The following is a 115,343-nucleotide window of genomic DNA, read 5'->3' as shown; positions in this document are numbered from 1 at the left end:
ACGAGCCGCTCCAAGCATCCTAAGCAATCCGAACAAGCCCAAGCGGTTTTTAAAAACCTTCCGACTGGAAACGATCCGTAACACTCCATGGCACGTTCAGCCCGAAGACATTGATGTATGGTTTCAAGATGAAGCGCGTTTTGGACAGCAAAACCAAGTGACAAGATTATGGGCTAAGAAAGGGAGTCGCCCCAGAGTGGTAAGGCAGCAGCAGTTTGACTATGGCTATTTATTTGGTGCTGTTTGTCCTTCAACAGGCCAAACCGAAGCGCTAATTACGCCGCTCGTCAATAAAGCGATGATGACAGAGCACTTGTCTCAAATATCCAAAGCTACACCTCAGGGTAGACATGCGGTGGTTATCATTGATGGTGCGGGGTGGCATACAATGGATACAGCTAGTCCATTTTCTAATCTTACGCTAATCAAGTTGCCACCCTATTCACCAGAGCTAAACCCAATTGAGCAAGTGTGGCAATGGTTACGCCAGCACTGCTTATCTAATCGTGTATTCAGCGGGTTTGATGAAATAGTAGAGCAGGTTTCAGTCGCTTGGAACACATTCATTTCGGATATTGATAGAGTGAAAAAACTTTGTACTCGCGATTGGATTCAAGTGGTCAGATAATTATTTCAATTGGTATTAATCCCACGCTCTTAGCGCTTGGTCAAAGTAGATGGCTGGCTTTATGGCGCGAGAACGCCCCCACATTCAGCTAAAACTGTCGAAACGACAAAGAACTTTAATGTCCAAGAATCATTTCCCTTTTGAGAGCTAATCGAGGTGCAACCAGCCCACTTAGCATAAACTTTAGGCATAAAAAAACGGAGCATAGTGCTCCGTTTTTTGTCTTTCACTTAAAGCGTGGTTTATGCTTCAGCGTTAGCTTCTTCTGTTTCAGCTGCTTCTTCAACAACTGGACGATCTACTAACTCAACATAAGCCATAGGCGCTTTATCACCAGTACGGTAACCGCATTTAAGAATGCGAGTGTAACCACCTGGACGCTCTTGGTAACGAGGACCAAGTTCGCTGAATAAAAGACCTACTACTTCTTGGTCACGTGTACGAGCGAATGCTAAACGACGGTTTGCAACGCTGTCAGTTTTTGCCAATGTAATTAGTGGCTCAACTACGCGACGTAATTCTTTAGCTTTAGCAACAGTAGTTTTGATCACACCGTGCTTAACTAAAGAGCTTGCCATATTGCGGAACATCGCTTGGCGATGACTGCTATTACGGTTTAACTGGCGACCGCTTTTACGATGGCGCATAAGTTAATCCTTCTCTACTATTAGGTTACGATATCGATTTAGTCGTTATCAGCAATGCTTTCTGGTGGCCAGTTCTCTAGGCGCATGCCTAGTGATAAACCACGAGACGCTAACACGTCTTTGATTTCAGTAAGTGACTTCTTACCTAAGTTAGGTGTTTTAAGAAGTTCTACTTCTGCACGCTGTACTAAATCACCGATATACTGAATTGCTTCTGCTTTTAAACAGTTCGCTGAACGAACAGTTAACTCTAAGTCATCAACAGGACGAAGAAGAATTGGGTCAAATAGAGGTTTCTCTTCTTTTTGCTCCACTTCTGTCACATCACGTAACTCAACAAACGCATCTAGCTGTTCTGCTAAGATGGTTGAAGCGCGACGGATGGCTTCTTCTGGATCTAACGTACCGTTAGTTTCCATGTCGATAATTAGCTTATCTAAGTCTGTGCGTTGTTCAACACGCGCAGAATCTACGTCATAAGCAATTCTTTCTACAGGACTGAATGAAGCATCAACCAATAAACGGCCAATTGCTCGCTCTTCTTCTTCGGCTTCGCGACGAGTAGAAGCTGGAACGTAACCACGACCTAACTCTACTTTGATACGCATGCTGATTGAGCCGTCACCTGTTAAGTGACAAATAACGTGCTCTGGATTTGCAATTTCTACATCACCATCATGCTGAATATCAGCAGCCGTAACAGGGCCTTCACCAGACTTAGTGATCGTTAGAACAGCTTCGTTTTTGCCTTCTAAGCGAACGGCTAGTCCTTTAAGGTTTAGCAAGATCTCGATGATGTCCTCTTGAACACCTTCTTTACTGCTGTACTCGTGTAATACGCCGTCAATCTCTACTTCAGTGACAGCACAACCTGGCATTGAAGATAGTAAAATACGACGTAAAGCGTTACCTAAAGTGTGACCAAAACCACGCTCTAATGGCTCTAGTGTAACTTTAGAGCGAGTAGGGCTGATAGTTTCAACATCTACTAAACGTGGTCTTAAGAATTCGGTTACAGAACCCTGCATTGTGTCCTCTCTTAAAGTTCAGCTTTACTTCGAGTAAAGCTCGACAATCAACTGTTCATTAATTTCAGCAGACAAGTCTGAACGCTCAGGAACACGCTTGAAAACGCCTTCCATTTTCTTGTTGTCTACTTCAACCCAGATTGGCTTCTCGCGTTGTTCAGCTAATTCTAAAGCAGCAACGATACGCGCTTGAGTTTTAGCTTTTTCACGGATTGAAACCACATCTTCTGCTTTAACAGTGAAAGATGGAATGTTTACTACAACACCGTTTACTACGATTGCTTTGTGGCTCACTAGCTGACGTGCTTCAGCACGTGTGCTTGCGTAACCCATGCGGTAAACTACGTTGTCTAAACGCGTTTCTAAAAGTTGTAACAAGTTTTCACCTGTGTTGCCTTTTAGACGAGCCGCTTCTTTGTAGTAGTTACGGAATTGCTTCTCTAATACACCGTAGATACGACGTACTTTTTGTTTTTCACGAAGCTGAACACCATAGTCAGATAAACGACCGCGACGCGCGCCGTGCTGACCTGGGATAGTTTCGATTTTACATTTAGTATCGATCGCGCGAACACCAGACTTAAGGAATAAGTCAGTACCTTCACGACGGCTAAGTTTTAGCTTAGGACCTAAATATCTTGCCATTTTCTTTCTCCAACTATCCTAATTAAACGCGACGTTTCTTAGGAGGACGACAACCATTATGAGGAATAGGAGTAACGTCAGTAATGTTGGTGATTTTAAAACCAGCAGCATTTAAGGCACGGATTGCAGATTCACGACCTGGACCTGGACCTTTAACGAATACTTCAATATTCTTCAAACCAAACTCTTGCGCAGCTTTACCAGCGCGATCTGCAGCTACCTGAGCAGCAAATGGAGTAGATTTACGTGAACCACGGAAACCTGAACCACCGGCAGTTGCCCAAGATAATGCATTACCTTGACGGTCTGTAAGAGTTACGATTGTGTTGTTGAAAGAAGCATGGATGTGAGCCATGCCATCAGCAACTTGTTTTTTTACGCGCTTACGCGTACGAACTGGAGTTTTAGCCATGTCTAATTACCTCGCTACTTTTTAATAGGCTTACGAGGACCTTTACGGGTGCGCGCATTAGTTTTAGTGCGTTGACCACGTAGAGGAAGACTGCGACGATGGCGAATACCACGGAAACAGCCAAGGTCCATCAGACGCTTGATGTTCATAGAAACTTCACGGCGTAAGTCACCTTCAACGGTGTACTTATCCACTTCTGCACGAAGCAAATCAATTTGAGCTTCGTCTAATTCGCTGATCTTAGTAGATTCTGCGATACCAGTTGCCGCCAAAATTGCTTTTGAGCGAGTTAAACCGATACCGTAAATCGCAGTAAGGGCAATTACTGCATGCTTACGATCAGGGATGTTAATGCCAGCGATACGGGCCACTAACACATCTCCTATATTTAAAATTAATAACCACAGGTTGGAAAGCCCGTTAGGATACCCAACCTGAACCTTTTTGCAAAGCGAAGCGGCATTATACAGAAATATCTCCATAATGCCACTTCTAAAAGATTTAGCTAGCTAAGGGTAAATTAACCTTGGCGTTGCTTGTGCTTAGGGTCGGTCTTGCAAATTACACGAACAACACCTGCACGCTTAACAACTTTACAGTTGCGGCAAATCTTTTTTACGGATGCACGAACTTTCATCTTACTACTCCGTTAAACCTTATCGGCCGTAGCCTTTAAGATTAGCTTTTTTAAGCACGCTGTCATATTGATGAGACATCAAATGAGTTTGTACTTGTGCCATAAAGTCCATGATAACGACAACAATGATCAGTAGCGATGTACCACCAAAGTAGAACTGAACGTCCCACGCAATCATCATAAACTCAGGAACCAAACATATAAAAGTAATGTATAACGCACCCGCTAAGGTTAAACGCGTCATTACTTTATCGATATATTTCGAAGTCTGCTCACCAGGACGAATACCTGGAATAAACGCACCAGACTTTTTCAGGTTATCTGCTGTTTCACGCGGGTTGAACACCAACGCCGTGTAGAAGAAGCAGAAAAAGATTATCGCAGCAGCTAGTAGCATTACATACAGAGGCTGACCCGGAGAAATTGCCATTGACAAGTTCTGGAAGAAATCAGCTACCGCACCATCGCCTTGACCAAACCAGTTAGCCAATGTTCCAGGGAACAAGATAATGCTTGAAGCGAAAATTGGTGGAATAACACCCGCCATATTCACTTTCAATGGTAAATGCGTGCTTTGTGCAGCAAACACCTTACGGCCTTGTTGACGCTTCGCGTAGTTAACAACGATACGACGTTGACCACGTTCAACAAAAACAACAAAGAAGGTTACTGCAAACACAATCACTGCAATTAGCAATAATACTAATAAGTGCAATTCACCTTGACGCGCCATCTCTGCTGTTTGACCAACAGCGGATGGCATACCAGCAACAATACCAGCGAAAATCAAAATCGAGATACCATTACCAATACCACGTTCGGTAATTTGTTCACCTAACCACATTAAGAACATGGTGCCGGTAACCAAAGAAACGACCGCAGTGAAGTAGAAGCCCATGCCTTCGTTAATCACGAGGCCAGGCATCATAGCCGGTAAACCACGAGCAATCGCGATTGACTGAACTGTTGCTAATACTAAAGTACCGTAGCGAGTGTACTGGCTGATCTTACGACGTCCAGCTTCACCTTCTTTTTTCAGTTCAGCCATTGCTGGGTGAACTACAGTTAATAACTGCATGATAATCGAAGCTGAAATGTACGGCATAATACCGAGTGCCAGTACAGAGGCACGCTCAAGTGCACCACCAGAGAACATGTTAAACATTTCTACGATGGTGCCCTTTTGTTGTTCAAACAACTGAGCTAATACAGCGGCGTCAATACCAGGGATTGGCACAAATGATCCAAGTCTGAACACGATAAGTGCAAGTACCACGAACCATAATCTTTGCTTAAGCTCGGTTAATCCACCTTGAGCTTTATCCGTACCTGGTTTAGCCATAGTCTGTATTATTCCTCGATTTTACCGCCAGCAGCTTCAATGGCTGCACGTGCGCCTTTAGTAACACCAATACCACGAATTGTTACAGGCTTAGTGATCTCGCCAGAAAGCATGATCTTAACTGTTTCAATGTTACGCGTGATAAGGTTAGCGTCTTTTAACGTGTGAATGTCAACAACATCGCCTTCGATTTTGTTCAACTCGTGTAAACGAACTTCAGCGTGAACTAAAGACTTACGAGAAGTGAAACCGAACTTAGGTAAACGTTGTTTTAAAGGCATTTGACCGCCTTCGAAACCAGGACGTACGCCACCGCCAGAACGAGACTTTTGACCTTTGTGACCGCGACCACCTGTTTTACCTAAACCAGAACCGATACCGCGACCTACACGTTTCTTGGCTGATTTAGCGCCTGGTGCAGGAGATAATGTATTTAAACGCATAATTAGTCCTCCACCTTAATCATGTAATGTACTTGATTAATCATACCGCGTACAGAAGGAGTATCTTCTAACTCTACTGTGTGGTTGATACGACGTAAACCAAGGCCACGTAATGTCGCACGGTGCTTAGGTAAGCGACCGATTGAACTTTTAACTTGAGTTACTTTAACTGTTTTAGCCATGCTTGATTACCCCAAGATGTCAGCAACGTTTTTACCACGCTTAGCAGCTACAGACTCAGGCGACTTCATGTTCGCTAGAGCACCGATAGTTGCGCGGACAACGTTGATTGGGTTAGTAGAACCGTACGCTTTAGATAGTACGTTCTGAACGCCAGCAACTTCTAGTACTGCACGCATCGCACCACCGGCGATGATACCTGTACCTTCAGAAGCAGGTTGCATGTAAACTTTAGAACCTGAGTGACGACCCTTAACTGGGTGCTGAAGAGTAGTACCCTTCAAGTCAACAGTTACTAAGTTACGACGAGCCTTTTCCATTGCTTTTTGGATTGCAGCAGGAACTTCACGTGCCTTACCGTAACCAAAACCAACGCGGCCATTACCGTCACCAACTACAGTTAATGCTGTGAAACTGAAAATACGACCACCTTTAACCACTTTTGATACGCGGTTAACAGCGATTAGCTTTTCAGCCATATCTGTTTGTTGTTGTGTGTTTTCTACATTAGCCATGATCAACTCCTAGAACTGAAGGCCAGCTTCACGAGCTGCTTCTGCTAACGCTTTTACGCGACCGTGGTAACGGAAACCAGAGCGATCAAATGCTACAGACTCAATGCCTTTAGCTTTTGCGCGTTCTGCGATTGCTTTACCTACAGCAGTTGCTGCAGCGATGTTACCAGTTTTTTCAACTTGTGCTTTCACTTCTTTGTCTAGAGTAGATGCAGAAGCAACTACTTCAGAACCAGTTGGAGCGATAAGTTGTGCGTAAATGTGACGAGGAGTACGGAATACGACTAAACGATTCGCACCCAACTCGCTGATTTTTGCACGTGCACGTTTTGCACGGCGTAAACGAGATGTTTTCTTATCCATCGTATTACCCTACTTCTTCTTAGCTTCTTTACGGCGAACGTGTTCGTCATCGTAACGGATACCTTTACCTTTGTAAGGCTCTGGCTCACGGTATGAACGAATGTTTGCAGCAACTTGACCAACCAACTGCTTGTCTGCACCTGTAAGTACAACTTCAGTTTGGCTAGGAGTTTCACACTTGATTCCTTCAGGAATAGCGTGATCAACTGGGTGAGAGAAACCTAAAGAAAGGTTTAACACTTTACCAGCAGCTTTTGCACGGTAACCAACACCATTAAGAATTAATTTCTTAGTGAAGCCTTTGCTTACGCCTTCCACCATGTTGTTGATGTTAGCGCGCGCTGTACCAGCTTGCATCCACGCCGCTTTGCTTTCTTCAGCAACAGTTGTAGTAAGTGTGTCGCCTTCTTGAGCAACGTTTACTAAGCTGTTGATAGTGCGAGAAAGTTCGCCTTGTGGACCTTTAACAGTAATGTCTTGACCTGATAACGTAACAGTAACGCCAGCAGGAATTGACACAGGTGCTTTTGCAACACGAGACATATTCTTGCTCCTTACGCTACGAAACCAATGATCTCGCCACCTAGGCCCGCAGTGCGAGCAGCGCGATCAGTCATTAAACCTTTAGAAGTAGAAACAATAGCAATACCTAAGCCTGCTAATACTTGTGGTAATTCGTCACGACCTTTGTAGACACGTAGACCTGGACGAGAAACACGTTTGATTGTTTCGATTACTTCTTTACCTTCGAAGTATTTCAACTCAACAGTTAGTTCAGGTTTTGCTTCACCTGCAACTGCGAAATCTGAAATGTAACCTTCTTCTTTAAGCAAGTTAGCAATAGCTACTTTTAGCTTTGAAGAAGGCATAGTTACTGCAGTTTTAGTTGCAGCTTGACCGTTGCGGATGCGTGTAAACATGTCCGCGATAGGATCAGTCATCATAATTGCTTTCTCCTTATTACCAACTAGCTTTCTTAAGACCAGGTACTTCACCGCGCATCATGTGCTCACGCAACTTGATACGGCTTAAACCGAACTTGCGTAAGTAACCGTGTGGACGGCCAGTTACGTTACAACGGTTACGTTGACGTGAAGAACTTGAATCACGTGGTAAAGATTGAAGTTTTAATACTGCATCCCAACGCTCTTCTTCAGAAGAGTTTACGTTTGAGATAATTTCTTTAAGTGCACGGCGCTTTTCTGCGTACTTAGCGACTAATTTAGTGCGCTTAGCTTCGCGTGCTTTCATAGATGATTTAGCCATAACTCTACACCTTATTTCTTGAACGGGAAGTTAAAGGCAGTCAGCAAAGCACGACCTTCCTCGTCAGATGCCGCAGTAGTAGTGATAGTAATATCCATACCACGGATCTTATCGACTTTATCGTAGTCGATTTCAGGGAAAATGATTTGCTCACGCACGCCCATGCTGTAGTTACCACGGCCATCGAACGATTTAGGGTTCAAGCCACGGAAGTCACGGATACGAGGAACTGAAATAGAGATTAAACGCTCTAAGAATTCCCACATGCGCTCACCGCGCAGAGTTACTTTTGCGCCAATAGGGTAGCCTTCACGAATTTTGAAGCCAGCAACTGATTTGCGTGCTTTCGTGATTAAAGGCTTTTGACCTGAGATTGCAGTAAGATCATTTGTGGCGTTTTCTAATACTTTTTTATCAGTAATAGCTTCACCAACACCCATGTTTAGGGTGATCTTTTCAATCCGAGGGACTTGCATGACACTTTTGTATTCGAACTTCTTTTGAAGTTCTGCAACAACTGTATCTTTGTAAAAATCATGCAGTTTCGCCATCGTTTACTCCAATAATTAAACTAATTCGTTATTAGACTTGAAGAAACGAACTTTTTTGCCGTCTTCAATTCTAAAACCAACACGATCCGCTTTGCCCGTCGCAGGGTTAACGATCGCTACGTTTGAAACGTGGATTGGTGCTTCTTTTTCAATGATGCCGCCAGCTTGCTGTAACTGAGGTACAGGCTTCTGGTGCTTCTTGACTAAGTTAACGCCTTCCACAAATACTTTGCTGTCTTCAACAAGCACTTTGGTAACTTTACCAGTTTTGCCCTTGTCTTTACCTGCAAGTACGATTACTTCATCATCACGACGAATCTTAGATGCCATTATCGTGACTCCTTATAGTACTTCTGGTGCTAGTGACACGATTTTCATGAACTTTTCAGTTCGTAGTTCACGTGTTACTGGCCCGAAAATACGAGTACCAATTGGCTGTAAGTTAGCATTTAACATTACTGCCGAGTTGCCGTCGAAACGAATGGTAGAACCATCTGAACGACGTACGCCCTTTTTAGTGCGCACCACTACCGCGTTTAAAACATCACCTTTTTTAACTTTGCCGCGAGGAATAGCTTCCTTCACTGCAACTTTGATGATATCGCCAATGCGTGCGTAGCGACGGTGCGAGCCACCAAGGACCTTTATACACTGTACACGCTTTGCGCCACTGTTATCAGCAACATCAAGCTGTGATTGCATTTGGATCATATATATGTGCTCCGCTGTTAATAAATTCAAGGCCAGAAATTTGACCCGTCACTGCCTTTAAAACCCAACCGGAATTCGGCGGGCGCGAGATTATAACACCACCTATTTTAAAATGGTACTTTATTTGAGCAATTATATTAACGGGTGAAATTAACGACTAAAAATGGGTAACTAGCTATCGCTAGCGTGGTTATTTTACCCTGAGGAGATCGCAAACAGCTGTATCAATTAGTTATCGAGCGTTTCCATCTCATGGTCAGGTTTTAGTCATATTTAACAAGAGCTTTTGAGTTACAACGCTTTCAATTTCCACTTCGTGGTTCATCACTTATTGCTTTTTTTCGGTACTTGGCTCCTCAAAAAAGGGATTGAGCTGATTTTTAAAAGCTAGCACTTTATCTTTCTTGTTATCCCCTACTGCAAACTCCGTCACACCTTGGGGTAATGTACTGCTATTTTCCAAGGTAACGTTTTTAACTTCGTCTATTTACGCTAAATAGCGCTGCCGCAAGACGCAGGGAAAGCCAAATAAATTCGCGACAGTGCTATTTGCCGTCACTTAGATCACGTCTGTGGATATTTGCACGAGGCAAGGTTCGCAAGTAGTCGAGAGTTCAAGAGAATGACACTAAGGCAAACATTACGCTGTATCAAATTTGGATTAAACCAAAGCAAACGATAGCAAGGTTTTTAGCTATCAGAGACGACTTGTCATGGGTGAGCTTTTATTAGCGAACTTTTATGGGCAAGCTAGGCTCAACATAGCCTATTTCACCATGCTGCTTTGAAAAATTAGCTGATGCTACCGCCACAAAGTAACAATTTTTCCAAGACTATTCCGCTAAAAACACCGATAATTACGCAACTACTTACTATCGCATGAGCGCCGTTATTTAGCTGCTCTGCAAAACAGTAACTTTCCTCCTATAAGTTACTCGTGTGTTATTAGGATCCCCTCATGGAAATCAAGGTTAACTTTCTTGACAACCTTCGCTTAGAAGCGAAGTTTGATGACTTTACGGTTATCGCTGACCAACCTATTCGCTATAAAGGCGATGGTTCAGCACCTAGCCCATTTGATTACTTTTTAGCGTCTTCTGCGCTATGTGCTGCTTATTTTATTAAGGTGTACTGTAAGGCCAGAGATATTTCTACCGATAATATTCGCCTATCACAAAACAATATTGTCGACCCTGAAGATCGCTACAATCAAATCTTCCAGATTAACGTTGAATTACCAGACGATATTTCGGAGAAAGACAAGAAAGGAATTCTGCGCTCTATTGATCGCTGTACCGTTAAGAAAGTGGTGCAAACTGGCCCTGAGTTCAAAATAGAAACCGTTGATAACCTAGACGCCGATAACCAAGCCATGATCATGGTAGCGCCGGATGAAGAGGCTTCGACCTACATTCTAGGTAAAGACTTACCGCTAGAAAAAACCATCGAGAACATGACGGGTATTCTCGAAGAGTTGGGCATGAAAATCGAAGTCACCTCGTGGCGCAATATAGTGCCAAATGTTTGGTCTCTCAATATTCGTGATGCAGCTTCGCCAATGTGCTTTACCAATGGTAAAGGGGCAACCAAAGAAAGTGCATTATGTTCGGCGCTTGGTGAATTTATTGAACGCCTAAACTGCAACTTCTTTTACAACGATCAATTTTTCGGTGAAGAAATAGCGAACGCTGATTTTGTACACTATCCAAATGAAAAGTGGTTCCAGCTAACCGAAGATGACAGCTTACCGTCAGGCCTTTTGGATGACTACACTTTGGGCATTTATAATCCGGATGACGAACTGTGTGGTTCGCATTTAATTGATACTAACTCAGGTAATATTGAGCGCGGTATCGTTGCCCTGCCCTATCAGCGCCATTCAGACGGTGAAACGGTGTACTTCCCATCGAACCTGATTGAGAATTTATTCCTCAGCAACGGCATGAGCGCTGGCAACAATATTTTTGAAGCACAAGTGCAGTGTTTATCGGAAATTTTTGAACGCGCCGTTAAACGCCAGATCATTGAACAAGAAATTGTACTACCGGATGTCCCGCTATCAGTACTCAAAAAGTACCCAAGCATTCTCGCGGGAATTCAAGGTTTGGAAGAGCAAGGCTTCCCTGTCGTTGTGAAAGATGCTTCACTTGGCGGTCAATTCCCAGTGATGTGTGTCACCCTGATGAACCCAAGAACAGGTGGCGTGTTTGCCTCATTTGGTGCACATCCAAGTTTTGAAGTGGCATTAGAGCGCAGTTTAACCGAGTTACTCCAAGGCAGAAGCTTTGAGGGATTAAACGATGTACCTAAGCCAACCTTTAATAGCATGGCAGTGCAAGAGCCTGAAAACTTTGTTGAACACTTTATCGATTCAACCGGTGTGATTTCATGGCGTTTCTTTAGTAGCAAAGCAGATTACGAGTTTGCGGAATGGGATTTCTCCGGCACAAATGAAGAAGAAAACCAGCAGCTACTCGCCATTTTAGAATCACTCGGTAAAGAAGTGTATATCGCCACTTACGATGATTTAGGCGCTACGGCGTGTCGTATTTTGGTACCTGATTATTCAGAAATCTACCCAGTCGAAGATTTGATTTGGGATAACACCAACAAAGCCCTGCACTACCGAGAAGATATATTAAACCTTCATCGCTTGTCAGAAGACGAGTTAATCGATTTAGTTGAACGTTTGGAAGAAAGTCAGTTAGACAACTATATCGATATCCGCACGCTAATTGGCATTGAGTTTGATGAGAATACGGCATGGGGGCAACTCACCATTATCGAATTGAAAATTCTGATCTACTTGGCGGTCGGGGGCTTAGAGCAAGCCTTTGAACTCATTGGCGACTTTTTACAATACAACGACAATACGGTTGAGCGCACTATGTTCTTCCGTGCGGTACACAACACATTAGAAGTCGCGTTAAATGATGAGCTGGAATTTGAGCATTACCAAACAGCATTTACCCTTATGTACGGTGAAGAGCGTATGGTCAAGGTAATTGGCTTGATCAATGGTACTGATAACTTCCACGGCTTAACCGAAACTAGCATGGCATTGGAAGGCATCGAACCCCATTTGCGTTTGATTGAAAGTTATAAAAAGCTGCATCAAGCAAGAGCGAAAAAAGCCTAAAAAGTCAAAGAGCCAGCTGCTCGACAAAGTGAGTGATGTCGAGCAGTTGGCCGTTAAAAATCGATTTAAGCTTAGTGCCAAACACCATAGGGGAGCCTATCCGGCGAATCTGGTAGCTCTCTCCAGCCATTTTGTCTATCTACATACCGCCTTTTAAAATTCCCTCTTCTAGCACCAAATGGGGCTAGACTTACCAACACATCTAAAAGTTCTTGGGCATTCTTGGAGTTCCTACCGTGTTCAGAAATCATTCTCTTTAGACTGGGGAGCACCCTACGATAATTCTCATTTGCCGTTTTTTTATCAGAAAATAGCGTATAAACCTGCATCCCTGTTGATGAAATTAAGCTAAATAAAGAGCTCATTATTTACTTCCTTTTAAACTGTTTTGCTAATCTGGTAAGTGCATATGCGTAAGGTAAGAATACTATCAATGAGATGATTGAAATCATTGCTCCTTCATGAAGAGTATAATTTCCAGTCCCGAATTCGAAATATAGTGAAGCTGCCGCAGAGATAAAGATGACTAAAGTGCATCCATTCCAAATATTAGACGATCTAAGTAAGCCAAAAACTTTTACAGGTTGATACGAAAAAACGTACAAACCGTAGAGTAAGAAGAAAATTACAGCCGCATTAACTATCGTTAAGTAGAGAGGAATCTGATACTTGAGCTCTTCAGGTGTAGCCATTTGACTATATATATCAAATCCACTCCAGAATAATGTCACCCAAAAAAGTAACTTCCAAAATATCATTGAAGACATGTACATATCCTTTGCATTTTTTAATGAGAGATTTCTCTAGCTTCACTATTACTAACTTTATAAGTAGTAATTGAGTTCACTTAGCAGAAACCAATCCCTAGTCCCACTAACACACATCGTACAAAAAAAATACGCCAAGTAAAAGCCTTAAAGAAATATCTATTTGGGGTACCAGACACGCAGAATTTAAATTCTTAGCTACAACAATCAACCTTTGTATATTTTGAACTCGGTACTCAAATCATATTTTTCTAGATACCGTCCAATAGAACCAAACGACGTTGTTTTCACTTTTCCTTTGTGATCCCGAGTCGTTACACCATCGGCAAACAAACCGCCCAAGGCTAATTTAAAGCCACTGACCCTGACACGCTGCGGCTCAAAATATTCAAACGCAGTTACTTTTGAGTAAAGCCTTATCAGTTAACGGCTCTGAAGGTAAAGGTAGATAAGTGTGTGAGATAAATGTTTCTAGGCTAAAAAGCGCCGTTTCTGCATGCGCTTGAGAAAAGCGAGAGAAGTCGATTTCAGATAGGCTGTCGTCGGCAATATTTTCCAAAAAGCGCCTCATATTTCCAGCTAAACTCGACTGAAAAATATCAATAACAACATTCATCTCGCAGGGTTTTAAATCCTTTTGGTGATAATCAGCCAGCATGGCAAGTGCTTTTGCGCCCAAAACGACATGCCCTCCCAATGAAACATCGATCGTTGAATTTAGGTTTGTTTCATCCCAGTTCATTCCACCTACCGTTACAGGATAAGATAAGTTCGCTTCTTGTACTGCTTCCAATGCACCAAATGCCATAGGATCATTGGCCGACCAAATTATATCAACACGTGCGCGTTGAAGAATGCCCTTTACCGTTGTATAAGCTTGACCCTTTGACCAGTTACCGACGGGGTAATCTATTAACCTGACCTGCTTATGTACTGATAAGGCCTGCTGTAGACCATGTTCTCTTTCAGTAGCCGCAGCAGACGCAAAGTCTCCTCTCAAGGCAAGTAAATTAATTGAATCAGAGGTATTTTCATGCAATGAAATCAACTCACTCAATAAGTGTTCACCTGCTTTCCTGTTATCCGGCACAACACTACCAATGAGGGATTTTTGCTCTGATTCAGATAAGCTCTCACGCTCTTTATCGTTGAATCCATTTAGTAGCGCAAAAACGGGGATTTTATTTTTTGCAAAAACTCTAACCAGCTCTATACCAACGCCTTTCTCGTTGACTATGATTACATAGTCTGGTTTTAGTGCTAAGGCGTCAACGGCCAATGCTTTCATTTTAATATGATTGCGTTCAGCGAACAGGCTCACCAATTCAATATCTAAATCATCTGCAGCGGCCTGCATAATCTGATGAACATTTGCCCAGAAAGGACCGGTAGTATCGCTCTTAGCACTTCCAGGGTTGATAACCACTACTTTAAATTGACTGGCCACGACTAACTGGCTATAAATTGCCAACAACATAATCAATAGCCAAAAACTAAACCGCTTCATAACAAGGTCAACTACCCCCCTAATGTCACTGATGGTAAACCACGAATAAATACCAAAGTTATTTAGCCCATTAACCGATGCCATTAGGGCAGAACAATAGCCAGAAAACTCTACTCGCCAACGTTAACGTCTGCACATTAACAAAACCGGTATATAAAATATATGAGTTCATTTGCTAATAAGGAATAAGGCTTAATAAAGAACAAGAGGCATTGAACGAATTGAGTCAGTTATTGGATCAAATTTTTTTACTATTGCAGCAATATACATTAAACACAGTCAAAAACTAAGAGTTGGCGACGTTATAAGACATTGCACACCCACGAATGCCATAGAAACAAAAAGGCCCCGCTAAATAATTAGTGGAGCCTTTTGAGTGTCACTAAAGTGAACTAGAAAAACTAATTAAGCTTTTTTACTTTAGCAAAACCAAAATCAACCAAAGTCCAAGACTTAATCTTTCAGGCATTAAAAAAGCCCCACCGCGTTAACGATGGGGCTTTTTGATAACTAAAGTGATCTAGTAGTTAAGCGATTAAGCTTTTTCTACCACGTCAACCAAAGTCCAAGACTTAGTCTTAGAGCTATTAGGCTGAGCTGCACATTCACAAAATGCATAAAAACAAAAAGGCTCTGCTGAATTAACAGCAGAGCCTTTTTAGTATAACTAAAGTGATTTAGTAGTTAAGCGATTAAGCTTTTTCTACCACGTCAACCAAAGTCCAAGACTTAGTCTTAGAGATTGGCGCACATTCACGAATAGTTACTACGTCGCCCGCGTTACATACGTTAGCTTCATCGTGTACTTTCAACTTAGTTGAACGCGTAATGAATTTACCGTAGATAGGGTGTTTTACACGACGCTCAATCAACACTGTGATCGACTTGTCCATCTTGTCGCTAACTACGCGACCTTGTAATGTACGGATTTTATCAGTCATTACGCACCTGCCTTCTCAGTGATGATGGTTTTAACGCGTGCAATGTTGCGACGCACTGTACGTAGCATGTGTGTTTGAGCTAACTGGCCAGTACTTGCTTGCATACGTAAGTTAAATTGCTCACGTAGTAAGTTAAGTAATTCAGCATTAAGCTCTTCAATGCTTTTTTCTTTAAGTTCGTTAGCTTTCATTACATCACCGTTCTAGTTACGAAGGTTGTTTTGAACGGAAGTTTAGCTGCTGCAAGCTCGAAAGCTTCGCGTGCTAATTCCTCTGGAACACCTTCCATTTCATAAAGAACACGACCCGGTAGAATTTGACATACCCAGTATTCTACAGAACCTTTACCTTTACCCATACGAACCTCAAGAGGCTTCTTGGTAATTGGCTTGTCTGGGAATACACGGATCCAGATTTTACCTTGACGCTTAACGTGACGTGTCATTGCACGACGAGCTGCTTCGATTTGACGAGCTGTCATACGACCACGCTCAACAGATTTCAAACCGTAAGTACCGAAGCTAACTGTGCTACCAGTGTGTGCAAGACCACGGTTACGCAGTTTCATTTGCTTACGGAATTTAGTACGTTTTGGTTGTAACATTACTTAACTCCTACTTGCTCTTGCGGTTGTTGCGCTTCTTAGGCTTAGCTGGTGCTTCAACCTGTGCAGGCATACCACCGATAACTTCACCTTTGAAGATCCACACTTTGATACCGATAGTACCGTAAGTAGTTTCACCACGTGCAGTTGCGTAATCGATATCAGCACGTAAAGTGTGTAATGGTACACGGCCTTCACGGTACCACTCTGAACGAGCGATGTCCGCGCCGCCTAAACGACCACTAACTTCAACTTTGATACCTTTAGCACCTAAACGCATAGCGTTTTGTACGGCACGCTTCATCGCGCGACGGAACATAACACGACGCTCTAGTTGGCTAGCAATGCTGTCAGCAACTAGTTGTGCATCCATCTCTGGCTTACGTACTTCAGCAATGTTGATTTGCGCAGGTACACCAGCGATTTTAGATACGTGTAAACGTAACTTTTCTACGTCTTCACCTTTCTTACCGATAACAACACCCGGACGAGCCGTGTGAATCGTTACGCGGATAGACTTAGCTGGACGCTCGATTACGATTTTTGATAACGAAGCACGCTTTAACTTTTCAGTTAAGTATTGACGTACTAAGTGATCGCCATGAATGTTATCTGCAAACTCTTTAGTGCTTGCAAACCATGTAGACGCGAAAGGCTTGGTGATACCTAAGCGAATACCGGTAGGATGTACTTTTTGACCCATACTAATATCTCCTAGCTATCAGCAACAATCACAGTAATGTGACTAGTACGCTTAAGGATACGATCCGCGCGACCTTTCGCACGTGGCTTGATACGTTTCATCGTAGGACCATCGTCAACCATAATAGTTTTAACGAATAATTCATCGATGTCTGCACCTTCGTTGTGCTCTGCATTAGCGATCGCTGAGTTTAGAACTTTCTTAACTAAAACAGCAGCTGATTTGTTGCTGTACTCTAAGATTTCTAACGCTTTTTCAACGTGAAGACCACGAATTTGGTCTACCACTAAACGTGCTTTTTGCGCAGAACCGCGGGCAAATTTATGTTTAGCAATTGCTTCCATTTAACTTCCCCTTACTTCTTCTTCGCTTTCTTGTCCGCAGCGTGACCACGGTAAGTGCGAGTTGGTGCAAATTCACCTAATTTGTGACCGATCATTTCATCAGTTACAAATACAGGTACGTGTTGACGGCCATTATGGACAGCAATGGTCAATCCGATCATGTTAGGGATGATCATTGAGCGACGAGACCAAGTCTTGATAGGTTTCTTGTTCCCGCTTTCCAGAGCTTTCTCTACCTTCGTCAACAAGTGTAGGTCAATAAATGGACCTTTCTTGAGAGAACGTGGCATGGTATTTCCTCTTATTTAATAACTAGTACTATTACTTAGTACGACGACGTACGATGAACTTATCAGTACGCTTGTTCTTACGAGTCTTGTAACCCTTAGTAGGTACACCCCAAGGCGATACTGGGTGACGACCACCTGAAGTACGACCTTCACCACCACCGTGCGGGTGATCAACCGGGTTCATCGCCACACCACGTACGGTAGGACGAACACCACGCCAGCGGTTAGCACCGGCTTTACCAAGAGAACGTAACATGTGTTCTGCGTTACCGATTTCACCTAAAGTTGCACGACATTCCGCTTCAACTTTACGCATTTCGCCTGAACGAAGACGTAGAGTTACGTAAGCGCCGTCTTTAGCAACTAATTGTGCATAAGTACCAGCAGCACGCGCGATTTGAGCACCTTTACCAGGCTTCAATTCGATTGCGTGGATTACACTACCTAGCGGCATGTTGCGAAGTGGCAACGTGTTACCTGCTTTGATAGGTGCATCTACACCAGACTGGATTGAATCGCCAGCTTGAACACCTTTAGGTGCTAAGATGTAACGACGCTCACCGTCTGCGTATAATACTAAAGCGATGTTTGCGCTGCGGTTTGGATCATATTCCAAACGCTCAACTTTTGCAGGGATACCGTCTTTAGTACGCTTAAAGTCAATTACGCGATAGTGATGCTTGTGACCACCACCAACGTGACGAACTGTAATACGACCAGTATTGTTACGACCGCCAGACTTAGAGTTTTTCTCTAAAAGTGGTGCGTAAGGCTTACCTTTGTACAAGTCCGGGTTAACCACTTTAACGACGTGGCGACGACCCGGAGAAGTTGGTTTACATTTAACTACAGCCATTTGTACTTCTCCTATGCTTCTGCGCCAACGAAGTCGATGTCGCTACCTTCAGCAAGAGTAACGTACGCTTTTTTCCAGTCGCTACGACGACCAAAACGAGCACCTGTACGCTTTGTTTTACCCTTAACATTTAGAGTACGAACACCATCAACTTTTACTTCGAAAAGTTGCTCAACAGCGGCTTTGATTTCAGCTTTTGTAGCAGTAGTAGCTACTTTGAAAACAACCGTGTTGTTTGCTTCAGCAGCCATTGTTGCTTTTTCAGAAATGTTTGGTGCCAATAGCACTTTCAACAAACGTTCTTCGCTTATCATGCTAACATCTCCTCAATTTGCTTAACCGCACCAGCAGTCATTAATACTTTTTCGAAACCAACTAAAGAAACTGGGTCGATGCCTTGTACGTCACGAACGTCAACTTTGTATAAGTTGCGAGCAGATAAGAATAAGTTCTCGTCTACTTCTGGTGTAACGATTAATACATCTTTAAGTTCTAAACCTTTAAGCTTAGCAACTAATTCTTTAGTTTTAGGTGTATCTACTGCGAAGTCGTTAACAACCACTAAACGGTCTTGACGAACTAACTCAGAAAGGATGCTTTGGATCGCACCACGATACATCTTACGGTTTACTTTTTGGCTGTGGTCTTGAGGACGTGCAGCGAATGTTACGCCACCAGTTCTCCAGATTGGACCACGAGTTGTACCAGCACGTGCACGGCCAGTACCTTTTTGACGCCATGGCTTTTTACCACCGCCGCTAACTTCAGAACGGTTCTTTTGCTTAACAGTACCTTGACGAGCACCTGCTGCGTATGCAACAACTACTTGGTGTACTAAAGCTTCGTTGAATTCACGACCGAACGTTGCTTCTGAAACTTCAACAGCGCCTGACGCGTCTTTTAATGCTAATTCCATCAAAATTCTCCTCAGACGTTAGGCTTTAACAGCTGGCTTGATGATTACGTCAGCGTTTACGTGACCCGGAACTGCACCTTTAATAAGAAGCAAGTTACGTTCAGCATCTACGCGAACTAACTCAAGGTTTTGCGTAGTAACTTTCGCAGCACCCATGTGACCAGACATTTTTTTGCCTTTAAATACGCGACCTGGTGTTTGACATTGACCGATTGAACCGTTTGAACGGTGAGACAATGAGTTACCGTGTGACATATCTTGAGTACGGAAATTCCAACGCTTGATACCGCCTTGGAAACCTTTACCCTTTGAAGTGCCTGTCACGTCTACTAATTTAGTATCGTTGAATAGCTCAACAGTGATTTCGCTACCAGTTGCTAATTCTGCACCTTCGCCTTCCGCTAAACGGAATTCCCATAAACCACGACCTGCTTCGATACCTGCTTTCGCAAAGTGACCAGCTGCTGGCTTGTTTACACGGTTAGCTTTTTTAGCACCAGTTGTAACTTGAATCGCTGAGTAACCATCGTTGTCTACAGTTTTTACCTGAGCAACACGGTTAGCTTCAACTTCTAGGACAGTTACTGGAGTTGAAACGCCATCTTCAGAGAAGATGCGAGTCATACCAACTTTACGTCCAACTAGACCTATAGTCATGTTAAAACCCCCTATTAACCCAAGCTAATTTGAACGTCGACACCAGCTGCTAAGTCTAAACGCATTAATGCATCAACAGTCTTTTCAGTTGGTTCTACGATATCAATTAAACGCTTGTGAGTACGAATCTCGTACTGGTCACGCGCATCTTTGTTAACGTGTGGAGAAATCAAAACAGTGAAACGCTCTTTGCGCGTTGGTAATGGAATAGGACCACGAACCTGTGCACCAGTGCGTTTAGCAGTGTCAACGATCTCTGCTGTAGATTGATCAATCAAACGATGATCGAACGCTTTCAAACGAATGCGAATTCTTTGATTTGACATTTATCAAATCCCCTAATAAAAGAACGAACAAAGTACAGCCCATCGCCTTCATAGTGATTGAAGGGGGGTGTACCGATTATTTCATTCGACTCCCAATCGGAGTCGCTGTATAGCAAGAATTACTTGGCTTTGGCCGAAACCAGAAACTAAATAATCTTTACATCTCACGTAGGCATTCGCCAACGTGGACGCGCATTATACTTAAACTGCTTAAAAGTGCAACACTTAATTTGAATGCCAGTTTCCGGTGAGCGAATAAAACTATGTGCTAAGTAAATGATTCAGTTTTTGTTTAACCTCGGCATAAGGTAATTGCTGACACAAACCAAAACCGCTCAGTGATTTCACTTTATGGCGACCGAAGATCGGCACTGTCATGCCAGCGAGGAATCGACTTATCGTGGTGATTGAGATTGGTTGGTCAACTTTATTCGATAAATGCGCGACCAATTCATTAGCCGCAGCTTTTATTACGTTATCTTCTGGCCACATGCTTTGTGTAGATAGTGTAAGGTTTGCCACCTGACCTCGACAGACACTGCAATGGCCACACTGATCAGGCGCTTGGTTATCATCAAAATAACGAGCCAGTTGCGCGGTTAAACAATCAGCAGAATTGAAAAACGCCACTAATCGGCTTAAACGCGCAATCTCTTTGCTTTCGTTACTGGCAAAGTAATCAGCCAAGTAGCCAGCTAATCCTTCATTATTTAAAGCCTGCTGATTAACCCGATAAACATCGGTCACTTGTTTGGTTTCGATAACGATTAAACCTTTATCGGCTAGATACTCAAGTGCCGTTAAAATACGTTTGCGATCACTACCGCTATGGTGGCTGATGGCATCAAAATCAGGCTGATACCAAACTTTTTTACCAGCAGAATAATCGAAAACGGTTTGTAAAAACTGCTGTCGCTCGCCCGCAAACATGGCGACGATTTCTTGCGCTGTGCTAACAAACTTAAACTTTACTTCCGCAAAGTAGCTATAACTCGCCTGCAGTACACCCGCTAGCTCAAGTTGCACTAATAAAGTTTTGAGTGGTAGCTGTTTAATATTACTGGCAGTCGATAATCGATGTAATTGTAAAGACCAATTACCATGTTCCTGCTCTTCGCGAATATCATTAAGTACATGTTCGATACCGGTTTGCTCGGGCGTGTCACCATAAACGAAGTTTTCCAATACGGTTAAACCATCAAGATTTGCTAGCACAATGCAATTGCTTGGCTGACCATCTCGCCCTGCACGACCAATTTCTTGGCTATAGTTTTCAATCGACTTGGGCAGGTCATAATGAATCACGAAGCGGATATCACTTTTATCCACCCCCATACCAAAGGCAATGGTGGCAACGACCACTTGAATTTCCCCAGCCATAAACCGTTGCTGAATATCACTGCGTACTTCATTGTCTAACCCTGCATGGTAGGCTTTTGCATTGATACCTTGCTGGATAAGAAAACTCGCTACCTGCTCGGCAGATTGTTGTAAGGTGACATAAACCACTCCACAAGAGTTTTGCCCGCTTAATTGCTGTTGTTGTTCGGCAACTACCTTTAACAATTGCGCCTGCTTTTGTTCCTCAACACAAGCAACCACAGATAAATCCAAGTTTTGACGATAAAAGCCGGTTTGTACGATATGCTCAAGTGCGATGGCAAAGCGCTCTGCCATATCTTGTTTCACTTGTTTGGTTGCGGTTGCTGTTAATAGTAGCGTTAACGGAATATTTAGCTCTTTGGCGTAAGTGGGCAGCTTTAGATAGTCCGGACGAAAGTTATGCCCCCACTCGGAGACACAATGTGCTTCATCAACGACGAGCATAGAAATAGGTAAACGATGAATCAGTTGCCGAAAGCGTTCATTCTTAAAGCGTTCGACCGATACCATCAATATTTTGATTTCGCCGTTATTTAGCCCCTGCACTACACCTTGATGTTCTTCATAGCTGAGCGTTGAATCAATACTCGCAGCATTAATACCTTTACTGCGTAAAAATCCTAATTGGTCTTTCATTAACGCTAATAAAGGTGACACCACTAAAGTTAGGTGCGGTAAATGCAGTGCCGCTAATTGATAGCATAAAGACTTACCGGAGCCAGTTGGAAATATCGCCAATGAAGAATTGCCTGCCAAGAGTTGCTGAACCACTTGCTCTTGCCCTGCCCTAAATTGGTCAAAGCCAAAATACTGTTGTAGTGACGGGATTAACTCCATTTGTATTTTCCTTATTCTGCGCAATAAATGCGGTTACTACTTTACATTACCAAGTGCCACGTGTAAGGCAGCAAAGCTAATTCTTTCTTGCTCTAGTCTAAGATTCTCTTGCCAGATATTGGTTTTTAGCTGGTGGTAAAGCTGGCTTTCCTCAGCCGTTAAATGGCTTAACTGCTCAAGCTTACAACGCTTAGCTATAGGTTCCTGCACCCAGAGTTTTTGATGCTGGTGTAAAGTCTGCTCATCCATTAATAGAGATTTAGTTCTTGGAAAATAACCGCGTAGTTGTGACAAGATAGCAAAGCCGTGAGTGTCAATATCGCCCCAGTAATAAAGCTGACACTCAGCCAGCCAGCCAACATGTTTAAGCGTTTGCACGCCATAGCCCAAGCCAAAAACAACTATCGCATTGTGACAATTTGGGAAAGCTAGGCCATTGACTTTGTTTTCGGTAATAAACACTTGATCAACGAGTAAATCTAGTTGCTTGAACTGATCAACTGGTAAGCTTAAATCAGTAACGCCGTTAAACTCAGCCGCTAGCTGTGGGTCGAGCAGACGGAAGCGTATTTGCGGCTGTTCATATAGCAAGCCATAACGCTTTTCAAAACCGTGCTCGGTCAGTTTGTCATAGTCAAAGTTAATGGCACTATCAGGCAAGGTATGATCAAGTAAACTTTTTAAGATACTTTTATGGCTTTCAATAAATTTGGTATCGACACCAACAATGTCCAGTTGGCGCAGATAACACTTTGGTTGAGGGGATTGGCAAAAGTAGCTAACTACAGCTAACAGTTGAGGCCAAACATCGAGGTACTTTTCAAATAACCCAGGATTTTCTACCAGCCACGTCAACAACATTGGCATTTGCTTTTTCACTTGCTGATAGCTTTTGTCAAAGCGTTGCCAGGCTTGCCATTGCCCCAGCCATCTTGCCAAAGATTCCAGATCATCAATAAGCAATTGGTTTGGCATTCGCTGCCGGCCCATTTTTTGATAGCTGATATCTTGTTTTACCAGTGTAAAACCCTTGATTGCATCGAATGTCGCCATATCAGCAAGCCAGCCTTGCACCTGTTGGTATTCATGTAATAGCTGCCGTCCTGTTGGTACCGTTAACCGCACGGTTAACGGAAATAGCTGTTTTGGCTCATTTTCTCCTTGCTCACTAGCTAAATAAACCAAATGAAAGTAATACTTTTGCCACTGTTTAAGCAATTTGGCTTTAATGGCTTTGCTGGAAATAAGTGCTGGCATTACTGAGGTGCTTTTATCAAGACTTGACTATGCTGAGCCAGTCAGCTAGCTCGGTCGCTTTTAATAGCTTAAGAAAAGATCGGCGATTTTGATGTTGACTGATAAACTCAGTGAATTTATCAGCAAAATCTACCTGCGCCAGATGTAATTCGTAAGCTTGATATAGGGTTTGTAGGATGTCCACGCCTTGTTCGTATGCTTTTCGATGTCCTTTTTCAACATAAAACTGAGCTAAGTTCCATTGGCGAAATGCTTGGCGATAAACCTCATTAAGCTCGGCCTGACGTTGCTTTTCAAGTTGCTTTTGCTGCTGTTCAAGTTCGGCTCGGCGACGATTTTCAACCTCTGCTTCTGCCAGAGAGTAATACTCAGTCAGTACCTCATACTCAATGATCTCTACGGGTCTTTTACCATCTGGAAAAGCACTATCAGGTAGGCGTTTTTGCCGAGATTGGCAATAGTGCGTTAATGTTTCCAAGTGCTCTTCATCCACTAACAAAAGCTGGCTTAAGATCTGCTGGGTTGAGGTTAGCTGTCGGTAATCGGCAATAAATAACGGCAAGTCTACCGTCGTTTCAATCAGTGAAAAGATTGACAGCCAGACCAACATTAGGCTGCGATAGTCTCCGCCAATCAGCTCTGCTCGCAACGGGATAATATCAGCAAAAATATCTTCGGCGTCACAAAGCCAGTCATAAATACAATCGTAAACTTCTTCGTTGTCCGCCAATGCGAAATGCAACACCCAATGTTCGCCTTTACGGTGATAGCTGAAAACCCCTTCGTACTCAAATTTACTTAACACATCAGCAGAAATAGCCTGGTAAGGCACTTTAACATAAAGGTTAAGCTCTCCCCAATTACAGATATGCAGACCAACATCGAAAAAGTCGCCCACCAGCTCAATGGGATCTGCTTTTAAATCACCATAATGATATTCGTTAACAAACGAGGTTGGCGTGATCTGCGCCCGAGTAGAAATCTCACGCAGTATCCCTCTTTGCTCCCGGTTTAGCGGCTTATCTAAGGTGCAAAACTGATAAATTTGATGTTCACTCATAACTTTTTATAAAACTCTTATTAACTTACGCTCAAATCTTCAACCAAGTGTTGATAACCTTGCAGTGCTTTACTACGCGCCACTTGCTCGCGATATTCGTCAATGGTCATATTGAGTAGCATTGACTGGTTGTTTTGCTGATCAACAAAATGGACATGCTTAACATAGTGTTCAATCACATCCAGCTTTTGCAAAGGGGTCACTAATAATAATTGCAAGCCGAGCTTTTTAAACAGCTCTAAGCCAAAGCGGGTACTGTCTTTTGAACCACGGGCAAAGGCTTCATCAATCACCACCAAATTAAAGCGTCGCTTGTTTTTGTGATTGCTATTGTGCTGACTATCCACCAAACCGTATTGCAAAATAATCGCAGCAGCTAATATCGCATAGGCCAATTTTTCTTTTTGGCCGCCAGACTTACCACCTGAGTCTGAGTAACACTCTTTCTCGCTGTTATCTTCACGATAACGTTCAACCACGTTAAACAGGTGCCAGTATCTAACGTCGACCACTTTTTGTGTCCATTTAGGTTCGTTACGCATTTGTTCGATCAGGTCTTTTACTCGTTCAAATTTTTCTTCGGAGTAAAGCTCGTCGTCTGTGCTCAGCTCATAACAGTTTTTAAGGCGCTGCTTAAAATCGCGTATTTCAACATCTGGCGAAGCAATGCTGTCTATTTCGATATAAGTGCCAGTTTGATAATCAAGGGCATGTAATGACTGGTTAATCAATCGAATACGGGCGTCAATTTCTTCTTCCTGTTTATCCAGATAGCTGGCAAATAGCACCATAGCGCGAATGGTGTCGCGGTTAAGCATTTCTTTGAATCTGGCTTCATGGCGTGGTAAATCTTCTTCTGTTAAGCGCGTCAGCAGTTGTTTGTATTCAGGTAAGGATTCAACACTGGCATCAAATTCTGTTACCTCATTGGGAAAAGTATGAGCAAAGGTATTCATTGCCGAAATCATTTGTGCTTGCTTTTTGCGGCGCTTTTCTTCTAAGTGTTGAATTTTATCGTTAAGCTTTTTACGCAAGGTTGAAGTAACATTGTCCAGCATATTGATCCGTAGCTGTTGATGCTCAATATATTGCTGATAGAAATTATCCAGGGTGGGAAAACAATGTGCTCGCGCTTGCGGATCACATTCGCTCAATAGTGCTTGCTTGCTCGCCAGCGCTTGTTGCTCAGTGTTAATTTTTTCAGTTAAGCTACCTTTATTCTGGTTAGCTTGAGTCAGCGCCGATTCAGTATCGCTTAACGCTTGTTGCTGTTCGGCTAATTGCTGTTGCAAGCTATCGAGTACATCAGATGATTGGATTAACTGTGCCTGTTCTCGTTGCAGTGCTTCAATTTGCTGGGCATAGACCGACCAGTTGATCTGCTCAAAACTAAAGGCAAAGTTAGCTAATTGACGAGTCTTGTATTGTTGCTCGCCAAGCTGATCTTTGGTTTTGGCAAGCTCTATTAGTTCGCTAGAACTCTTTTTGAGTGCTAGTTCAAAACGATTGTATTGTGCTGCCAACAGCTTCAATTTTTCTTTATTGCTCCAGCCCAGTACATAGCGCTTTTCATCGTGCAATTTGTGCCTGTCATCTTTTTCATGGCGAAACTTGCCGGATTTGATCTGGCCGTTGCGGGTCAGCGCCTTTTCACTGCGCCTAAATTCCTGCATATTGGTACAGCAAGTGTAGTTAAAGCGTTTGGCTAATTCATGATCGAGCCAGTTGTAGTATTCGCTATCAGACTTAAGTTCGATTTTACTCAGTAATGAGTCATTTGCCCTTGTCACTGGATAATAATTCTCTGGCTCGCGGATACGGTAATAGACTAAACGAGCACCCAGGTGAGTTTGCTCAACATAATCACACACCTCTTGATACAGCGCCTCTGGCACAATCAAGCTCAGCGCAAAGTTATGTAATACTCGCTCAATTGCCCCCTGCCACTGGCTTTGCTCAGGCTTAACCTGAATAAGTTCAGCAACAAAAGGTAAGCATTCTTCGTCAACGCCAAGCTGCTGACAAATATGCTCGCGGATGGTGAGCAGGTTGACATGATGAATATTGGATTTGCGCTGTTTTAAGGCGGCAGTTTGCGTGGCAACTTCTTGTTGTTCCTGTTCAAGTTTTTGCTTACTTTGCTTAACCGAAAATGCCTGCTCGTTAACTTGCTCTATTTGCTGGTAAAGCGCTTCTTGCTGCGCTTTAGCACAGTCAATATTATCGACAAAAGTATCAGCATTAAGAGCGGTATTGAGTTGCAAGGCATTAACCAAATTCAGGTATTGCTGGCATACCCTTTTGCTGTCATCGCGTATTTTGCTCAGTTGCTGGATATTTTGTTCAAGCTGTTGTAGCCGACCACCGCCGTTTTCACGAATATCTTCATTGAGCTGGGTGATAGTAGCGCCTAAACTCTGCTTTTGCTGATTAAGCTCAGCAAGCTTAATATCAAGTTTGGTCAATTCCTGCTGGCGGCTTGCCAGTCGGGTTTGATATAGATCAACGGCTATATTAGCCATATAAACATCGGTTAAGTCTCGACAGGCTTCGATATGTTGCTTGTCTTGTCCTGCGGATAAGACTGCCTGGCCAAAGTTATCCACCGGTGTTAACAGTTCAACTTTTTGCCGGGCTGCAACCACGGCATCATGCAGGCGTTTTAGGTCATCATAATTGCGCTCTAATTCCTGCAATTGCGCTTCAACGTCTGGCTGCTCTAACATATTATCGCGCACAAAGTCAGTCACTGAGCCAACTGATTTCATCGAGATCGTTTGATTAAACAGCGCCAGTGCCTTGCCGTCTGTGCCTAAGCCTAACAATTGGCTAAACTTTTGGGCATAAGGGGTAAAAGCGTCAAACAATTCCAGATCTGCAATTTTTCTTAAGCGCTTACGCAATTGATTAATTTGACTGCCAAAGTGCGAGAAATGCTCGGCGATGGTTAAGCGCTGCTGAGCAACCACATAGAGGCGTTTAACCTTTTTATCACCTGGCTTTAACCAGAATACCTGCGCCAGCGTCACTGACTGCTTAAGGGCCTGACTATAAAATTCAGCCAGGATCACCGAATAATGTTTGCCCTGATGGCGCAGACCAACAGCGCGCGCCTTGCCGTACTCATCTTGTTGTGAGGTGTAAAAACCAAAAAAGTACGACTCAATCGAGCGCTCTTTTTCTTCTGCCCCTGCCGCTTTGTTAAAGGCTAATTTGCGTGGTGGTACTAATAATGTAGTTAGGCCATCAACGAGGGTTGATTTACCGCTGCCAATATTCCCCGTCAGCAAGGCATTACTTTGCGCTGGAGTTAAGCTCCACACTTGTTTATCAAACGTCCCCCAGTTAAATACTGAGAAATTAGCTAAGCGAAAGCCCGTTAGTTCTGTCTCTGCTTGCTTAGTGTCTGCTAATTCAATAGCTTGTGTGGCTTCGGGCATCTTAGTCTTCCTCCTCGTTATGCTGTTGATGGCTGGTCAAGGTGTCGATAAGCTCGCCAATGCGCTCAGCGCTGATCACAGCTTTAATAATGCGCTGTACTTCAAATTCATCTTTATGATTGGGCAATAATGTCAAAAAGCCCATTTCTTTAACTTTATTGATCACCGCATCAAATTCTTTTTGCTGCTTGACCTGATCGCTGACATCCGGGTAAAAACCCGACATCGCCTGATAGATACTTTGTCTGTCAATAATCAGTCTGGGGGTACTGTCTTCACTGTCGTGTTCAGCTAAGCGCTTACGCAATAACACCAACAATAAGGTTTGATTAAAGGGCAATTGATACTTGCGAATTAAACGGGGAATATCAATGTCGCCCTGCTCTGCTGACAACTCTTGTTGGCGTAAAAAGGCATACCCTTCACTGTCATCCAGAGTAAGTGCTAAGCCGATTTGCTGAAAATATTCACGAATACGGTACTGATCGCGCTCCAGCCATGCCCATAACTCTTTATGCTGGGCGCGGTAAATAGGCCCTTTGAGTAAGCGTACTTGCACTGACGATTTTTCTTGTTGGCTGCGAGCTGCGGTTGTTTGTTCGTCTGAAGTTAAGGTATCAGCCATGATCTAATCTCGAATAAAGGTAATAGTCGGTAATTGCACTTGTCGGGTGACAAGCTGATTATTTTGCTGAACTTGCCAGCTAATTTGCTGTGGCACTTGGTCGTTAATATTGGCGCTGATCTCCTGCTCACACGCCATTTTGACATAGGTTAATAGCTCATCCAGCCCGTATTGAATCGGGTAGCTTTCAATCACTTGCGCCAATGTTGCCTGACCACTAAGTTGCTGCAAGCAACTGGCAATTTGTTGGCGCAACTGTTGCTCGTTGATATGGCTAACTTCCAATAACCGTGATAGGTCTATATCCGGTGCTGGGTTATTTTCAACAATGGCCGAGTCAAGCGACTCTTGTTGTTTAGGTTGATACAACTGCCGGCTAAGCTGCTGGGCAATCATCGCCTGAAAGCTGTCCAGCTCAGTAAAGGCTTTGTCTTGTTTGAAATCTGGCCGTCCTTGCTCTGCCTGCTGTTGACTTAAATGATGGGTGGCTGATTCAAAGTCACGAATGAGCGATAAAATGCGTTTGTTGTCTTGCGATTGTTCTTGAATATAGCGTCGCAACTGATCCGTGATCTGCTGCTTGGTGCTATTCACACTATTACCAGCATCTAACAAATAGCTGTATAAGTGCTGGAGCAGCTCATCATCGTTGGCGAAATCCGGACAAAATGCCGAATTGAGCAAGGTATTAAGATCGCCGCGCATATTGTTACGCATTTCACTGTGCATCAGTAATTCAAAGAAAGCGCCAAAGGATTTACCCTGATCTGATTCATCAATAATGTCCTGATCGCCAAACACCGCATCTAATACCGTGCCCTTTTGCGCGCCACTCAAGGTAATTTTTTTACGCGTTTCTTTGTCAAGCTCGCGAAAGTTGGCCTCAACCTGGCGAAAATCCCCCATCAATTGCCGTGACATATCGGTAATCAAATACACTTTTTCTCGCACTTGTGTCGCGGAATAACCTGCATCTATACCTTGTTTTACTCGCTCAATTTGCTGCTCAAGCTCAGCCTTACGTTGCTCCAGTGTTGCCAATTTAGCACTTTGATCCTCCGAGGTACCATGTACCAGGTCGGCAATTAACTCCAACAAAAGTTTCAAACGGGATTCTGTGCCGACAAAGCTTTTACCTTGCATGCCTTCAAGCCAACGCAGGGCTTTTTCGACATCTGGCAGTAAATCACATTCCGGCTCGTCGCCTTGTGGGGGCAGGTATTTTCGCAAGTAACCACCTCGTTGACTGATCCAATCGTCGATATAGGCTTTTGCTGATTTTGGGTATTTTTCCACACCAGCCTCAACTTGATAGCTTTCATTAATATCAGCCAGGTGATGGGTCAATAGTGCAACCAACTCCTGATAGTTAACACTGCGACGATTCTTTTGAATAAACACTTGGTAAAAAAAGCTGCCTAATAAAGGAAAGTGCGGCGAGCGCAGTAGTTTAAGGGCAATGTTATGCTCTTTCAGTTGTTCTAAAAAATCATAATCAAAACTTGCCATGATGAGTTTCCTTGGTGTTATCAATGCGCTGAGCAGGTCTATCTATTGCGTTGTCTAATAAGCTTTCAGGCTGACTATAACCGGGCGCGAGTATGGCATTGTCATGGCTCGTTAGCACCTCTGAATTAGTTAAACACAATGGGTGCTGGCTGGGATCTAAGTGATGGTTTGGTGAGCAATCAACCTGCCATTGTTGCAACAAATAGCCAACCAAGGCCGCTCTCACTTCCAATGTTAAGCTGCCCTCGACCATGTGGTAATCCATTTCAATCGCCCGAGGTTGAGTAACCTTTGGGTGAGGCTTTAACGTTAAGGTTAATATTGTTGACCACTCCCGATCAGCCTGGCAAAGTTCATCTTGCTTAGCCTCAACCGCTAGCACTTTAGCCTCGACAAAACGGGTACAGGAGAAATCACGAAAGCTGGCCGACTTGCGATCAAATGCCCGCACATGCCAGCGATGGCCATTATTGACAATGCTGTGGGGCACTATTACTCGCCCTTGTTCACCGGAAGAAAGCGAGACATAGCGACACTTAACCGCTTGCTGATGAGTGATCGCCCGCATTAATGCGGCAATGATTTCACTGTCAGGCTGAATTAAGCGCACCGCTTCAAAGCAAACCTCGCTAGGCTGATTAATGGCTGCAATACCATCGCCAAACCCTCGACACAAGCCAGTTAAAACCGCCTCACCCTGATGGTTAAATAACGGCTTAAATTGCTCGGTTCGATAATAGAGCTTAGTTTGATGCACTAAATGCAAGTTATCAGGTACTAGTTCTTTATATAGAGCAAAGTCACGAGTGCCTGATGCCATTCCCACCTTAAAATGGTTGATAAGATCGGCACGGGCGATCTGGCCAAAATACTGTAAACAAAAATCAATAAATGCCAGCCGCTGACGCTGGGCGTATGGGTATTGGCTAACGTCCATTAAACTAACTTTTCGCTTTATATCGCAGACAAATTTAATTATCAGATTAGCATGAAATCAAAATGATGCAATCATTTTGATTTCATGCTGAGTTGGTGATCTCTTAATTAGCTGGGCATTAGTGACGAAACGATTAATTTCAACTTTTTCTATGTTGGTTTTCGTTAAGTTCTGGTATACTCGCGCGGTTTTTAATCACTAACCCCTAATTGATTTTAATTAGGTACAAGCAGAGCAAGAAAATGGCAGATTTATCAAAATACAGAAATATTGGTATTTTCGCTCACGTTGATGCTGGTAAAACCACAACAACTGAACGAATTTTGAAACTTACAGGTATGATCCACAAGATCGGTGAAGTTCACGATGGTGAATCTACTACTGACTTCATGGAGCAAGAAGCTGAGCGTGGTATTACTATCCAGTCTGCTGCTGTAACTTGTGAGTGGAAAAAGCACCGTTTTAACGTAATCGACACCCCGGGTCACGTTGACTTCACAGTTGAAGTTTACCGTTCTCTTAAAGTGCTTGATGGTGGTATTGGTGTATTCTGTGGTTCTGGTGGTGTTGAGCCGCAATCAGAAACTAACTGGCGTTACGCGAACGAGTCAAAAGTTGCTCGTTTGATCTTCGTTAACAAGTTAGACCGTTTAGGTGCAAACTTCTTCCGCGTTAAAGACCAAGTGAAAAACGTACTTGGCGCTAACCCACTAGTGATGACTTTACCAATTGGTGAAGAAGATAACTTCGTTGGTGTTGTTGACGTATTAAGCCAAAAAGCTTACGTATGGGATGATTCAGGTCAACCAGAAAACTACGAAGTTCAAGACATTCCAGCAGACATGGTAGACCAAGCTGCTGAGTACCGTGAAATGTTAATCGAAACTGCACTAGAAGCAGACGATGACTTATTAATGGAATACATGGAAGGTGTTGAGCCTTCTGAAGAGCAAATCAAAGCCTGTATCCGTAAAGGTACAAACGAGTTATTGTTCTTCCCTACATACTGTGGTTCTGCGTTCAAGAACAAAGGTATGCAATTGCTTCTTGACGCTGTTGTTGACTACTTACCGTCACCAACTGAAGTTCCACCTCAGCCACTTACTGACGAAGAAGGTGAGCCTACTGGTGAACACGCTATTGTTGACGCTGAAGAGCCGTTCCGTGCCTTAGCATTCAAAATTATGGATGACCGTTTCGGTGCACTTACGTTCGTACGTGTATATTCTGGTCGCATCAAGAAAGGTGACACAGTACTTAACTCGTTCACTGGTAAAACAGAGCGTATCGGTCGTATGGTTGAGATGCAAGCGGAAGACCGTACTGAGCTTACTGAAGCACAAGCGGGTGACATTCTTGCTATCGTAGGTATGAAGAACGTTCAAACAGGTCACACATTATGTGATGTGAAACAGCCTTGTACGCTTGAAGCGATGGTATTCCCAGAGCCAGTAATCTCAATCGCTGTTTCTCCAAAAGAGAAAGGTGGTGCTGAGAAGATGGGTATCGCGATCGGTAAGATGGTTGCAGAAGATCCAACGTTCCAAGTTGAAACTGACGAAGATTCAGGTGAAACCATCCTTAAAGGTATGGGTGAACTTCACTTAGACATCAAAGTTGACATCCTTAAGCGTACTTACGGTGTTGAACTAGAAGTTGGTAAGCCACAAGTAGCGTACCGTGAAACGATCACACAAGCGATTGAAGATTCATACACGCATAAGAAACAATCTGGTGGTTCTGGTCAGTTCGGTAAGATCGACTACCGCATCAAGCCAGGTGAGCCAAACTCAGGCTTCACATTTAAGTCTACCGTTGTAGGTGGTAACGTTCCTAAGGAATTCTTCCCTGCAATCGAGAAAGGCTTTAAAGGAATGATGGATCAAGGTGTTCTAGCTGGCTTCCCAGTATTAGACGTTGAGATCGAATTATTCGACGGTGGTTTCCACGCAGTTGACTCGTCAGCAGTAGCGTTCGAAATCGCAGCGAAAGGCGCTTTCCGTCAATCAATTCCAAAAGCTGGTGCACAACTTCTTGAGCCAATCATGAAAGTTGACGTGTTCACGCCAGAAGACAACGTTGGTGACGTAATTGGTGACCTTAACCGTCGTCGCGGTATGATCAAAGACCAAGAAGCTGGTACTACTGGCGTTCGCATTAAAGCAGACGTTCCATTATCAGAAATGTTTGGTTACATCGGTCACTTACGTACAATCACTTCAGGTCGTGGTCAATTCTCTATGGAATTCAGCCACTACGCAGCAGCACCACAGAACGTTGCTGAAGAAGTTATCGCTGAAGTTAAAGCACGTAACGAAGCTAAGTAATTAAAAGAGTTATTTAGTTTTCTAAACTAGCTTTTAAAAGCCTCGCCTTTTCTTAGCGAAAGTCGGGGCTTTTTTATATCTGTTGATTTTTCAAAGACAATTGGAATTCAGCCAGCACCATAAAAGTTGTTAAAGAAGTTATCACTGAAGTTAAAGCGGTTGATACAAGAAAAGAAGCTAAGTAATTTAGTTTTCTAAACTAGCTTTAAAAGCTTCGCCTTTTCTTATTGAAAGTCGAGGCTTTTTTGTATCTGCTGATTGTTCAAAGGAAGTTGGAATTCAGCCAGTCTATAACTCAAGCAGCGCCATAAAAAGTAGCTGAAGAAGTTATTGCTGAAGCTAAAGCACGTAAAGACGCTAAGTAATTTAGTTTTCTAAACTAGCTTTAAAAGCTTCGCCTTTTCTTAGTGAAAGTCGAGGCTTTTTATGTCTAGTAGCGGTACAGAAAGAGTAGGAATTTAGTCTTTTATCTTAAAAAAACCAGCTGATTAATCAGCAACCATTAAGTCGCTATTTAGTTGTATCCTCTAGCTTCAACTCTTTGGCGTGCTGCCAAATTGCACTTGATACCAGTAGCAATATAAACAAGTTAAGAATGACTACTAATATCATTTCGCTCTTGTCATACCCGCCCAAACTAAACTCATAATAGTGCGTTGCAACCAAGAATAAGACATTTACCAAGATAGCAAAGTAACAGGCGTGGGCAGATACCAATCTTAGATTGAATGCATAACTCACCAAAGAAATTAGCAATATTGCCCCTGCTAATAAATTACCTATGTTGAGCCAATTCGGCGTGTCTAATAAGTCTAAATAAAAGAGCTTACTAAAGTCATACACATCATGTGTAAAAATTAGCAAAAACAGTACTGCGATGAACTTCCATATAGTTTTACCCATAGCTCCCCCCGCTAGTGCCAAAAACCATAAGGTAATTGTTCAGGATCGTTTGGAAGTTCCCTCCAACCATTTTCATTCAAAACATATCGCCTTTTAAAATTCCGTTGACGCAAACCTATACTCGGCAAACCACCTAAAACATTAAGCAATCATTTGGCATCAGGTGAATTACGTCCACGTTGCTTAATCGTATTAATTAAGACAGGATGAATTTCACGATAAACTTTGTTGGCTTTATGCTTTTCTAGAAAAACGCCTGCCGCAGCAGAGCCCGCAGAATAGATCAGGTTAAATGGAGAAGACATTAATTATTTCCTATGGATTCAAATAAATCAACAACTGGATTACCCATCTGCATGTCCTAGCAGCAACGCATCAACGCTAACAGTGTCTAGCTTTCAGACAAATATTTGTCTTTTCTCGTTAACCAATGCAAGGGAAATAATTAATCAGTCATATTGTGAGAATAAGATAGCCATTGACTAATCTATTTTGCTCGGCAAAATTACCTGTATCAAATCGATGGTTTAGCTCACATGTTACCGTTAAATAAAATATCTAGATTAAAACTGCTTGAGATTATTGGCCGCATTAATTTCTTTAAAGGCTTTACCATTGAACAACGCGAGTTGTTACTTCAAAAAAGTAAAGTTTATAACTGCAAGCCCAATCAATTTGTGCAATCAGAGTTGGATCATAACAGCCATTTTTATATTGTGCTTTCAGGTGAAGTAGAGATATTAAAACAAGGCGGCACTCAAGCCCTTGGGGTTATCAAAGCCGGGCAATTTATTGGTGAGGGTAGCTTTATCAAAAAAAGGCCCAAAAGCGCCACTGCTAGAGCGCTAAATGAAGTGATTGTGCTGTGTATGGATCAAGATACTTTGCACGGCTTACCCGTTGTATTAAAAGACAAATTCAAAGATGCGGTTATCGAAGGAATGGCTGAGCGCATTGTTTACCTGAGCGGTCAAATTCAAGACTTTCACAGCAAATATTCACCTCAGCTCTAGCTCTAGCTCTAATAGCAAATTGATAAACTGGAGATAACTATGGAATCGCGGTGAAATACCGTTATTAGTGCTGCCAAAAATGAGCTTTTGCCATGGCGCCATAACAAGCTGCGTTCTGTTGCTACCACCTGCTCAGCTAATGTTGCTGGTTGGTAGTTCAGGTTGGCTTGCCACTTTTTCGCGTAACCAGTAACACCTTAAAAATTGCCGCAGTAAACCTCGACAACATCCGAAACATTACCTTTACTACCAAAGATATAGCTTAGATTGCAGTAAGGCTCAGCCTGAGAAATAACGCTGTCCTCTTTCTAGTGTTTATTGGCATTCACGCTAAGCCTAGCTGGTATAAAATCTGCGGCTATCGCGCTAAATAAGCTAAGTGAGCAAAGTAAAAAGCACAGCTAGCACTATAGTGCATCACTGGGGTTTCCCTATCAACAGAGGCATTAGCCTAGAGCATACTCATTTAACGCTATATTACGAGAATATAGATACTCTTTATTTATCGCTCCCTGCACATATTGAATGCACGGACTAAGCGTACCCAAGTGATCGGACTTTTAGTCGTATCTAGTCGTTATCTTTATTTCTTTGACCTTTATCAGACAAACGAAACTGTTTACTATCTAATCAAACCTGAAATTGATAATATTAATCAGTAGGATAGCAGCTTAATCAGGCCACCTCTTAGCATTGTCTCTCTGGAAAAAAAGACTCGCCTGGTATCGTAGATAAAGCGCTAGCGTACTTATTACCGCGCAGCCACTCTGTTGATGGAGAAGTAGGATGTCAGAGCATCCTTTTGTACCAAAGGAAGAAACGTATGTTGCCAGAAGATCCCAAAACCATACTGGTAGTAGATGATACACCAGGTAATATTGAAGTATTAGGCTCAATATTAACGCCTCACTTCAAAGTTAAAGTGGCAATGAACGGCAAGGTAGCCTTAAAAATTGCTGCACAACCTGAAAAGCCCGATTTGATCCTGTTGGATGTGATGATGCCCGATATGGACGGCTACGAGGTTTGCCGCCAGCTCAAAGCCGATATTAGCACCGCCAATATTCCCATTATTTTTGTTACCGCTAAAAGTGAAATTCAAGATGAACAAATTGGCTTTGACTTAGGTGCTGTCGATTACCTCACAAAACCCATTAGTCCGCCTCGAGTAATGGCCAGAGTTAAAACCCAACTCGCCCTTTATGATCGCGCCCGCCATCTTGAATCCATCGTTGAACAACGTACCCAAGAGCTGCAAATCGCCCACATAGAAGTCATCCGCCGACTTGGTAAAGCGGCTGAGTTTAAAGACAATGAAACTGGTATGCATGTTATTCGCATGAGCTACTTCGCTAAGTTTTTGGCACAACAGTTGGACTTAGCGCATGACTGGGTCGAATTGCTATACCAAGCGGCACCTATGCATGACATTGGCAAGATCGGTATTCCGGATGCCGTCTTGCTCAAACCAGGTAAACTCGATCTCGCTGAGCGGGAAATTATGGAGAAACACGCTGAGTACGGCGCAAATATCATTGGCAACAGCGACGTGCCGGTACTGAAAATGGCACGTGAAATTGCCATTGCTCACCATGAAAGATGGGATGGCTCTGGTTACCCGAACGGCTTAAAAGGCGAGCAAATTCCGCTTTCTGCCAGAATCATTGCCATCGCAGATGTATTTGACGCCCTCACCTGTGAACGTCCGTACAAGCAAGCTTGGAGTGAAGAGCGCGCCCTTGGCTTGTTACAAGAAGAGGCGGGCAAACATTTTGATCCCACACTAGTACCTTTGTTTTTCAATTGCTTAGAACAAATAAGAGCAGTACAACAACAATTTAAAGATCAAGCAGCGGAGTAGTAACCAAATGACCAAACTAAGCGCCCTAACCGCAGTGAAAAATTCTCCTGATTACTTTAAATTTTCCGTGTTAACTTTGGCGTTTTGCCTGCTCGCTTGTCTAACAAGCTTACCGCTTGCTGCGGAGCAAAAAATACAAAGTTTGTCATTGCGCGATGGTTTAACAAACCCACAAGTGTATGATGTTGTCAAAGACGCTCAAGGGTTTATCTGGTTTGGCACTGCGGACGGGGTAAAAAGGTTTGATGGCTATGGTTATACCTCATTTAAACATCAGCGCCAGCAGCCGAGCTCTCTGTCCAATAACAATATCAGTGTCATGCTCACCGATCGCCAAGACAGGCTTTGGGTCGGCACGTGGGGCGGAGGCATTAACTTATACCAACCCGCTAGCCAAGATTTTGTGCACTTTCGCCATGATCCGTTAGTGCCCTCCTCTATCGCTTCCGATAAGATTCAGGCAATTCATGAGAGTAAATCAGGCGCTATCTGGTTTGGCACCAATGGCGGTGGCCTAAACTTATTTGATAGTAAGGCAGGTCACTTTACCCGTTTTACGAATGATCCTGATAACCCCGCAAGCTTGGGCCACAACCGAGTATGGAGCATTCAAGAAGACGCCGACAGTAATATCTGGGTCGGTACCTCAGACGGGCTATACAAAAAATTAGGTGACAGCCCGGCCTTTAAAAAATTTGGCACTGGCCCGCAAGGCTTAGATCACCCTGAGGTACGAGCGCTTTATATTAATGGCAAAGGGCAGATTTGGCTGGCGACCAGAAAAAGTTTTGGTCGTTTCTACCCCTCCTCAAACCGCTACGAGGCTTTTGCCTTTCCCAGTGGGGCTATTCCTAGTATAACTAAAATCACCCCCTATCAAGATGCTTTATTACTGGCGACATTTGCCGGAATTTATCGCTTTAATATCCTCTCGAATCAATTTGAACCTGCATCTAGCAAAGGTGATTGGGCATTACTACATAATCGTGATATTCGCCAGGTTATGGTCGATGACAACGAGCTACTGTGGGCAGCCACACGCTATTCTGGGGTCAAAAAAATTCACCTACAACCGCCCAATTTTGATGGTTGGACTAACTTTCTACCGGAGCAAATGCTAGCAGGATTATTTTCTCAAGTGCATTCTATCGCGCCAAAGCCCGATGGCGCACTATGGCTTGGCACAGGCAGAAGCATTGTCCACTTTGATGGCAAGGGGGCCTTTATTCCCAACCTGCCGCAAGCAAGCTTGGACAGCCTTTTAAGACTCAGAGTCAATACCTTAAAGTATGACAATATCGGAGGACTATACCTAGGCACTAACTTTGGTATTTTTTATCTGGCAGAATCGGCCACAAGCCCAGTTGAGGTTGAATTAGCTTGGGCGGGCGAAAATAGCAACACACTAGAATTGCTCGATTATGATCAACAAGGCTGGCTATGGCTCGATCAGGTAAAAGATCGCAATGTTGTCCGTTGGAACCCAGCAACTGACCAACTGCAATACTTTTTACAAGATGTCGATGCTGAATTTACCTTTGTCGACAGCCAAGGACATGCTTGGGTTGGCACGAATGGCGAAGGTTTGTTTTGGATAGACCCTAACTCAGGCGAGACTAAAAACTACAGCCCCAATTCCCAGCCCAGTGCGCTCAGTGACTTTATCGTCAACTCAGCGCTACAAACAGATAAAAATACCTTGTGGGTTGCCACTAATCGCGGCCTAGATAAACTTTCACTCGACACTGGCCTAATTGAACATATCAGCTTAGATATTGAAGATGTTGGCTTTGCCGTATTTTCTATTGTTGCCGATCAACAAGGCATCCTATGGCTAGCCACAGCAAAAGGTATCTATCGCTTAAACCCTGACACTAAGGCCTTTCACTTCTATACCATTAATGATGGCTTACATAGCAATAACTTTTTACCGCGCTCAGCGGCATTAGCCTCCAATGGTCATGTTTATTTTGGCAGTATTGACGGATTAACGGGTTTTGACCCTAGTAAGATACAAACCGATGAATTCGTCGCCCCATTAGCCATTACCCGTGTAGAAGTGGACGGCGTAAATGTCTTTCCTATTCCAAGTACGCTCAAGTTACCCCATCATTACAAGCAGTTAACCATTACCTTTGCGTCATTAGATTACCGCGCCAGTGAAGATAATCAGTATCGTACCCGCTTAACCGGTTATCTTGATGAATGGACGGGAATTAGCCAAGAGCAAAGTGTTTCATACGCCAGAATGGAGCCAGACACTTATGTGTTTGAGGTAATAGGCAGCAATAAGCACGGCATTTGGAACCCTGTTGCACAGCAGCTAACAATAGAGGTTGTGCCAGCCTGGTACCAAACCTTATGGTTTAAAACCTTAGCGCCACTACTTATCCTCTTACTCGTGCTTGGCATCTATGTTAATCGCCTTAGAGAGCACAAAAGAACGGAAGAATACTTATCTAAACAAGTTGACCGTAAAGCCAATGACATCTTTGTTTTAGGGGATGTCGGTAAAGATATTGCCTCAACCACAGATATGGACGAATTAGGCAAACTCCTATTTAAACGCCTCGACTCTAGCCTGCATGCCCAAACCTTTGCTTTAGGCCTCTATCGGCCAGAAACCAAGCGCGTCGAACTGATCTTCTCCTTAATCAGAGGGAGGCGCCGCCACCATATCACCTTAGATGCAGCCAAGCCGAATAAACCGATTTCCTGGACGATTCACCATCAAAGAGAATTTATCGCCAGCACTGATAGCGAGTGGCGCAATTTTGATATGGCTCCTAGAGATAGCCTAAATGGTGAAAATACCCAAACGGTTGTTTGTCAGCCGCTGATGTCAGGTAATACCCTTGTTGGTGTACTGACCGTACAAAGTGATGAAACACAAGCCTTTGATCCTTCACAAATTAATATCTTGCGTATTGTCTCCAGCTTTGCAGCGGTGGCAGTCTCTAACATGCTTTCTTTTCAAGAGCTCGCCAAAGCTGAAGAACGCATGGATATGGCCATGCAGGCGGCCAACGTTGGCACCTGGGAGTGGCAACCAGACACAGGCGAGATGATCACCAATGATGTTTGGGCCACTATGATAGGTCATGAGCGCGACAACTTAGTAGCTGAATATGGCGCTCATGTTAATCAGCTGCAATATTTAGTGCACCCAGACGACTTAAAGCCCGGCCTCAATAAACTGAATAATCATTTACTGACCAATGCAGATTTTCGCCATGAATTAAGAATGAAAACCGCTGAGGGTGACTGGAAATGGATATTGAGTACTGGTAAAGCCATGCCGAATAAGCATGATTCCAGTAGCTTTAAGGTCTTTGGCGTTCACATCGATATTAGTGACGTAAAAGTCATGGAAGCGGCTTTAACGGAAGCAAAAAATAATGCCGAAAGTACTGCTCAGGCAAAATCTGACTTTTTATCAAATATGTCGCATGAGATCAGAACACCGATGAATGCCATTATTGGTATGAGTCACTTAGCGCTGCAAACAGAGTTAACTAGCAAGCAACAGAACTACATTGATAAAGTCCATCAAAGTGCCAACTCCTTGCTTGGTATCATTAACGACATTCTAGACTTTTCTAAAATTGAAGCCGGCCGCCTTGAGATAGAAAAAATAAATTTTTATTTAGACGATGTATTAAATAACCTGATCAATGTGATTGGCTTTAAAGCGGCTGAAAAAGCCGTTGATTTATACTTTGATATCGCGCCGGATGCCCCCACTGCGCTGACAGGCGACCCCTTGCGCATCGGGCAAATACTGCTCAATTTAGTCGGTAATGCGATTAAGTTTAGTGATCAAGGCGGCGAAGTCATTATTAAAGTTTCTGCCTTATCGATTGCAGATGAGCAATGCCAATTACAGTTTTGTATCTCCGATAATGGCATCGGTATGACCACGGAGCAGCAACAAAATCTATTTCAATCGTTTAGTCAGGCTGACTCTTCTATTACCCGAAAATATGGCGGTACCGGGTTGGGCTTAGCCATTTGTAAAGACTTAACTGCGTTGATGGGTGGCGAAATCTGGGTTGAGAGTGAGCAAAATTGCGGTAGTCACTTTTTCTTTACCTTACAACTCGGCGTACAAGCGCAACAAGCAAGCGAATTTATTCCCACCAATATTAGCGAACTGAATATTCTAGTAGTCGATGACAGTGACAGCGCCCGATCAACTATCAGCGGCCAGTTAGCTAGCCTTAAATTAGCCCATGCAACAGTTGCCACAGGGGTATTGGCGGTGGATTATTTAACCCTGCACAACCAGACTAGCGTAAATAACAAAAAGCCTATCGATTTAGTACTGATGGATTGGCAAATGCCTGACATGGATGGCTTGGAAACCATCGCGGCGATCCGTGCTAGCGATATTATTTCGCGTCAACCTAAGATCATTATGCTCACCTGTTTTGGCCAAGAGCCTCAACAAACGACTTTTAACCAGTTTGGTATTAGCGCCAGCCTTGCAAAACCTATCACGCCGTCAAACCTGTATGAAGCGATAGTCGCAGCCACTCAAGTAAACAGCACTAAGCAACAACTAGTATACAAGGCACCCGCCAAACAAGAATCATTAGCGGGCGCTAAGTTGTTACTGGTTGAAGACAATAAAATGAACCAAGAACTCGCTTGTGAATTGCTCGCCAATGCAGATATTGAAGTCGTCGTTGCTGACAACGGGCAAATCGCGGTCGATCTGGTCAAAAGCCAATACTTCGATGGTGTTTTGATGGATTGTCAAATGCCGATTATGGACGGATATACAGCAACAGCTGAGATCAGGGCGCTATCTGAATTTGCCGATCTGCCCATCATTGCCTTAACGGCCAACGTAATGGCCAGTGATCTTGAACGAGTCAAAGCATGTGGTATGAATGCACATATTGGTAAACCAATTAACGTTGGTCAAATGTTCAACACCTTGGCGCGTTGGATAACACCAGCAAGCCCTCAGCTCACCAGCCAAATAAGCAAGGTAGATCTAGCAGCCAAAGACGAATCACTGCCTTTTAACCAGCTTGACGGTATTAATGTCAATACTGGTTTAGCTGCCACCAATAACAGTGTATCGCTTTATAAAAAACAACTATTACGGTTTTTGAGCAGCTACCAAGACTTTGCGACAATCTTTAATGAGGCACTGTCACAGTCAGATATCGATAGTGCCGCTCGAGAGGCACATACCTTAAAAGGCATAGCCGGAACCATCGGCGCGTACCAGCTCTACCAAGAAGCGGCTGAGCTAGAGCAGCTATGTCGAGAATCCGCGCCATTAGATGATGCATTAACTCGCTTACTAGCTGAACTAGACTTGGTACTCACCAGTATAGACTCGGTGCGAGAACACTTAGTACCCGCAGAGCAACAGCAAGGCGGCGATGTCGATACTAGCCTAGTGAAAGATCAAATAGCAGGTTTGATTGCTCGATTGGAAGACTACGATATTAATGCCACTGAAATATTAACTAAACTAACACCAGCGCTAAGTAACCACGAGGTAAGTGATACGTTTACCCAAATACAAAAAGCGATGGACGAGTATGACTTTGATAGTGCGACCGAGCATGCTTACCAACTACAGCAAAAGGTTGGGGAGCTTTGCTAGCAAGAGCTGCGGTTAAAGAGTTTTGTAATGGCGGCTAATAAAATGGCAAGGGCAATAGCAGATTTATGCACTGGTGCTGAGGTTTCTGTGACACAACACCAGTACCTATTTTTACACGCATTTAATGGCATCCAGCTTTACTAATTCATAAATGCAAAAAAGGCCGCTTTCGCGACCTTCTTAACGTGTATTCTAGCATCTATTGATGATTGGTATTCGGGCTATCCCTGCCCTCACCCCGCTGGAGCCGCACTTTGTGCGTTCTAATTTGCTCCAGACAAATTAGTCGATGCTTTTCTTAGGGATAGCGATACAACACCAGCACCTAATATCACCTGCTTTGTTGCTGCACAAATTTACTAAATCCCAAACGCAAAAAAGGCCGCTTTCGCGACCTTTCTCAACGTGTATTCTAGAATCTATCGATATTATTCGATGCTTCTTTTAGGTATAGCGATACAATACCAGCACCTACTATTGCTTGCTTTTTTCATCAATTATTTCTGAAATTTAAAAGCAAAAAAGAGCACCGAAGTGCTCTTTTTAAGTGTTCGATGTGAACTAAATATCGATATTACTCGATAATTTTAGATACAACACCAGCACCTACTGTGCGGCCACCTTCACGGATAGCGAAGCGTAAACCTTCGTCCATCGCGATTGGGTTGATTAGCTCAACAACAAACTTCAAGTTGTCGCCAGGCATTACCATTTCTACACCTTCTGGAAGCTCTACAGCACCAGTGATGTCAGTTGTACGGAAGTAGAACTGTGGACGGTAGCCTTTGAAGAATGGCGTGTGACGGCCACCTTCGTCTTTAGTCAATACGTATACTTCTGACTCGAACTTAGTGTGTGGGTTGATTGAACCAGGCTTACATAGTACTTGACCACGTTGTACTTCGTCACGCTTAGTACCACGAAGAAGAACACCACAGTTCTCACCCGCACGACCTTCGTCAAGAAGTTTACGGAACATTTCAACACCAGTACAAGTAGTAGTTGTAGTTTCTTTGATACCTACGATTTCTACGTCGTCACCTACTGTGATGATACCACGCTCAACACGACCTGTTACTACAGTACCACGGCCTTGGATTGAGAATACGTCTTCGATTGGTAAAATGAAGTCACCGTCGATTGCACGCTCTGGCTCTGGAATGTATGTGTCTAAGTGGTTAGCAAGTTCTAATACTTTCTCTTCCCACTGTGCTTCACCGTTAAGTGCGCCTAATGCTGAACCAGCTACTACTGGTAAGTCATCACCTGGGAAGTCGTATTCAGAAAGTAGTTCACGGATTTCCATTTCTACTAACTCAAGTAACTCTTCGTCATCTACCATGTCACATTTGTTCATGAATACGATGATGTAAGGTACACCTACTTGGCGAGAAAGAAGGATGTGCTCACGAGTTTGTGGCATTGGACCGTCAGTCGCAGCACATACTAAGATTGCGCCGTCCATTTGTGCAGCACCAGTGATCATGTTTTTAACGTAATCGGCGTGACCTGGACAGTCTACGTGTGCGTAGTGACGTGTTTCTGTGTCGTACTCGATGTGAGAAGTATTGATTGTAATACCACGCTCACGCTCTTCTGGAGCGTTATCGATTTGAGCGAAATCTTTTACTTCACCACCGTGAGTTTTTGTTAATACTGCAGAGATAGCAGCTGTTAAAGTAGTTTTACCGTGGTCAACGTGGCCGATAGTACCAACGTTTACGTGCGGTTTCGAACGTTCAAATTTTTCTTTAGCCATTTTACATGTACCTTAAAGATTACCAATTAAATTTAATTTTTAGCACTTAGCGACTGTTGACCACTGAGCAGCAAGGCACTGATTGTAGAGAAAGCGTATTCTCTTGTCAAAGCAATGCCAGTGCCTTGTGCACCACCACTAAAGTGCGAGAAAGTTCACCTTTAAAAAAGGCTAGCCCCCTCGGGATTCAATAACTGAGTCAGCTACTGCTTTTGGAGCCTCTGCATACTTAGAAAACTCCATAGAATAAGAGGCGCGACCTTGTGTTGCGCTACGTAAATCAGTTGCGTAGCCAAACATCTCTGCCAATGGCACAAGCGCGTTAACGAGCTTCATACCAGCAGGGCCTTCGTCCATCCCATCGATCATGCCGCGACGACGGTTTAAATCGCCGACCACATCACCCATGTTCTCTTCTGGCGTTGTTACTTCAACTTTCATCATCGGCTCTAATAGTGCTGGATTGGCTTCCATTGCACCTTTTTTAAAGCCCATAGACGCAGCGATTTTAAACGCCATTTCGTTAGAGTCAACATCATGGAATGAACCATCGTATAATGTGACTTTAACGCCAAGCAGCGGATAACCGGCTAATACGCCAGATTCCATCTGCTCTTTACAACCTTTTTCAACCGCTGGGATGTATTCTTTTGGAACCACACCACCAACAATTTCATTCACGAATTCGAAACCATCGCCTTCGATAGGTTCCATTTTCAACCAGACATGACCAAACTGACCACGACCACCTGATTGGCGAACAAACTTACCTTCTACTTCAACCGTTGAACGAATGCTTTCACGGTAAGCAACTTGCGGCTTACCAACATTACAATCCACTTTGAATTCACGCATCATGCGGTCAACAATGATATCTAAGTGTAGCTCACCCATACCAGAAATGATGGTTTGGCCTGACTCTTCATCTGTCTCTACGCGGAACGACGGATCTTCTGCCGCTAGCTTGCCTAACGCGATACCCATTTTCTCTTGGTCAGCTTTCGTTTTTGGCTCTACCGCCACTGAGATTACCGGCTCAGGGAATTCCATACGCTCTAGCGTGATAATGTTGTTGTTATCACAAAGCGTATCACCAGTAGTAACATCTTTTAAGCCAATTGCAGCTGCAATATCACCCGCGCGAACTTCTTTAATTTCTTGACGGTCATTTGAGTGCATTTGCACGATACGACCAAAGCGCTCTTTCTTACCTTTCACTGGGTTGTAAACACTGTCACCAGTTTGCACAACACCTGAGTAGGTACGGAAGAAAGTTAATGTGCCAACAAATGGGTCTGTGGCGATTTTAAATGCAAGCGCAGCAAATGGCGCATTATCATCAGCTTCGCGAACACCTTCAGACTCGTCTTCATTAATACCTTTAATGGCTTCAACTTCAGTTGGTGCTGGTAAGTACTCAATTACCGCATCAAGCACCGCTTGCACGCCTTTGTTCTTAAAGGCTGAGCCACAAGCACATAATACAATCTCGTTAGCAAGTGTGCGTTGGCGAAGACCGACTTTGATTTCATCTTCTGACAGATCACCTTCTTCTAGGTATTTCTCCATCAAGTCATCATTAGCTTCAGCCGCTTCTGAGACTAGGTTCTCACGCCATTCTTCGGCAAGCTCAACCATATCTGCTGGAATGTCTTCATAAGTGAAGGTCATGCCTTGATCGGCTTCATTCCAGTTAATCGCTTTCATTTTCACTAGGTCAACAACCCCTGTGAAATCTTCCTCGCTACCAATCGCTAACTGCATAGGTACCGCATTAGCACCTAAGCGGTTTTTAATTTGATCAACAACATTTAGGAAGTTTGCGCCCATACGGTCCATCTTGTTGACGAATACCATACGTGGCACTGAATACTTTTCCATTTGGCGCCAAACCGTTTCGGTTTGTGGTTGTACACCTGAAGACGCACATAGCACTAATACTGCACCATCAAGTACACGTAATGAACGCTCTACTTCGATAGTGAAATCAACGTGACCCGGAGTATCAATGATGTTTACGCGGTGATCTTCAAATTGCGCGTCCATACCTTTCCAGAAACAAGTCGTTGCAGCTGAGGTAATAGTAATACCACGCTCTTGCTCTTGTTCCATCCAGTCCATGGTCGCGGCACCGTCGTGCACTTCACCGATTTTATGAGATAGACCCGTGTAGAAAAGTACACGTTCTGTTGTTGTTGTTTTACCTGCGTCAACGTGAGCACAAATACCGATATTACGGTAACGCTCAATAGGTGTTGTACGAGCCACTTATGTATCCTCTGTGCTAGGGCAACATTTAAACGATTACTGATCATCGTTAATGTGTTGCCTTAAACTAACTTTAAAAAGTACTCAATGCAGATAAACACTTTTGAAAATTAGTCGCCTTTAAAAGCGTCAATAACTCCCTGTAGGGAGTATAGAAAAGCGTAGTGACAATAAGATGTCACTACGCTTGCCTTTATATTACCAACGGTAATGTGCGAACGCTTTGTTCGCTTCGGCCATACGGTGAACGTCTTCACGTTTCTTAACCGCTGAACCTTTGTTCTCAGCTGCATCTAACATTTCGTTAGCTAGACGCTGAGCCATTGATTTTTCACCACGTTTACGAGCTGCTTCAACTAACCAACGCATGGCTAGCGCGTTACGACGTACTGGACGAACTTCAACTGGAACTTGGTAAGTAGAACCACCAACACGACGAGACTTAACTTCAACCGCTGGGCGGATGTTTTCTAGCGCTTCTTCGAAAAGGTCTAGGTGTTCTTTCTCGTTGTTTTTTTCCGCTAAGATGTCTAGTGCACCATAAACGATTTTTTCTGCAACAGCTTTTTTACCATCAACCATAAGGATGTTGATGAATTTTGCTAATAATTCGTTACCGAACTTCGGGTCTGGCAATATTTTACGTTGCCCTACGACGCGTCTTCTTGGCATTTTAAATTCTCCGATATAGCTTCAGGATATTCCCAAAACAATTAAAAATTAAAAGTTAGTTTGGCCTTACTTGACGGAGAACCGTTAAGATTTAGGGCGCTTAGCACCGTACTTAGAACGGCCTTGTCTACGATCGTTAACACCTGAACAGTCAAGTGCGCCACGAACAGTGTGATAGCGAACACCAGGTAAGTCTTTAACACGACCACCACGGATTAAGATAACGCTATGCTCTTGTAAGTTGTGACCTTCACCACCGATGTAAGAAGTAACTTCAAAGCCGTTAGTTAAACGTACACGAGCTACTTTACGTAGTGCTGAGTTAGGTTTTTTAGGTGTAGTAGTATATACACGAGTACATACACCACGACGCTGTGGACAAGCTTGTAACGCAGGTACGTTACTTTTTTGTACTTGTCTGACACGTGGTTTACGTACCAATTGGTTAATAGTTGCCATTATAGCTCCTGATTAAGTTAAAACATGTGCGAACATCAGTAGTACCTACCAACTTCACACCCTCTTAAACGTGTAAAAATCAAACCTTTTAAAAACTACGCAACTAGGCACAGATTAAAAGGTCGCAGAATTCTAATGGTCAAGCTTTGAACTGTCAAGCAAAAAGCGATTAAGGATCCTTTTTGACGATAATTAAGGATCTTTGGGGGAATGAATGGTGAGTTAAGGATGATAGGCAGTGCTTGAATTAGTTACGACTTAGCAATATCGAGCATTTATTTATTCAGACGAGAAAGCCCATTTGAAATACTTGTAATACTTAAATCATCAAGCTGTGGTATAAAAGAGATATTCACATATAAAAAAGGCCGCTCAGTTGAGCGGCCTTTTCAGTCATCATTCAGTGCTATGGTTTATAACACTGGATCGTTTTGATCGTTTGACTCAGCGTCTAAGTCAGCATTTAGTGCGTCACTTAGTGCTTGCGCTGCTTCGTCAGCTGATACTGTTACTTCTTCTTCCATCGCCGCGTTGCGCTTGCGCATACGGTCTTGATGGTAAGCGTAACCCGTACCTGCTGGGATTAAGCGACCAACGATAACGTTCTCTTTCAGGCCACGTAAACCGTCTTTCTTACCTGCTACAGCAGCTTCAGTAAGTACACGCGTAGTCTCTTGGAACGATGCCGCCGAGATAAATGATTCAGTGGCAAGTGATGCTTTGGTAATACCCATCATTTGCATCTCGTATTCAGCTGGCTGCTTGCCTGCGGCTTCAAGTTCACGGTTTGCGATATTAACGCGCGCCACTTCTACTTGTTCGCCTTTCAGGAATTCTGAATCACCACCGTCAACGATTTCACACTTACGGATCATCTGACGAACGATAACTTCGATGTGCTTATCATTGATTTTTACACCTTGTAGACGATAAACGTCTTGAACTTCGTTCACGATGTAGTTAGCAACATCTGCTACGCCACGTAGACGTAAGATATCATGCGGCGACTCTGGACCATCGGCAATAACTTCACCTTTCTGAACAGATTCACCTTCGAATACGTTAAGTTGACGCCACTTAGGAATCATCTCTTCGTATACAGTACCGTCAGGTTGCGTGATCAATAAGCGACGCTTACCTTTCGTTTCTTTACCGAAACCAATGATACCCGTCTTCTCAGCAAGAATGGCAGGCTCTTTCGGCTTACGCGCTTCGAATAAGTCAGCAACACGCGGCAGACCACCGGTAATATCACGAGTCTTCGAAGACTCTTGTGGAATACGTGCTAATGCGTCACCGATACCAACTTCTGCACCATCTTCTAGGTTAACGATTGCGTTACCCGGTAAGAAGTATTGCGCTGGAATATCAGTACCTGCGATCATCACATCGTTACCCGCCGCATCAACTAGCTTAACCATAGGGCGCATTTCTTTACCCGCGGAGCTACGTTGGTTTGGATCGGTAATTACAATGCTAGATAGACCGGTTAACTCATCGGTTTGGCGAGTCATTGTTAGACCTTCGATTAGGTCAACAAATTTGATCTTACCCGCTACCTCAGTGATGATTGGATGCGTATGTGGATCCCAGTTTGCTACTGTTTCACCTGCTTCAATCGCATCACCGTCTTTCTTCGCTAATACCGCACCGTAAGGCACTTTGTAACGCTCTTTCTCACGACCTAACTCGTCAATAACTGTCAGCTCAGAAGAACGTGAAGTAATAACTACATGGCCTTCAGAGTTGTTAACGAACTTAGCGTTTTGCAGTTTAAGCGTACCCGTGTTCTTCACTTGTACTGAGTTTTCTGCCGACGCTCGTGATGCCGCACCACCGATGTGGAACGTACGCATGGTTAGCTGTGTACCTGGCTCACCGATTGACTGTGCCGCAACAACACCAACTGCTTCACCTTGGTTGATCATGTGACCACGTGCTAGGTCACGACCGTAACAGTGGGCACAAATACCAAAGTCAGTCGAACAAGTAATAATTGAACGTACTTTCACTTGGTCAACAGAGTGCTCTTCTAACACATCACATAATTTTTCATCAATTAGTGTGTTACGCGGTAGTAATACATCTTCAGTACCAGGAATTAGTACATCTTCACAAACAACACGACCTAGTACACGTTCACGTAATGGCTCAACAACGTCACCACCTTCGATTAGCGGTGTCATGGTTAGACCATCGTGCGTACCACAGTCATGTTCAGTGACTACTAAATCTTGTGCCACGTCTACTAGACGACGGGTTAAGTAACCCGAGTTCGCTGTTTTAAGTGCGGTATCGGCTAGACCTTTACGAGCACCGTGAGTTGAGATGAAGTACTGAAGTACGTTTAGACCTTCACGGAAGTTCGCGGTGATTGGCGTTTCAATGATTGAACCATCTGGTTTTGCCATTAGACCACGCATACCCGCTAGCTGACGGATCTGAGCGGCACTACCACGAGCACCCGAGTCAGCCATCATGAAGATAGAGTTGAATGAGTCTTGCTCTTCCATCTCACCGTCACGGTTTTCAACGCTTTCTTTCGATAAGTTGTCCATCATCGCTTTCGACACTTTTTCGTTCGCTGATGACCAGATATCGATAACTTTGTTGTATTTCTCACCCGCAGTTACAAGACCTTGGTCAAACTGCTCTTGGATTTCGGCAACTTCTTCTTCCGCACCGTCGATGATAGTGTACTTCTCATCTGGGATAACCATGTCGTCAATACCAACAGACGCACCCGCGATCATCGCGTAGTGGAAACCTGTGTACATGATGTGATCAGCAAAGATAACTGTCTCTTTAAGACCTAAGTTACGGTATGCATGGTTAATTAAGCGTGAAATTGGCTTTTTACCTAAAGGCTGGTCGATTAGCTCGAACGGTAAACCTTCAGGACAGATTTGCCATAAAATGGTACGACCAACCGTGGTGTCTTTTAACACTGTTTGCGCGACTAATTCACCGTCTTCGTTACGAACGTGCTCAGTGATACGCACTTTAACGCGCGCGTGAAGCTCAGCAACACCAGTGCGGTACGCTTTTTCTGCTTCAGCAGCTGAAGCGAATACCATACCTTCACCTAAACCGTTAACACGGTCACGCGTTAGGTAGTAAAGACCTAATACAACGTCCTGTGAAGGAACGATGATTGGGTCACCATTCGCTGGTGATAATACGTTGTTCGTTGACATCATTAACGCACGCGCTTCTAATTGCGCTTCTAACGTTAACGGTACGTGAACCGCCATTTGGTCACCATCGAAGTCGGCGTTGTATGCCGCACAAACTAATGGGTGTAAATGGATTGCCTTACCTTCGATAAGTACTGGTTCAAACGCTTGGATACCCAATCTGTGAAGTGTTGGTGCACGGTTAAGCATTACTGGATGTTCACGAATTACTTCGTCTAATACATCCCATACTTCTGCGCCTTCGCGCTCTACTAATTTCTTAGCGGCTTTAATCGTTGTTGCTAAACCACGTGCTTCTAACTTGCCGTAGATAAATGGCTTGAATAGCTCAAGTGCCATTTTCTTAGGAAGACCACACTGGTGTAAACGTAACGTTGGACCTACAGTGATTACAGAACGACCTGAGTAGTCAACACGCTTACCAAGAAGGTTTTGACGGAAACGACCTTGCTTACCTTTGATCATGTCAGCAAGTGATTTCAGTGGACGCTTGTTAGAGCCTGTAATTGCACGACCACGACGACCGTTATCTAATAACGCATCAACAGACTCTTGCAGCATACGCTTCTCGTTACGTACGATGATGTCTGGTGCTACTAGGTCAAGAAGACGCTTCAAACGGTTGTTACGGTTGATCACACGACGGTAAAGGTCGTTCAAATCAGACGTTGCGAAACGGCCGCCATCTAGTGGAACTAGTGGACGTAAATCTGGCGGAAGAATTGGCAGAACAGACATGATCATCCACTCTGGCTTGTTGCCAGATTGAGCGAATGCTTCCATTAACTTCAAGCGCTTAGTGATTTTCTTACGCTTAGTTTCTGAACCGATTTCTGGTAACTCTTCACGCATTTGTGAAATTTCACCTTCCAAATCGATTTGTTGAAGCAGCGCTAATACTGCTTCAGCACCCATTTTCGCGTCGAACTCGTCACCGTGCTCTTCTAATGCGTCTAGGTACTCTTCTTCTGTTAAGATTTGGCTCTTTTCAAGCGTTGTCATACCAGGTTCTGTTACTACGTATGATTCGAAGTAAAGAACACGCTCGATGTCGCGTAATGTCATGTCTAAAAGAAGACCGATACGTGATGGCAATGATTTTAAGAACCAAATATGCGCTACTGGGCTTGCTAGTTCGATGTGACCCATACGCTCACGACGAACTTTTGTTAATGTAACTTCAACGCCACATTTTTCACAAATGACACCGCGGTGTTTAAGGCGCTTGTACTTACCACAAAGACATTCGTAATCTTTTACTGGGCCGAAAATACGGGCACAGAATAAACCGTCACGCTCTGGCTTGAACGTACGGTAGTTAATTGTTTCAGGCTTTTTTACTTCACCGAATGACCAAGAACGGATCAAGTCTGGTGATGCCAATCCGATGCGAATACCATCGAATTCTTCAGTTTGATTTTGTTGCTTAAGAAACTTAAGTAAATCTTTCACACTCTATCTCCTGTCGGAGTTAACCTTTTTAGAGGGGAATGACTCCCCTCCTCGTATGCTAACGGTAATGTTTATACCAGTCAGCTAGTAGCGCTTGGCCAGTTATTCTGCGTCTAACTCAATGTTGATACCTAAAGAGCGGATCTCTTTAAGTAGTACATTGAATGATTCAGGCATACCTGGTTCCATACGGTGATCGCCGTCAACAAGGTTTTTGTACATCTTAGTACGACCGTTAACGTCATCCGACTTAACCGTAAGCATTTCTTGTAGCGTGTAGGCAGCACCGTATGCTTCAAGTGCCCATACCTCCATCTCACCGAAACGCTGACCACCGAACTGAGCTTTACCACCTAGTGGTTGCTGAGTTACTAGTGAGTAAGAACCAGTAGAACGGGCGTGCATCTTGTCATCCACTAAGTGGTTCAGTTTCAGCATGTACATGTAACCTACCGTTACAGGACGCTCAAACTTACGACCAGTACGACCGTCAGTAAGCGTGAATTGACCGCTTTCTGGCATGTCTGCTAACTTGAATAAGTCTTTAATTTCGCGCTCGCTCGCACCATCGAATACTGGTGTTGCGATTGGTAAACCTTCACGAAGGTTTTGCGCTAGACGCATGACTTCATCATCAGAGAAGTTGTCGATATCTACGTCTTGGCGAGATTCACCTAAGTTGTACACTTCTTTAAGGAAGCTACGTAGTTTCTCAACTTTTTGTTGCGCCTTGATCATGCGATCAATCTTCTCACCGATACCGCGTGCCGCCATACCTAAGTGAGTTTCTAAGATCTGACCGATGTTCATACGCGACGGTACACCTAGTGGGTTAAGCACGATATCAACTGGTACACCGTTCTCGTCGTATGGCATATCTTCTACCGGTACAACATTTGAGATAACACCCTTGTTACCGTGACGACCCGCCATCTTATCACCTGGCTGGATGCGACGTTTAACCGCTAAGTAAACCTTAACAATTTTAAGTACGCCCGGCGCTAAGTCATCACCTTGAGTGATTTTACGGCGCTTAGTTTCGTACTTCTTGTCGAATTCCGCTTTGATGGTTTCGTGTTGCTCAGCGATTTGCTCAAGCTCAGATTGCTGACCTTCATCGCTCAGGTTTTGTACTAACCACTTGTCACGTGACATGCTGTTAAGCTCAGACTCGTTCATGCCAGCGGCTAGTAATAGCTTCTTAGCACGTGCATAGATGCCATCTTCTAAAATAGAGAACTCGTCACCTAAGTCTTTCTTAACTTCTTTCAGCTGCATTTCTTCAATTTCTAATGCACGCTTGTCTTTTTCTACACCGTCACGCGTGAAGATTTGTACGTCGATGATAGTACCTGATACAGAGTTAGGTACACGTAAAGAGCTGTCTTTAACGTCAGCTGCTTTCTCACCGAAAATCGCACGTAAAAGTTTTTCTTCTGGCGTTAACTGCGTTTCACCTTTAGGCGTTACTTTACCTACTAGGATGTCACCGCCTTTTACTTCCGCACCGATGTAAACAACACCAGACTCATCTAGCTTGCTTAACGCTGATTCACCAACGTTTGGAATATCAGACGTAATTTCTTCTGAGCCAAGCTTAGTATCACGAGCGATACAGCTTAATTCTTGGATGTGAATCGTGGTGAAACGGTCTTCTTGCGCTACGCGCTCAGAAAGCAACATCGAATCCTCGAAGTTGTAACCATTCCAAGGCATGAACGCCAAACGCATGTTTTGACCAAGTGCTAATTCACCCATGTCTGTTGACGGGCCATCAGCTAACACGTCACCACGTACAACTGGGTCACCCATGTGAACGTTAGGACGTTGGTTAATACAGGTGTTTTGGTTTGAACGTGTGTACTTAGTTAAGTTGTAGATGTCGATACCCGCTTCACCTGGGATCATTTCATCTTCGTTAACTTTTACGACGATACGAGAAGCGTCGACGTAATCGATAACACCACCACGTTTAGCAACGGCTGTTACACCAGAGTCAACCGCTACAATTTTCTCCATACCTGTACCAACAAGTGGCTTGTCCACTTTTAATGTAGGTACAGCTTGACGTTGCATGTTCGAACCCATCAAGGCACGGTTAGCATCATCATGCTCTAGGAATGGGATAAGTGATGCAGCAACAGAAACGATTTGCTGTGGCGATACGTCCATGTATTGAACAGTATCTTTCGACATTAGCGTGAATTCGTTTTTGTGGCGACACGGTACTAAGTCACTGGTTAAACGACCTGCTTCATCACGCTCAGCATTTGCTTGTGCGATTACATAGTTACCTTCTTCAATCGCAGATAGGTAATCTACTTCATCAGTTACTACGCCATCGACAATCTTACGGTATGGTGTTTCTAGGAAACCATAATCGTTAGTGCGCGCGTAACATGATAATGAGTTAATTAGACCGATGTTTGGTCCTTCCGGCGTTTCGATAGGACAAACACGACCGTAGTGCGTTGGGTGAACGTCACGTACTTCGAAGCCTGCACGCTCACGTGTTAAACCACCTGGGCCTAAGGCAGAAATACGACGCTTGTGCGTTACTTCTGATAACGGGTTGTTTTGGTCCATGAACTGTGACAGTTGTGATGAACCGAAGAATTCTTTAACCGCAGCAGAAATAGGCTTAGCGTTGATTAAGTCTTGTGGCATTACCGCGTCTAAATCACCTAGTGATAAACGCTCACGTACTGCACGCTCAACACGTACTAAACCAACACGGAATTGGTTCTCTGCCATTTCACCTACTGAACGGATACGACGGTTACCTAAGTGATCGATATCATCCACTTCACCTTTACCATCGCGAATCGCGATTAAGGTTTTCATTACGCGGATAATGTCGTCGTTTGATAACGTACCTTCACCAGTCGACTCTTCAAGACCAACACGGCGGTTGAACTTCATACGACCAACCGTTGATAAGTCGTAACGCTCTAATGAGAAGAATAAGTTAGCGAATAAGCCTTCAGCTGCATCTTTTGTTGGTGGCTCACCAGGACGCATCATGCGGTAGATTTCAACTAAGGCTTCTAAACGGTTAGTTGTACTATCAATACGCACGGTATCTGACATGTAAGAACCGACATCGAATTCATTCATGTAAAGCGTATTAAGTTGCTTGTGGCCTGCTTGGCTAAGCGCTGCTAATAGCTCTAGTGTGATCTCAGCATTTGCTTCTGCGATCACTTCGCCAGTTGACTCGTCAACATAGCCTTGAGATAGCACTTTACCAACGATGTATTCAGCTGGTACTTCAAGCTCAGTCACATTTTCTTTGCCTAACGTACGAATATGACGGGCAGTAATACGACGACCTTGTTCAACAAGTACATCACCATTTGGTAATTTCACGTCAAATGTTGCGGTTTCACCACGTAAACGCTCAGGCACAAGTTCCATAATTAACTTGTCGCCTTTGATTTCGTATGACGTTGTGTCGTAGAACATCGCTAGAATTTCTTCTGTTGAGTATTCTAATGCACGTAAAATAATCGATGCAGGTAACTTACGACGACGGTCAATACGAACGAATAAGTTGTCTTTCGGATCGAACTCAAAGTCTAACCAAGAACCACGGTAAGGAATTACACGTGCGTTGTATAACACTTTACCTGAAGAGTGAGTTTTACCTTTATCGTGATCGAAGAATACACCAGGTGAACGGTGTAACTGAGACACGATTACACGCTCTGTACCATTAATAACGAACGTACCGTTCTCTGTCATTAATGGGATTTCGCCCATGTAAACTTCTTGCTCTTTGATATCTTTTACGGTGCCCGCTGGTGCTTCTTTATCGTAAATTACCAAACGTAATTTTACGCGTAGCGGCGCTGAGTAAGTAACACCACGGATTTGACATTCTTTAACATCAAATAATGGCTCACCTAAACGGTAGCTAACGTATTGTAATTCTGAACTACCAGAATATGCTTTGATCGGGAAAATTGAACGAAATGCGGCTTCTAAGCCGGTTTCGCCAGTAGGGTCAATATCAATGAACTTACGGAAAGATTCGAGCTGGATGGACAACAGGAATGGATAATCCATAACCTGTGCACTTTTACCAAAGTCCTTTCTAATTCGTTTCTTTTCAGAGTAGGAGTATCCCATGGGGTTCCTCAGCTAGCTGGGTTGTACCGAATCCACTTTACCTTTGTCGACAAAAGCTAAAGCGGGCTTTTTGCTATGACATTAAATGCCAAGTTGATTAGGCACTTGCCTGAGGTTTATGGCAAATACTCAATCAACTTGGCTTAAGTCTAATTTTTAGTTGTAGTGCAGGTTATAAAATGAGCTAACCTACAATACTGCACTGTTTCGCTTAGAAAAAAAACCTTTTACTTGGATTAGCATTAGGCTTTTCAAATTTTAGCGTTATTTAGCGCAAAAAGGCCGGTGACGTTTAAATCACCAGCCATTGCCTGATTAGGCAGCTAATCTGTCAGATGACAGATTACTTGATAACAACAGTAGCGCCTGCTTCTTCAAGTTCAGCTTTAAGAGCTTCAGCTTCTGCCTTCTCAACACCTTCTTTAAGCGCTTTAGGAGCTGATTCAACAACTTCTTTCGCTTCTTTAAGGCCAAGACCTGTAGCACCACGAACAGCTTTGATTACAGCAACTTTGTTGCCACCGAAGCTTTCTAGGATTACGTCGAATTCAGTTTGCTCAGCAGCAGCACCGCCTGCATCACCACCAGCAGCAACAACAGCAGCTGCAGCAGTTACGCCGAACTTCTCTTCCATTGCTTCTACTAATTCAACAACTTCCATTACTGACATTTCAGCAATAGCGTTTAGGATATCGTCTTTAGAAATAGACATAATTCAATTTCCTACAAATAAAACAGTTTAAAACTGTTTGATAAATAACTATTAAAACAAAAACCGCGTATGTGTAATGTAAAATTACGCAGCTTCTGACTCTTTCTGATCGCGAACTGCTGCAATTGTACGAACAAGTTTGCCTGCAGATGCTTCTTTCATTGCGCTCATTAACTTAGCGATAGCTTCGTCGTATGTAGGTAACTTAGCTAACATAGCTACGTCTACTACATCACCTTCGTACGCTGCTGTTTTTAATTCAAAGATTTCGTTTTCTTTGGCGAAATCAGAGAAAATACGTGCAGCAGCACCTGGGTGCTCGCTAGAGAATGCGATTAGTGAAGGACCAACGAATGAATCTTTCAAACACTCGAATGGAGTACCTTCTACTGCGCGACGTGCTAGGGTGTTACGAACAACTTTCATCCATACACCGTTTTCACGTGCTTGCTTACGCAATGCAGTAATCGCTTCAACTGTTACACCGCGAGAATCGGCAACAACAGCTGACTGAGCGCCAGCGGCAGCTTCTTGAACTTCAGCAACAATTGCTTTTTTGTCATCAAGATTGATAGCCATTGGCTTTACTCCTGGTTCACCGGTTAAACCGGTAATTCATATCCCCTAAACCAATTAGTCATGCTATTACACAGACCAATCCGTCTAGGCCATTACGGCGAGGACCAGAAATTTAAGGAAATTTCACGGTAATCACCATCTACGCAGGCATTAATTAAGAATACGCAAGCCAGTTTAATACGCAGTATTTCACCGTTTTACTATTCACCTACGGTCTTTGACGGGACTGTTTGATTTAACCGACTCAACCCGTTTAAACGAGTTAATTTGGATAAGTCGCCCAGCTCCTACCAAAATAAAGGGGCAAAATTATAGTTCAATAATTCACCCCTGTAAAGTTTCTACTCGAGAAGATTAGAAGTTTAGTGAACCTTGTTCAACTGAAACGCCAGCACCCATAGTAGTAGATACTGAAATCTTCTTGATGAATTGACCCTTAGCGTTTGCTGGCTTAGCTTTCTTCAGCGCTTCCAACAATGCTTCTAAGTTCTCTTGTAACTTAGCGTCTTCGAAATCAACCTTACCGATAGTTGTATGGATGATGCCGTTTTTGTCGTTACGGTAACGGATTTGACCAGCTTTTGCGTTGTTAACCGCAGCAACTACGTCAGGAGTTACAGTACCAACTTTCGGGTTAGGCATAAGGCCACGTGGACCTAAGATTTGACCTAACTGGCCAACTACGCGCATTGCATCAGGAGTTGCAATTACTACGTCGAAGTCCATTTGACCTGCTTTAACTTGCTCAGCAAGGTCTTCCATACCAACTACGTCAGCACCAGCTTCTTTCGCTTTGTCTGCGTTTGCACCTTGAGTGAAAACAGCAACGCGAACAGAACGACCAGTACCGTGTGGTAATACTGTAGCACCACGAACGTTTTGATCTGATTTACGAGCATCGATGCCAAGGTTTACAGCAACATCTACACTTTCAGTGAACTTAGCTGTAGCAAGTTCTTTTAAAAGAGTGATAGCTTCGTTGATTTCGTAATCTTTTAATACGTCTACTTTTTCACGGATAAGACGAGCGCGCTTTGATAATTTAGCCATTCGATTAACCCTCTACCACTAAGCCCATTGCACGAGCAGAACCCGCGATAGTACGTACAGCTGCGTCCATGTCGCCTGCTGTAAGATCTGGTTCTTTCATCTTAACGATTTCTTCAAGTTGAGCACGTGTAACAGTACCTACTTTTTCAGTGTTAGGACGACCTGAACCTGACTTGATACCAGCAGCTTTCTTAAGTAAGTAAGATGCAGGTGGAGTCTTAGTTTCGAACGTGAAAGAACGGTCATTGTATACAGTAATTACTACTGGAACTGGAGCACCTTTGTCTAAAGAATCTGTTTTTGCGTTGAACGCTTTACAGAATTCCATGATGTTCACACCGTGTTGACCAAGAGCTGGACCAACTGGTGGTGACGGGTTAGCTGCACCAGCAGCTACTTGTAGCTTGATTAAAGCTTGGACTTTTTTAGCCATCTTTAAAAATTCCTTTGTTATGGGTGGTTATCGCTAGTTCTTTCGAACACTACACATAGGAAATGTGTTAGCTCCCCGGTTAATAAATTTGCGTTTTTAGAACAAATTTTCATTCGCTCAAATAAAAACGGCAGCGGATTATAAATTAATCAACACTGCCGTTTCAAGTTCTTTTTCTCTGCTTATCGCAAAGAGCTAATAAATCGTGTTATTCGCTCTTCTCAACTTGGCCGAATTCTAAATCAACTGGTGTTGAACGACCAAAGATAAGTACCGATACCTTGATGCGGTTTTTCTCGTAGTCAAGCTCTTCAACCACACCGTTAAAGTCAGCAAATGGACCATCGATAACACGAACCACTTCACCCACTTCAAACAATGTTTTCGGCTTAGGCGCATCAGTTTCTTCAAGACGCTGTAAAATGCGATCCGCTTCTTTTTTAGTAATTGGCATTGGACGATCTGAAGTACCGCCAATAAAACCAAGTACACGTGGTACAGACTTCACTAAGTGCCACGCTTCTTCATCCATCGCCATTTCAACTAATACATAGCCCGGGAAGAATTTACGTGCTGACTTACGCTTTTGACCAGCGCGCATTTCCACAACTTCTTCAGTCGGTACTAAGACCTGACCGAATTTATCTTCTAAGCCGTGAATTTCAATGTGCTCTAAAAGTGTTTTTTGAACACGCGCTTCATAGCCTGAAAACGCTTGTACAACATACCAACGTAGTTTTGGTTTGTTTTCGCCAGTTACGCTTTCAGTTAACGTTTCTTCAGACATTCTCTATACCTGTAAACCAGTGATGAAACCTACTACCCAGAACAATACTGAGTCTAGACCCCATAACAATAATGACATAATAAGGGTAGCAACTAATACGATGCCTGTTGTTTGCACGGCTTCTTGACGTGTTGGCCAAACCACTTTGCGTACTTCCGTACGAGACTCTTTGGCAAAGGCAACAAAGGTGCGACCTTTTTCGGTTTGCATGGCAACTAGACCGGCAACAATAATCGCTGCAACAACGCCAATTGCGCGGAACAGAACTGACTGCTCAGCAAAGTAAAAGTTACCGACAACGGCACCACCTAATAGCAGGAAGATTACGCCCCACTTTACTCCATCAAGAGAACCCGTTTCTTGGTTTTCTGCACTTGCATTCATAAATTCGACCTGTATTTTCCGTCTAGCTAGACAAACCAACCTTTGCAATCGCAAAGGCTACAGTACAACCGTTGTACTTAAATTTGGCAGGGGTAGAGAGATTCGAACTCCCAACCGTCGGTTTTGGAGACCGCTGTTCTACCAATTGGAACTATACCCCTTCGTCTTTTAACGAACTTCATCGAGAAGTTCTCAACCAAAATTTGGTTACACTTGTCGGGTGATTCTTAGTTTGTTTGGGAAAAATTAAGACTAACACGAGAAGTGAAGCGACATTATACTGAGTCAAGTATTTTACTCAAGCGATATTTGCCCAATGCCAATGCTTAATTTGAGAATAAAATATCGCATGAATAACATCGAGATCTTGATAATCCGTCAATTGCCCACACTTTCGGTACCTCGATGTCTTACTCTAATGATACACAGTGCTTCTTTTAAACAACACCCTATATTTCGCTCAAGGTACCACTCGAAAGTGCTATTTGCATCCTCGCAACCCTAATCTGTGTGTGAAAATTCCACTGCAAAATCAACTAAAAAGGCAACGAGGAATATTGCGTAGTATCGAACGTGAAAATACTTACTACCAAAAACTAATCAAAAATAACATCTCATGGTCACACTTATGCCAGTACCACGGCGATGTCGAAACCAATTTAGGTACAGGCAGTATTTACCAAGTGATTCGCGATACCAATGGCGAAATCGCCAGTAATTTAGAATACTACTTACAGCAGAAAAACTTTATTCACGACTATCAAAATCAGCTAATAATCGCACTAAGAGCGTTATTCGCTTATATGATAAATAACACAATAGTGACAACATCACTATTGCCCAGAAATATTGTGCTTACCGGCGTGCCAGACAACTTTAAATTAACCGTAATCGACGATATCGGTAACTCGGAATGGCTTAAAGTTTCAGAGTTAACAACCGCATTAACCATAAGAAAAATCAGACGTAAATGGCATAAAATGCTCGCTAATATGCAAGCAAAATACGAAGGGCTATCTAAATCCCTAATTGACGATGTATTAAATACCTAATAGTAAGAAAGTAACTAAAGCCAGGCTGTATTTACACTCTGCATTCACCAATCGACAAACACAGTTTAGCGCTTGCTAGCCACCTAGCAAGCAATTGCGAAGCCAAAAAGGTTTATCTCTAAACCAAAGCGTCATCACCCATTTTTCACCCGACTTAACAGGCGCGCCGCGATGAATACTGTTTAGCGCGCGTTCGCCGTTATCATCAATATTACTAAAAGCGATGATTTGTCCTGTTTTGGGTGATAGCGACAGTTGAGGCACTTTAAACTCGGTTTGCCCGCCAGCGAAATTTTCATTCATGTTTAATATGCCCGTTGTTACACGCTGGCCAAACTGCGTAAGTTGCTGCTGGATGTTATCGTTATGAGGGTAAATATGATCGTAGTGCCAGTGGTAATATTGGCCCGGTAAATAACGCAAGATAACTGGCGGCTCTGCATAACGAATATCGGTACCTACCATGTTCGCAGTTAGGCGCTCCATAATCGCTAACTCAAGCGATACATTAGGTAACGGTGTGTAAAAGTTACTGTTGTTGCGAATTGACTCATCTTTACTACCCGCACCTTGTGCGCCAAACAAGGTAACATCTTTTAGCTGCGGCGCCACTTGCTGACGAACATTGTTAAACAGGCTCTCAGGAAGTTTTGATAGCGCAGTTGTCGCAGCATCACCGTGACAGCTCGTTTCCCCTTGCCAATTTACAATAGCGCTGACATAGCCCAGCGTTCGATACAATGTATTATGATCAATTGACTCTGTAGGCACTGAGTTGGCGATTAATACATCGTCTACGGATTTCTGATCAACAGAATCAGATGCATTATCGCCAAACAAGCTAGCAAGCTGCTCAGGTGATATCACTTGCCAATTAAGTGCATATGCTATTGCTAGGACTTGCTCTTCAAATAAGGTGGGACTTCTCAACATGTGGACGAACCATGCTAGTGCAAATTGCTCATCGCGCTCGGCAATGGCCAGCACAGTTTGCTTTCGCAAATAACCCGCTTGTTTTTCTTCAAGACATTCTAATAGTTGCATGTCAGCAAGCTTATCGGAATTTCCCTTGGATAAACACTAACAACCCCCAATAGTTTTTTGGTCAGTCACATTAGCTGTTGCAGTGCCGTCAACTAGCCTTGGCTCTGCGACTTTGATGTAAGTAAATACTTGCACCCAATAAACCGGGCTGTAGCTCAGTGATAACATAAGTGGGGATGTTAGCAAGGTAATCTTGAAATGGCGCTTTTGCGATAAAACGCTGCCGGAAATCACTTTCGGCGAAATACGGTAATATTTTAGGCACAATACCACCGGCAATATAAACACCGCCAAAACTGCCCGTAATTAATGCTAAGTTGCCCGCAAAGCTGCCCAAAATGTTACAAAATCTTGCTAGAGCTTGCTCACATATGTTGCATTCACGGGCACAAGCAAGATGTGATATTTGATCTGCTCGGTATGGTTTAGCGCTAACAGATGAATACTGACAAAGCACTTGATAAATATGCTCGATGCCTCGACCTGAAAGTAACAGCTCGTATGACGCCCTGCCAAAGCGCTTATACCAATTGAATTAATTAATTGATCAATTCAGAGCGTTGTCAGCGGTGGGAGAACAAGCCAAATTTTTGTTGATATAGTTATTCTACATCTCATCAATTTGGCGCTGTTATCGCGACGCTGACACGCTCCCAAAGGGCGAATTTAAAAGGCTCATATGCGGCGTTATTGATTTTGACAAGGGAGCGACCATTCTCTGCAATCAATGCCTTGCCTCTAAGCCTTTTAATTCTCGCTGAATGATTAAGTAGTTATTTCAATTGGTATTAGTTAAAAAGTGAAATATAGCGAGCTCTACTTCATCGGTTGGCGCATAGTCAACATGGCCTCCCTCGCCATTAATCGTCAGCCATTGTCCACACCCATTAGGCGATATGCTTGCCGTCCCCAAACCTGTACCGGGGCCGCAAATTGCAATTGGCGAATTCTCAACCACCTGGCCACTACCGACTTGATATTTTTGACTGTCGCTCAGCGCAGGAACGGCATGTGCGATTGCTGTGTAATCATTAATCACAATGAGTTGATTTAGCTTTAACTGGGCTGCTAGCACTTGCTGGCTGAACGACCAAGGAAGGTTCGTCATGCTAACTATGTCGTTGTCAGTTGGACATGCGATAGCCAAGCAAGCATTAATACGATAACTATTGAGGTTGAACCGCTCAATATAAAAACGAAGCGCTTCACAGAGGCTTTGATACTGACGGCATTCTAGCACCATCAGGTGCTCAATCTGCAATTTCGCGTTAGTGATACCAATGCGAATATTGGTACCACCGATATCGGCAACTAAATTAACTTCCTGTGTCGTCATAAAGCGCTTTCATCCGCTGTTAAAGGCTAAAATTAAGGGTTGCCCAAGCGCATATTGAGAATAGCTGCCGCGTTAATAAGCCCTAAGTGACTAAATGCCTGAGGGAAGTTACCTAAGGCTTGTTTCTTCGCCGCATCGGTTTCTTCGGCATAAAGCCCCAAATCACTGGCAAGTTCGAGCATTTTGTTCATGATCGCGTGCGCTTGCTTCACTCTGCCCTGTAATGCGAGTGCCTCAATCAACCAAAAAGTACAAATGTTGAACGTCCCTTCGTGCCCTTCCAAGCCATCGTCATTCAAATAGCGGTATACCATTAAATCATCGCTCAATTGCTCAATCGTTTGATCAACTGTGTTAATCATGATTGGGTCATTCGGCGGCAAAAATCCCAAAATGGGCGCAAGTAGGTTACTTGCATCAGCGACCCGATGTTCAGGGCTTTGCATCAAGTACTGCTTTTCTTGATCGACACACTCGGAAAGTATAAAAGCGTGAATAATGGCGCACTGCCCTTTCCACATTGGAAAGTCAGCTGAAAAGCCATGTTCTTCACCAATTTTAATCGCACGATCTAGCCCCACCCAGCACATAAGCTTAGAGTAAGTAAAATGCGCTTTGGGGCCGCGCACTTCCCAAATGCCTTCGTCTTTTTTCTGCCATTCAGCGCAAATACGATTGGCCAATAATGCGATGTAATTCCACATTTCTTGGTCAGGCTTATGGCCGTAGATAGTATACAAATAGAGAGAGTCGATAACTTCGCCGTAAACATCGAGCTGTACTTGGTCTTTTGCCGCATTACCAATCCTTACCGGCGATGATTGCATGTAACCTTCAAATTGCGGTAACTCAAGCTCTTCCGTTGTGTCTTTTTCAGTAATGCTATACAGGATTGGCATGGGGTCGTCTTTGGCTGGCATTTTGCTGATAATCCAGTTTGCATATTCTGTTGCTTCCAAGACAAAGCCCAGAGGCAACAATGCACCAAGAATTAACGCCGAATCGCGTAACCAACTAAAACGATAGTCCCAATTTCTTGAACCACCAATACCTTCTGGTAAAGACGCAGTTGGCGCAGCTAAGATCGCACCTGTTGGTTTAAATGCCAATAATTTTAATGCCAACGCTGAGCGTTCAATGACCCGACGCCAACGACCTTTATACAAACACTGATTCAACCAACGCTCCCAGTATTGGCGCGTGTTGTATACCTGCATGTCAGTCCAATTAACCAAATTGTCTATTTTTGTCGTGTGACCAAACGACATAACAATACGGGCAGAGTCACCATGGCTAAGTGTTAACGTGCCGGTTTTTCCTTCTTCATTCCAACGAATGGGATGGCTACTTTGTAAGGTGATGGGGTACTCTTTAATGGTACAACCCAAAGGAGAATTATTGCGAGTAACCGTTTCGCCATAGTTAGGCTTGGGGTCGAAGACAAGCTGTACGCTAATATCAATCCCTTTTGTGCACTCGATGTGACGACAGATATAACCAATATCCTCAACATCTCGTGTGCCATCCGTATTAAGGATCGGCATGTAGTCAACTAACTCAATCGCCCCAGTTGCAGAGCTCATGGAATTAGCAAGTACGTTAGTGTCGGTAATATAACTGAGCTTACTGCTGGTTAAATTTGGCAGGCTAACTTTAAAAAAACCACCGCGGTTTGTGTCTAGGATTTTGGCAAAGCTACTGGGTGAATCAAAGATAGGAAAACATCCCCAGTCAATACTGCCATAGCGGTCGATCAATGCTATTGTGTGTAAATCGCCAATCACACCATAACTATTTATTGGTTGGTATTCTGCATCTTCCATTATTCACCACCTATAATTTTCAACAATTTAGTTCACTCTTTCGGTAACAAGAGCCAATACCCACTGACACGACTTCCCTTGCTTTCATACTCAGGTTATGCCGGTTATATCACTTTAGAGAAAGACATCTCTTGATTAACTAAACGCGGCACATCACTGAGCGCATCAATGAAATTGGCTCGCCAGCGCTGTATGGTGCTTTGCTGAATCACATTAAGCATGTTCTGGTGTCTTTGCTTGCGCTCTGCTAGTGGCATTTGAGCCGCTAATGCAATCGCGTCTGCGATAGAATCAATGTCGTAAGGGTTAATGATCAAGGCATCCACTAATTGAGCTGATGCGCCAGCCAATTCAGATAGGATCAATACACCTGGGTCTTGAGGGTTTTGTGCGGCAATATATTCTTTTGCCACCAGATTCATGCCATCGCGCAGTGATGTCACCAAGCAAACTTTTGCACTTCGAAACAGCTTCATTAGCTGATCATGAGCCAAATTGCGATTGAGGTAATGCACCGGCAACCAATCAACCTCGCCGTGCCTGCCATTAATGTGGCTGATCTTTCGTTCTAGGTTTTCTCTCAGGTTGATATAGTCGGGGTCATCTGCACGACTCAGTGTCGCGATTTGTACCATGCTCACCACGTGGTGATATTCAGGGTATTTCGACAGAAATCGCTCATACGCATCCATTTTCTCTAACAATCCTTTGCTGTAATCAATGCGATCAGCACCAACTATCATCAATTGCTCACACGGCTCAGAAAATGCTGGAGTAAATAGCGCGGGCTGCTTGATGCAATCTACATACTTTTGAATTGATTCGAGATCGACACCAATAGGATAGGAGTGACTAAAGATGAGCTGATGCTTGTGCTTGATATGCCCCTTAGCGTTAACTTCTGCCCCCAAGGAGCGCTTAGTGGCGTCTTTAAAGTTTGTGAGATCATCATCGGTTTGAAAGCCGACGACATCAAAATGACACAAACTCTCGATGAGTTCTTTGGCAATAGGCAAAGAGCGTAGCATGCCATAGTTGGGAAATGGCACATGTAGAAAAAAGCCAATGCGGTTATTCACGCCCAGTGCTTTGAGCTCGTAAGCAATAGGAATAAGGTGGTAATCGTGCACCCAAATAATATCGTCTGGTGCTATATAATTTCGCACTTTTTCCGCGAAGATTTTATTAACGCTGCGATAGCCTAAATATTGACTACGAGAAAACTTGGTAAAACCCAACACATAGTGAAACAAGGGCCAAAGTAAGCCATTGGAGAAGCCTGCGTAGTAATCCTCATGTTGTTGGTGATTCAAGTCTATGGTGATGTAATCAATATTATTGACGCGTTGGCTGTGAGCAGCATGCTCTGTGGCTTCACACACCTCTCCCGACCAGCCAAACCACACGCCCCCTTTGTCTTTAAGCGCACCTTCTAGTCCTACGGCCAGGCCACCTGGTGATTCATTGATGATGCCCGGAACCGCAACTCTATTTGAAATAACAACCAGCTTTGACATAAAAAATCCTTTTCCTCAAATTCGTTAACTTGCCCAACTCATCTCACTGTTGGACTGCGACAAGTAATGCAATAGCGTGTGTACTTCATAAACATCGTTCACATAGTATTGAGCGGCACTCTGAACATTCCGGCCTACGCGAATAGAGATACCATCAATGGCATTGATGTATTGGAAGCCTGACTCGTCAGTATCATCATCACCAATGAAGAGACGCTTAACCTTATTGACCCCACCCTTGCTCTGCGCCTCCCGCTTGATCTGCTGTGAAATCGCATCACCTTTACAGATATGACGTAAACAGAACTCAAATACTTTTTTACCTGCTTGCAAGCGCAGCTGCTCGGGGTAGCAATTGAGAATGTCATTAAGTTTTGTTTTCAAGAGCTCAACATCACCTACAAGGTTTCGGTAATGAATCGCGATAGAATGAGGCTTTTCCTCAATTAAGACGCCAGGAAAAGCAAATAGAATATCGCCTAGCATGATGGCTACCGCTTGGAGCGCGGCATTCACTTTCTGATCACGGCTGTAACTTTCGCCTTTCGCACTAAATTCAGCGCCGTGGCAGCCGTACACATTGAAGTCAGTAATCGGTAAAAAAGTGTTTAGATCTTTGATTGCACGGCCTGAGACGAGGCAAAACTGGCAGTTGAGATCTAAGTCTGCCAACAGCTCTGGTATATAGTCATGCACATATATTTTGTGTGGTGCGCTAGCAATATTGACCAGTGTGCCGTCGAAATCTGAAAACACTTGATAGTGGGTTTGATCAAGCGGTAATACCCGTTGAAAATGACTAGAGAGTAATTGCTTCATTGCTGTGCCACCTGTATGTCTTGGCTTAAAAAAGGTTCGTTTAGCTTGTTGAACAGCAAGCTTTGTAAAATGGCGCCATTGGTGTGACTACTAAGCCCGCGAATAATATTGCCTTTGTAAGTTTTACCCGCGTAATAACCAAAGTTATCGCTCGCTAGCGATAGAGCGTTGCGCATCATCAAGCTTGAATGTTCGTCAGAAAACACCGCATCAAACATAAACAAGCCATGCGTGCTAAAACCTGAATAATCGTTGTGCGAACTGCCATCGAAAGAGACGACTTGCCAAGGCTTTTCATTATCTAAAATGGAGTAGTAAGCAAACCAAGGGGTTTTGTTAAAGCTCATTTCGGTTTGCGCAACCGGTTGTTTGATCGCGAGCGAGTGCTGTTTCTGTACTTGGTAAATTTTTTGAGTGTAACGGCTAAAATCCAGATCAATCAAAGTGAACTCCATCGCCGCCAACAAGAAAGGATCAGACACTAAATGAGCCCCGATTCTGCTGTCCATCGGCACGTCTATTTCATATAGCCGTTTGAATATAATGGTGTCGTAATTCAACGCATTATCAACCTTGTAGCCCCAAAGCTTGTAGCCCATCGCAGCGTATTGTTCGTAGCCAAAGCGACCTTCATTAAATAGCGTTTCTGCGATGCCATCGTGAAAGGCGCCATTGAGTTCGCCATTTTTAAGCAAGCGAGTGAAGTCTAGTCGGCGGACAAAGCGCTCAATTTCAATGGTGTAATCTGGATACCAATTGGCGATAATTTTCAGCCAAATCAGCAATCTCCCAATACCGATTGCCGACCAGCCTGAGCCGTTCTCTGACACTTGATTACTCATATCAATTAACGAGAGTGTATCAGCCCGGTATTGGCGGTTAGGCACTTCTTGGTTATAGAATGGGATGCGATTTAGGCTATTTAACACAAGCCGCACGCGGCGATTAAACGTTTCCTGAGTAATAATACCTAGCTTGTGGGAAGACACTAACGCAGACAAATAACTACCCGTCCCCCACATTGTGGTATACGGATATTCATGCGTGTCGTAAGCAAGCCCTGTTTGGCTATCAACATTGTGATTGAAATATTGCCAAGCTTTTTGGGCAATATCGCGATTATGAGAATTTTCGACTAAATTTGCACTTACCAAACCGCGAATTCCCAAGGGAATGGGCGGCTGTTCAACAACTGCGGTATTTACGTTAACTTGAGTGGCTGATGCATTTACTTGCACATTGGCCACTAGCTCAGTGTTTGCAGCTTCATTACTACTGTCGTCACTACTACCTTCACTACTGGCCTCAAAAATAGGTTTAAGCGCAGCAGTTTGGCTATTTATTGGTGTGATCTCTGGCAAAACAAATGACGGAACACTGGCTGAAACATTGGCTGAAACATCACTTAATTCGTCAGCATTAGCAGATCTCACATCAGTAACCGCAACCTCATCATCGCTGACCTCGTACACGCTACCATTATCAACCAAGGTGGTTTGCTCAACGTCGTTGGTTGAAGGTAGCGATTGTGCTGTGGTTGCAACAAGTGGCGGTAGCTGCTCAGCTCGACTGATCGGCTGTACAATAATGTTAATATCATTAGCTCTTTCATTTTCACCTGTAAGTGATGCTGGCGCTGTATCAGCCTCTTCAACCGGAGCATCTGATATAGCGACTTCGGCTGGTCTGGCAACATAACTGCGTTGGGGGATCGGTGTATCGACAACGAGCAAGCTGCCAGCATTCTGTGAATTTTCATCACTTAAACCTGGCTCTGGCCCCTCATAGCGACTGAGTGATAGCTCTCTTTCAATTTCCAGTAACAACAGTGAACTTTGTTGGCTTTCACTTTCGAGCAGTGAAACACCCAACTGCACCAAGCCGCTCGACGCTTGGTTGAGCAAGTTTAGCTCGCGCTCGTAGTCTTGTGCGATTATGCGTTGAAAAGCAGGCCAGCGAATATTGCTCTCTAGCAAGAAAGTTTGAGCAATCGCCCACTCTTGATAAGCCTGATAGTTTTCTTCTTTTTCATACGCCACAGCGCTCAATATTTTGGCCAGTGCAGCTAATCTTAATGCTTCTTGCCCTCGGCTTTGTTCGAGTATTGTTTCACTCTTTCGACTCCACACTTGTGCCGCCTGCGGGTATTGTTTAATTTTAAACAGCTGCCACCCTTGGCGTAGTTCATTGACATTGATGCTTTGCGAAAAGCTACCCATGCTACAAACACAATAAAGAATGATGAACACTAGAGGCGTTAACTGAAACCCTCTAACCGACTTCAAAGCATTCATATACTCGCTCCTTGCGAATTCCTATAAACAATCCTTAATTAAGGCTGTTACCTTTTGATTTAAGCCGTTTGGCGGTTAGCTGTGCCTTTTTGCGATATAAAGCAGGAAAACATTTCCCCGGATGTTTAAACACGTTTTCCATGCGAATGTCACTGTGCGTAACTTCCCTGTTGGGACGAAACAGCTTGCCGACCTTTTTGTACAATAACGCCTCAAGCACAGTAGCATTCGTTGAAGACGAAATGGCCTCTTCGTATCCTCCCGTGCTTTCATAGCGGCCTTCGTACCAGCCGCGTTTGGCGTCGTAGAGTTCTTCAATAACCAACATCAGCTTATAGGTGTAATCTGTATCCCAGAGCATGTGCATTGAAAATGCCGCTTTAACGGAGACAAGCGATTTACCCGGATATGTTTTGCCCGTATCACTGATGGTGTTCCAGGCATAACCGTTGGCAAAAACACTGTCATAGAGGAAGTAAGGTGCACTGTCTAAGATGTGCTCGGTGCGCGCCGTATAAATTTTTTCATGTACGTAGCGGAGCTCTTGAACTTGATACACTTGTTTCGCCGCTTGATAGAGCAAAGAGTTGGTGTGTCTTGAGTTTAACGAGCGATCATCATCCACTCGATCCCAGTTAAACTCGATCCCCATGTAGCTAAACGGCAGCGTAAGAATAGGGCTTAATACCTTGTCATCGCGGTGGTCGCGTGCATCATGGTAGATATCTTGGCCATAAATGGTGATCACTTCGAGTGGGTCGAGCGATTCTGCTTTGGTCGGTTCAAACCCCCAAGCGCGAAAGCCCATTGCGGCATATTCCTCATAGCCTAAGCGCCCTTCTTGCCGCAGCGATATTTGGTTATTCACTAGGCTGCCAGTGTAAAGGCTGCCCTCTTGATCAATAACATCACAGAAGTTCCAGCGAAAAATAGCTTTGTCGATATATTCGTGAAATTCAGGGTATTGCTGGGAGACAATTCTCAGCCAAATGAGCAAACGGCCAATATCGATTGCCGACCAACCAATCTCTTGGTTTTTACCCTCATAATCCAGCATTTTGCCGTTTTTGGTGTCGTAAATCTTATTGGGTAAACGCCCTCGGAACAGCGGCATGCGATTGAGGAAGTGCAATAATGCGCTTAGACGATGATCAAATTCCTTTTTATCAATTAACGCGAGTTGCCTTGCCGCCACAAGCGCCGCAAGATAGTCAGCAATACTCGACATGGTCGCACTCGGGTAGCCATCAATCGAGTTCGCCAAGCCAGTTTCGACATGGCTGTTGTTTTTAAAATACGTCCAAGCGATTTTTGCCCAGACTTGCTCTTTCTCCGTCAACTCGCCGTGTTGGCCTTGATGAAACAAGCCTGAGTGGGCGAATGAAGTAATGCCCGAATCTATCGTTCGCACGACAACGCCGCAAGCAGAGAGTTTCAGCACAAGCAATAAGACTAGCGCTTTCCGGGCAAGCATTTATTTAATCCAACAAATTCACTTTTAACAACATTGTCCCAACGGGTGTTCGTGTTGTCGCTAAACTGTAAAATCTTCCCCTGCTCTTTATACAATAAGGTTTCTAAAATGATGCCGTTGTTGTTGGCAGTAAATTGCTTGATTAATCCTGTACCATTTTCAAAGCGCCCTTCGTAGAACCCTTTTTCTTCATCGTATAAATCAGACACCGCGCTAAATAATAAGTCTGTGTAGGGAGTTTTCCACAATCCCCACATGCCAATGGCACCTTTTAACGCGATTGCAGCGTACTGTGGTACATATTTGCCTGATTCTGTAATGGTGTTCCACGCATAACCGTCGGTGTAAATGGTGTCATAAACGAAATACGGGCTCGTTTTTAATTGATGCTCGGTGCGCGCGGTGAGAATACCGGTGTGGATGTATCTTGCCTCCTGCACTTTGTATATGCGCTGTGCAAAGTCAGCCATCCAAGGCACGGTATGCGTGCTATTGCTAGAAGTTCTATCATTGGCAAGATCCCAATTTAACTCGATACCGTCAAGCACATAGCTCTCGGCTACCACGTAGTTGTGAGCTTTTAACGAGCGTGGATCTCTTGCATCATAGGGAATTTGATGACCAAATAATTTAATGATTTCATAAGGCTCTGGCTTTGAAGCTCTCGAAGTATTGAACCCCCACAAGGCAAACCCTTTAGCAGCGTATTCTTCATAACCGAGTCGCCCTTCTTGCACATAAGTGGTCTTTTGGCCTTTTTTACCGTGTGCTCCGTATAAAATACCGTGTTTACTGACGACCTTGCAGTAGTTCCAGCGCAACAGCGCATTATCAATCGCGTCAGCATATTCACCGTACCTCTCTTTAATGATTTTCATCCAAATCAAAAAACGGCCGATATCCAAGGCTGAATAGCCAATTTCCCCCGGCTTGTTGGTGTAATCAACTTGTTTGGCCGTGATAGTGTTATACACCTTGTTCGGTACCTCGTTGCGGTATAACTCCATATTGTTCAATGTTTGCAGCAAGGGAATTAATCGACTGTCAAAGGTATGCTTGTTAATAATGCCCAACTCTCTCACGGTAACGAGTGCACCAAGGTAGGATGCAGTATCCCACAAGGTGGTTGAAGGGTAATTATTTACCGCATTCACTAAGCCCGTTTTAGGGTGATAGTTATTTTCAAAATATCGCCAAGCAACCTTGGCCATCTTGTATTCCTTTTCGGTTAACTTACCACTTCGTCCTGGTTGCTGACCTTTGCTGTAATAGGGTTTGCTCTGCTCAATCACCTTTTCACCATAACTGGGTGAACCGGTTGAACGGTAAGTTGACTGACAAGCGCTAATCAAACTAATCAGTAACAGCGCAGCTATCTCTTTGTGCTTAAATACATTCACAATCGTAATTCCTTTTTACTGAATATGGCTGTAACGCGTTAGTTCATGACAACGCTGAGCTCTTCCGGGCGCTTCTTACCAGAGATGTTTAACAGTGGCCCATTTACTTTGAAATGCAGGCTTTCGAGAATAATTGCATTTGAATTGGCCGTTAGCGCTTCGTTTTTACTGCCATCTATTTCATAAATTCCTGAGTGCCACCCCCTTTCTTCGATAAAATTAGTACCAATCAAATCCATTAATTTTTGGGTGTATTCGGTGTTATAAAGCATATGCCAGCCAATCGCAGCTTTGGTGCTAACAGTTCTGAATTCACTAGCATCTTCACCGGTGTCAGTGATGGCATTCCACGCTTTACCATTACTAAAAACAGTGTTGTAAACAAAGTAAGGGGCTTGATCGATATTATCTTCGCTCACCGCAGTTAAAATACCTTGCTCAAGATAGCGATTCTCCTGCGCTTGATACACTCTAAACGCAAACTCTTTGGAAATAGCATCACCACCAAACTCGATGGCATCTAAGATATAAGGTTCACTAACGACATAGTTATGAGCTTTGTAGACTTCGGGAATGCGCTTGTCTGTTGGAATATCGACGCCTGAGATGGATTCATATTGCAGGAAGTCGTTGTACATGAGGGCAACCGATACATCTAAGCCCAAAAGTGAGACGGATTTTGCGGCATATTCTTCGTAACCAATACGCCCTTCTTGTACATAGTTGGTTTTTCCCTCTGCCGTGACTTCTGCACCGTACATCACACCATCAATGACCATAGCGCCAATGTCCCACTGTTTCGTGATCTCACCAACGAGCGGGGTATATTTTGGGTAGCTCCACACAATGACATTAAATGGTACGAATAACCGACCGATGTCGAGCGCTGACCAGCCGATACCGCGCTCAGTGACATTGTTTTGGTAATCCACCATCGCCAACGTTCTTGCGTTATACGACTTGTTGGGCAGTTGGTTATCGTGCAACTCAAGCTTTGCCAATGAAGTCAGCGCTTTTTCCATCCGCCAGTGAAAGTCTTCTGGGCTTACTATGCCGAGACGCTCTGCCGATATCAGCCCCAATAAGTAAGAGGCCGTGTCCCACATAGTCGCAGCGGGATAACCCTCTACTGAGTTGACCAAACCCGTTTCTGGATGTGTGTTGTTTTCAAAGTATTGCCACGCAACTTTTCCCCACATCAATTCTTGTTTAGTAAGTGGTGCGTAATCTCTTACTGGCAACTCCGCACTGACTTCGACCTTAAATGCTTGGCGCGTAATATCGGTATTTTCAAGAAAAATCACTAAACCGAAGGCAACGCATAGACCACACAAAAACACAATATGATGCCTTGCTGCTAAAACCCCATCTTTGAATGTCATAATATTTCCTTAGCTATGCCGCGTCTTGAGGTTGCCAGAATGCGCAGCGAATCATCCCCATCATGGCCAGCACATTATTGGCTGCCCAAAATGAGTTAATAAGCACTGCATTAAGGGTGTAAGCAAGCTGATTGTTAAAGAGCAAATAGCTCACTAGGCAGTAAATAAAACCAATGACCGTCAACACAACGACCCCTATCTGTGGCCAAACAAGATGTGCAAAATTCCCTTCTTGCCGCTCCTTGGGCGTCGTAGGAAAGGCAATTTTTTCACCTTTGAGTACCGTAAAAATGGCTTTTAAATTGACAGAGAAAAACGATATAAACGACGCTTTAGCTTGGTAGCCTGGTATCCCCCAGGTGCCCACCATAAACGCCAACTCATTCATGATTAAAAATGGGATGATATGCTTATAAAAATCACCTGAATAAGCCGACACGGGCGCCACGCCCGAGAAGAAATAAATCACCGGAGCCAGTATAAAAACGACGTTCCAGAGTGCGCCAAAATATGACCACATGGTTGATGCGTACATCACTTTCTGACTGAAACTCATCCCCTTGCGAAACAAAGGGTTGTCATTTAACGCAATATCAATAGTACCGCCGGCATATTTAAAACGTTGTACCAACCAAGTTTGCAAGTCTTGCGGCGAGAGCATTTTTGATTCAACTTGAGGGTGTAAAATCGACTTCCAGTGGTGTGTTTTATCGCCGTGTAGCACCATTGAGGTATAGATATCTTCAGAGACATGGAATTTATAGGGCGTCAGCTCAGTTTCTTCAACCAAGTCTTGGCGAACCATTTGCACCACACTGTCGTCAATATCTTGCTCATTAGTGAGTTTTTTTAATTGTGTTAACTTGCTCTCCTCTGCTTGTGCAAGGTTGTCGCCAAACGCAATTAAAGCTGACTGCATCACCGCATCACGACGGTGAATAGATCCCGCACCACAGCAAAAAGATGCATTGGCCCAGTTGCGACGACGTTGAATAATGTCGTAGAACATTTGGGGGTTGTTAACAAACGGGTCGCCGCCAACCTCCACTTTACCAAACAGTTTTTGAGTAATAATGGCGATCCATTTCCCTAGCCAGCCGTATTTTTGTTGCCATGCTTGCGTTAAATTTTTCCCTTCGGGTAAATCGAAAAACCACTGGGGCGTTTGTACCCAAGCCACATCTGGGTCGCGAAAATACCCTAAGGTGTGTTCAAGCATGGTCGGAAAAGGACGGGTGTCGGCATCGCAAATCACGATAAAATCGCCCGATGTTTGCTCCATCGCGTTGCGCAGGTTCCCCGCCTTAAAACCAATATTATTAGAGCGAGTGATGTAGTGGACACCTGTTGCTTTCGCTAACGCTTCCATCGCGTCACGCCGGCCATCATCGAGTAAATAAATATTGATTGTAATATCATGGGGATAATGAATTTTCTGAGCATCTAGCAAACTCAGTTTCACCAATTCAGGCGCTTCATCATAACTGGGAAAAAAGATATCAACAGAAATTGGTCGATCGGTGGTGCTGGCGTGAGTGACCTCTTTTAAACGACTTGGTGGTGCGCCCGATTCCACATCTTTGACTTTCCAAAGGTTAAAGGTAAATAAGATAAGACCAAAGTAGGCAAGTGACTCAGCAATCACCAAAGGGTAGGCAAACCAGAGTGCATCCATATTTAACGACGCTGTCCAACGCCAATGAATGTACCAAGCACCAAGCACTAAATTTATCGTTGCTAAGAATTGCCACAATAACTCTCGTGAGAATGAATAAGGAATAGGTTTAGGCGGTGTTCGCGTCTCGTATTTTTCAAAGTAAAATGCCATTTACTGATCACTCCCTGATATTTAACTTGTCTAATTCGATAAGTAAGCCAATCAATGAAGCGTTGTAATCAATCGCATATTCATTTACTGCATAAGACTTGGCGTTATCCACGTAACTTAAAATACCTTTGTTTTTAGGCGCAACATTGGCTTGCGCAAATACGTTAGGCCCTCCCACAAACAAACCGGGAATATAGATATTTTCACCACGGGTGAAGATATGGCTGACGTTTTGCACTGGCTGCTCCCCTACGCCACTGACGTAACTTAGGCCAAAAGGATTCGCTCCCAGCAAATAATCTGCTTGGTATATCGCTGCATCGACGTATTCCTGGTTATGGGTTAGGTAATAGCCAATCAACAGAAACATCCCCTCTTCTGCTGCCATTTTGTTCGACCCCCAAATAAAGCGATTGTTTGCCACTGCATAGTCTGATGCTTTAGCCCGCTCTAACGCAGTTGTTGCTCGCGCGATAAATTGCTGCTTTAAGTAGCTACAAAAGCCATATGAGTGCCGGTTACAGAGTTGTTCGTATAAATGCCATTTCCCTAGAGCAGCGGGGTCTTTCCACTCAAATAGATTCAGAGGTAAATCAATATGCTGATTGATGTATGTTAAATACTGATTTTCTTTGGTTGCTAAATACAGCTCTGCAGCAGCCCAGAAGCGATCATCACGATCATGAGTTAACGAGTTTTCTTTATCGGTGGCGTTTGCAATATAAGGACCTGAGCCAGTGTCATCGCGCTTTTGCCAATCAATAAAAAATGACGGATGTTCAGCCAAATATTGCCACGCCAACTCTGCTGCTTGTTGATATTGCTCAGCCAGTTGTACATCGTATTCTTGGTAAATGCGTGCAGCGAGCGCCATCACAGAGGCAAACTTTGCGGTATCGTCAGTAGCCACGCCATAAACATATCGCTGCTGACGGTCTTTCTCTGGTGCACCCAGACTTGGCCACTTCTTCGCACCAACTTTGCGAAAAACCATCCCCGTGTGATGTTGCATCTTTAACAGCCAGCTTAACCCGTGTTTCATTTCAGTAAGCACATCAGGCATGCTGTCTTGATGATCAGGTAGGGTCAAATCTAACTGGCGCAGGAAGTCGTCAGTCGATAAAAAAGCTGATAACACGCGCCCAATGCTCACGGCTGTGGTGGTAACGTACTTACCAAAATCTCCGGCATCGTGCCAGCCGCCAGTAGTATCGATCTCAATCGGCGTTGATAAATTTGACGACGCAGGAAACTCAATGCCCTTTAACTTTCGAAACAGCTGACTGTCTTTGGTATGACAAATTTTGTGACTGACTTTAGCAACAGGATCCTTGATCGGTTCACCGCAGCGTTGCAGATAATACGACCTCAGTAATTTAGTAATCGTACTTTGATATATTGCACTGCCAATTTCAAACACTGGAGATCTGACTTTCCCCTTCATCAAAACGTATTTACCAGTAGCTTTAATATGCGAAAAGTCCACTTTCCATATATTGGGTAAATCAGGGTTTTGATTAGCGTGCTGAGCCATTGTTAACTGCTCAACAACACGGCCAGTTTGATAATCAACAAGTTTAACTTCACCTTCAGCTTGCGCGCCTGAAATGTAGGCGATCTTTGACCCAGTGACAAAATAACCAACTTGGTTGACGTTAATTTGAATAACATTACCCTGCTCAGATAGCTGTAACGGCTTATCCTCAAGCGATTCATAAGTGCTTTGACAACCCGTCACTATGACGGTAATTACCAATGCCGCAAAAGCGTAATAACTGCGCTTAATACTAGTCATTTGCGACCACCAAAGTTTCGTTATTCTTGCCCACTGTCCAGTGATGAATATTCTCTGAAACAAGCGCTTGCTCGGCATCTAGTACTGCCCATCGCAATTGATATTCGCCTGGCGCTAGCGCTTTTAACATGACTTCGGTAATTTTTTCACTGGAGCTCGCTGGTATTTGCTTGGGCATTGACTGTTCATAGATCACTTCGCCAGCTTTACTGACTTGGTAAGTTAATTGGTATTGCTCAAACGACTTGGGGTAGTCATTTACTAACCACAGCGAAAAGTTAGCATCACAGCACAAAGCCTGTTTCTTAGGGTGATATTCAATACTCGGTAAGATAGGTTGATAAGCAACTTTCAGGCGCTCGAACGCAGGTTTAGCCTTGCGCTGATAATCAACAATGCCCCAATTCATTGATGCCCAGTTTTCAACGAACATAAATTGGAATATCGCGTTGACTGGCTGGCCTTTTTGACGGCGATAAGATTCAGCCGCAAATGCGGTTAAGTTGGCCTGATATTGCTGCGTATTATGAATAAACTCATCAATATTGTCGCCTTTAGCCACTTTCGCTATATTAAACGTTTGCTCTTGCTGAAAGTTATGATAATCCCACACTGCCCACTGTTGCTTTGTGGTTGGCCATAAATTATCAGCACCGACAATATCGCTTAACGTTGATTTGTTTGGCAATGCCTGTGCGCCAAATTCCGTGATCCAGCGTTGTTTGGTGGGTTTGCCATAATCCACCCAGCTACCACTGTACCAGCCTAACCAAGGGTGCTCGGCGGTTAGCGAGCTTTTGTGGCTATAACGAGTGCTATCGGCACTTTTTAATGCGGTGTAAACCGCTTTATCGAGTTTGATATTTTGCTTGTTGTTGTAGTCTGCATATTTGTATTTCATCCAATCGGCATCCCACGGCGGTTCGTTGTGAGCACTCCACAAAACAATTGATGGATGGTTATAAAACTGCTCAACCATTTCTGTCGCTTGCTGGCGAGCGTTGTCCAAGAAAGCCTGAGTTTCGATATAACCCCATTGCAATGGAAAGTCTTGCCATACCACCATGCCGAGCTTGTCTGCTTCATCATAAAAAGCTTGTGGCAGTACATGTGCATGGACACGCACAGCGTTAATATTGGCGGCTTTCATCAGCTGTAAGTCTTTAGCAAAATCCGCTGCACTAAATTCTGCTAGCCATTGCCAAGCAATGTAGTTAGTGCCTCGCACAAAAAAAGGCTGACCGTTTATTTGCCACTGACCGCTGGGCTCTAGCACTTTAAAATCGCGAAACGCCACCTGCTCTTGCACACTACTCAAGATATTGCCAGCTTCGCTAAGACTAACCTGCAATTCATATTGATTTGGCTCGCCAAGTTCCCACGGCGACCACAATGCTCTAACCCCCTCTGGTACAGTAAATGAGGTGCGGTTACTAGTCGGTGAAATAGTTGTTTGTTGCGTGTACTCTTCGACTAATTTGCCATTAAACAGCAACCGATAATTGATCGTCGCTTTGGTGCTGCGCTTAACAGTCAGCGTCATATCAATGACAGCAGAAGACTTTCCCGATTCAGTTACGTTGGGTGTAAATTTTAACGTATCGACACTGGCTAACTTGCTGGCTTCAATGCGTACCGATTGCCAAATACCACCGGTATTCATTTCCTGACCTCGCTCTGACCATGCGCCACCGGGTCTGGCATCGTGATGGCCAAGCACGCCTTTGATGTACTTTTTGTGCAAGGACCAAGACTGACCCGCATCTTCCAGTGGGCTATTCACTCTCACGACCAACGAGTTTCTTCCTGCGACTAGATATTTTGAAACTTCAAATTGAAAAGACTGAAAGTAGCCCTCGTGGAAACCAAGGTATGTGCCGTTAAGCCAAACATCGGCAAAGTAATCAACCCCCTCAAAGATGAGTTGAATAACGTGCTCGTTTTCATCCACAGCGGCGAAGTCAAACGACTTTCGATACCAAGCAATACCGTGATGATCAAAACCTTGGCGAAACCAGTTACTGGGCACCTGAATGCTAGAGGCATCAGAATAGTCGGCATCTAGCGCATAATAGTTAGCTGACATACTATTGGCTGGCAAAAACTCCCAAGTACCATCCAGCGATATTGTATGGTTTGTTGAAACTTGCCCAGCAGGTAAACTACTCGTTTGCTGGCAACCGAGCATTGCCGCGCAAAGTACGATAGCCAACCAGTGATAAGAAAGTGTGTTAACTAACTTTCTTGACCATTTTGAAGTAGTTTCTGCCAGAGTCTGACCAGTATGAAACTTCATCCATTAAATCCTTTACTATTTGCAGACCCCTACCACTGGTATCCCAAGAGTCAATATCGTCTTTGTCTAGGCTGTCCCAATCAATCTCGCGTTCCATATTTGCCGCTGGCATCGCACTACCAGTATCAATGATGGTTATCGACACTTGGTCACTTTGCAGCGCCAGCTCAAATCCAATTTCATGATCTTTTTCATCACTGTAGGCATGCTCGACGACATTGTTAGCCACTTCGACGAATGAAAGCTCAATAGCCGCTGAAAATTCATCGATGTCATAACAGCTGCAGATCATGTTGCATATGCCTATCGCGACGAGTGAGACATGCTCATAACAGCTGGTAATGCTTAGCTGTACTTTTTTGTCAGTCATACACCGCTACCTAAGTAACTTTTCCTGGAGTGGCTTGCTACTATCTAACTTAGACGCCGCAAGTGATGCTTGATACAAGTCGTGATCAACCTTTAAATGTTCAATCACGCAGCGACTATCATTAATGGCCCAACCTATGTTCCAGTCTGGCAAATGAACGTATTCACCAGTTTGCTCGATACAATGCTCACCAAACAGTACTTTGTCTTGCAGGGTGACGACCTGTGATACCCAGGTGTAGTCATCAATCATGCAGCGCTCGATAATTGCGCCACTTTCAACGACACAATTAGCACCAATGGTTGCTGGCCCAATAATGGTCGCGCCATCTTCAATTCTGCTGCCATTACCTATGTATACCGGCCCTTGAATATTGACTTTATCGAGATTGACATCGACGTTAATGCCGCACCACAGATTGTCAGCTATTTGCTTACCCGGAATGGGATAGCCGGTAATTTTTCCGGTCAAGATATCGGACGTCGCTTGCCAAATATCGGTCAGATTACCGACATCAACCCATTGAAAATCCAGACTGATGCCATAGAAGTCGAGCCCTTTTTCGACAAGGCTCGGGAAGAGTTCACCGCCGATATCGAATTCTTGATCGGCGGGGATATGATCAAAAATCTCTGGCTCGAACACATAAATACCAGTATTGATGGTATTTGAGATAGCTTCTTCAGCCGATGGTTTTTCTTGGAATGCTTGGATCTTCATATCTTGATCCCTTTTGACCACACCGTACTTGTGAACTTCTTCTAAAGGCACATCTTGCAACACTATGGTAGCAATACCGCCCTTAGCCTTGTGAAATTCAAAGACTTTACCCAAATCGAGATCGACCCAAGCATCACCACAAACCACAATGAAAGTGTCATCAAAAAAGCCCGAAAATTGCTGAATTTTCTTCATTCCACCTGCTGAACCAAGTGCTTTCGCTTGTACCTCGCCATCAATAATTTTGCCTTCAAAAGAGTAGGTAATATCGACTCCGAACTGGCGACCATCTCGAAAATAATTTTCAATATCAGATCCCATGTAACTGGTATTGACCGCAATTTCAGTAATACCAAATTGTCTAAAGTGCAAAATTAGGGATTCCATCAGTGGTGTTCTCATGATTGGAATCATGGGTTTAGGTGTGGTTTTCGTCACAGGCCAAACTCGCGTTCCTTTGCCTGCAGCAAGTATCATTGCTTTCATCATGACCATTTCTCCTTGGTTGGCAGGCTAGCTAACCGCTAGGTTAAGCGCTTCCTCGACATTGGCACATTGTGGAAAAAGTCTATCCATCCGCGTAAGCGTCATTAAGGCTTGAACATTTGATTGAATACCAACTAGTACAATCGCCCCCTGCGAATTAAGGTGCTTCAATGATGAAATCAATACACCAAGGCCACTACTGTCCATAAAGTTCACTCGGCTGAGATCTAACACAACGTTGCACGACTGAGCGCCAACCGTATCTAAGAAATACTGCTTAAACCTGGGGGCTGTGACGGCGTCAAAACGCTGCTCATCGATGTTGATGACAATTGTTGAATCGTTAACTTTTTCATTTGATAAACTCATAACATGTTTTCTCCATTCCACTGAAATCCTAAGATTGTGATGTCGTCAACGAGGTCTTCGCCATCACTCCATCGCTCAACTTGTTGATAAATATCATCGAGTAGTTGTTTAACGTTTTGTCCTCTGCCGCGCTCTATCGCACGACATAAGTTATCTTCACCAAAAAATTCACCTTGTTTGTTTTCCGCCTCAAGAATACCGTCGGAAAATGCAAACAATCTGTCGTTTGGCTCCATTTGCAACTCTTGCTCTTCAAAAACAGCATCGATCATAATGCCAACAGGGAACCCCCCCATGCCGTGCGCCGTTGCGACACCTGTTTTGGCGTTGAAATGAATGATTGGCGGGTGACCAGCCTGACAAAACTTAACCCCACCGGTTTCGGTGTTAATGACGCCGTAGACCATAGTGAAGTACATATCAGAGTCACGAGCGACACTACTTTGATTTATTGCTGTCACTGCGCGGTCGACACGACTCACCTGAGGTTTTTGGCGAATGTGTTCAAAGTCTATAATGGCATTGGAAAACAGTTGCTCTTGGGTCAGTTCGTGGCCCAAAGAAAAAGAAAAAAGTGCTGACGGAATACCGTGGCCCGCAACATCAATTTGAAAGAAGGCCAAGCAGTCTCGGGTAATACTCTTATAGCCATATAAATCACCGCCAACATATTCCGACGGTTTAAACAAGGTACCTAATTCAACAGCGCGAAGTTTTACATCTTCCTTGGGCAGAATGGTTGTACCAAGCTTAGCTGCCGCTTTTAAATCTTCATTGATGTTACTGAGTGCTATCGAAAGGTCTTGGTTCTTTTCTCTTAACTCGTACTTTAAATGCTGTACACGCATTGCCGCATAGACTTTGGCGCAAATTTCTTCCTTAATAATAGGTTTGTTAATGAAGTCATCTGCGCCAGCGTCAATACCAGACACCAATGATTCGGTGTCGCGAAACCCGGTCAATAACATAATGTAGGTATACTTCTGATTGGCAATCGCTTTAACTTTACCGATAAACTCGCAACCGCCCATGCCTGGCATCACCAACTCGGTAATTAGCAAGTCAATATCATCGTGCCGAGCGAGGTAATCAAGCGCAGGTTCACTCTCAGTAAAAGAAATAATCTCAGTGTTAAAGTGAGCTAAGATGTCGATTAGTTGATGATGAACATATTGCTCGTCGTCAACAATGACGATTTTTACACTACCTATGTTTAGCATAAGTAACTCCTTTATCTTTAACCTGCGCGAACATCCACTCGATTGCCTTGGTGTCGCTGTACGCTTTATCCCAAACGTTATGCCATGTATTCTGATACTCCGTGTAAGCCACCTGCGCCTTATGCTGTTGCAAGTATGTATACATCTTGCGTGATTCAGCCACGGGAACGACTTCATCGTTCGCACCATGGGCGATCCATACGGGAATATGAGCCACTGCTTTCGCAGTCATCTGATATAAAGCTTCACCTTGATAAAAATCTGGCAGGCTATTAGGCGCAGGAGCATGGCCGCCACCGGGCTTAACGCGACCACAAATTACATACATTGCTGCCCATAAGTCGCGGTACTTGCTTGCTATGTGCCAAGCACCGTATCCCCCCATAGAGATACCGGTTAAATAAACGCGCTGCTCATCAACCGAGAATTTTTTCATCGCATCTTTGACACTGGCGAGCGCAATTTCTTCACAGGCCAAAGATGACCACCAAAGATCAGTGCCGCATTGAGGAAAAATAGCGATAGCAGGAAACTGGGTGGGTTGGTTCCTAATGGCACGACCTAAGCCAACATCGGTTGCGAGTAAAGGATTGTCTCCGCGCTCACCCGCACCGTGTAAGAAAACCATCAGTGGCCAACCTTTATCCTCGCGATAATCGTTAGGTACATACACTTGGTAATTCACAGTGCGATCATCTACTTGCAGAGTCTGGTTGATAAAACCCGTTGCAAAGCTGCTACCAGCAGATACACATGCTGAGCACATCATGAGTAAGGTAACGAGCAGGAAATTAACGTGGAACATAATTGAACAAGAACTCCTTTTTCACCATCAACCATAACCCCAATAGGCTGAGGCCATGCCAGAGCGTATTTTGCCAAATATTGGCTGTGTCATAGGTTGGCTTAACATTCGAAAAATCGGTAATGGCTTCAACTAGTACGACAAACACTAAGTGCATAATGAAGACATAAAGGCTCGCTTGCCCCAAAGGAATAAAAAACCAACCCAAAGTGCGACTGATCGGTTGCCAGAAGCGAGTCAAACACCAATAAAAGAAAACAAGGAAACAGGCATAGTTAAACAACCTCAATATGCCCAGTTTATTTTTGTCGAAGTACTGATGGTGTAACTGGTAAAAAGTATCACTGGTTATCCAGGTTAGCTTTACGGCATCTGGAAAGGCTGGATTGGGGGAATTCCAAGCAACGAAAATAAAAACAAGGGTAAATACCGCCGAGAAAGCTACAAGCGCATTGTACTTTTTGGCATCGAAAAAACGTCCAATAGCATCTTTGTGAAAACCTATCGTAAGCCCTGCAATGTATAGCACTTGCCAGCTTAGCAGTGGAAATGCATATTCAAACTGAGCAGCAGTAACGCGCGAGGGAGAAGAAAGGTTGTAGATATACAAGACCACACAGGTAAAGCAAACCCACTTCGCTTTTCCATGGTTGAACAACCAAATTGCTATTGGGGTAAGTAATAACAGTGAGCAATAAAGACCTAATATCTGGATTTGATGCGGACTACTTCTTAACAAGAAAACGTTGCTTGCAGATTGATGCCAGCTGCTCTCTTGATGCGGAAATAGTTGGTAGACCTGACCGTTGCCCCAGTTTTTGAAGGTTTTAATCACCTCCAAATCCAATAAAGGCAGCATTGATAGCACTAAAATAAGAGCGACAATGCCGATATTGATAACATACAGTTGAACAGAGCGCTCTAGCAGTCGCATTGAGCTGGCTTTAAAGCCAGAGTTTTCGTTGATTCGCTTGTGAACTTGGCCGAGTATGTAGCCCGACAGGACAACAAACCCTTCTGCGCCAGAAATTAATCCGATGCGTTCCCACGCAATAAAATTGAACCACGAAAAGATTTCGATGTGGACGATGATAAGAATCAACATCACGACACCGCGCATGAAATCAATTCTTAAATCTCGTGTACCTGTTCCCTCAGTGTAACCCATCATCCATTCCATGGAATTTGTTCTGACTAACTGTGTTCGAAGTATAGTTGAAAATTTTCAATTGCAAGAAAACTTGATAAAAAAACTGACATTCTTCATTGTCAAAACAGAGTGAAACGCTTACAAAACAATCAAAACCCACTTGCAATCAGGCATCAAGAAGCGACCTAAATAATTGTTATACATTGAAATAAATTGATTTTTATAGGGAGTTATATAATTGAGAAAAGCGAAGTTAAGCAGGCAAAAACAAGTATAAAATTATTCGACACTTTTAAGCTGGCTTCGGTGTAAAAAGGTTAAAAAGACCAGGACCAAGCGACACTCAAACCGCCATTTTTAAACTCACCCGTGCCATTTGACGGCTCTCGACCAAGCCAGCGATTGCCAGAGTAGTTATTGTATTGAATTGTGACAGTTCCGGGCCGCCAATCAAAATATCCAAAGCCGTAGGTATAATCTGGATTCCAAGGCTGTTGCTGGCTTTTATCAAGATAATGAAAGGCGGTGAAATTGACATACCAAGCCCCGACAATAGTGAACTTACAGCCAAAACTTAACGTGCGCTTCCATTTCTTTAAGCCATTGGTAGCAGCGTCAAAATACTCAGGCACCACGGTGTAACCCGTATTACACCCAATCGAGCCTTTTTCACTGAAGGTAAGGTATTTAGAATACTTCTTCTCAATTGGAAATTTCCAGCCTAGCGTCCACGCGCCTTGTTTGAAAATAGTCGCCTTTTCACCTGCGCTTCGATCTGGATTAAAGCGGTTCCCCCCATAGTTGGCATACACTAAACTCAGCGTATAGGGGCGCCAGTCACTGTAGCCAAAAGTGTAAACAAAATCTGGATTCCAAGAGCGCTGTAATTCAGCGTATTTGTATTTGGTTGCCGCAGCACTAATAAACCAATTCCCTAAAGGTTTGTATTTTAGCGATGCTGAATAGGTAATATTATTAACGTTCAAATTACCTTGCCGGCCTGAACCTTGCTGAGACTTTGTGCGAGTTAGCGGGTATCCCATGCTAAAACCACCACTAAACCCAGCAATCAAATTACGCCATTCTGAGTCGTGTTTTTTCTGCATCCACTCTTCAAAGGGAAGCGCAAAAGAGCTTTTGATGGCTCGCATGATTTCAGATTCATCTTCTGGGCTAAGTTCGAAATTTTGCAAAGCAAAACCTTGCTTTGCTTTGCTTTTTTCAGCCAGTGGCACAATGAAATTATAATAAGCGCCATCTGAAACTGGCGGATGTTCTTGAGCCAATAAGGAGTCATTCAACAACAAAAATACGAAAAAAATACACTTTAAAAACAGAACCTTGTTATTCCATAACATCAGTTTTCTCGCCAACCATCAGCTAAATTCAATCCTTTGCTATACTGTGATAATCATCGACTAGTCAATTCACGGATCGAATATGCTTTACTGTCGCACATTGATGGCGCTGCTTGTCAGCCTTGCCTTATCGCTCACTCTTCTGGCTTCACCTTTTAAGGTTTATGCAAAAACTTTAGAAAAAGCAAAATATTACAAACAGACCATTAAAGTGAATGGCAAGGAAAGGGAATATTATGTGTACCTGCCCAAAGGCATTAATTTAAAGAAAAAATACCCGGCTGTAGTGACTTTTCATGGCTTTGAGTCTGACGCCAACGGTATAAAATGGTTACTACAACCAGAGAAAAAAGCTGATGCTTTTAACTATGTCTTGATTTTTCCAAATGCCTTGAATAAAAGCTGGAATGTAGGCAAAGGGTTGGGCTCAAAAAATAAAAGTGCTGACGATAAAGCATTTTTAGCTACCCTGCTTAATACTATTCCAGCGAGGCACCCCATTAATAAGCACAAGATTTACACTATGGGGTTTTCTAATGGTGCTCAAATGGCTGCCTTAGCCTATTGTCAGTTTGGCCAGCAAATTGCTGCTGCTGGTATTGTCGCCCACTCAATGAACATCAAGGCTTGCTCCCCAAAATACAAAACACCCATTACTATTTTCCAAGGAACAGATGACAAATACGTGCCATTTGACGGTGGTGGTAAATACAACATTCGATCTTACAAAGACAGTATGAGCTTTTTCGTCAACGCCAATAATGTCAAAACGCATAAAGACACTGTGGTTAATTTAAAAACCGTTAACTGCCAGCGTCACCAAAACCGTAAAAAGACGTCCAAGGTAATTGGTTGCATATTAAAAGGAGCAGGTCACTCTTGGCCAGGCGCAAGAGCGTTTAAGCCAGAAGTGTTTGGAAAAGCCAACACCGAAATTAACACCACAGATTTTTTGTTTAAGTTCTTTCAACAATACACAGGACCAGGTGAGAAAAAATCAAATGATGAAATCAACCAAACAAAGCAATTTTTAGCCGCTAAGGCTCACAAGCAAGTTAACAATAATCAAGATAAAACGGCAAAAGCAACAAATAATAAGAGCGCGAATAAGCCAAAAGCAGGTAAAGTAAAGTTTGAAAAGCGCTTATATACCAGAAACAAGAAGAAGCACGCGTTTTTTATCACTAAGCCGTTAAAGCCAAGCAAAAAACCGGGTTCACTCGTTATTGTTTTTAATGGTAAAGGTTATACCGCTCGCAATATGCACGAGATGATAGAGGCCAGCAGCTTTAACAATGGCTATAACTTTATCTATGTCTATCCACAATGGAATGTTAACGCTAAGAGTGTTACTGATCAGTTTGACGAACTCTTTATTCACCAGCTTAAAGCGCAATTTCCGGATCATGCTAACCGCATTTTTGTAATGGGCTATTCACATGGTGGCGCAGCAGCACAAGATTATTATTGTGATTACAGTTATGCGCTAACTGCCGTGGCGACAGCGAATTTTGCATGGCGAGATAGAGAATGCTCGCCAACGGCACATCGTCCAATCCTTGTATTACAAAACAAAGCAGACAATAAGCAGCCATATAAAGGCAACCCTCAAGCCAAACAGCTCAGCTTTAGGGATACCATTAACATGCTGACTGCAGATATTAACCCAATGATAATGAAAAACACTTATATCAAAGGTAAAGATCACCGCTGTGCAGCATGGAAAGACAGCATAGAAAAGTTAACGGTTGTTGAATGTTCAACCGATTGGGGAGGGCACAATCTAGCAGGTAGTAGCTTCAAATTTAGCAAAGATCTGGGGCCTCATATGCGCCACTTTAAGGCCCCCAAAGTTATCGCGGGATTTTTTAACAATCAGCAACATGAAGATTTTTTCTCCTTCCATCAACGATAGTTTTTATATCCTAAATGCGAGGGTTCTGTTTACTATGTCCAAAATACATCGAAAGCAGCTCTCGCAGCTTTCTTAATGCATATTCAAACAGCTACCCAAGATTAGCCGATGTTTCTTGAGGTATAGCAATACAATACCAGCACCTGTTTTTACAGGCTTTCAGTGGCATCCAGCTTTACTAATTCCCAAATGCAAAAAAGGCCGTTCTCGCGACCTTCTCAACGTGTATTCTAGCACCTACCGGGATTGGTCGATGCTTCTTTGAGGTACAGCGATACAACACCAGTGCCTATATCAGCTGCGTTAAATGGCACCACAATTTTACCAACCCCCAAACGCAAAAAAGGCCGCTTTCGCGACCTTCTCAACGTGTATGCTAGCATCTATCGATGATTGGTATTCGGGCTATCCCTGCCCTCACCCCGCTGGGGCCGCACTTTGTGCGTTCTAATACCAATTGAAATAAACATGTGATCTAATAGTTATGATTTTTCAATGATTAGATCATCATGCATCAACCAATAGAATTAAAAAAACTTGCCCAACAAGAGAGTGATGCGAGAGTCCGAATAAGATTGCTCGCCATTTATCACTTTTCACTCGGCCAAAATAGAGCACAAATAGCTAAATTGCTTGGTGTTGCTCGCGGTAGTGTTAATAAATGGGTTAATAAGTATCTCTCTGGTGGGCTTAAAGGGCTGCAAACCAAAGTAAATACAGGTAGACCCTCGAAACTATCACAAGCGCAACTGAACCAATTGTCAGCATTTGTGTTATCTCATGTCGAAAAAGACAGTGGTGGCAGGCTGATTGGGGAAGATATTCAAAAATTCATCGATAAAAAATTTGATGTCTCCTATTCACTGCGCAATATTTACCACTTATTACATGCACTTGGATTTAGTTGGATAACGAGCCGCTCCAAGCATCCTAAGCAATCCGAACAAGCCCAAGCGGTTTTTAAAAACCTTCCGACTGGAAACGATCCGTAACACTCCATGGCACGTTCAGCCCGAAGACATTGATGTATGGTTTCAAGATGAAGCGCGTTTTGGACAGCAAAACCAAGTGACAAGATTATGGGCTAAGAAAGGGAGTCGCCCCAGAGTGGTAAGGCAGCAGCAGTTTGACTATGGCTATTTATTTGGTGCTGTTTGTCCTTCAACAGGCCAAACCGAAGCGCTAATTACGCCGCTCGTCAATAAAGCGATGATGACAGAGCACTTGTCTCAAATATCCAAAGCTACACCTCAGGGTAGACATGCGGTGGTTATCATTGATGGTGCGGGGTGGCATACAATGGATACAGCTAGTCCATTTTCTAATCTTACGCTAATCAAGTTGCCACCCTATTCACCAGAGCTAAACCCAATTGAGCAAGTGTGGCAATGGTTACGCCAGCACTGTTTATCTAATCGTGTATTCAGCGGGTTTGATGAAATAGTAGAGCAGGTTTCAGTCGCTTGGAACACATTCATTTCGGATATTGATAGAGTGAAAAAACTTTGTACTCGCGATTGGATTCAAGTGGTCAGATAATTATTTCAATTGGTATAATTTGTTCTAGACAAATTAGTCGATGCTTCTCTTTGGGATAGCGATACAACACCAGCACCTAATACCGTTGGCTCTGTTGCAACAAAAATTTACTATACGCCAAACGCGAAAAAGGCCGCTTGCGCGACCTTCTCAACGTGTATTCTAGAATCTATCGATATTATTCGATGATTTTAGATACAACACCAGCACCTACTGTGCGGCCACCTTCACGGATAGCGAAGCGTAAACCTTCGTCCATCGCGATTGGGTTGATTAGCTCAACAACAAACTTCAAGTTGTCGCCAGGCATTACCATTTCTACACCTTCTGGAAGCTCTACAGCACCAGTGATGTCAGTTGTACGGAAGTAGAACTGTGGACGGTAGCCTTTGAAGAATGGCGTGTGACGGCCACCTTCGTCTTTAGTCAATACGTATACTTCTGACTCGAACTTAGTGTGTGGGTTGATTGAACCAGGCTTACATAGTACTTGACCACGTTGTACTTCGTCACGCTTAGTACCACGAAGAAGAACACCACAGTTCTCACCCGCACGACCTTCGTCAAGAAGTTTACGGAACATTTCAACACCAGTACAAGTAGTAGTTGTAGTTTCTTTGATACCTACGATTTCTACGTCGTCACCTACTGTGATGATACCACGCTCAACACGACCTGTTACTACAGTACCACGGCCTTGGATTGAGAATACGTCTTCGATTGGTAAAATGAAGTCACCGTCGATTGCACGCTCTGGCTCTGGAATGTATGTGTCTAAGTGGTTAGCAAGTTCTAATACTTTCTCTTCCCACTGTGCTTCACCGTTAAGTGCGCCTAATGCTGAACCAGCTACTACTGGTAAGTCATCACCTGGGAAGTCGTATTCAGAAAGTAGTTCACGGATTTCCATTTCTACTAACTCAAGTAACTCTTCGTCATCTACCATGTCACATTTGTTCATGAATACGATGATGTAAGGTACACCTACTTGGCGAGAAAGAAGGATGTGCTCACGAGTTTGTGGCATTGGACCGTCAGTCGCAGCACATACTAAGATTGCGCCGTCCATTTGTGCAGCACCAGTGATCATGTTTTTAACGTAATCGGCGTGACCTGGACAGTCTACGTGTGCGTAGTGACGTGTTTCTGTGTCGTACTCGATGTGAGAAGTATTGATTGTAATACCACGCTCACGCTCTTCTGGAGCGTTATCGATTTGAGCGAAATCTTTTACTTCACCACCGTGAGTTTTTGTTAATACTGCAGAGATAGCAGCTGTTAAAGTAGTTTTACCGTGGTCAACGTGTCCGATAGTACCAACGTTTACGTGCGGTTTCGAACGTTCAAATTTTTCTTTAGCCACTTTTAAATACCTCAAGGTAAATTAAGTTATAAATAAATTTAAAAGATAGCGAGGGAATAGAGGATCTAAGAACTGGTGCTAATAGGCAGATTCGAACTGCCGACCTCACCCTTACCAAGGGTGCGCTCTACCAACTGAGCTATATCAGCACACACATACTTACAAAGATTGGAGCGGGTGGCGGGAATCGAACCCGCTTCATTAGCTTGGAAGGCTAAGGTAATAGCCAGTATACGACACCCGCTTACTATAACCAGACTATCTCTGCAAAAAATGGTGGAGGGAGGTGGATTCGAACCACCGAAGGCGGAGCCGTCAGATTTACAGTCTGATCCCTTTGGCCACTCGGGAACCCCTCCAATAATCTTTTACTTTCACTTTGCTAACAAAGTGAAAATTAATGGTGCCGACTGCCGGAGTCGAACTGGCGACCTACTGATTACAAGTCAGTTGCTCTACCAACTGAGCTAAGTCGGCACTACATTAAGTGGTGCGCATTCTAGTGTAATGTTTTTGTGCTTGCAATAGCTGTTAATAAAAAACTTACGATTTTAGCTCGTTTGCTGCTTTTTTATGCGAAAGTGCTAACAAACAATAAAATCAGCATAAAACTTACGCCTTAACTGCACTAAATTCAAGCTAAATAACAAGCGAGACCCTCAAACACGATTGCAGGTACGTAGTGAACGCGTGTTGAGTCTATATCTAGCATTTGTGCAATGCGCTCACCATTACCACCGGTGATCACCAATAAAGGGGTTACATCGTTTAATTGCTCAGCAGTGAGCATCGCTTGTTTAATCAAACCAACGGTTGATGCCCAAGCTGCTTGTGCCAAGTTATCGTTGGTATTACGGCCGAAACCAAGCGAGTTTATTTGTATTCTATCGCCACGAACATTCGCCGTGTTTGCTTGAATGCTGTTAAACAAGGTTTCAATACCCGCTAAAATCCACCCACCTTGGTGACAACCGTTCGAGTCTATGTAATCAATCGTGGTGGCTGTACCGGTATCAACCACGATACAAGCTTGATTGGCAAATCGCTTACTGGCGCCCAGCACCGCGAGCCAACGGTCAACGCCGAGTTGTTCATAGCGCTCATAACCATTGGTAACGCCAAAAGCTTTGTCTGGTGTTTTAACCTGCTGACACCGTATTTTTTGGGCTAATGCCCAGTGTTTAATTAACTCCTCAATATTTTGGTGAGCAACACTGGCAAGCACTAATTGATCGCAGCCGAGCCAGTGTTGATTAAACCAAGTAGTGGATAAACTTTGGTTGTCGCAGTATTGAATTGATGCGAGTTTGTCATCGACAACAAAGCAGTACTTAGTGCGAGTATTGCCGATATCGATCAATAGTTGCTTGTTACCGAGCATAAGCATTCACCTTAATTATCGACATCATCAGCACGTAAACTAACTTCACCACCATAAACAGGTTTTACCTGCCCGTGTTGTTCAAACAGCAATGCACCTTGTGCATTTACACCGCGACACATCCCGTGTTGTACGTTATCACCTGTCATAATTTTTACGTTTTGGTTCAAAAACAGATCTTGCTCAAACCAGTCACTTAGCATACTTTCTGTGCCTAAGCGCTCTTGCTGGGCTAAGCGGCGGTTTAGCGCAATAATGATGGCAACAGCAAGTTGATTTCTATCGATTTGAATCTCTGAAGAGTGCGATAAATGGCGTTGCAGATCTGTCCACGGCTGGCTGATTTCATGACCAGCCTGCTCTGGCATGCATAGGTTTAAACCAATGCCAATAACACTGTGACACGCGCCCGTTGCCTGCCCTTCTAAGTCGATCAAAATACCCGCTAGCTTTACGCCATCGAGGTACACATCATTCGGCCACTTTAATTGTACTTGCACTTCATAAAGTGCTTTGATGGCATCACTTATCGCCAACGCAGTTAACAAGCTAAGTCCCATTGCCGAGGACATGCCATCAGCTAGGTAGTGATAGTATGAAAGGTACAAATGCGAACCAAACGGCGAAATCCACTGACGGCCACGTCGACCGCGCCCCTGGCTCTGATATTCAGCAATACAAACTTGCCCAGGCTCTACCTGATTGGGCAATTTACGCAACAAGTAATCATTTGTTGAGTCAATTAGGGTGTGTACCTCAACATGGTTCGTTACTGATAATGCTTCCAAGGCATGACATATTGACGTTTTATCAAGCAGTACTAGTGGTGTTGCGAGTTGGTAACCTTTTCCGCGCACTCTGAAAATATCGAGTCCCATCTCTTGCAGTACTTTGACTTGATTAGCTACCGCAGCGCGAGAAACACTCAGCTCATCAGCAATATCTTGCCCAGACACAAACTGGCCAGCCGCCAAGGCCTGAATTAACTTTTCTCTTACTGATTTAGACATTGAGATTCACTCTTTATCAACAAGCGCTCACCATGCTCGCCAACAATTCTAACTTCTGGCTCAAGCGTAACGGCAAACTTTTTCGCTACAGTCTCAACAACCAGCTCTGCAAGCGCTGCAATATCTTGCCCTGTCGCACCACCAAAGTTGACCAGCACTAGTGCTTGTTTTTGGTGCACAGCGGCATCCCCTTGCCGATACCCCTTTAAACCAGCTTGGTCGATTAGCCAGCCAGCAGCAAGCTTTATCTGATCTTCACCTTGTGAATAAAAAGGAATATCGGGATATTGTGCTTGCAGCTTGTTAAAAACAGATTGCGTGACAACAGGGTTCTTAAAAAAGCTACCGACATTGGCTAGCTGCTTAGGATCCGGGAGCTTGCTATTGCGAATATCAATGACTTTGTTCATCACTTGTTCTGCTGTTGCCGTATCATTAAGCTCGTTAAGCCCGGCATAGGTCAACACAGGTTGCCATTTTTTAGGTAGTGACAAGTTAACTGAGGTTATTACCCCTTTACCTTTTAAGGCCTGTTTAAAAATGCTATCGCGGTAGCTAAATTGGCATTGTGCTACAGGCAGCTCTAGCTGCTCTGATGTCTCAAAATCAAACCACTCAACACTGTGGCAAAAGTTTGCGAATTCTACGCCATACGCACCAATATTTTGCACTGGTGCAGCCCCAACGCTCCCCGGAATTAACGCCAAATTTTCTAGGCCAAACATATTATTAGCCACAGTGTATTGAACTAATTGATGCCAGTTCTCTCCTGCCCCTACATTCAGGTGAAAATGGGTGTTAGTTTCTGACACTTTGACACCTATAATATTAGGTCGAATTAGCGTTGGCGTTTTACTGTCAACAAATAGCGTATTACTCCCCTCCCCCAGTATATAAACTGGTTGTTCGGGTATTGTTAGCGCCATTAATTGATTGAGTGATGTGATTTCAATTAACTGGTCACAATAAGCATTAATAGCCATAGTATTCATGGCTTTTATATTACCGCTTGAAAGATTATTCATAAGGTTTGAGAAAGGAGTTCGCGTTTTGCTTGGCGTAATAACAACAGGATAATATTAAAGGTACGTTGAGGTAAAGCAGACAAAGCCTTACAGCAAGTTGTTCGGCTAATCACTAACCGTGTTTGCCGACAGGTAATTTAATAATATTCCAATGCTCATTGTAGTATTTATGCGGGTATCACGAAGTACCAATATTGTCACTTTGATTGATCACTATGGCTTCAATAGAGTACTTTTCTTGATTGAGCAGTCTTAACCCAGAGGTAATTCGTTCACCCAACTAGAAAGTAACGCGCGAAGCCAAATGAGGTTGCTCGCCATTTATCACTTTTCTCTCGGTCAAAATAGAGCGCAAATAGCTCAACTACTTGGTGTTGCTCGAGGCAAAGTTAATAAGTGGGTTAACAGCGACCTATCGCAGGGGGCTTAAAAGGCTGCAAACCAAAGTAATACCAATTGAAATAATTATCTGACCACTTGAATCCAATCGCGAGTACAAAGTTTTTTCACTCTATCAATATCCGAAATGAATGTGTTCCAAGCGACTGAAACCAATTTCATTAAGTATTAAGTCACCTTAATCCAACCTCTCGAGCACATTTGTTTCACTCTGCTAGGAGTTGATATAAATGTGTTCCATGCTTTTGATACTTGCTCGACAATATCGTCATAACCTTTAAATGTTCGATTTGATAAACAGTGCTGGCGTATCCAACTCCATACCTGTTCAATTGGATTGAGCTCTGGAGAATAGGGTGGGAGCTTGATAAGAGTAACGTTGTCAAATGGCCGGAAGTATCAACAGTGTGCCACCCGGCACCATCGACAATAACAACTGCATGCCTGCCAGGCGCTGTCGCCTTGGATATTTGTTCCATATGTAATGTCATGGCTTCTTTGTTAACGCACGGTGTTATTAAAGCTTCAGTCTTTCCATTGCTTGGGCAAACTGCCCCAAATAAGTACCCATATTCATACTGTTGCTGTTTCACCACTCTAGGTCGAGTGCCGCATTCAGCCCAAACTCGCGTTGTTTGATTCTGCTGCCCAAATCTTGCTTCATCTTGAAACCAAATATCCATGTCTTCAGGCATGACATTAAATGGGGTGTTCACGATCGTTGACAGGCGAAACTTTTTTAAAAACTTCTTGAGCCTCTGCTGATTGCTTGGGGTGTTTGGAACGAGTTGTTATCCAGCTTAGCTCAAGACTGTGCAATAACCGATAAACATTGCCTATCTGATAGTTCACATTAAAGTTGTTGCTAATGTAGGTTTGAATATCAGCAGCAATCAGTCGCCCCCCATCACTGGACTGTGCGTGTTTTAAAACGAACGCTTTTAATTCAAGCTGTTGATGTAAAGTTAAATTGGCTGGGCGACCTGAAATAGGCTTGCTGTCTAAGCCAGTTAACCCTTTTTCCAAATAACTAGATACCCATTTATTCACGCTACTTCTAGCTGTATTTAGCCTTCGAGCGATATTGGCTCTATTTTCGCCTTCAAAAAATAATGACACTGCCAATAAGCGTATACGCTTTCGTGCATTTGACTCTTTTCTTGAGAGGGCTAATACCAATTGAAATAAATACTTAATCATTCAGCGAGAATTAAAAGGTTCAGAGGCAAGGCATTGATTGCAGAGAATGGTCGCACCCTTGTCAAAATCAATAACGCAGCATATGAACCTTTTAAACTCGCCCTTTGGGAGCGTGTCAGCGTCGCGATAACTGCGCCAAATTGATGAGATGTAGAACAACTATATCAACAAAAATTTGGCTTGTTCTCCCACCGCTGACAGCGCTCTGAATTGATCAATTAATTAATTCAATTGGTATAAAAGCTGTTTTGATGTTTTTAAGCTCAAGGCGGTTAATGAAGATTATGATAACAACCCTTATTAGATCAGATATTTAATTAAAATGGTATCAGATAATTATTTCAATTGGTATCGGTGGTGCTACAGCGCTATTGTCGCTGAGGTCTTTTTAAATAGCCAACACGAAAAAGCCCCTGTCTGAAGACAGGGGCTTTAGAATAAGTGCCTAGCGATGACCTACTCTCACATGGGACCTCCCACACTACCATCGGCGCAGTTGCATTTCACTTCTGAGTTCGGCATGGGGTCAGGTGGTTCTACAACGCTATTGTCGCTAGGCGAAACTTTTATTTACTGCCTTAGCAGTAAATTACAATCTGGAAAACTGTGACGTGTATGGATGCACTAATGTCGACAAGTGTCATGGATGACAGTTGTTTGTCGACGCTATATATTTTAATTCAAGTCGTACTCATAAGTACGTGATATCAGTCTTACAAAACCATTTGGGTGTTGTATGGTTAAGCCTCACGGGCAATTAGTATCAGTTAGCTCAAGGCCTCACAACCCTTACACACCTGACCTATCAACGTCGTAGTCTCCAACGACCCTTCAGGGGACTTAAAGTCCCAGTGAGAACTCATCTCAAAGCCTGCTTCCCGCTTAGATGCTTTCAGCGGTTATCAGTTCCGAACGTAGCTACCCGGCAATGCTTCTGGCGAAACAACCGGAACACCAGAGGTTCGTCCACTCCGGTCCTCTCGTACTAGGAGCAGCCCTCTTCAATTCTCAAACGCCCACGGCAGATAGGGACCGAACTGTCTCACGACGTTCTAAACCCAGCTCGCGTACCACTTTAAATGGCGAACAGCCATACCCTTGGGACCGACTTCAGCCCCAGGATGTGATGAGCCGACATCGAGGTGCCAAACACCGCCGTCGATATGAACTCTTGGGCGGTATCAGCCTGTTATCCCCGGAGTACCTTTTATCCGTTGAGCGATGGCCCTTCCATACAGAACCACCGGATCACTATGACCTGCTTTCGCACCTGCTCGACGTGTCTGTCTCGCAGTTAAGCTGGCTTATGCCATTGCACTAACCGTACGATGTCCGACCGTACTTAGCCAACCTTCGTGCTCCTCCGTTACGCTTTGGGAGGAGACCGCCCCAGTCAAACTACCCACCAGACAGTGTCCCCAACCGAGATAATCGGCCCAGGTTAGAACATCACGCATACAAGGGTGGTATTTCAAGGTTGGCTCCACTCACACTGGCGTGCAAGTTTCAAAGCCTCCCACCTATCCTACACATGTAGGAGCAATGTTCACTGTCAAGCTATAGTAAAGGTTCACGGGGTCTTTCCGTCTAGCCGCGGGTATACGGCATCTTAACCGCAATTTCAATTTCACTGAGTCTCGGGTGGAGACAGTGTGGCCATGATTACGCCATTCGTGCAGGTCGGAACTTACCCGACAAGGAATTTCGCTACCTTAGGACCGTTATAGTTACGGCCGCCGTTTACCGGGGCTTCGATCATGAGCTTCGCAGAGCTAACCCAATCAATTAACCTTCCGGCACCGGGCAGGCGTCACACCGTATACGTCATCTTTCGATTTTGCACAGTGCTGTGTTTTTAATAAACAGTTCCAGCCACCTGGTTACTTCGACCGACCTCAGCTTAGGGAGCAAGTCCCATCACCAGAGCCGGCGTACCTTCTCCCGAAGTTACGGTACTATTTTGCCTAGTTCCTTCACCCGAGTTCTCTCAAGCGCCTTAGTATTCTCTACCTAACCACCTGTGTCGGTTTGGGGTACGGTTCCTTTATATCTATGCTTAGAAGCTTTTCCTGGAAGCAGGGCATCAACAACTTCAACGCCGTAGCGTCTCGTCTCGACTCTCAGCCTTAGAAACCCGGATTTGCCTAAGTTTCCAGCCTACAATCTTTCACATGGACAACCAACGCCATGCTTGCTTAGCCTTCTCCGTCCCTCCATCGCAATATAAAGAAGTACAGAAATATTAATCTGTTTCCCATCGACTACACCTCTCGGTCTCGCCTTAGGGGCCGACTTACCCTGCCCTGATTAACATGGGACAGGAAACCTTGGTCTTTCGGCGAGGGGGTTTTTCACCCCCTTTATCGTTACTCATGTCAGCATTCGCACTTCTGATACCTCCAGCATGCTTCTCAACACACCTTCAACGGCTTACAGAACGCTCCCCTACCACTTGAGCAAAAGCTCAAATCCGCAGCTTCGGTGCATAGTTTAGCCCCGTTACATCTTCCGCGCAGACCGACTCGACTAGTGAGCTATTACGCTTTCTTTAAAGGATGGCTGCTTCTAAGCCAACCTCCTAGCTGTCTATGCCTTTCCACATCGTTTCCCACTTAACTATGACTTTGGGACCTTAGCTGGCGGTCTGGGTTGTTTCCCTCTTCACTACGGACGTTAGCACCCATAGTGTGTCTCCCGGATAGTACTCATTGGTATTCGGAGTTTGCAAAGGGTTGGTAAGTCGGGATGACCCCCTAGCCTTAACAGTGCTCTACCCCCAATGGTATTCGTCCGAGGCTCTACCTAAATAGATTTCGGGGAGAACCAGCTATCTCCCGGCTTGATTAGCCTTTCACTCCGACCCACAGGTCATCACCGCATTTTTCAACATACGTGTGTTCGGTCCTCCAGTTGGTGTTACCCAACCTTCAACCTGCCCATGGGTAGATCGCCGGGTTTCGGGTCTATACCCTGCAACTGAACGCGCAGTTAACACTCGCTTTCGCTACGGCTCCCCTAATCGGTTAACCTTGCTACAGAATATAAGTCGCTGACCCATTATACAAAAGGTACGCAGTCACCCTAAGGCTTCCACTGCTTGTACGTATACGGTTTCAGGTTCTATTTCACTCCCCTCACAGGGGTTCTTTTCGCCTTTCCCTCACGGTACTGGTTCACTATCGGTCAGTTAGGAGTATTTAGCCTTGGAGGATGGTCCCCCCATGTTCAGTCAACATTTCACGTGTGCCGACCTACTCGATTTCACTTATGTTTGTCTTCGTGTACGGGGCTATCACCCTGTATCGCCAAGCTTTCCAGCTTGTTCCACTAACGCCCATAAGCTTAAGGGCTAATTCCCGTTCGCTCGCCGCTACTAAGGAAATCTCGGTTGATTTCTTTTCCTCGGGGTACTTAGATGTTTCAGTTCTCCCGGTTCGCCTCAATAAGCTATGTATTCACTTATTGATAGTGCCTTATGGCACTGGGTTTCCCCATTCAGAAATCCTAGGTTATAACGGTTTTTATCACCTCACCTAGGCTTATCGCAGATTAACACGTCTTTCATCGCCTCTAACTGCCAAGGCATCCACCATATACGCTTAGTCACTTAACCATACAACCCCAAATAGTTTTACTTATTTAAGTCATCGAGAGACAAATCTCGATGCTAATGTATGACTGACATTTTCACGTACTCACTTACAAAGTAAGTGGAGTATGCTTGAATTAGATTGAAATAAGATAAGGAAAAATCTTATTTCAGGTTTGATTACTTTATTCATTAAAGAAAAGAGCGCGACACTCTTGTCTTACCTAAAGCAATCATTCGAATATATCGTTAAATATATTCGGGATATATATCAGCTTTCCAAATTGTTAAAGAACTCAATTTAAGACGCATTCGCTTAAATCGTGGTTAAAAAAACCAAATTGAAAATATCATCTAGATACCTTTAATTTGGCTTCTTGCTCTTGTGAAGAAGTGGTGGAGCTAAGCAGGATCGAACTGCTGACCTCCTGCGTGCAAGGCAGGCGCTCTCCCAGCTGAGCTATAGCCCCATCGATTGGGTAACCTACTAACGTAGATCTGGGTCGACTTGAAAACAAAGGGCCAATGTCACTGACGTGAATTGGTAGGTCTGGGCAGACTTGAACTGCCGACCTCACCCTTATCAGGGGTGCGCTCTAACCAGCTGAGCTACAGACCTATTTCAAGATCTTACTTCTTCATTCATCGTTATCAATGCAATGTGTGTGAACACTCAAGGTACATGGATGTACCTGTGTCGACTCGACAGGATGTCTGACTTGTCGACCCATAATGTGTCTTACTTCAAGATAAGGAGGTGATCCAACCCCAGGTTCCCCTAGGGTTACCTTGTTACGACTTCACCCCAGTCATGAATCACAAAGTGGTGACCGTCCTCCCTAAGGTTAAACTAGCCACTTCTTTTGCAACCCACTCCCATGGTGTGACGGGCGGTGTGTACAAGGCCCGGGAACGTATTCACCGCGACATTCTGATTCGCGATTACTAGCGATTCCGACTTCATGGAGTCGAGTTGCAGACTCCAATCCGGACTACGACGTACTTTCTGGGATTCGCTCCACCTCGCGGTCTTGCTGCCCTCTGTATACGCCATTGTAGCACGTGTGTAGCCCATCCCGTAAGGGCCATGATGACTTGACGTCGTCCCCACCTTCCTCCGGTTTATCACCGGCAGTCTCCTTAGAGTTCCCGACACGACTCGCTGGCAAATAAGGATAGGGGTTGCGCTCGTTGCGGGACTTAACCCAACATTTCACAACACGAGCTGACGACAGCCATGCAGCACCTGTCTCACAGTTCCCGAAGGCACGAAACTATCTCTAGTAACTTCTGTGGATGTCAAGGGATGGTAAGGTTCTTCGCGTTGCATCGAATTAAACCACATGCTCCACCGCTTGTGCGGGCCCCCGTCAATTCATTTGAGTTTTAACCTTGCGGCCGTACTCCCCAGGCGGTCAACTTAGCGCGTTAGCTACGCTACTCACGTTTCAAGAACACAAACAGCTAGTTGACATCGTTTACGGCGTGGACTACCAGGGTATCTAATCCTGTTCGCTCCCCACGCTTTCGTGCCTCAGCGTCAGTATCTGTCCAGGTGGCCGCCTTCGCCACTGATGTTCCTTCCAATCTCTACGCATTTCACCGCTACACTGGAAATTCCACCACCCTCTACAGTACTCTAGTCAAACAGTTCCAAATGCAGTTCCGAGGTTAAGCCCCGGGATTTCACATCTGGCTTATCAAACCGCCTACGCACGCTTTACGCCCAGTAATTCCGATTAACGCTCGCACCCTCCGTATTACCGCGGCTGCTGGCACGGAGTTAGCCGGTGCTTCTTCTGTCGCTAACGTCACAGCTAGCAGATATTACCTACTAACCTTTCCTCACGACTGAAAGTGCTTTACAACCCTAAGGCCTTCTTCACACACGCGGCATGGCTGCATCAGGGTTTCCCCCATTGTGCAATATTCCCCACTGCTGCCTCCCGTAGGAGTCTGGGCCGTGTCTCAGTCCCAGTGTGGCTGATCATCCTCTCAAACCAGCTAGAGATCGTCGCCATGGTAGGCCATTACCCCACCATCTAGCTAATCTCACTTGGGCTAATCTTTTGGCACGAGGTTCCGAAGAATCCCCCGCTTTGGTACTTCTCTTACGAAAAGCACATTATGCGGTATTAGCAGTCGTTTCCAACTGTTGTCCCCCACCAAAAGGCATATTCCCAAGCATTACTCACCCGTCCGCCGCTCGACGCCAAAGGAGCAAGCTCCTCTTCGTTTCCGCTCGACTTGCATGTGTTAAGCCTGCCGCCAGCGTTCAATCTGAGCCATGATCAAACTCTTCAATTAAAATCGTTTGTGATGACCTTCTGTTAGGAAAGACATCGGCTCAATGAATTCTGTACAAATAAAACTTATATATTAAGTAGTTTTTGCATGAGTTCACTGAGTTAATTTTTGCAAGCTCGAAACTTGCTTATTTGTAAAATCAACATCATGTGAATGCTCACACAAATTGCATGATAACTAATTGTTAAAGATGCCTACACGAAGTAGGTATACCGAACCGTTCATGGATGAACGTTTTGTTCGGCGCGAGTTAACAATCGCATTCGTTGTTAAACCGCTTACTCTCTCGTTGAGAGCGGATGCGCATTCTACGCTTCCTAGTTTTGATGTCAACAACTTTTTGAAATTTAATTTCTAAGTTATTAACCTCAAACTTTTATTGATTAGTATTTGAATCAATTTAACTAATTACTAAGCAATAAAAGCTTTGATTAAAAAGCCCGACACCTTGTATCGGGCTTTTCTAATTAAGTACCTAGCGATGACCTACTCTCACATGGGACCTCCCACACTACCATCGGCGCAGTTGCATTTCACTTCTGAGTTCGGCATGGGGTCAGGTGGTTCTACAACGCTATTGTCGCTAGGCGAAAAAAGTTACAATTTGGAAAGCTATATTTTATATATCGTTTTAATTCAAGTCGTACTCATAAGTACGTGATATCAGTCTTACAAAACCATTTGGGTGTTGTATGGTTAAGCCTCACGGGCAATTAGTATCAGTTAGCTCAAGGCCTCACAACCCTTACACACCTGACCTATCAACGTCGTAGTCTCCAACGACCCTTCAGGGGACTTAAAGTCCCAGTGAGAACTCATCTCAAAGCCTGCTTCCCGCTTAGATGCTTTCAGCGGTTATCAGTTCCGAACGTAGCTACCCGGCAATGCTTCTGGCGAAACAACCGGAACACCAGAGGTTCGTCCACTCCGGTCCTCTCGTACTAGGAGCAGCCCTCTTCAATTCTCAAACGCCCACGGCAGATAGGGACCGAACTGTCTCACGACGTTCTAAACCCAGCTCGCGTACCACTTTAAATGGCGAACAGCCATACCCTTGGGACCGACTTCAGCCCCAGGATGTGATGAGCCGACATCGAGGTGCCAAACACCGCCGTCGATATGAACTCTTGGGCGGTATCAGCCTGTTATCCCCGGAGTACCTTTTATCCGTTGAGCGATGGCCCTTCCATACAGAACCACCGGATCACTATGACCTGCTTTCGCACCTGCTCGACGTGTCTGTCTCGCAGTTAAGCTGGCTTATGCCATTGCACTAACCGTACGATGTCCGACCGTACTTAGCCAACCTTCGTGCTCCTCCGTTACGCTTTGGGAGGAGACCGCCCCAGTCAAACTACCCACCAGACAGTGTCCCCAACCGAGATAATCGGCCCAGGTTAGAACATCACGCATACAAGGGTGGTATTTCAAGGTTGGCTCCACTCACACTGGCGTGCAAGTTTCAAAGCCTCCCACCTATCCTACACATGTAGGAGCAATGTTCACTGTCAAGCTATAGTAAAGGTTCACGGGGTCTTTCCGTCTAGCCGCGGGTATACGGCATCTTAACCGCAATTTCAATTTCACTGAGTCTCGGGTGGAGACAGTGTGGCCATGATTACGCCATTCGTGCAGGTCGGAACTTACCCGACAAGGAATTTCGCTACCTTAGGACCGTTATAGTTACGGCCGCCGTTTACCGGGGCTTCGATCATGAGCTTCGCAGAGCTAACCCAATCAATTAACCTTCCGGCACCGGGCAGGCGTCACACCGTATACGTCATCTTTCGATTTTGCACAGTGCTGTGTTTTTAATAAACAGTTCCAGCCACCTGGTTACTTCGACCGACCTCAGCTTAGGGAGCAAGTCCCATCACCAGAGCCGGCGTACCTTCTCCCGAAGTTACGGTACTATTTTGCCTAGTTCCTTCACCCGAGTTCTCTCAAGCGCCTTAGTATTCTCTACCTAACCACCTGTGTCGGTTTGGGGTACGGTTCCTTTATATCTATGCTTAGAAGCTTTTCCTGGAAGCAGGGCATCAACAACTTCAACGCCGTAGCGTCTCGTCTCGACTCTCAGCCTTAGAAACCCGGATTTGCCTAAGTTTCCAGCCTACAATCTTTCACATGGACAACCAACGCCATGCTTGCTTAGCCTTCTCCGTCCCTCCATCGCAATATAAAGAAGTACAGAAATATTAATCTGTTTCCCATCGACTACACCTCTCGGTCTCGCCTTAGGGGCCGACTTACCCTGCCCTGATTAACATGGGACAGGAAACCTTGGTCTTTCGGCGAGGGGGTTTTTCACCCCCTTTATCGTTACTCATGTCAGCATTCGCACTTCTGATACCTCCAGCATGCTTCTCAACACACCTTCAACGGCTTACAGAACGCTCCCCTACCACTTGAGCAAAAGCTCAAATCCGCAGCTTCGGTGCATAGTTTAGCCCCGTTACATCTTCCGCGCAGACCGACTCGACTAGTGAGCTATTACGCTTTCTTTAAAGGATGGCTGCTTCTAAGCCAACCTCCTAGCTGTCTATGCCTTTCCACATCGTTTCCCACTTAACTATGACTTTGGGACCTTAGCTGGCGGTCTGGGTTGTTTCCCTCTTCACTACGGACGTTAGCACCCATAGTGTGTCTCCCGGATAGTACTCATTGGTATTCGGAGTTTGCAAAGGGTTGGTAAGTCGGGATGACCCCCTAGCCTTAACAGTGCTCTACCCCCAATGGTATTCGTCCGAGGCTCTACCTAAATAGATTTCGGGGAGAACCAGCTATCTCCCGGCTTGATTAGCCTTTCACTCCGACCCACAGGTCATCACCGCATTTTTCAACATACGTGTGTTCGGTCCTCCAGTTGGTGTTACCCAACCTTCAACCTGCCCATGGGTAGATCGCCGGGTTTCGGGTCTATACCCTGCAACTGAACGCGCAGTTAACACTCGCTTTCGCTACGGCTCCCCTAATCGGTTAACCTTGCTACAGAATATAAGTCGCTGACCCATTATACAAAAGGTACGCAGTCACCCTAAGGCTTCCACTGCTTGTACGTATACGGTTTCAGGTTCTATTTCACTCCCCTCACAGGGGTTCTTTTCGCCTTTCCCTCACGGTACTGGTTCACTATCGGTCAGTTAGGAGTATTTAGCCTTGGAGGATGGTCCCCCCATGTTCAGTCAACATTTCACGTGTGCCGACCTACTCGATTTCACTTATGTTTGTCTTCGTGTACGGGGCTATCACCCTGTATCGCCAAGCTTTCCAGCTTGTTCCACTAACGCCCATAAGCTTAAGGGCTAATTCCCGTTCGCTCGCCGCTACTAAGGAAATCTCGGTTGATTTCTTTTCCTCGGGGTACTTAGATGTTTCAGTTCTCCCGGTTCGCCTCTTTACGCTATGTATTCACGTAAAGATAGTTGCTTATGCAACTGGGTTTCCCCATTCAGAAATCCTAGGTTATAACGGTTTTTATCACCTCACCTAGGCTTATCGCAGATTAACACGTCTTTCATCGCCTCTAACTGCCAAGGCATCCACCATATACGCTTAGTCACTTAACCATACAACCCCAAATAGTTTTGAGTCATCGAGAGACAAATCTCGATGCTAATGTATGACTGACATTTTCACGTACTCAATCAAATGAATGATTGGAGTATGCTTGAATTAGATTGAAATAAGATAAGGAAAAATCTTATTTCAGGTTTGATGCTTACAGCGCGACACTGTAATCATCATTCGAATATCCCACTCTTACGAGTGGTATATTCGGGATATATATCAGCTTTCCAAATTGTTAAAGAACTCAATTTAAGACGCATTCGCTTAAATCGTGGCTTCCCTCCTGATGGAGAGGAAAAACCAAATTAAAATTATCAGAGTTTCTGACACCTTTAATTTGGTTTTTCAGTCTTCAATTTCGTTATCAATGCAATGTGTGTGAACACTCAACATGGTGCGTTTTACGTCAAGATAAGGAGGTGATCCAACCCCAGGTTCCCCTAGGGTTACCTTGTTACGACTTCACCCCAGTCATGAATCACAAAGTGGTGACCGTCCTCCCTAAGGTTAAACTAGCCACTTCTTTTGCAACCCACTCCCATGGTGTGACGGGCGGTGTGTACAAGGCCCGGGAACGTATTCACCGCGACATTCTGATTCGCGATTACTAGCGATTCCGACTTCATGGAGTCGAGTTGCAGACTCCAATCCGGACTACGACGTACTTTCTGGGATTCGCTCCACCTCGCGGTCTTGCTGCCCTCTGTATACGCCATTGTAGCACGTGTGTAGCCCATCCCGTAAGGGCCATGATGACTTGACGTCGTCCCCACCTTCCTCCGGTTTATCACCGGCAGTCTCCTTAGAGTTCCCGACACGACTCGCTGGCAAATAAGGATAGGGGTTGCGCTCGTTGCGGGACTTAACCCAACATTTCACAACACGAGCTGACGACAGCCATGCAGCACCTGTCTCACAGTTCCCGAAGGCACGAAACTATCTCTAGTAACTTCTGTGGATGTCAAGGGATGGTAAGGTTCTTCGCGTTGCATCGAATTAAACCACATGCTCCACCGCTTGTGCGGGCCCCCGTCAATTCATTTGAGTTTTAACCTTGCGGCCGTACTCCCCAGGCGGTCAACTTAGCGCGTTAGCTACGCTACTCACGTTTCAAGAACACAAACAGCTAGTTGACATCGTTTACGGCGTGGACTACCAGGGTATCTAATCCTGTTCGCTCCCCACGCTTTCGTGCCTCAGCGTCAGTATCTGTCCAGGTGGCCGCCTTCGCCACTGATGTTCCTTCCAATCTCTACGCATTTCACCGCTACACTGGAAATTCCACCACCCTCTACAGTACTCTAGTCAAACAGTTCCAAATGCAGTTCCGAGGTTAAGCCCCGGGATTTCACATCTGGCTTATCAAACCGCCTACGCACGCTTTACGCCCAGTAATTCCGATTAACGCTCGCACCCTCCGTATTACCGCGGCTGCTGGCACGGAGTTAGCCGGTGCTTCTTCTGTCGCTAACGTCACAGCTAGCAGATATTACCTACTAACCTTTCCTCACGACTGAAAGTGCTTTACAACCCTAAGGCCTTCTTCACACACGCGGCATGGCTGCATCAGGGTTTCCCCCATTGTGCAATATTCCCCACTGCTGCCTCCCGTAGGAGTCTGGGCCGTGTCTCAGTCCCAGTGTGGCTGATCATCCTCTCAAACCAGCTAGAGATCGTCGCCATGGTAGGCCATTACCCCACCATCTAGCTAATCTCACTTGGGCTAATCTTTTGGCACGAGGTTCCGAAGAATCCCCCGCTTTGGTACTTCTCTTACGAAAAGCACATTATGCGGTATTAGCAGTCGTTTCCAACTGTTGTCCCCCACCAAAAGGCATATTCCCAAGCATTACTCACCCGTCCGCCGCTCGACGCCAAAGGAGCAAGCTCCTCTTCGTTTCCGCTCGACTTGCATGTGTTAAGCCTGCCGCCAGCGTTCAATCTGAGCCATGATCAAACTCTTCAATTAAAATCGTTTGTGAAGACACTTCCCTAAGAAAGGCTTCGGCTCAATGAATTCTGTACAAATAAAACTTATAAAAAAGTAGTTTTTGCATGAGTTCACTGAGTTAATTTTGGCAAACCTAAGTTTGCTTATTTGTAAAATCAACATCATGTGAATGCTCACACAAATTGCATGATAACTAATTGTTAAAGATGCCTACACGAAGTAGGTATACCGAACCGTTCATGGATGAACGTTTTGTTCGGTGCGAGTTAACAATCGCATTCGTTGTTAAACCGCTTACTCTCTCGTTGAGAGCGGATGCGCATTCTACGCTTCCTAGTTTTGATGTCAACAACTTTTTGAAAAAATTTTTAATTCATTTTCCTAAGTTATCTGACCCGTTCATTTAGTACATTCACTAACTAAACTTATCAAAACACTTCGTTGGGCTACCCCGTTGAAGATGAGGCGCATTTTAGAGACTTTCGAAAAAGGATCAAGCACTTTTTTCAACTTTCTTATCGTTCGCACAAATATCGGACAATCCAGTTAATTTATAGCCTTCAAAGAAGATCTAAAGCTGATCTTAGCGTTTTAATTAAACAAATGTAGTGAATAAAGATCTATAGTTAAAAGTAAATAAACATAAAACTCTACTACCATATAGAATTAAGAAATCATCATTACCCTATAAAAAGCAACTAACATCTTAATAAATGATAAAAAAGTGATGAGATCCGCGAAAGATTTCGTTACAGAGCGGCAAGCTTTGTTAACTTAAAGTTGCACTATCGACAAAGCTGAGTAACATAGCTCTGTATTTATACAATTTTTACAATAATAATTTCAGGTATAACTTATGAAGTCTTCTCAAGTCATTACGGCGTTTGCTTTAGCTATTGTTATGGGGGTTATTGCTTTTCTCATTGCCAATTCTATTGGTAAAGATGCAAATACTATAGCCGCTAGTGCTGCACTAGGTGCATTACTCGCAAATATTATCTCTTCTCTTATAAATAAAGATACCGCAGAGGATCTTACAGATACGAGCTCCTTACCTGTGAATGGTGAAATTAAAACGCTATATGTTGGCAACTTACCTTATCGCGCTAATGAGGCTGCAGTAAGAACGCTTTTTTCCGCTCACGGTGTAGTTCATTCAGTTCGCTTAATGAAAGATAAACATACTGGAAAGCGCAGAGGTTTCGGGTTTGTGGAAATCGCAGCGGCTGATTCTGACGGCGCAATATCTGCATTAAACGATTCAGAATTTCAGCAAAGAACACTGAAAGTAAGAGAAGCTAAGGAAAGGCCAGAAAAGACCAGTAACAATGAGTAACTCGTCGTCTATGTTGACACTTTCTATTTGGCTAGCAGTAACATCTTGACTAAAAAGCCCAGCAATTCGCTGGGCTTTTTGTATTAAGTAGATTAGCTAACTAGCTACTGGTGTATCTAGGCTTGTTCACGTGCAATAGCACGATAAGCAATATCAGTGCGAAACTCTACACCTTGCCAACTTATTTGATGTAGCAATTCATATGCAGCTTCTTGCGCAGATGTCACATCGTTCCCCAACGCAGTAGCACATAGTACACGCCCACCTGCTGTGACGATATCTCCATCCTTTATTGCAGTACCTGCGTGAAAGGTTTTGCGATCCTCGGCAGTGTTAGTCGCTAGACCTGAAATCACATCACCCTTGTTATAGCTACCAGGATAACCGCCAGCCGCTAACACCACTCCAACAGCTGCACGTGGATCGAAATCTATCACTTTACCCGCTAGCTCGCCATGACATGCGGCAAGGCATAATTCAACAAGATCGGATTGCAAGCGCATCATGATGGGCTGAGTTTCTGGATCACCAAAGCGGCAGTTGTATTCAATTACTTTTGGTGTGCCATCTTCTGCAATCATTAAGCCTGCATATAGGAAGCCAGTGTAGGGTGCATCTTCTTTTGCCATGCCTTCTACTGTTGGCATGATCACTTCTTTCATAATGCGATCATGAATTGCTGGTGTTACCACTGGTGCTGGAGAATAAGCCCCCATACCACCTGTATTTGGACCTTTGTCTTCGTTGTAGGCGCGCTTATGATCCTGACTTGTGGCAAACGGCACTACGTTTTTACCGTCAACCATAACAATAAAGCTGGCTTCTTCACCCGTTAAAAACTCTTCGATAACAACTCGGTGGCCAGCATCACCAAAAGCATTACCTGCGAGCATATCTTTAATAGCTTCTTCCGCTTCTTCAAGCGTCATCGCAACGATTACACCTTTACCCGCCGCTAAGCCATCAGCTTTAACCACAATCGGTGCACCTTGCTCACGAACATAAGCTAATGCAGGCTCAATTTCCGTGAAATTAGCATAGGCTGCGGTTGGAATGTTGTGACGCGCCAAGAAATCTTTGGTGAATGCCTTTGAGCCTTCCAGTTGCGCCGCTTTAGCTGATGGGCCAAAAATAGTTAAACCTTCGGCTTGGAATGCATCAACTACACCATCAACTAATGGTTGTTCTGGGCCAACAATGGTTAGCGCAATATTATTTTGTTTAGCAAAAGTCACTAATGCTGGAATATCGCCAACTGAGATTGCAACATTTTCCAGTTTATCTTCTGTACTGGTACCCGCATTACCCGGTGCGACAAATACTTTTTTCACTTTAGTAGATTGCGCCGCCTTCCATGCTAGGGCATGTTCACGACCACCACTGCCAATCACTAATACATTCATTGATAACTTTTCCTAACTAAAATAATAAAGAAGAGCACTGAGTCGCTTTTTAGGCCAAGCACAGTGCTCCTTCTTAATAGGTTAATCTTTACTAACGTAAAGCATTACATTTTTACAAACTTGAGCGTCATACGGTCACTTTCACCGATCGCTAAGTACTTTTCTTTGTCTTGCTCTTTTAAACGCAATACAGGTGGTAGCGTCCAAACACCTTTCGGGTGATCAGCAGTGTCTTTCGGGTTAGCATTAACTTCGCTCTTCGCCGCCAATTTAAAACCCGCCTTTTCCGCTAAATCAATCGTCATTTGCTCAGGAAAGTAACCACTGCGCTTGTTGTCTTCCCATTTTTGACTGGTTGGCATTCTGTGCTCAACCACACCTAGTACACCACCGCTTTTTAGTGCCTTATGCGCATCTTTGAACACTTGCAGCACGCCATTTTCACCCCAGTTGTGTAGGTTACGGAAGGTTAAGACAAGGTCTGCCGTGCCAGCTGGTGCAATTTCAGAAGCAACTCGTGGTGTGAAGTTAGTGAGCTCAACTTTACTAAAGACTTCATCACTCGCCATTTTCTGCTCTAAACGACGACGAGATTTGCTGTAGTAGTTGTCTTCACCTGTATCTGGGTAGTGAGCACCGTATAACTTACCGTTCGCTTTTAGCGCAGGGGCAAGAATTTCAGTGTACCAACCACCGCCTGGTGCCATTTCTACTACGGTCATGTCTGGCTTAAAACCAAAGAAAGCTAATGTTTCTTTTGGGTTACGGTAAGCATCACGTGCTTTATTTTTGGCACTGCGGTGATCGCCGTTGATCGCTTTCATTAGCTCAAAGCTAGTCGCGGCTTGTTTGCCGTGAGATGCGTGGGTATGTGCCATTGCTGGCAATGACGCCATAGTCAGTGAAATAAGTGAAGCGCTGAGTACTGTTTTTATTGTGTTCATAGTTCTTCCATAACAAGAGTTGTAGTTGATAATAACTAGACCCGTAAAGTTATAGCAGAATTCGTTAAAAGAGTCAGTGAAGCTGGTTGCCACTTGTCGTTGGAAACCAGTATTTTAACTATTTCAGTTAGCTAACTAACTGAAATAGTTTGCTGCCCTAAATTGAGGACTGATATGGCATTAATGGCGGAAATGGCGCATACCGGTAAATACCATCGCCATTCCGTGCTCATCAGCCGCTGCGATAACTTCGTCGTCGCGCATTGACCCCCCCGGCTGAATAACGGCAGTAATACCGGCTTCTGCAGCAGCATCAATACCATCACGGAATGGGAAGAAAGCATCAGATGCCATAACTGACCCCGCCACTTCCAAATTTTCATCCGCGGCTTTAATGCCCGCCACTTTCGCTGAGTAAACACGGCTCATTTGGCCAGCACCTACGCCAATCGTCATTGAGTTTTTCACGTAAACAATGGCGTTTGATTTCACGTATTTGGCCACCTTCCAGCAGAATTTTAAATCGCGTAACTCTTCCGCTGATGGTTGACGTTTAGTGACAACTTTCAGCTCATCATCAGTAACGCGGCCTTGGTCGCGATCTTGTACTAATAAACCGCCGTTAACACGCTTGTAGTCTAACCCTGTCGTTTGTGACTGCCATTGACCACATTCGAGGACACGAACATTTGGCTTCGCAGCAACAATTTGCGCAGCAGCTTCTGAAACTTTCGGTGCAATGATTACTTCAACAAACTGGCGCGAAATAATCGCTTCTGTGGTGTCAGCATCTAACTCGCGGTTAAAGGCAATAATGCCACCAAACGCTGAGGTAGGATCGGTTGTGTAGGCACTTTCATAAGCCGCTAAAATATTATCGCCAATTGCGACACCACACGGGTTAGCATGTTTAACGATAACACACGCTGGCTCGTCGAATTCTTTCACACACTCTAACGCTGCATCAGTATCGGCGATATTATTGTATGACAATGCCTTACCCTGAATTTGTTTTGCCGTAGCAACTGATGCTTCTTCTGGCTGTGCTTCAACATAAAACGCCGCATCTTGATGAGAGTTTTCGCCGTAACGCAAATCTTGCGCTTTAACGAATTGGCTGTTGATGGTGCGTGGGAATTTGTTTTTATTGTCAAAACCAACTTCGCTCTCGGCAGCATTGTCACCATAAGCTGGCAACATTTGGCCGAAGTAGTTAGCGATCATGCCATCATAGCTTGCCGTGTGCTCGTAAGCCGCAATCGCTAGATCAAAACGGGTTTTATAAGTAAGTGAGTCACTATTAGCGTCCATTTCTGCCAATACGCGATTGTAGTCATGGGCATTAACAATAATTGTCACGTCTTTGTGGTTCTTAGCCGCCGCACGCACCATCGTTGGGCCACCGATATCGATGTTCTCAATGGCATCTTCTAATGAACAATCATCATTGGCGACGGTATTAGCAAATGGGTAAAGGTTTACTACCACCATATCAATGGCATCAATATTGTTCTCTGCCATCACGCCTTCATCCATACCACGGCGGGCTAAAATACCGCCATGTACTTTCGGGTGAAGCGTTTTAACACGGCCGTCCATAATTTCTGGGTGACCTGTATAGTCAGACACTTCCGTGACGTTAATACCATTGTCGGCAAGTAATTTCGCCGTGCCACCAGTAGAGAGCAGTTCAACACCTTTGTGAGCGAGTGCTTGTGCGAACTCGACAATACCAGTTTTATCAGAAACACTAAGTAGTGCACGTTTGATTGGGCGTAGGGTATCCATTGCTATTTCTATTACCTGTATCTTTATTAATGTAGTCTGGCCTGTGACATATGTCCGTGGCAAAAACCAAGTACGCTTGCTAAATCTGCTGGTGAGCGTATCTGCAAGTTCTACTTAGTGTCGCTCCTGCGATTCAGATTCTAATTATTCTTACTTTGGTACGCTTAGTACGTTCATGCTTTGCGCTTTTTAGTCTAGCAGTTTAAATGCTGACTGATTGGTTCACTTTTCAAAGCCCAAAAACAAAGAAAGCACCCTAAGGTGCTTTCTGTAAAATTCGATATTAGTTCATACCGTATTTTTTCAATTTCTTGCGAAGTGTGCCGCGGTTGATACCTAGCAAGTTTGCCGCGCGGGTTTGGTTGCCGCGAGTGTAAGTCATCACTTCTTCTAACATTGGCGCTTCAATTTCAGAAAGTACCAATTCATACATATCGTCTACATCATTACCATTCAATTGTGACAAGTAGTTTTTGATAGCGATTTTCGCTTGAGTGCGCAGTGGTGACGCCTTCGTAGTTTGCTGCTGAATATCAGTTACATTGGTAATGAAAGGAGAAGAAATATTTTGTTCAAACATAAAGTTCAGACTCTTATCTAGTTAAGTTATCAAAATACATGTTTAACGCTTCGAGCTGTTCGCTAGTTGACTCGAGGCCGTTAAAACTTGATCGAAAAATTTTACCCTGGTCATGCGTCTGCATATACCAAGACACGTGTTTGCGAGCGATTCTCACGCCCATAAAGTCACCATAAAATTGGTGTAACTCACTCACATGTCCTAATAAGATTGCACGCACTTCCTCCATTGAAGGCTCAGGTAGTACCTCACCTGTGTCGAGATAGTGGTTAATCTCGCGAAAAATCCACGGCCTACCCTGGGCTGCACGACCAATCATGATCGCATCAGCATTGGTGAACTCCAGTACCTCTGCCGCTTTCTGCGCAGAAGTAATGTCACCATTTGCGACAACCGGAATTGAAACTGCTTTTTTAATTGCCTTGA

89 protein-coding genes, 7 tRNA genes, 6 rRNA genes and 2 pseudogenes (2 of these 104 only partly in view) are annotated in these 115,343 nt (G+C 44.1%); 11 read left to right on the top strand and 93 right to left on the bottom strand.

Annotation, left to right across the window (positions count from 1 at the left end):
• A protein-coding gene (locus DXX93_RS01785; RefSeq protein ID WP_374188918.1) for an IS630 family transposase occupies window positions 1-628 on the top strand; the annotation gives its coding sequence in 2 pieces (ribosomal slippage) (window positions 1-57 and window positions 59-628; 1,029 coding nt in all); it begins 402 nt to the left of the window's first position.
• Between the two features lie 242 nt (window positions 629-870).
• Here DXX93_RS01785 and rplQ read toward each other — a convergent pair.
• The 17 genes from rplQ to rplN form a co-directional block, all read right to left on the bottom strand.
• Window positions 871-1,275 carry a 50S ribosomal protein L17 gene (gene rplQ, locus DXX93_RS01780; protein WP_116006534.1) on the bottom strand — a complete coding sequence of 135 codons (405 nt, stop codon included), beginning with the start codon at window positions 1,273-1,275 and terminating at the stop codon, window positions 871-873.
• Between the two features lie 38 nt (window positions 1,276-1,313).
• On the bottom strand, window positions 1,314-2,303 hold the full coding sequence (locus tag DXX93_RS01775) for a DNA-directed RNA polymerase subunit alpha (RefSeq protein ID WP_115998828.1): 990 nt from the start codon (window positions 2,301-2,303) through the stop codon (window positions 1,314-1,316).
• Window positions 2,304-2,327: 24 nt separating this feature from the next.
• The gene (gene rpsD / locus DXX93_RS01770) at window positions 2,328-2,948 is read right to left on the bottom strand and encodes a 30S ribosomal protein S4 (RefSeq protein WP_116006533.1); all 621 of its coding nucleotides are present in this window, start codon (window positions 2,946-2,948) and stop codon (window positions 2,328-2,330) included.
• Window positions 2,949-2,970: 22 nt separating this feature from the next.
• Entirely contained in the window at window positions 2,971-3,360 is a 390-nt protein-coding gene (gene rpsK, locus DXX93_RS01765) for a 30S ribosomal protein S11 (RefSeq protein WP_076420861.1), read from the bottom strand.
• A 14-nt stretch (window positions 3,361-3,374) separates the two neighbouring features.
• Window positions 3,375-3,731: a 30S ribosomal protein S13 gene (gene rpsM / locus DXX93_RS01760; RefSeq protein ID WP_115998826.1), complete on the bottom strand. Its 357-nt coding sequence runs from the start codon at window positions 3,729-3,731 to the stop codon at window positions 3,375-3,377.
• 149 nt (window positions 3,732-3,880) lie between these two features.
• Window positions 3,881-3,997, bottom strand: a complete 117-nt coding sequence (gene rpmJ / locus DXX93_RS01755; protein ID WP_074496180.1) for a 50S ribosomal protein L36 — start codon at window positions 3,995-3,997, stop codon at window positions 3,881-3,883.
• Between the two features lie 19 nt (window positions 3,998-4,016).
• A complete protein-coding gene (secY, locus tag DXX93_RS01750; RefSeq protein WP_115998825.1) occupies window positions 4,017-5,339 on the bottom strand; it encodes a preprotein translocase subunit SecY in 1,323 nt (440 codons plus the stop codon).
• An 8-nt stretch (window positions 5,340-5,347) separates the two neighbouring features.
• Window positions 5,348-5,782, bottom strand: coding sequence for a 50S ribosomal protein L15 (gene rplO, locus DXX93_RS01745; protein ID WP_115998824.1), 435 nt, complete (start codon window positions 5,780-5,782; stop codon window positions 5,348-5,350).
• Window positions 5,783-5,784: 2 nt separating this feature from the next.
• Complete coding sequence (gene rpmD, locus DXX93_RS01740) at window positions 5,785-5,964, bottom strand: 50S ribosomal protein L30 (RefSeq protein ID WP_115998823.1); 180 nt, start codon at window positions 5,962-5,964, stop codon at window positions 5,785-5,787.
• Window positions 5,965-5,970: 6 nt separating this feature from the next.
• Window positions 5,971-6,477, bottom strand: coding sequence for a 30S ribosomal protein S5 (gene rpsE / locus DXX93_RS01735; protein ID WP_115998822.1), 507 nt, complete (start codon window positions 6,475-6,477; stop codon window positions 5,971-5,973).
• Between the two features lie 9 nt (window positions 6,478-6,486).
• Window positions 6,487-6,840: a 50S ribosomal protein L18 gene (rplR, locus tag DXX93_RS01730; protein WP_115998821.1), complete on the bottom strand. Its 354-nt coding sequence runs from the start codon at window positions 6,838-6,840 to the stop codon at window positions 6,487-6,489.
• A 9-nt stretch (window positions 6,841-6,849) separates the two neighbouring features.
• Window positions 6,850-7,383, bottom strand: coding sequence for a 50S ribosomal protein L6 (gene rplF, locus DXX93_RS01725; RefSeq protein ID WP_116006532.1), 534 nt, complete (start codon window positions 7,381-7,383; stop codon window positions 6,850-6,852).
• Window positions 7,384-7,394: 11 nt separating this feature from the next.
• Window positions 7,395-7,787, bottom strand: coding sequence for a 30S ribosomal protein S8 (rpsH, locus tag DXX93_RS01720; protein WP_116002256.1), 393 nt, complete (start codon window positions 7,785-7,787; stop codon window positions 7,395-7,397).
• A 13-nt stretch (window positions 7,788-7,800) separates the two neighbouring features.
• Window positions 7,801-8,106, bottom strand: a complete 306-nt coding sequence (gene rpsN, locus DXX93_RS01715; protein WP_115998819.1) for a 30S ribosomal protein S14 — start codon at window positions 8,104-8,106, stop codon at window positions 7,801-7,803.
• An 11-nt stretch (window positions 8,107-8,117) separates the two neighbouring features.
• On the bottom strand, window positions 8,118-8,657 hold the full coding sequence (rplE, locus tag DXX93_RS01710; protein ID WP_115998818.1) for a 50S ribosomal protein L5: 540 nt from the start codon (window positions 8,655-8,657) through the stop codon (window positions 8,118-8,120).
• 15 nt (window positions 8,658-8,672) lie between these two features.
• On the bottom strand, window positions 8,673-8,987 hold the full coding sequence (gene rplX, locus DXX93_RS01705; protein ID WP_115998817.1) for a 50S ribosomal protein L24: 315 nt from the start codon (window positions 8,985-8,987) through the stop codon (window positions 8,673-8,675).
• Between the two features lie 12 nt (window positions 8,988-8,999).
• Window positions 9,000-9,368 carry a 50S ribosomal protein L14 gene (gene rplN / locus DXX93_RS01700; RefSeq protein ID WP_115998816.1) on the bottom strand — a complete coding sequence of 123 codons (369 nt, stop codon included), beginning with the start codon at window positions 9,366-9,368 and terminating at the stop codon, window positions 9,000-9,002.
• A gap of 958 nt (window positions 9,369-10,326) precedes the next feature.
• On the opposite strand from rplN, the gene DXX93_RS01695 reads away from it, so the two are divergent.
• Complete coding sequence (locus tag DXX93_RS01695; RefSeq protein WP_116006531.1) at window positions 10,327-12,507, top strand: OsmC domain/YcaO domain-containing protein; 2,181 nt, start codon at window positions 10,327-10,329, stop codon at window positions 12,505-12,507.
• A 974-nt stretch (window positions 12,508-13,481) separates the two neighbouring features.
• Here DXX93_RS01695 and DXX93_RS20895 read toward each other — a convergent pair.
• The 20 genes from DXX93_RS20895 to DXX93_RS01585 all read right to left on the bottom strand — a co-directional run bounded on the left by DXX93_RS20895 (window position 13,482) and on the right by DXX93_RS01585 (window position 31,466).
• Window positions 13,482-13,616: a hypothetical protein gene (locus tag DXX93_RS20895; protein ID WP_374188919.1), complete on the bottom strand. Its 135-nt coding sequence runs from the start codon at window positions 13,614-13,616 to the stop codon at window positions 13,482-13,484.
• Window positions 13,617-13,662: 46 nt separating this feature from the next.
• Window positions 13,663-14,865, bottom strand: a complete 1,203-nt coding sequence (locus DXX93_RS01675; RefSeq protein WP_116006527.1) for an ABC transporter substrate-binding protein — start codon at window positions 14,863-14,865, stop codon at window positions 13,663-13,665.
• 608 nt (window positions 14,866-15,473) lie between these two features.
• On the bottom strand, window positions 15,474-15,722 hold the full coding sequence (rpsQ, locus tag DXX93_RS01670; protein WP_116006526.1) for a 30S ribosomal protein S17: 249 nt from the start codon (window positions 15,720-15,722) through the stop codon (window positions 15,474-15,476).
• Window positions 15,722-15,913 (bottom strand): 50S ribosomal protein L29, encoded by a 192-nt coding sequence (gene rpmC, locus DXX93_RS01665; RefSeq protein WP_115998808.1) that lies wholly within the window; start codon window positions 15,911-15,913, stop codon window positions 15,722-15,724. The genes rpsQ and rpmC overlap by 1 nt, the downstream gene beginning before the upstream one ends.
• Window positions 15,913-16,326, bottom strand: a complete 414-nt coding sequence (gene rplP / locus DXX93_RS01660) for a 50S ribosomal protein L16 (RefSeq protein WP_115998807.1) — start codon at window positions 16,324-16,326, stop codon at window positions 15,913-15,915. The genes rpmC and rplP overlap by 1 nt, the downstream gene beginning before the upstream one ends.
• A 10-nt stretch (window positions 16,327-16,336) precedes the next feature.
• Window positions 16,337-17,029, bottom strand: coding sequence for a 30S ribosomal protein S3 (gene rpsC / locus DXX93_RS01655; protein WP_115998806.1), 693 nt, complete (start codon window positions 17,027-17,029; stop codon window positions 16,337-16,339).
• A gap of 11 nt (window positions 17,030-17,040) precedes the next feature.
• The gene (gene rplV / locus DXX93_RS01650) at window positions 17,041-17,373 is read right to left on the bottom strand and encodes a 50S ribosomal protein L22 (protein WP_115998805.1); all 333 of its coding nucleotides are present in this window, start codon (window positions 17,371-17,373) and stop codon (window positions 17,041-17,043) included.
• A gap of 11 nt (window positions 17,374-17,384) precedes the next feature.
• Complete coding sequence (gene rpsS, locus DXX93_RS01645; RefSeq protein WP_115998804.1) at window positions 17,385-17,663, bottom strand: 30S ribosomal protein S19; 279 nt, start codon at window positions 17,661-17,663, stop codon at window positions 17,385-17,387.
• Between the two features lie 31 nt (window positions 17,664-17,694).
• Window positions 17,695-18,519, bottom strand: coding sequence for a 50S ribosomal protein L2 (gene rplB, locus DXX93_RS01640; RefSeq protein WP_116006525.1), 825 nt, complete (start codon window positions 18,517-18,519; stop codon window positions 17,695-17,697).
• An 11-nt stretch (window positions 18,520-18,530) separates the two neighbouring features.
• Complete coding sequence (rplW, locus tag DXX93_RS01635) at window positions 18,531-18,833, bottom strand: 50S ribosomal protein L23 (protein ID WP_115998802.1); 303 nt, start codon at window positions 18,831-18,833, stop codon at window positions 18,531-18,533.
• Entirely contained in the window at window positions 18,830-19,435 is a 606-nt protein-coding gene (gene rplD, locus DXX93_RS01630; protein ID WP_115998801.1) for a 50S ribosomal protein L4, read from the bottom strand. The genes rplW and rplD overlap by 4 nt, the downstream gene beginning before the upstream one ends.
• Before the next feature lie 18 nt (window positions 19,436-19,453).
• On the bottom strand, window positions 19,454-20,092 hold the full coding sequence (rplC, locus tag DXX93_RS01625) for a 50S ribosomal protein L3 (RefSeq protein WP_115998800.1): 639 nt from the start codon (window positions 20,090-20,092) through the stop codon (window positions 19,454-19,456).
• Between the two features lie 14 nt (window positions 20,093-20,106).
• The gene (rpsJ, locus tag DXX93_RS01620) at window positions 20,107-20,418 is read right to left on the bottom strand and encodes a 30S ribosomal protein S10 (RefSeq protein ID WP_115998799.1); all 312 of its coding nucleotides are present in this window, start codon (window positions 20,416-20,418) and stop codon (window positions 20,107-20,109) included.
• Window positions 20,419-20,679: 261 nt separating this feature from the next.
• Window positions 20,680-22,638, bottom strand: coding sequence for a RecQ family ATP-dependent DNA helicase (locus DXX93_RS01615; protein WP_116006524.1), 1,959 nt, complete (start codon window positions 22,636-22,638; stop codon window positions 20,680-20,682).
• Window positions 22,639-22,674: 36 nt separating this feature from the next.
• Window positions 22,675-23,895, bottom strand: a complete 1,221-nt coding sequence (locus tag DXX93_RS01610; RefSeq protein ID WP_116006523.1) for a Wadjet anti-phage system protein JetD domain-containing protein — start codon at window positions 23,893-23,895, stop codon at window positions 22,675-22,677.
• Between the two features lie 16 nt (window positions 23,896-23,911).
• A complete protein-coding gene (locus tag DXX93_RS01605; protein ID WP_116006522.1) occupies window positions 23,912-24,955 on the bottom strand; it encodes a hypothetical protein in 1,044 nt (347 codons plus the stop codon).
• A gap of 20 nt (window positions 24,956-24,975) precedes the next feature.
• Window positions 24,976-28,395 (bottom strand): ATP-binding protein, encoded by a 3,420-nt coding sequence (locus DXX93_RS01600; protein ID WP_116006521.1) that lies wholly within the window; start codon window positions 28,393-28,395, stop codon window positions 24,976-24,978.
• A gap of 1 nt (window position 28,396) precedes the next feature.
• Complete coding sequence (locus DXX93_RS01595) at window positions 28,397-29,020, bottom strand: DUF4194 domain-containing protein (protein WP_116006520.1); 624 nt, start codon at window positions 29,018-29,020, stop codon at window positions 28,397-28,399.
• 3 nt (window positions 29,021-29,023) lie between these two features.
• A complete protein-coding gene (locus DXX93_RS01590) occupies window positions 29,024-30,529 on the bottom strand; it encodes a DUF3375 domain-containing protein (protein WP_116006519.1) in 1,506 nt (501 codons plus the stop codon).
• Complete coding sequence (locus DXX93_RS01585) at window positions 30,516-31,466, bottom strand: WYL domain-containing protein (protein WP_116006518.1); 951 nt, start codon at window positions 31,464-31,466, stop codon at window positions 30,516-30,518. The genes DXX93_RS01590 and DXX93_RS01585 overlap by 14 nt, the downstream gene beginning before the upstream one ends.
• Window positions 31,467-31,708: 242 nt before the next feature.
• Here DXX93_RS01585 and fusA (DXX93_RS01580) point away from each other — a divergent pair, with 242 nt between their 5' ends.
• On the top strand, window positions 31,709-33,793 hold the full coding sequence (gene fusA / locus DXX93_RS01580) for an elongation factor G (RefSeq protein WP_116006517.1): 2,085 nt from the start codon (window positions 31,709-31,711) through the stop codon (window positions 33,791-33,793).
• Between the two features lie 1,052 nt (window positions 33,794-34,845).
• Here the strand turns inward: fusA (DXX93_RS01580) and DXX93_RS20740 are convergent.
• On the bottom strand, window positions 34,846-35,001 hold the full coding sequence (locus tag DXX93_RS20740) for a hypothetical protein (protein ID WP_181902109.1): 156 nt from the start codon (window positions 34,999-35,001) through the stop codon (window positions 34,846-34,848).
• Window positions 35,002-35,232: 231 nt separating this feature from the next.
• Here DXX93_RS20740 and DXX93_RS01570 point away from each other — a divergent pair, with 231 nt between their 5' ends.
• The 3 genes from DXX93_RS01570 to DXX93_RS01560 all read left to right on the top strand — a co-directional run bounded on the left by DXX93_RS01570 (window position 35,233) and on the right by DXX93_RS01560 (window position 43,196).
• A complete protein-coding gene (locus DXX93_RS01570) occupies window positions 35,233-35,709 on the top strand; it encodes a Crp/Fnr family transcriptional regulator (protein ID WP_116006515.1) in 477 nt (158 codons plus the stop codon).
• 823 nt (window positions 35,710-36,532) lie between these two features.
• Window positions 36,533-37,570 (top strand): response regulator, encoded by a 1,038-nt coding sequence (locus tag DXX93_RS01565; protein ID WP_116006514.1) that lies wholly within the window; start codon window positions 36,533-36,535, stop codon window positions 37,568-37,570.
• A gap of 7 nt (window positions 37,571-37,577) precedes the next feature.
• Complete coding sequence (locus tag DXX93_RS01560; protein WP_116006513.1) at window positions 37,578-43,196, top strand: response regulator; 5,619 nt, start codon at window positions 37,578-37,580, stop codon at window positions 43,194-43,196.
• Window positions 43,197-43,770: 574 nt separating this feature from the next.
• Here DXX93_RS01560 and tuf (DXX93_RS01555) read toward each other — a convergent pair.
• The 13 genes from tuf (DXX93_RS01555) to DXX93_RS01495 form a co-directional block, all read right to left on the bottom strand.
• Window positions 43,771-44,955, bottom strand: a complete 1,185-nt coding sequence (gene tuf / locus DXX93_RS01555; RefSeq protein ID WP_116006486.1) for an elongation factor Tu — start codon at window positions 44,953-44,955, stop codon at window positions 43,771-43,773.
• 171 nt (window positions 44,956-45,126) lie between these two features.
• Window positions 45,127-47,223: an elongation factor G gene (gene fusA, locus DXX93_RS01550; protein ID WP_116006512.1), complete on the bottom strand. Its 2,097-nt coding sequence runs from the start codon at window positions 47,221-47,223 to the stop codon at window positions 45,127-45,129.
• 198 nt (window positions 47,224-47,421) lie between these two features.
• Window positions 47,422-47,895 carry a 30S ribosomal protein S7 gene (gene rpsG, locus DXX93_RS01545; protein WP_115998793.1) on the bottom strand — a complete coding sequence of 158 codons (474 nt, stop codon included), beginning with the start codon at window positions 47,893-47,895 and terminating at the stop codon, window positions 47,422-47,424.
• Between the two features lie 84 nt (window positions 47,896-47,979).
• On the bottom strand, window positions 47,980-48,354 hold the full coding sequence (rpsL, locus tag DXX93_RS01540) for a 30S ribosomal protein S12 (protein WP_116006511.1): 375 nt from the start codon (window positions 48,352-48,354) through the stop codon (window positions 47,980-47,982).
• A 413-nt stretch (window positions 48,355-48,767) separates the two neighbouring features.
• On the bottom strand, window positions 48,768-53,003 hold the full coding sequence (gene rpoC, locus DXX93_RS01535) for a DNA-directed RNA polymerase subunit beta' (RefSeq protein ID WP_116006510.1): 4,236 nt from the start codon (window positions 53,001-53,003) through the stop codon (window positions 48,768-48,770).
• 102 nt (window positions 53,004-53,105) lie between these two features.
• On the bottom strand, window positions 53,106-57,134 hold the full coding sequence (gene rpoB / locus DXX93_RS01530; RefSeq protein ID WP_116006509.1) for a DNA-directed RNA polymerase subunit beta: 4,029 nt from the start codon (window positions 57,132-57,134) through the stop codon (window positions 53,106-53,108).
• Between the two features lie 343 nt (window positions 57,135-57,477).
• Window positions 57,478-57,846, bottom strand: coding sequence for a 50S ribosomal protein L7/L12 (rplL, locus tag DXX93_RS01525; RefSeq protein ID WP_115998790.1), 369 nt, complete (start codon window positions 57,844-57,846; stop codon window positions 57,478-57,480).
• A gap of 84 nt (window positions 57,847-57,930) precedes the next feature.
• Window positions 57,931-58,425 (bottom strand): 50S ribosomal protein L10, encoded by a 495-nt coding sequence (gene rplJ, locus DXX93_RS01520; protein WP_115998789.1) that lies wholly within the window; start codon window positions 58,423-58,425, stop codon window positions 57,931-57,933.
• Between the two features lie 354 nt (window positions 58,426-58,779).
• Entirely contained in the window at window positions 58,780-59,475 is a 696-nt protein-coding gene (gene rplA, locus DXX93_RS01515; protein WP_116006508.1) for a 50S ribosomal protein L1, read from the bottom strand.
• A gap of 4 nt (window positions 59,476-59,479) precedes the next feature.
• On the bottom strand, window positions 59,480-59,908 hold the full coding sequence (rplK, locus tag DXX93_RS01510) for a 50S ribosomal protein L11 (RefSeq protein ID WP_115998787.1): 429 nt from the start codon (window positions 59,906-59,908) through the stop codon (window positions 59,480-59,482).
• Between the two features lie 208 nt (window positions 59,909-60,116).
• Complete coding sequence (nusG, locus tag DXX93_RS01505) at window positions 60,117-60,695, bottom strand: transcription termination/antitermination protein NusG (protein ID WP_115998786.1); 579 nt, start codon at window positions 60,693-60,695, stop codon at window positions 60,117-60,119.
• 3 nt (window positions 60,696-60,698) lie between these two features.
• Window positions 60,699-61,079 (bottom strand): preprotein translocase subunit SecE, encoded by a 381-nt coding sequence (gene secE / locus DXX93_RS01500; protein ID WP_115998785.1) that lies wholly within the window; start codon window positions 61,077-61,079, stop codon window positions 60,699-60,701.
• A gap of 84 nt (window positions 61,080-61,163) precedes the next feature.
• Window positions 61,164-61,240 (bottom strand) — tRNA-Trp (locus DXX93_RS01495).
• A 267-nt stretch (window positions 61,241-61,507) separates the two neighbouring features.
• Between DXX93_RS01495 and DXX93_RS01490 the strand changes: the two genes are divergently transcribed.
• Complete coding sequence (locus DXX93_RS01490; RefSeq protein ID WP_116006507.1) at window positions 61,508-62,131, top strand: YrbL family protein; 624 nt, start codon at window positions 61,508-61,510, stop codon at window positions 62,129-62,131.
• A 75-nt stretch (window positions 62,132-62,206) separates the two neighbouring features.
• Here the strand turns inward: DXX93_RS01490 and DXX93_RS01485 are convergent, their stop codons facing one another.
• The 20 genes and pseudogenes from DXX93_RS01485 to DXX93_RS01390 form a co-directional block, all read right to left on the bottom strand.
• A complete protein-coding gene (locus DXX93_RS01485) occupies window positions 62,207-63,175 on the bottom strand; it encodes a prolyl hydroxylase family protein (RefSeq protein WP_116006506.1) in 969 nt (322 codons plus the stop codon).
• Between the two features lie 88 nt (window positions 63,176-63,263).
• Window positions 63,264-63,686: pseudogene (locus DXX93_RS01480) on the bottom strand (glucokinase); the annotation flags it as partial.
• Between the two features lie 267 nt (window positions 63,687-63,953).
• Window positions 63,954-64,511, bottom strand: a complete 558-nt coding sequence (locus tag DXX93_RS01475) for a glucokinase (protein WP_116006504.1) — start codon at window positions 64,509-64,511, stop codon at window positions 63,954-63,956.
• A 32-nt stretch (window positions 64,512-64,543) separates the two neighbouring features.
• Entirely contained in the window at window positions 64,544-66,334 is a 1,791-nt protein-coding gene (locus tag DXX93_RS01470) for a glycoside hydrolase family 15 protein (RefSeq protein WP_116006503.1), read from the bottom strand.
• 104 nt (window positions 66,335-66,438) lie between these two features.
• A complete protein-coding gene (locus DXX93_RS01465; RefSeq protein ID WP_116006502.1) occupies window positions 66,439-67,851 on the bottom strand; it encodes an alpha,alpha-trehalose-phosphate synthase (UDP-forming) in 1,413 nt (470 codons plus the stop codon).
• 24 nt (window positions 67,852-67,875) lie between these two features.
• Window positions 67,876-68,670, bottom strand: a complete 795-nt coding sequence (gene otsB, locus DXX93_RS01460) for a trehalose-phosphatase (protein ID WP_116006501.1) — start codon at window positions 68,668-68,670, stop codon at window positions 67,876-67,878.
• A complete protein-coding gene (locus DXX93_RS01455; RefSeq protein ID WP_116006500.1) occupies window positions 68,667-70,964 on the bottom strand; it encodes a DUF3131 domain-containing protein in 2,298 nt (765 codons plus the stop codon). Before DXX93_RS01455 ends, otsB begins: the two co-directional genes overlap by 4 nt.
• Before the next feature lie 34 nt (window positions 70,965-70,998).
• The gene (locus tag DXX93_RS01450) at window positions 70,999-72,438 is read right to left on the bottom strand and encodes a DUF3131 domain-containing protein (RefSeq protein ID WP_116006499.1); all 1,440 of its coding nucleotides are present in this window, start codon (window positions 72,436-72,438) and stop codon (window positions 70,999-71,001) included.
• Window positions 72,417-73,838 carry a DUF3131 domain-containing protein gene (locus DXX93_RS01445; RefSeq protein WP_220347546.1) on the bottom strand — a complete coding sequence of 474 codons (1,422 nt, stop codon included), beginning with the start codon at window positions 73,836-73,838 and terminating at the stop codon, window positions 72,417-72,419. The genes DXX93_RS01450 and DXX93_RS01445 overlap by 22 nt, the downstream gene beginning before the upstream one ends.
• A gap of 38 nt (window positions 73,839-73,876) precedes the next feature.
• Window positions 73,877-75,220, bottom strand: a complete 1,344-nt coding sequence (locus DXX93_RS01440; protein WP_116006498.1) for a DUF3131 domain-containing protein — start codon at window positions 75,218-75,220, stop codon at window positions 73,877-73,879.
• Window positions 75,221-75,233: 13 nt separating this feature from the next.
• The gene (locus tag DXX93_RS01435; protein ID WP_116006497.1) at window positions 75,234-77,048 is read right to left on the bottom strand and encodes a glycosyltransferase family 2 protein; all 1,815 of its coding nucleotides are present in this window, start codon (window positions 77,046-77,048) and stop codon (window positions 75,234-75,236) included.
• A 7-nt stretch (window positions 77,049-77,055) separates the two neighbouring features.
• On the bottom strand, window positions 77,056-78,843 hold the full coding sequence (locus tag DXX93_RS01430; RefSeq protein WP_181902108.1) for a glycoside hydrolase family 9 protein: 1,788 nt from the start codon (window positions 78,841-78,843) through the stop codon (window positions 77,056-77,058).
• Window positions 78,836-81,139: a glycoside hydrolase family 2 protein gene (locus DXX93_RS01425; RefSeq protein ID WP_116006495.1), complete on the bottom strand. Its 2,304-nt coding sequence runs from the start codon at window positions 81,137-81,139 to the stop codon at window positions 78,836-78,838. Before DXX93_RS01425 ends, DXX93_RS01430 begins: the two co-directional genes overlap by 8 nt.
• Window positions 81,075-81,509, bottom strand: a complete 435-nt coding sequence (locus DXX93_RS01420) for an ATP-binding protein (RefSeq protein ID WP_116006494.1) — start codon at window positions 81,507-81,509, stop codon at window positions 81,075-81,077. The genes DXX93_RS01425 and DXX93_RS01420 overlap by 65 nt, the downstream gene beginning before the upstream one ends.
• 6 nt (window positions 81,510-81,515) lie before the next feature.
• Complete coding sequence (locus DXX93_RS01415) at window positions 81,516-82,718, bottom strand: sugar phosphate nucleotidyltransferase (protein ID WP_220347545.1); 1,203 nt, start codon at window positions 82,716-82,718, stop codon at window positions 81,516-81,518.
• Between the two features lie 24 nt (window positions 82,719-82,742).
• Window positions 82,743-83,084, bottom strand: a complete 342-nt coding sequence (locus DXX93_RS01410; protein ID WP_116006493.1) for an STAS domain-containing protein — start codon at window positions 83,082-83,084, stop codon at window positions 82,743-82,745.
• The gene (locus DXX93_RS01405; protein WP_116006492.1) at window positions 83,081-84,304 is read right to left on the bottom strand and encodes a fused response regulator/phosphatase; all 1,224 of its coding nucleotides are present in this window, start codon (window positions 84,302-84,304) and stop codon (window positions 83,081-83,083) included. The genes DXX93_RS01410 and DXX93_RS01405 overlap by 4 nt, the downstream gene beginning before the upstream one ends.
• Window positions 84,288-85,109 (bottom strand): alpha/beta hydrolase-fold protein, encoded by an 822-nt coding sequence (locus DXX93_RS01400; RefSeq protein WP_116006491.1) that lies wholly within the window; start codon window positions 85,107-85,109, stop codon window positions 84,288-84,290. Before DXX93_RS01400 ends, DXX93_RS01405 begins: the two co-directional genes overlap by 17 nt.
• Complete coding sequence (gene opgC / locus DXX93_RS01395) at window positions 85,096-86,289, bottom strand: OpgC domain-containing protein (protein WP_116006490.1); 1,194 nt, start codon at window positions 86,287-86,289, stop codon at window positions 85,096-85,098. Before opgC ends, DXX93_RS01400 begins: the two co-directional genes overlap by 14 nt.
• Window positions 86,290-86,576: 287 nt before the next feature.
• Window positions 86,577-87,545, bottom strand: a complete 969-nt coding sequence (locus tag DXX93_RS01390) for a hypothetical protein (RefSeq protein WP_147302623.1) — start codon at window positions 87,543-87,545, stop codon at window positions 86,577-86,579.
• A 310-nt stretch (window positions 87,546-87,855) separates the two neighbouring features.
• On the opposite strand from DXX93_RS01390, the gene DXX93_RS01385 reads away from it, so the two are divergent.
• A complete protein-coding gene (locus DXX93_RS01385; protein ID WP_181902107.1) occupies window positions 87,856-89,532 on the top strand; it encodes a PHB depolymerase family esterase in 1,677 nt (558 codons plus the stop codon).
• A 509-nt stretch (window positions 89,533-90,041) separates the two neighbouring features.
• Window positions 90,042-91,071 (top strand): IS630 family transposase gene (locus tag DXX93_RS01380; RefSeq protein WP_374188918.1). Its coding sequence is split into 2 segments (ribosomal slippage): window positions 90,042-90,500 and window positions 90,502-91,071, totalling 1,029 coding nucleotides; the frame shifts between segments, so codons are not numbered across the junction.
• 178 nt (window positions 91,072-91,249) lie between these two features.
• Here the strand turns inward: DXX93_RS01380 and tuf (DXX93_RS01375) are convergent.
• The 8 genes from tuf (DXX93_RS01375) to murB form a co-directional block, all read right to left on the bottom strand.
• Window positions 91,250-92,434, bottom strand: coding sequence for an elongation factor Tu (gene tuf / locus DXX93_RS01375; RefSeq protein WP_116006486.1), 1,185 nt, complete (start codon window positions 92,432-92,434; stop codon window positions 91,250-91,252).
• 73 nt (window positions 92,435-92,507) lie between these two features.
• Window positions 92,508-92,583, bottom strand: a tRNA-Thr gene (locus DXX93_RS01370).
• Between the two features lie 20 nt (window positions 92,584-92,603).
• A tRNA-Gly gene (locus DXX93_RS01365) sits at window positions 92,604-92,678 on the bottom strand.
• A 30-nt stretch (window positions 92,679-92,708) separates the two neighbouring features.
• Window positions 92,709-92,793 (bottom strand) — tRNA-Tyr (locus tag DXX93_RS01360).
• A 42-nt stretch (window positions 92,794-92,835) separates the two neighbouring features.
• Window positions 92,836-92,911: transfer RNA gene (locus DXX93_RS01355), tRNA-Thr, on the bottom strand.
• Window positions 92,912-93,068: 157 nt separating this feature from the next.
• Entirely contained in the window at window positions 93,069-93,815 is a 747-nt protein-coding gene (locus tag DXX93_RS01350) for a type III pantothenate kinase (protein WP_181902106.1), read from the bottom strand.
• An 11-nt stretch (window positions 93,816-93,826) separates the two neighbouring features.
• Window positions 93,827-94,825: a bifunctional biotin--[acetyl-CoA-carboxylase] ligase/biotin operon repressor BirA gene (gene birA / locus DXX93_RS01345; RefSeq protein WP_116006484.1), complete on the bottom strand. Its 999-nt coding sequence runs from the start codon at window positions 94,823-94,825 to the stop codon at window positions 93,827-93,829.
• A complete protein-coding gene (gene murB / locus DXX93_RS01340) occupies window positions 94,810-95,850 on the bottom strand; it encodes a UDP-N-acetylmuramate dehydrogenase (RefSeq protein ID WP_116006483.1) in 1,041 nt (346 codons plus the stop codon). The genes birA and murB overlap by 16 nt, the downstream gene beginning before the upstream one ends.
• 304 nt (window positions 95,851-96,154) lie before the next feature.
• Between murB and DXX93_RS21165 the strand changes: the two genes are divergently transcribed.
• Window positions 96,155-96,280 (top strand): helix-turn-helix domain-containing protein, encoded by a 126-nt coding sequence (locus DXX93_RS21165; protein ID WP_116006482.1) that lies wholly within the window; start codon window positions 96,155-96,157, stop codon window positions 96,278-96,280.
• A gap of 137 nt (window positions 96,281-96,417) precedes the next feature.
• Here DXX93_RS21165 and DXX93_RS01330 read toward each other — a convergent pair.
• From DXX93_RS01330 to DXX93_RS01290, 9 genes and pseudogenes are all read right to left on the bottom strand, one after another.
• Window positions 96,418-97,449, bottom strand: a pseudogene (locus tag DXX93_RS01330) (IS630 family transposase).
• A gap of 443 nt (window positions 97,450-97,892) precedes the next feature.
• Window positions 97,893-98,007 (bottom strand): 5S ribosomal RNA (gene rrf, locus DXX93_RS01325).
• A gap of 178 nt (window positions 98,008-98,185) precedes the next feature.
• Window positions 98,186-101,062: ribosomal RNA gene (locus tag DXX93_RS01320) — 23S ribosomal RNA — on the bottom strand.
• Between the two features lie 370 nt (window positions 101,063-101,432).
• Window positions 101,433-101,508, bottom strand: a tRNA-Ala gene (locus tag DXX93_RS01315).
• 72 nt (window positions 101,509-101,580) lie between these two features.
• A tRNA-Ile gene (locus DXX93_RS01310) sits at window positions 101,581-101,657 on the bottom strand.
• Window positions 101,658-101,788: 131 nt separating this feature from the next.
• A 16S ribosomal RNA gene (locus DXX93_RS01305) occupies window positions 101,789-103,345 on the bottom strand.
• 473 nt (window positions 103,346-103,818) lie between these two features.
• Window positions 103,819-103,933: ribosomal RNA gene (gene rrf, locus DXX93_RS01300) — 5S ribosomal RNA — on the bottom strand.
• A gap of 104 nt (window positions 103,934-104,037) precedes the next feature.
• Window positions 104,038-106,914 (bottom strand): 23S ribosomal RNA (locus DXX93_RS01295).
• 413 nt (window positions 106,915-107,327) lie between these two features.
• Window positions 107,328-108,884 (bottom strand): 16S ribosomal RNA (locus DXX93_RS01290).
• Together the 16S, 23S and 5S rRNA genes with 2 tRNA genes alongside form the textbook arrangement of a ribosomal RNA operon.
• Window positions 108,885-109,722: 838 nt before the next feature.
• Here DXX93_RS01290 and DXX93_RS01285 point away from each other — a divergent pair.
• Window positions 109,723-110,202, top strand: a complete 480-nt coding sequence (locus DXX93_RS01285) for an RNA recognition motif domain-containing protein (protein WP_181902105.1) — start codon at window positions 109,723-109,725, stop codon at window positions 110,200-110,202.
• Window positions 110,203-110,318: 116 nt separating this feature from the next.
• On the opposite strand, the gene purD is transcribed toward DXX93_RS01285, so the two are convergent.
• The 5 genes from purD to dusB all read right to left on the bottom strand — a co-directional run.
• Window positions 110,319-111,605, bottom strand: coding sequence for a phosphoribosylamine--glycine ligase (purD, locus tag DXX93_RS01280; protein ID WP_116006481.1), 1,287 nt, complete (start codon window positions 111,603-111,605; stop codon window positions 110,319-110,321).
• 104 nt (window positions 111,606-111,709) lie between these two features.
• A complete protein-coding gene (locus tag DXX93_RS01275; RefSeq protein ID WP_116009787.1) occupies window positions 111,710-112,540 on the bottom strand; it encodes a class I SAM-dependent methyltransferase in 831 nt (276 codons plus the stop codon).
• 189 nt (window positions 112,541-112,729) lie between these two features.
• A complete protein-coding gene (purH, locus tag DXX93_RS01270; RefSeq protein ID WP_116006480.1) occupies window positions 112,730-114,337 on the bottom strand; it encodes a bifunctional phosphoribosylaminoimidazolecarboxamide formyltransferase/IMP cyclohydrolase in 1,608 nt (535 codons plus the stop codon).
• Window positions 114,338-114,620: 283 nt separating this feature from the next.
• Window positions 114,621-114,917, bottom strand: coding sequence for a DNA-binding transcriptional regulator Fis (gene fis, locus DXX93_RS01265; RefSeq protein ID WP_115998772.1), 297 nt, complete (start codon window positions 114,915-114,917; stop codon window positions 114,621-114,623).
• A gap of 13 nt (window positions 114,918-114,930) precedes the next feature.
• Window positions 114,931-115,343: the final stretch of a tRNA dihydrouridine synthase DusB gene (gene dusB / locus DXX93_RS01260; RefSeq protein ID WP_116009786.1), read on the bottom strand. Its footprint extends 556 nt past the window's final position; 413 of the gene's 969 nt are visible here — the last part of the coding sequence; the start codon falls outside the window, past its right edge; the stop codon is at window positions 114,931-114,933.

Origin of the sequence: Thalassotalea euphylliae (assembly GCF_003390335.1) — a bacterium.
GTDB classification, from domain to species: Bacteria; Pseudomonadota; Gammaproteobacteria; order Enterobacterales; family Alteromonadaceae; genus Thalassotalea_F; species Thalassotalea_F euphylliae_B.
This window is presented reverse-complemented; position numbering and strand designations above follow the sequence as displayed.

Bases quoted from the DNA above. Each gene is read 5' to 3' on its own strand.
- rplQ (WP_116006534.1), bottom strand. From the start codon at position 1,275: ATGCGCCATCGTAAAAGCGGTCGCCAGTTAAACCGTAATAGCAGTCAT.
- DXX93_RS01775 (WP_115998828.1), bottom strand. From the start codon at position 2,303: ATGCAGGGTTCTGTAACCGAATTCTTAAGACCACGTTTAGTAGATGTT.
- rpsD (WP_116006533.1), bottom strand. From the start codon at position 2,948: ATGGCAAGATATTTAGGTCCTAAGCTAAAACTTAGCCGTCGTGAAGGT.
- rpsK (WP_076420861.1), bottom strand. From the start codon at position 3,360: ATGGCTAAAACTCCAGTTCGTACGCGTAAGCGCGTAAAAAAACAAGTT.
- rpmJ (WP_074496180.1), bottom strand. From the start codon at position 3,997: ATGAAAGTTCGTGCATCCGTAAAAAAGATTTGCCGCAACTGTAAAGTT.
- secY (WP_115998825.1), bottom strand. From the start codon at position 5,339: ATGGCTAAACCAGGTACGGATAAAGCTCAAGGTGGATTAACCGAGCTT.
- rplO (WP_115998824.1), bottom strand. From the start codon at position 5,782: ATGCGTTTAAATACATTATCTCCTGCACCAGGCGCTAAATCAGCCAAG.
- rpmD (WP_115998823.1), bottom strand. From the start codon at position 5,964: ATGGCTAAAACAGTTAAAGTAACTCAAGTTAAAAGTTCAATCGGTCGC.
- rpsE (WP_115998822.1), bottom strand. From the start codon at position 6,477: ATGGCTAATGTAGAAAACACACAACAACAAACAGATATGGCTGAAAAG.
- rplR (WP_115998821.1), bottom strand. From the start codon at position 6,840: ATGGATAAGAAAACATCTCGTTTACGCCGTGCAAAACGTGCACGTGCA.
- rplF (WP_116006532.1), bottom strand. From the start codon at position 7,383: ATGTCTCGTGTTGCAAAAGCACCTGTGTCAATTCCTGCTGGCGTTACT.
- rpsN (WP_115998819.1), bottom strand. From the start codon at position 8,106: ATGGCTAAATCATCTATGAAAGCACGCGAAGCTAAGCGCACTAAATTA.
- rplE (WP_115998818.1), bottom strand. From the start codon at position 8,657: ATGGCGAAACTGCATGATTTTTACAAAGATACAGTTGTTGCAGAACTT.
- rplX (WP_115998817.1), bottom strand. From the start codon at position 8,987: ATGGCATCTAAGATTCGTCGTGATGATGAAGTAATCGTACTTGCAGGT.
- rplN (WP_115998816.1), bottom strand. From the start codon at position 9,368: ATGATCCAAATGCAATCACAGCTTGATGTTGCTGATAACAGTGGCGCA.
- DXX93_RS01695 (WP_116006531.1), top strand. From the start codon at position 10,327: ATGGAAATCAAGGTTAACTTTCTTGACAACCTTCGCTTAGAAGCGAAG.
- DXX93_RS01675 (WP_116006527.1), bottom strand. From the start codon at position 14,865: ATGGCATCGGTTAATGGGCTAAATAACTTTGGTATTTATTCGTGGTTT.
- rpsQ (WP_116006526.1), bottom strand. From the start codon at position 15,722: ATGACTGATAAAATCCGTACATTACAAGGTCGCGTAGTTAGCGACAAG.
- rpmC (WP_115998808.1), bottom strand. From the start codon at position 15,913: ATGAAAGCTAACGAACTTAAAGAAAAAAGCATTGAAGAGCTTAATGCT.
- rplP (WP_115998807.1), bottom strand. From the start codon at position 16,326: ATGTTACAACCAAAACGTACTAAATTCCGTAAGCAAATGAAACTGCGT.
- rpsC (WP_115998806.1), bottom strand. From the start codon at position 17,029: ATGGGTCAAAAAGTACATCCTACCGGTATTCGCTTAGGTATCACCAAG.
- rplV (WP_115998805.1), bottom strand. From the start codon at position 17,373: ATGGAAGCAATTGCTAAACATAAATTTGCCCGCGGTTCTGCGCAAAAA.
- rpsS (WP_115998804.1), bottom strand. From the start codon at position 17,663: ATGCCACGTTCTCTCAAGAAAGGTCCATTTATTGACCTACACTTGTTG.
- rplB (WP_116006525.1), bottom strand. From the start codon at position 18,519: ATGGCTGTAGTTAAATGTAAACCAACTTCTCCGGGTCGTCGCCACGTC.
- rplW (WP_115998802.1), bottom strand. From the start codon at position 18,833: ATGATAAGCGAAGAACGTTTGTTGAAAGTGCTATTGGCACCAAACATT.
- rplD (WP_115998801.1), bottom strand. From the start codon at position 19,435: ATGGAATTAGCATTAAAAGACGCGTCAGGCGCTGTTGAAGTTTCAGAA.
- rplC (WP_115998800.1), bottom strand. From the start codon at position 20,092: ATGACTATAGGTCTAGTTGGACGTAAAGTTGGTATGACTCGCATCTTC.
- rpsJ (WP_115998799.1), bottom strand. From the start codon at position 20,418: ATGTCAAATCAAAGAATTCGCATTCGTTTGAAAGCGTTCGATCATCGT.
- DXX93_RS01615 (WP_116006524.1), bottom strand. From the start codon at position 22,638: ATGGAGTTAATCCCGTCACTACAACAGTATTTTGGCTTTGACCAATTT.
- DXX93_RS01610 (WP_116006523.1), bottom strand. From the start codon at position 23,895: ATGCCAGCACTTATTTCCAGCAAAGCCATTAAAGCCAAATTGCTTAAA.
- DXX93_RS01605 (WP_116006522.1), bottom strand. From the start codon at position 24,955: ATGAGTGAACATCAAATTTATCAGTTTTGCACCTTAGATAAGCCGCTA.
- DXX93_RS01600 (WP_116006521.1), bottom strand. From the start codon at position 28,395: ATGCCCGAAGCCACACAAGCTATTGAATTAGCAGACACTAAGCAAGCA.
- DXX93_RS01595 (WP_116006520.1), bottom strand. From the start codon at position 29,020: ATGGCTGATACCTTAACTTCAGACGAACAAACAACCGCAGCTCGCAGC.
- DXX93_RS01590 (WP_116006519.1), bottom strand. From the start codon at position 30,529: ATGGCAAGTTTTGATTATGATTTTTTAGAACAACTGAAAGAGCATAAC.
- DXX93_RS01585 (WP_116006518.1), bottom strand. From the start codon at position 31,466: ATGGACGTTAGCCAATACCCATACGCCCAGCGTCAGCGGCTGGCATTT.
- fusA (WP_116006517.1), top strand. From the start codon at position 31,709: ATGGCAGATTTATCAAAATACAGAAATATTGGTATTTTCGCTCACGTT.
- DXX93_RS20740 (WP_181902109.1), bottom strand. From the start codon at position 35,001: ATGTCTTCTCCATTTAACCTGATCTATTCTGCGGGCTCTGCTGCGGCA.
- DXX93_RS01570 (WP_116006515.1), top strand. From the start codon at position 35,233: ATGTTACCGTTAAATAAAATATCTAGATTAAAACTGCTTGAGATTATT.
- DXX93_RS01565 (WP_116006514.1), top strand. From the start codon at position 36,533: ATGTTGCCAGAAGATCCCAAAACCATACTGGTAGTAGATGATACACCA.
- DXX93_RS01560 (WP_116006513.1), top strand. From the start codon at position 37,578: ATGACCAAACTAAGCGCCCTAACCGCAGTGAAAAATTCTCCTGATTAC.
- tuf (WP_116006486.1), bottom strand. From the start codon at position 44,955: ATGGCTAAAGAAAAATTTGAACGTTCGAAACCGCACGTAAACGTTGGT.
- rpsG (WP_115998793.1), bottom strand. From the start codon at position 47,895: ATGCCAAGAAGACGCGTCGTAGGGCAACGTAAAATATTGCCAGACCCG.
- rpsL (WP_116006511.1), bottom strand. From the start codon at position 48,354: ATGGCAACTATTAACCAATTGGTACGTAAACCACGTGTCAGACAAGTA.
- rpoB (WP_116006509.1), bottom strand. From the start codon at position 57,134: ATGGGATACTCCTACTCTGAAAAGAAACGAATTAGAAAGGACTTTGGT.
- rplL (WP_115998790.1), bottom strand. From the start codon at position 57,846: ATGTCTATTTCTAAAGACGATATCCTAAACGCTATTGCTGAAATGTCA.
- rplJ (WP_115998789.1), bottom strand. From the start codon at position 58,425: ATGGCTATCAATCTTGATGACAAAAAAGCAATTGTTGCTGAAGTTCAA.
- rplA (WP_116006508.1), bottom strand. From the start codon at position 59,475: ATGGCTAAATTATCAAAGCGCGCTCGTCTTATCCGTGAAAAAGTAGAC.
- rplK (WP_115998787.1), bottom strand. From the start codon at position 59,908: ATGGCTAAAAAAGTCCAAGCTTTAATCAAGCTACAAGTAGCTGCTGGT.
- nusG (WP_115998786.1), bottom strand. From the start codon at position 60,695: ATGTCTGAAGAAACGTTAACTGAAAGCGTAACTGGCGAAAACAAACCA.
- secE (WP_115998785.1), bottom strand. From the start codon at position 61,079: ATGAATGCAAGTGCAGAAAACCAAGAAACGGGTTCTCTTGATGGAGTA.
- DXX93_RS01485 (WP_116006506.1), bottom strand. From the start codon at position 63,175: ATGCAACTATTAGAATGTCTTGAAGAAAAACAAGCGGGTTATTTGCGA.
- DXX93_RS01475 (WP_116006504.1), bottom strand. From the start codon at position 64,511: ATGACGACACAGGAAGTTAATTTAGTTGCCGATATCGGTGGTACCAAT.
- DXX93_RS01470 (WP_116006503.1), bottom strand. From the start codon at position 66,334: ATGGAAGATGCAGAATACCAACCAATAAATAGTTATGGTGTGATTGGC.
- DXX93_RS01465 (WP_116006502.1), bottom strand. From the start codon at position 67,851: ATGTCAAAGCTGGTTGTTATTTCAAATAGAGTTGCGGTTCCGGGCATC.
- otsB (WP_116006501.1), bottom strand. From the start codon at position 68,670: ATGAAGCAATTACTCTCTAGTCATTTTCAACGGGTATTACCGCTTGAT.
- DXX93_RS01455 (WP_116006500.1), bottom strand. From the start codon at position 70,964: ATGAATGCTTTGAAGTCGGTTAGAGGGTTTCAGTTAACGCCTCTAGTG.
- DXX93_RS01450 (WP_116006499.1), bottom strand. From the start codon at position 72,438: ATGCTTGCCCGGAAAGCGCTAGTCTTATTGCTTGTGCTGAAACTCTCT.
- DXX93_RS01440 (WP_116006498.1), bottom strand. From the start codon at position 75,220: ATGACATTCAAAGATGGGGTTTTAGCAGCAAGGCATCATATTGTGTTT.
- DXX93_RS01435 (WP_116006497.1), bottom strand. From the start codon at position 77,048: ATGGCATTTTACTTTGAAAAATACGAGACGCGAACACCGCCTAAACCT.
- DXX93_RS01430 (WP_181902108.1), bottom strand. From the start codon at position 78,843: ATGACTAGTATTAAGCGCAGTTATTACGCTTTTGCGGCATTGGTAATT.
- DXX93_RS01425 (WP_116006495.1), bottom strand. From the start codon at position 81,139: ATGAAGTTTCATACTGGTCAGACTCTGGCAGAAACTACTTCAAAATGG.
- DXX93_RS01420 (WP_116006494.1), bottom strand. From the start codon at position 81,509: ATGACTGACAAAAAAGTACAGCTAAGCATTACCAGCTGTTATGAGCAT.
- DXX93_RS01415 (WP_220347545.1), bottom strand. From the start codon at position 82,718: ATGATGAAAGCAATGATACTTGCTGCAGGCAAAGGAACGCGAGTTTGG.
- DXX93_RS01410 (WP_116006493.1), bottom strand. From the start codon at position 83,084: ATGAGTTTATCAAATGAAAAAGTTAACGATTCAACAATTGTCATCAAC.
- DXX93_RS01405 (WP_116006492.1), bottom strand. From the start codon at position 84,304: ATGCTAAACATAGGTAGTGTAAAAATCGTCATTGTTGACGACGAGCAA.
- DXX93_RS01400 (WP_116006491.1), bottom strand. From the start codon at position 85,109: ATGTTCCACGTTAATTTCCTGCTCGTTACCTTACTCATGATGTGCTCA.
- opgC (WP_116006490.1), bottom strand. From the start codon at position 86,289: ATGGAATGGATGATGGGTTACACTGAGGGAACAGGTACACGAGATTTA.
- DXX93_RS01350 (WP_181902106.1), bottom strand. From the start codon at position 93,815: ATGCTCGGTAACAAGCAACTATTGATCGATATCGGCAATACTCGCACT.
- birA (WP_116006484.1), bottom strand. From the start codon at position 94,825: ATGTCTAAATCAGTAAGAGAAAAGTTAATTCAGGCCTTGGCGGCTGGC.
- murB (WP_116006483.1), bottom strand. From the start codon at position 95,850: ATGAATAATCTTTCAAGCGGTAATATAAAAGCCATGAATACTATGGCT.
- DXX93_RS21165 (WP_116006482.1), top strand. From the start codon at position 96,155: ATGAGGTTGCTCGCCATTTATCACTTTTCTCTCGGTCAAAATAGAGCG.
- DXX93_RS01285 (WP_181902105.1), top strand. From the start codon at position 109,723: ATGAAGTCTTCTCAAGTCATTACGGCGTTTGCTTTAGCTATTGTTATG.
- purD (WP_116006481.1), bottom strand. From the start codon at position 111,605: ATGAATGTATTAGTGATTGGCAGTGGTGGTCGTGAACATGCCCTAGCA.
- purH (WP_116006480.1), bottom strand. From the start codon at position 114,337: ATGGATACCCTACGCCCAATCAAACGTGCACTACTTAGTGTTTCTGAT.
- fis (WP_115998772.1), bottom strand. From the start codon at position 114,917: ATGTTTGAACAAAATATTTCTTCTCCTTTCATTACCAATGTAACTGAT.